The 113,500-nt window shown below is 63.2% G+C and carries 108 protein-coding genes, 2 tRNA genes and 1 other RNA gene (1 of these 111 cut by a window edge); 51 read left to right on the plus strand and 60 right to left on the minus strand.

What is annotated here, in order from left to right; genetic code table 11:
- Positions 1-2: 2 nt before the first annotated feature.
- The 4 genes from AN189_RS13155 to AN189_RS13170 form a co-directional block, all read right to left on the minus strand.
- Positions 3-76 (minus strand) — tRNA-Arg (locus AN189_RS13155).
- A 95-nt stretch (positions 77-171) separates the two neighbouring features.
- Positions 172-684, minus strand: coding sequence for a CAP domain-containing protein (locus AN189_RS13160; RefSeq protein ID WP_056036646.1), 513 nt, complete (start codon positions 682-684; stop codon positions 172-174).
- Positions 685-873: 189 nt separating this feature from the next.
- Positions 874-1,407: a CAP domain-containing protein gene (locus AN189_RS13165; protein ID WP_172794919.1), complete on the minus strand. Its 534-nt coding sequence runs from the start codon at positions 1,405-1,407 to the stop codon at positions 874-876.
- 216 nt (positions 1,408-1,623) lie between these two features.
- On the minus strand, positions 1,624-1,935 hold the full coding sequence (locus tag AN189_RS13170; protein ID WP_056036649.1) for an ETC complex I subunit: 312 nt from the start codon (positions 1,933-1,935) through the stop codon (positions 1,624-1,626).
- Positions 1,936-2,075: 140 nt separating this feature from the next.
- Between AN189_RS13170 and uvrB the strand changes: the two genes are divergently transcribed.
- On the plus strand, positions 2,076-4,286 hold the full coding sequence (uvrB, locus tag AN189_RS13175; RefSeq protein ID WP_056036651.1) for an excinuclease ABC subunit UvrB: 2,211 nt from the start codon (positions 2,076-2,078) through the stop codon (positions 4,284-4,286).
- 80 nt (positions 4,287-4,366) lie between these two features.
- Positions 4,367-4,717 (plus strand): excinuclease ABC subunit B, encoded by a 351-nt coding sequence (locus AN189_RS13180; RefSeq protein WP_253279619.1) that lies wholly within the window; start codon positions 4,367-4,369, stop codon positions 4,715-4,717.
- Here AN189_RS13180 and AN189_RS13185 read toward each other — a convergent pair.
- Both AN189_RS13185 and AN189_RS13190 read right to left on the minus strand, forming a co-directional pair.
- Positions 4,714-4,992, minus strand: a complete 279-nt coding sequence (locus AN189_RS13185) for a hypothetical protein (protein ID WP_056036653.1) — start codon at positions 4,990-4,992, stop codon at positions 4,714-4,716. The genes AN189_RS13180 and AN189_RS13185 overlap by 4 nt on opposite strands.
- A gap of 18 nt (positions 4,993-5,010) precedes the next feature.
- Positions 5,011-5,541, minus strand: a complete 531-nt coding sequence (locus tag AN189_RS13190) for a hypothetical protein (protein ID WP_172794920.1) — start codon at positions 5,539-5,541, stop codon at positions 5,011-5,013.
- 297 nt (positions 5,542-5,838) lie between these two features.
- On the opposite strand from AN189_RS13190, the gene AN189_RS13195 reads away from it, so the two are divergent.
- The 6 genes from AN189_RS13195 to AN189_RS13215 all read left to right on the plus strand — a co-directional run bounded on the left by AN189_RS13195 (position 5,839) and on the right by AN189_RS13215 (position 12,741).
- Positions 5,839-7,221, plus strand: coding sequence for an aspartate aminotransferase family protein (locus tag AN189_RS13195; protein WP_056036657.1), 1,383 nt, complete (start codon positions 5,839-5,841; stop codon positions 7,219-7,221).
- A 74-nt stretch (positions 7,222-7,295) separates the two neighbouring features.
- Positions 7,296-8,039 carry a TSUP family transporter gene (locus tag AN189_RS13200; RefSeq protein WP_056036658.1) on the plus strand — a complete coding sequence of 248 codons (744 nt, stop codon included), beginning with the start codon at positions 7,296-7,298 and terminating at the stop codon, positions 8,037-8,039.
- A gap of 112 nt (positions 8,040-8,151) precedes the next feature.
- A complete protein-coding gene (locus AN189_RS13205) occupies positions 8,152-10,977 on the plus strand; it encodes a molybdopterin oxidoreductase family protein (RefSeq protein WP_056036660.1) in 2,826 nt (941 codons plus the stop codon).
- On the plus strand, positions 10,974-11,117 hold the full coding sequence (locus AN189_RS19380) for a hypothetical protein (RefSeq protein WP_172794921.1): 144 nt from the start codon (positions 10,974-10,976) through the stop codon (positions 11,115-11,117). The genes AN189_RS13205 and AN189_RS19380 overlap by 4 nt, the downstream gene beginning before the upstream one ends.
- On the plus strand, positions 11,114-11,872 hold the full coding sequence (locus tag AN189_RS13210; RefSeq protein ID WP_056036662.1) for a 4Fe-4S dicluster domain-containing protein: 759 nt from the start codon (positions 11,114-11,116) through the stop codon (positions 11,870-11,872). Before AN189_RS19380 ends, AN189_RS13210 begins: the two co-directional genes overlap by 4 nt.
- Entirely contained in the window at positions 11,872-12,741 is an 870-nt protein-coding gene (locus AN189_RS13215) for a DmsC/YnfH family molybdoenzyme membrane anchor subunit (RefSeq protein WP_056036665.1), read from the plus strand. The genes AN189_RS13210 and AN189_RS13215 overlap by 1 nt, the downstream gene beginning before the upstream one ends.
- A gap of 73 nt (positions 12,742-12,814) precedes the next feature.
- Here AN189_RS13215 and AN189_RS13220 read toward each other — a convergent pair whose 3' ends face one another.
- Both AN189_RS13220 and AN189_RS13225 read right to left on the minus strand, forming a co-directional pair.
- The gene (locus AN189_RS13220) at positions 12,815-13,873 is read right to left on the minus strand and encodes an ABC transporter ATP-binding protein (protein ID WP_056036667.1); all 1,059 of its coding nucleotides are present in this window, start codon (positions 13,871-13,873) and stop codon (positions 12,815-12,817) included.
- A 3-nt stretch (positions 13,874-13,876) separates the two neighbouring features.
- Positions 13,877-14,683, minus strand: a complete 807-nt coding sequence (locus AN189_RS13225) for an IclR family transcriptional regulator (protein ID WP_056036668.1) — start codon at positions 14,681-14,683, stop codon at positions 13,877-13,879.
- Between the two features lie 107 nt (positions 14,684-14,790).
- On the opposite strand from AN189_RS13225, the gene AN189_RS13230 reads away from it, so the two are divergent.
- The 12 genes from AN189_RS13230 to AN189_RS13285 all read left to right on the plus strand — a co-directional run bounded on the left by AN189_RS13230 (position 14,791) and on the right by AN189_RS13285 (position 27,745).
- A complete protein-coding gene (locus AN189_RS13230) occupies positions 14,791-16,041 on the plus strand; it encodes an ABC transporter substrate-binding protein (protein WP_083484412.1) in 1,251 nt (416 codons plus the stop codon).
- A gap of 102 nt (positions 16,042-16,143) precedes the next feature.
- A complete protein-coding gene (locus AN189_RS13235; RefSeq protein ID WP_056036670.1) occupies positions 16,144-17,094 on the plus strand; it encodes a carbohydrate ABC transporter permease in 951 nt (316 codons plus the stop codon).
- Positions 17,094-17,942 carry a carbohydrate ABC transporter permease gene (locus AN189_RS13240; RefSeq protein WP_056036672.1) on the plus strand — a complete coding sequence of 283 codons (849 nt, stop codon included), beginning with the start codon at positions 17,094-17,096 and terminating at the stop codon, positions 17,940-17,942. The genes AN189_RS13235 and AN189_RS13240 overlap by 1 nt, the downstream gene beginning before the upstream one ends.
- Positions 17,942-20,020, plus strand: coding sequence for an alpha-galactosidase (locus tag AN189_RS13245; protein WP_056036674.1), 2,079 nt, complete (start codon positions 17,942-17,944; stop codon positions 20,018-20,020). The genes AN189_RS13240 and AN189_RS13245 overlap by 1 nt, the downstream gene beginning before the upstream one ends.
- A complete protein-coding gene (locus AN189_RS13250; protein ID WP_056036676.1) occupies positions 20,017-20,739 on the plus strand; it encodes an SDR family NAD(P)-dependent oxidoreductase in 723 nt (240 codons plus the stop codon). The genes AN189_RS13245 and AN189_RS13250 overlap by 4 nt, the downstream gene beginning before the upstream one ends.
- Positions 20,736-21,623, plus strand: a complete 888-nt coding sequence (locus AN189_RS13255) for a 2-dehydro-3-deoxygalactonokinase (protein WP_056036679.1) — start codon at positions 20,736-20,738, stop codon at positions 21,621-21,623. Before AN189_RS13250 ends, AN189_RS13255 begins: the two co-directional genes overlap by 4 nt.
- Positions 21,620-22,225 (plus strand): 2-dehydro-3-deoxy-6-phosphogalactonate aldolase, encoded by a 606-nt coding sequence (locus AN189_RS13260; protein WP_056036681.1) that lies wholly within the window; start codon positions 21,620-21,622, stop codon positions 22,223-22,225. Before AN189_RS13255 ends, AN189_RS13260 begins: the two co-directional genes overlap by 4 nt.
- On the plus strand, positions 22,222-23,049 hold the full coding sequence (locus AN189_RS13265; RefSeq protein WP_056036683.1) for an SMP-30/gluconolactonase/LRE family protein: 828 nt from the start codon (positions 22,222-22,224) through the stop codon (positions 23,047-23,049). The genes AN189_RS13260 and AN189_RS13265 overlap by 4 nt, the downstream gene beginning before the upstream one ends.
- A gap of 46 nt (positions 23,050-23,095) precedes the next feature.
- Positions 23,096-24,997 (plus strand): beta-galactosidase, encoded by a 1,902-nt coding sequence (locus AN189_RS13270; protein WP_056036688.1) that lies wholly within the window; start codon positions 23,096-23,098, stop codon positions 24,995-24,997.
- Positions 24,982-25,965 (plus strand): aldose epimerase family protein, encoded by a 984-nt coding sequence (locus AN189_RS13275; RefSeq protein WP_253279620.1) that lies wholly within the window; start codon positions 24,982-24,984, stop codon positions 25,963-25,965. The genes AN189_RS13270 and AN189_RS13275 overlap by 16 nt, the downstream gene beginning before the upstream one ends.
- A gap of 67 nt (positions 25,966-26,032) precedes the next feature.
- Positions 26,033-26,109: transfer RNA gene (locus tag AN189_RS13280), tRNA-Met, on the plus strand.
- 223 nt (positions 26,110-26,332) lie between these two features.
- Positions 26,333-27,745 (plus strand): FAD-binding oxidoreductase, encoded by a 1,413-nt coding sequence (locus AN189_RS13285; protein ID WP_056036692.1) that lies wholly within the window; start codon positions 26,333-26,335, stop codon positions 27,743-27,745.
- Here AN189_RS13285 and hemC read toward each other — a convergent pair.
- Positions 27,742-28,680, minus strand: coding sequence for a hydroxymethylbilane synthase (hemC, locus tag AN189_RS13290; protein WP_056036694.1), 939 nt, complete (start codon positions 28,678-28,680; stop codon positions 27,742-27,744). The two genes, AN189_RS13285 and hemC, sit on opposite strands and share 4 nt — an antisense overlap.
- Before the next feature lie 81 nt (positions 28,681-28,761).
- Between hemC and hemE the strand changes: the two genes are divergently transcribed.
- A complete protein-coding gene (gene hemE / locus AN189_RS13295) occupies positions 28,762-29,790 on the plus strand; it encodes a uroporphyrinogen decarboxylase (RefSeq protein ID WP_056036696.1) in 1,029 nt (342 codons plus the stop codon).
- Complete coding sequence (locus tag AN189_RS13300; RefSeq protein ID WP_056036698.1) at positions 29,790-30,416, plus strand: FMN-binding negative transcriptional regulator; 627 nt, start codon at positions 29,790-29,792, stop codon at positions 30,414-30,416. The genes hemE and AN189_RS13300 overlap by 1 nt, the downstream gene beginning before the upstream one ends.
- On the opposite strand, the gene AN189_RS13305 is transcribed toward AN189_RS13300, so the two are convergent.
- Together AN189_RS13305 and hemF are read right to left on the minus strand one after the other, a co-directional pair.
- Positions 30,413-30,844, minus strand: a complete 432-nt coding sequence (locus tag AN189_RS13305; RefSeq protein WP_253279623.1) for a cell wall hydrolase — start codon at positions 30,842-30,844, stop codon at positions 30,413-30,415. The two genes, AN189_RS13300 and AN189_RS13305, sit on opposite strands and share 4 nt — an antisense overlap.
- 197 nt (positions 30,845-31,041) lie before the next feature.
- Positions 31,042-31,932 (minus strand): oxygen-dependent coproporphyrinogen oxidase, encoded by an 891-nt coding sequence (hemF, locus tag AN189_RS13310; RefSeq protein WP_056036700.1) that lies wholly within the window; start codon positions 31,930-31,932, stop codon positions 31,042-31,044.
- Positions 31,933-32,015: 83 nt separating this feature from the next.
- On the opposite strand from hemF, the gene AN189_RS13315 reads away from it, so the two are divergent.
- Entirely contained in the window at positions 32,016-32,393 is a 378-nt protein-coding gene (locus AN189_RS13315) for a hypothetical protein (RefSeq protein ID WP_056036702.1), read from the plus strand.
- Here the strand turns inward: AN189_RS13315 and AN189_RS13320 are convergent, their stop codons facing one another.
- Genes AN189_RS13320 through clpS form a run of 3 tightly spaced genes read right to left on the minus strand, consistent with a single transcriptional unit; the run spans position 32,394 to position 34,560 of the window.
- Entirely contained in the window at positions 32,394-33,200 is an 807-nt protein-coding gene (locus AN189_RS13320) for an SDR family NAD(P)-dependent oxidoreductase (RefSeq protein ID WP_056036704.1), read from the minus strand.
- Positions 33,201-33,212: 12 nt separating this feature from the next.
- Positions 33,213-34,190 (minus strand): class I SAM-dependent methyltransferase, encoded by a 978-nt coding sequence (locus AN189_RS13325; RefSeq protein WP_056036706.1) that lies wholly within the window; start codon positions 34,188-34,190, stop codon positions 33,213-33,215.
- A 22-nt stretch (positions 34,191-34,212) separates the two neighbouring features.
- Positions 34,213-34,560 carry an ATP-dependent Clp protease adapter ClpS gene (clpS, locus tag AN189_RS13330; protein ID WP_056036708.1) on the minus strand — a complete coding sequence of 116 codons (348 nt, stop codon included), beginning with the start codon at positions 34,558-34,560 and terminating at the stop codon, positions 34,213-34,215.
- A 372-nt stretch (positions 34,561-34,932) separates the two neighbouring features.
- Between clpS and AN189_RS13335 the strand changes: the two genes are divergently transcribed.
- Entirely contained in the window at positions 34,933-36,231 is a 1,299-nt protein-coding gene (locus tag AN189_RS13335; RefSeq protein WP_056036935.1) for a D-alanyl-D-alanine carboxypeptidase family protein, read from the plus strand.
- An 18-nt stretch (positions 36,232-36,249) separates the two neighbouring features.
- Here the strand turns inward: AN189_RS13335 and AN189_RS13340 are convergent, their stop codons facing one another.
- From AN189_RS13340 to AN189_RS13360, 5 genes are all read right to left on the minus strand, one after another.
- Positions 36,250-37,845 carry an ABC transporter ATP-binding protein gene (locus AN189_RS13340; protein WP_056036710.1) on the minus strand — a complete coding sequence of 532 codons (1,596 nt, stop codon included), beginning with the start codon at positions 37,843-37,845 and terminating at the stop codon, positions 36,250-36,252.
- Positions 37,842-39,017 (minus strand): ABC transporter permease, encoded by a 1,176-nt coding sequence (locus AN189_RS13345; RefSeq protein WP_083484413.1) that lies wholly within the window; start codon positions 39,015-39,017, stop codon positions 37,842-37,844. The genes AN189_RS13340 and AN189_RS13345 overlap by 4 nt, the downstream gene beginning before the upstream one ends.
- A 1-nt stretch (position 39,018) precedes the next feature.
- Positions 39,019-40,092: a microcin C ABC transporter permease YejB gene (locus AN189_RS13350; protein ID WP_056036711.1), complete on the minus strand. Its 1,074-nt coding sequence runs from the start codon at positions 40,090-40,092 to the stop codon at positions 39,019-39,021.
- A gap of 2 nt (positions 40,093-40,094) precedes the next feature.
- Positions 40,095-41,996 (minus strand): extracellular solute-binding protein, encoded by a 1,902-nt coding sequence (locus AN189_RS13355; protein ID WP_056036714.1) that lies wholly within the window; start codon positions 41,994-41,996, stop codon positions 40,095-40,097.
- 151 nt (positions 41,997-42,147) lie between these two features.
- Positions 42,148-42,672 carry a cytochrome c family protein gene (locus AN189_RS13360; RefSeq protein WP_056036715.1) on the minus strand — a complete coding sequence of 175 codons (525 nt, stop codon included), beginning with the start codon at positions 42,670-42,672 and terminating at the stop codon, positions 42,148-42,150.
- 141 nt (positions 42,673-42,813) lie between these two features.
- On the opposite strand from AN189_RS13360, the gene AN189_RS13365 reads away from it, so the two are divergent.
- Entirely contained in the window at positions 42,814-43,656 is an 843-nt protein-coding gene (locus tag AN189_RS13365) for a prephenate dehydratase (protein ID WP_056036717.1), read from the plus strand.
- Here AN189_RS13365 and AN189_RS13370 read toward each other — a convergent pair whose 3' ends face one another.
- Both AN189_RS13370 and nudC read right to left on the minus strand, forming a co-directional pair.
- Complete coding sequence (locus AN189_RS13370) at positions 43,657-44,127, minus strand: SRPBCC family protein (RefSeq protein WP_056036719.1); 471 nt, start codon at positions 44,125-44,127, stop codon at positions 43,657-43,659.
- Between the two features lie 44 nt (positions 44,128-44,171).
- A complete protein-coding gene (gene nudC / locus AN189_RS13375; protein WP_056036721.1) occupies positions 44,172-45,113 on the minus strand; it encodes an NAD(+) diphosphatase in 942 nt (313 codons plus the stop codon).
- Between the two features lie 118 nt (positions 45,114-45,231).
- On the opposite strand from nudC, the gene AN189_RS13380 reads away from it, so the two are divergent.
- From AN189_RS13380 to rsgA, 3 genes are all read left to right on the plus strand, one after another.
- A complete protein-coding gene (locus AN189_RS13380; RefSeq protein WP_056036723.1) occupies positions 45,232-47,073 on the plus strand; it encodes a 5'-nucleotidase C-terminal domain-containing protein in 1,842 nt (613 codons plus the stop codon).
- A 45-nt stretch (positions 47,074-47,118) separates the two neighbouring features.
- An RNA gene (ffs, locus tag AN189_RS18830) (signal recognition particle sRNA small type) lies at positions 47,119-47,216 on the plus strand.
- An 85-nt stretch (positions 47,217-47,301) separates the two neighbouring features.
- Complete coding sequence (gene rsgA / locus AN189_RS13385; protein WP_056036725.1) at positions 47,302-48,336, plus strand: ribosome small subunit-dependent GTPase A; 1,035 nt, start codon at positions 47,302-47,304, stop codon at positions 48,334-48,336.
- On the opposite strand, the gene AN189_RS13390 is transcribed toward rsgA, so the two are convergent.
- The gene (locus AN189_RS13390; protein WP_056036727.1) at positions 48,308-48,829 is read right to left on the minus strand and encodes a protein-tyrosine phosphatase family protein; all 522 of its coding nucleotides are present in this window, start codon (positions 48,827-48,829) and stop codon (positions 48,308-48,310) included. The two genes, rsgA and AN189_RS13390, sit on opposite strands and share 29 nt — an antisense overlap.
- Before the next feature lie 12 nt (positions 48,830-48,841).
- Between AN189_RS13390 and AN189_RS13395 the strand changes: the two genes are divergently transcribed.
- Positions 48,842-50,713, plus strand: coding sequence for a DNA polymerase III subunit gamma/tau (locus tag AN189_RS13395; protein ID WP_301281460.1), 1,872 nt, complete (start codon positions 48,842-48,844; stop codon positions 50,711-50,713).
- On the opposite strand, the gene AN189_RS13400 is transcribed toward AN189_RS13395, so the two are convergent.
- Entirely contained in the window at positions 50,710-51,318 is a 609-nt protein-coding gene (locus AN189_RS13400; protein ID WP_056036731.1) for a histidine phosphatase family protein, read from the minus strand. The two genes, AN189_RS13395 and AN189_RS13400, sit on opposite strands and share 4 nt — an antisense overlap.
- A 169-nt stretch (positions 51,319-51,487) precedes the next feature.
- On the opposite strand from AN189_RS13400, the gene AN189_RS13405 reads away from it, so the two are divergent.
- The 3 genes from AN189_RS13405 to recR all read left to right on the plus strand — a co-directional run bounded on the left by AN189_RS13405 (position 51,488) and on the right by recR (position 52,893).
- Positions 51,488-51,868, plus strand: a complete 381-nt coding sequence (locus tag AN189_RS13405; RefSeq protein WP_157057496.1) for a hypothetical protein — start codon at positions 51,488-51,490, stop codon at positions 51,866-51,868.
- A gap of 12 nt (positions 51,869-51,880) precedes the next feature.
- Positions 51,881-52,225 carry a YbaB/EbfC family nucleoid-associated protein gene (locus tag AN189_RS13410; protein WP_056036735.1) on the plus strand — a complete coding sequence of 115 codons (345 nt, stop codon included), beginning with the start codon at positions 51,881-51,883 and terminating at the stop codon, positions 52,223-52,225.
- A gap of 74 nt (positions 52,226-52,299) precedes the next feature.
- On the plus strand, positions 52,300-52,893 hold the full coding sequence (recR, locus tag AN189_RS13415) for a recombination mediator RecR (RefSeq protein ID WP_056036944.1): 594 nt from the start codon (positions 52,300-52,302) through the stop codon (positions 52,891-52,893).
- A gap of 134 nt (positions 52,894-53,027) precedes the next feature.
- Here recR and AN189_RS13420 read toward each other — a convergent pair whose 3' ends face one another.
- Entirely contained in the window at positions 53,028-53,795 is a 768-nt protein-coding gene (locus tag AN189_RS13420; protein ID WP_056036947.1) for a DUF1013 domain-containing protein, read from the minus strand.
- Between the two features lie 128 nt (positions 53,796-53,923).
- Between AN189_RS13420 and AN189_RS13425 the strand changes: the two genes are divergently transcribed.
- Together AN189_RS13425 and AN189_RS13430 are read left to right on the plus strand one after the other, a co-directional pair.
- Positions 53,924-54,550: a ribonuclease T2 gene (locus tag AN189_RS13425; protein ID WP_056036737.1), complete on the plus strand. Its 627-nt coding sequence runs from the start codon at positions 53,924-53,926 to the stop codon at positions 54,548-54,550.
- Entirely contained in the window at positions 54,550-54,921 is a 372-nt protein-coding gene (locus AN189_RS13430; RefSeq protein ID WP_056036738.1) for a cupin domain-containing protein, read from the plus strand. Before AN189_RS13425 ends, AN189_RS13430 begins: the two co-directional genes overlap by 1 nt.
- A 65-nt stretch (positions 54,922-54,986) precedes the next feature.
- Here AN189_RS13430 and fmt read toward each other — a convergent pair whose 3' ends face one another.
- The 5 genes from fmt to AN189_RS13455 form a co-directional block, all read right to left on the minus strand.
- Entirely contained in the window at positions 54,987-55,886 is a 900-nt protein-coding gene (fmt, locus tag AN189_RS13435; RefSeq protein WP_056036740.1) for a methionyl-tRNA formyltransferase, read from the minus strand.
- 52 nt (positions 55,887-55,938) lie between these two features.
- Complete coding sequence (locus AN189_RS13440; RefSeq protein ID WP_056036741.1) at positions 55,939-56,421, minus strand: CAP domain-containing protein; 483 nt, start codon at positions 56,419-56,421, stop codon at positions 55,939-55,941.
- Between the two features lie 80 nt (positions 56,422-56,501).
- Positions 56,502-57,296, minus strand: a complete 795-nt coding sequence (locus AN189_RS13445) for an iron chelate uptake ABC transporter family permease subunit (RefSeq protein ID WP_056036744.1) — start codon at positions 57,294-57,296, stop codon at positions 56,502-56,504.
- Positions 57,297-58,031, minus strand: a complete 735-nt coding sequence (locus AN189_RS13450) for a metal ABC transporter ATP-binding protein (RefSeq protein WP_056036745.1) — start codon at positions 58,029-58,031, stop codon at positions 57,297-57,299.
- Entirely contained in the window at positions 58,028-58,480 is a 453-nt protein-coding gene (locus tag AN189_RS13455) for a Fur family transcriptional regulator (protein WP_056036747.1), read from the minus strand. The genes AN189_RS13450 and AN189_RS13455 overlap by 4 nt, the downstream gene beginning before the upstream one ends.
- Positions 58,481-58,552: 72 nt before the next feature.
- Between AN189_RS13455 and AN189_RS13460 the strand changes: the two genes are divergently transcribed.
- Positions 58,553-59,590, plus strand: coding sequence for a zinc ABC transporter substrate-binding protein (locus AN189_RS13460; protein WP_056036749.1), 1,038 nt, complete (start codon positions 58,553-58,555; stop codon positions 59,588-59,590).
- On the opposite strand, the gene AN189_RS13465 is transcribed toward AN189_RS13460, so the two are convergent.
- Entirely contained in the window at positions 59,587-60,564 is a 978-nt protein-coding gene (locus AN189_RS13465; protein ID WP_056036751.1) for a YcjF family protein, read from the minus strand. The two genes, AN189_RS13460 and AN189_RS13465, sit on opposite strands and share 4 nt — an antisense overlap.
- Complete coding sequence (locus AN189_RS13470; RefSeq protein ID WP_056036753.1) at positions 60,561-61,985, minus strand: YcjX family protein; 1,425 nt, start codon at positions 61,983-61,985, stop codon at positions 60,561-60,563. Before AN189_RS13470 ends, AN189_RS13465 begins: the two co-directional genes overlap by 4 nt.
- A gap of 92 nt (positions 61,986-62,077) precedes the next feature.
- On the opposite strand from AN189_RS13470, the gene truA reads away from it, so the two are divergent.
- The 3 genes from truA to AN189_RS13485 all read left to right on the plus strand — a co-directional run bounded on the left by truA (position 62,078) and on the right by AN189_RS13485 (position 69,558).
- Positions 62,078-62,845, plus strand: coding sequence for a tRNA pseudouridine(38-40) synthase TruA (truA, locus tag AN189_RS13475; protein WP_056036755.1), 768 nt, complete (start codon positions 62,078-62,080; stop codon positions 62,843-62,845).
- 129 nt (positions 62,846-62,974) lie between these two features.
- On the plus strand, positions 62,975-64,777 hold the full coding sequence (locus AN189_RS13480) for an autotransporter assembly complex family protein (RefSeq protein ID WP_056036757.1): 1,803 nt from the start codon (positions 62,975-62,977) through the stop codon (positions 64,775-64,777).
- Positions 64,774-69,558, plus strand: a complete 4,785-nt coding sequence (locus tag AN189_RS13485; protein ID WP_056036759.1) for a translocation/assembly module TamB domain-containing protein — start codon at positions 64,774-64,776, stop codon at positions 69,556-69,558. The genes AN189_RS13480 and AN189_RS13485 overlap by 4 nt, the downstream gene beginning before the upstream one ends.
- 89 nt (positions 69,559-69,647) lie before the next feature.
- Here the strand turns inward: AN189_RS13485 and AN189_RS13490 are convergent, their stop codons facing one another.
- From AN189_RS13490 to AN189_RS13510, 5 genes are all read right to left on the minus strand, one after another.
- Positions 69,648-70,658 carry an oligopeptide/dipeptide ABC transporter ATP-binding protein gene (locus AN189_RS13490; RefSeq protein WP_056036761.1) on the minus strand — a complete coding sequence of 337 codons (1,011 nt, stop codon included), beginning with the start codon at positions 70,656-70,658 and terminating at the stop codon, positions 69,648-69,650.
- Positions 70,655-71,623 (minus strand): oligopeptide/dipeptide ABC transporter ATP-binding protein, encoded by a 969-nt coding sequence (locus AN189_RS13495; protein WP_056036764.1) that lies wholly within the window; start codon positions 71,621-71,623, stop codon positions 70,655-70,657. Before AN189_RS13495 ends, AN189_RS13490 begins: the two co-directional genes overlap by 4 nt.
- Positions 71,623-72,546: an ABC transporter permease subunit gene (locus AN189_RS13500; protein ID WP_056036766.1), complete on the minus strand. Its 924-nt coding sequence runs from the start codon at positions 72,544-72,546 to the stop codon at positions 71,623-71,625. The genes AN189_RS13495 and AN189_RS13500 overlap by 1 nt, the downstream gene beginning before the upstream one ends.
- 9 nt (positions 72,547-72,555) lie before the next feature.
- On the minus strand, positions 72,556-73,479 hold the full coding sequence (gene oppB, locus AN189_RS13505; RefSeq protein ID WP_056036769.1) for an oligopeptide ABC transporter permease OppB: 924 nt from the start codon (positions 73,477-73,479) through the stop codon (positions 72,556-72,558).
- 83 nt (positions 73,480-73,562) lie between these two features.
- Positions 73,563-75,194: a peptide ABC transporter substrate-binding protein gene (locus tag AN189_RS13510; protein ID WP_056036953.1), complete on the minus strand. Its 1,632-nt coding sequence runs from the start codon at positions 75,192-75,194 to the stop codon at positions 73,563-73,565.
- A 251-nt stretch (positions 75,195-75,445) separates the two neighbouring features.
- Here AN189_RS13510 and AN189_RS13515 point away from each other — a divergent pair, with 251 nt between their 5' ends.
- The gene (locus AN189_RS13515; protein ID WP_056036772.1) at positions 75,446-76,018 is read left to right on the plus strand and encodes a hemerythrin domain-containing protein; all 573 of its coding nucleotides are present in this window, start codon (positions 75,446-75,448) and stop codon (positions 76,016-76,018) included.
- A gap of 11 nt (positions 76,019-76,029) precedes the next feature.
- Here AN189_RS13515 and AN189_RS13520 read toward each other — a convergent pair whose 3' ends face one another.
- From AN189_RS13520 to AN189_RS13535, 4 genes are read right to left on the minus strand one after another with little or no spacing between them, the layout of a single operon-like run.
- A complete protein-coding gene (locus AN189_RS13520) occupies positions 76,030-77,040 on the minus strand; it encodes a glycosyltransferase family 4 protein (RefSeq protein ID WP_056036775.1) in 1,011 nt (336 codons plus the stop codon).
- Positions 77,037-78,035 carry a glycosyltransferase family 2 protein gene (locus AN189_RS13525; protein ID WP_056036777.1) on the minus strand — a complete coding sequence of 333 codons (999 nt, stop codon included), beginning with the start codon at positions 78,033-78,035 and terminating at the stop codon, positions 77,037-77,039. The genes AN189_RS13520 and AN189_RS13525 overlap by 4 nt, the downstream gene beginning before the upstream one ends.
- On the minus strand, positions 78,032-78,955 hold the full coding sequence (locus AN189_RS13530; protein ID WP_056036783.1) for a glycosyltransferase family A protein: 924 nt from the start codon (positions 78,953-78,955) through the stop codon (positions 78,032-78,034). The genes AN189_RS13525 and AN189_RS13530 overlap by 4 nt, the downstream gene beginning before the upstream one ends.
- Positions 78,956-78,958: 3 nt before the next feature.
- Positions 78,959-80,194 carry an oligosaccharide flippase family protein gene (locus tag AN189_RS13535; RefSeq protein ID WP_056036785.1) on the minus strand — a complete coding sequence of 412 codons (1,236 nt, stop codon included), beginning with the start codon at positions 80,192-80,194 and terminating at the stop codon, positions 78,959-78,961.
- A 240-nt stretch (positions 80,195-80,434) separates the two neighbouring features.
- Here AN189_RS13535 and AN189_RS13540 point away from each other — a divergent pair, with 240 nt between their 5' ends.
- Complete coding sequence (locus AN189_RS13540; RefSeq protein ID WP_056036955.1) at positions 80,435-81,619, plus strand: polysaccharide biosynthesis/export family protein; 1,185 nt, start codon at positions 80,435-80,437, stop codon at positions 81,617-81,619.
- On the opposite strand, the gene AN189_RS13545 is transcribed toward AN189_RS13540, so the two are convergent.
- The 4 genes from AN189_RS13545 to AN189_RS13560 form a co-directional block, all read right to left on the minus strand.
- A complete protein-coding gene (locus AN189_RS13545) occupies positions 81,616-84,153 on the minus strand; it encodes a PAS domain-containing hybrid sensor histidine kinase/response regulator (RefSeq protein WP_157057497.1) in 2,538 nt (845 codons plus the stop codon). The two genes, AN189_RS13540 and AN189_RS13545, sit on opposite strands and share 4 nt — an antisense overlap.
- A 6-nt stretch (positions 84,154-84,159) precedes the next feature.
- A complete protein-coding gene (locus AN189_RS13550) occupies positions 84,160-84,675 on the minus strand; it encodes a molybdopterin-dependent oxidoreductase (RefSeq protein WP_056036791.1) in 516 nt (171 codons plus the stop codon).
- A gap of 97 nt (positions 84,676-84,772) precedes the next feature.
- On the minus strand, positions 84,773-85,660 hold the full coding sequence (locus AN189_RS13555; protein WP_056036792.1) for a UTP--glucose-1-phosphate uridylyltransferase: 888 nt from the start codon (positions 85,658-85,660) through the stop codon (positions 84,773-84,775).
- Positions 85,661-85,683: 23 nt separating this feature from the next.
- Positions 85,684-87,063: a sugar transferase gene (locus AN189_RS13560; RefSeq protein WP_056036796.1), complete on the minus strand. Its 1,380-nt coding sequence runs from the start codon at positions 87,061-87,063 to the stop codon at positions 85,684-85,686.
- A gap of 249 nt (positions 87,064-87,312) precedes the next feature.
- Between AN189_RS13560 and AN189_RS13565 the strand changes: the two genes are divergently transcribed.
- The 4 genes from AN189_RS13565 to speB all read left to right on the plus strand — a co-directional run bounded on the left by AN189_RS13565 (position 87,313) and on the right by speB (position 91,778).
- Positions 87,313-87,927, plus strand: a complete 615-nt coding sequence (locus tag AN189_RS13565) for a response regulator transcription factor (RefSeq protein WP_056036799.1) — start codon at positions 87,313-87,315, stop codon at positions 87,925-87,927.
- A gap of 109 nt (positions 87,928-88,036) precedes the next feature.
- Complete coding sequence (locus tag AN189_RS13570; RefSeq protein ID WP_056036803.1) at positions 88,037-89,470, plus strand: hypothetical protein; 1,434 nt, start codon at positions 88,037-88,039, stop codon at positions 89,468-89,470.
- Positions 89,467-90,732: a capsular biosynthesis protein gene (locus tag AN189_RS13575; protein WP_056036806.1), complete on the plus strand. Its 1,266-nt coding sequence runs from the start codon at positions 89,467-89,469 to the stop codon at positions 90,730-90,732. Before AN189_RS13570 ends, AN189_RS13575 begins: the two co-directional genes overlap by 4 nt.
- 68 nt (positions 90,733-90,800) lie before the next feature.
- A complete protein-coding gene (gene speB / locus AN189_RS13580) occupies positions 90,801-91,778 on the plus strand; it encodes an agmatinase (protein WP_056036957.1) in 978 nt (325 codons plus the stop codon).
- Here speB and AN189_RS13585 read toward each other — a convergent pair.
- The 3 genes from AN189_RS13585 to AN189_RS13595 are packed head-to-tail and all read right to left on the minus strand — an operon-like array spanning position 91,775 to position 94,383.
- Positions 91,775-92,533, minus strand: a complete 759-nt coding sequence (locus AN189_RS13585) for an ABC transporter permease (RefSeq protein WP_056036808.1) — start codon at positions 92,531-92,533, stop codon at positions 91,775-91,777. The two genes, speB and AN189_RS13585, sit on opposite strands and share 4 nt — an antisense overlap.
- On the minus strand, positions 92,533-93,321 hold the full coding sequence (locus AN189_RS13590; RefSeq protein WP_056036960.1) for an ABC transporter ATP-binding protein: 789 nt from the start codon (positions 93,319-93,321) through the stop codon (positions 92,533-92,535). Before AN189_RS13590 ends, AN189_RS13585 begins: the two co-directional genes overlap by 1 nt.
- A 54-nt stretch (positions 93,322-93,375) precedes the next feature.
- Positions 93,376-94,383, minus strand: coding sequence for an ABC transporter substrate-binding protein (locus AN189_RS13595; protein WP_056036963.1), 1,008 nt, complete (start codon positions 94,381-94,383; stop codon positions 93,376-93,378).
- Between the two features lie 220 nt (positions 94,384-94,603).
- Here AN189_RS13595 and AN189_RS13600 point away from each other — a divergent pair, with 220 nt between their 5' ends.
- Both AN189_RS13600 and AN189_RS13605 read left to right on the plus strand, forming a co-directional pair.
- Positions 94,604-95,554, plus strand: coding sequence for an ROK family protein (locus AN189_RS13600; protein ID WP_056036810.1), 951 nt, complete (start codon positions 94,604-94,606; stop codon positions 95,552-95,554).
- The gene (locus AN189_RS13605; RefSeq protein ID WP_056036813.1) at positions 95,548-96,645 is read left to right on the plus strand and encodes an N-acetylglucosamine-6-phosphate deacetylase; all 1,098 of its coding nucleotides are present in this window, start codon (positions 95,548-95,550) and stop codon (positions 96,643-96,645) included. The genes AN189_RS13600 and AN189_RS13605 overlap by 7 nt, the downstream gene beginning before the upstream one ends.
- Here the strand turns inward: AN189_RS13605 and AN189_RS13610 are convergent.
- The 3 genes from AN189_RS13610 to AN189_RS13620 form a co-directional block, all read right to left on the minus strand.
- Complete coding sequence (locus AN189_RS13610; RefSeq protein WP_056036966.1) at positions 96,639-97,142, minus strand: MarR family winged helix-turn-helix transcriptional regulator; 504 nt, start codon at positions 97,140-97,142, stop codon at positions 96,639-96,641. The two genes, AN189_RS13605 and AN189_RS13610, sit on opposite strands and share 7 nt — an antisense overlap.
- Positions 97,143-97,216: 74 nt before the next feature.
- Positions 97,217-97,495, minus strand: a complete 279-nt coding sequence (locus AN189_RS13615) for a succinate dehydrogenase assembly factor 2 (protein ID WP_056036817.1) — start codon at positions 97,493-97,495, stop codon at positions 97,217-97,219.
- Positions 97,492-97,881: a helix-turn-helix transcriptional regulator gene (locus tag AN189_RS13620; protein WP_056036823.1), complete on the minus strand. Its 390-nt coding sequence runs from the start codon at positions 97,879-97,881 to the stop codon at positions 97,492-97,494. Before AN189_RS13620 ends, AN189_RS13615 begins: the two co-directional genes overlap by 4 nt.
- Positions 97,882-97,963: 82 nt before the next feature.
- Between AN189_RS13620 and AN189_RS13625 the strand changes: the two genes are divergently transcribed.
- Positions 97,964-99,166 (plus strand): pyridoxal phosphate-dependent aminotransferase, encoded by a 1,203-nt coding sequence (locus tag AN189_RS13625; protein WP_056036826.1) that lies wholly within the window; start codon positions 97,964-97,966, stop codon positions 99,164-99,166.
- A 72-nt stretch (positions 99,167-99,238) separates the two neighbouring features.
- Positions 99,239-99,673: a hypothetical protein gene (locus tag AN189_RS13630; RefSeq protein ID WP_056036829.1), complete on the plus strand. Its 435-nt coding sequence runs from the start codon at positions 99,239-99,241 to the stop codon at positions 99,671-99,673.
- Here AN189_RS13630 and AN189_RS13635 read toward each other — a convergent pair.
- The 4 genes from AN189_RS13635 to AN189_RS13650 form a co-directional block, all read right to left on the minus strand.
- Positions 99,670-100,278: a DedA family protein gene (locus tag AN189_RS13635; protein ID WP_056036832.1), complete on the minus strand. Its 609-nt coding sequence runs from the start codon at positions 100,276-100,278 to the stop codon at positions 99,670-99,672. The genes AN189_RS13630 and AN189_RS13635 overlap by 4 nt on opposite strands.
- Positions 100,271-101,656, minus strand: coding sequence for an MATE family efflux transporter (locus AN189_RS13640; protein ID WP_056036836.1), 1,386 nt, complete (start codon positions 101,654-101,656; stop codon positions 100,271-100,273). Before AN189_RS13640 ends, AN189_RS13635 begins: the two co-directional genes overlap by 8 nt.
- 44 nt (positions 101,657-101,700) lie before the next feature.
- On the minus strand, positions 101,701-102,510 hold the full coding sequence (locus AN189_RS13645) for a hypothetical protein (RefSeq protein WP_056036970.1): 810 nt from the start codon (positions 102,508-102,510) through the stop codon (positions 101,701-101,703).
- A 69-nt stretch (positions 102,511-102,579) separates the two neighbouring features.
- On the minus strand, positions 102,580-103,464 hold the full coding sequence (locus tag AN189_RS13650) for an NAD(P)-dependent oxidoreductase (RefSeq protein ID WP_056036973.1): 885 nt from the start codon (positions 103,462-103,464) through the stop codon (positions 102,580-102,582).
- Between the two features lie 259 nt (positions 103,465-103,723).
- On the opposite strand from AN189_RS13650, the gene AN189_RS13655 reads away from it, so the two are divergent.
- Together AN189_RS13655 and parE are read left to right on the plus strand one after the other, a co-directional pair.
- A complete protein-coding gene (locus AN189_RS13655) occupies positions 103,724-105,010 on the plus strand; it encodes an alpha/beta fold hydrolase (protein ID WP_056036975.1) in 1,287 nt (428 codons plus the stop codon).
- A gap of 77 nt (positions 105,011-105,087) precedes the next feature.
- Entirely contained in the window at positions 105,088-107,043 is a 1,956-nt protein-coding gene (parE, locus tag AN189_RS13660; RefSeq protein ID WP_056036838.1) for a DNA topoisomerase IV subunit B, read from the plus strand.
- A 1,126-nt stretch (positions 107,044-108,169) separates the two neighbouring features.
- Here the strand turns inward: parE and AN189_RS13665 are convergent.
- A complete protein-coding gene (locus AN189_RS13665; protein WP_056036840.1) occupies positions 108,170-108,814 on the minus strand; it encodes a DUF3047 domain-containing protein in 645 nt (214 codons plus the stop codon).
- A 118-nt stretch (positions 108,815-108,932) separates the two neighbouring features.
- Between AN189_RS13665 and AN189_RS13670 the strand changes: the two genes are divergently transcribed.
- Positions 108,933-109,640, plus strand: coding sequence for a DUF1194 domain-containing protein (locus AN189_RS13670; protein WP_056036979.1), 708 nt, complete (start codon positions 108,933-108,935; stop codon positions 109,638-109,640).
- Here the strand turns inward: AN189_RS13670 and AN189_RS13675 are convergent.
- The 5 genes from AN189_RS13675 to proS all read right to left on the minus strand — a co-directional run.
- Entirely contained in the window at positions 109,637-110,017 is a 381-nt protein-coding gene (locus AN189_RS13675; RefSeq protein ID WP_056036843.1) for a cytochrome c, read from the minus strand. The genes AN189_RS13670 and AN189_RS13675 overlap by 4 nt on opposite strands.
- Positions 110,018-110,042: 25 nt before the next feature.
- Positions 110,043-110,735, minus strand: coding sequence for an ABC transporter ATP-binding protein (locus tag AN189_RS13680; RefSeq protein WP_056036845.1), 693 nt, complete (start codon positions 110,733-110,735; stop codon positions 110,043-110,045).
- Positions 110,728-112,014 carry an ABC transporter permease gene (locus AN189_RS13685; protein ID WP_056036846.1) on the minus strand — a complete coding sequence of 429 codons (1,287 nt, stop codon included), beginning with the start codon at positions 112,012-112,014 and terminating at the stop codon, positions 110,728-110,730. The genes AN189_RS13680 and AN189_RS13685 overlap by 8 nt, the downstream gene beginning before the upstream one ends.
- A gap of 147 nt (positions 112,015-112,161) precedes the next feature.
- On the minus strand, positions 112,162-112,743 hold the full coding sequence (locus tag AN189_RS13690; RefSeq protein ID WP_056036852.1) for a DUF2937 family protein: 582 nt from the start codon (positions 112,741-112,743) through the stop codon (positions 112,162-112,164).
- A 91-nt stretch (positions 112,744-112,834) separates the two neighbouring features.
- On the minus strand, positions 112,835-113,500 hold the 3' portion of the coding sequence (gene proS / locus AN189_RS13695; protein ID WP_056036853.1) for a proline--tRNA ligase. The gene runs 672 nt beyond the window's last position; 666 of the gene's 1,338 nt are visible here — the last part of the coding sequence; its start codon lies off the right edge, out of view; it ends in the stop codon at positions 112,835-112,837.

Here is a 113,500-nt window from a genome sequence, read left to right on the forward strand (position 1 = left end):
GGCGATCCCGGGAGGACTCGAACCCCCAACATCCTGATTAGAAGTCAGGTGCTCTATCCAGTTGAGCTACGGGACCACGCGGTTCTGATACCGTTTCGCATTCCAGTCCGCAACCTGCTGTGCATACAGCGCGGGGCGGACGGCTGCCGCAATCACTATGCGCCATCCGTCCTATTTTTCGGCCCCCACAACCAGGGCCCATTTGGTTGATGTGCCCGTCCCCGCAACACCCAGACCGAAATCCTCGGCCCGGCGGTCAGTCAGAACGGCGTCGTGGGTCGGCGAATTTTGCCAGTCGGTCATGACCTGCGCCTCGGTCTGTTGTCGCGCGCCAAGCGCCTCGCCCACAAAGCGAAAGTCATAGCCTTCGGCGCGGACGCGGTCGCCCACCGTGCGGCCATCCCGGCCACGGTGCGCAAAATAGTTCTGGTCGGCCATGTCCTGCGCGTGTTTCTGGGCCGCTGCATTAAGACGGCTGTCGAACTGAACCGATCCCACCCCCGAGGCAAGGCGATAAGAATTGAGAAGCTTGCCGAATGTGGCATCACGTGGCGAGGTGACGGGGCCGGACAGGGGGGCACGGTCAACGCGATCCACGATCACATCGGATTTCACCTCTCCGCCGCCACCCGATCCGCATCCGGCCAGCATCGCCAGCATCATCGCAACCATCCCTGCCCGCATCGCGCCATCCCTTGTCTAGGGTCGCAATCCGCCAGTCGGCCAAGGCCGTTTTTCTGCGCATGCGACTGTGTGTTTCGAACCAGCAAGGGGATCGCACGCAGCACTTAATCAGGGATTGAGGCTGGCGATGAAAAACGCCCGCAGCAGGGGCTGCGGGCGCAAAAACGCATTACATGGTAAAGGGGCCGTTTATTTCTCGGCGCCGACGATCAGCGTCCATTTGACGTCGTTGCCCGTTCCAGCGACGCCCAGGCCGAAATCTTCGGCGCGTCCGTCCTTCATGGCGCGGTCATGGGATGGCGAATTTTGCCAGTCCTTGAACACTTCGGCGTCGGATTGCTGCCGCCAGGCGATGTTTTCGGCGACGAAACTGTAGTCATAGCCTTCGGCGCGGACGCGCTGGCCTACATCCGTGCCCTCGGGGGATCGGTGGCTGAAGTATCCGCGTTTGACCATGTCCTCGGTGTGTTTCTGGGCCGCGCGGTTCAGGCGGCTGTCGAACTGCACCGCCCCCACGCCAGAGGCCAGACGGTAGTCGTTCAGCAAGCGGCCAAAGTTCGCATCCTGCTCCGAGGACGAAGGCCCACCCGAAGTCGATGTGCGCGATGCCACCAGCGTGTCGACATTATCCGGCGTCACGACGACACCCGATTCGCTGCCGCCACCGCCGCCGCCGCAGGCCGTCATCACCACACATGCCGTGGCGCATAAAATGCGTTTCATTCCTCGTCCCTCACTAATCGGCCGGCAGGCCTGCGGCACACCGGCGTTGAATTGGGACAAAGTTAACCCGTGATGCGGGCCAAAAATAAGGCCACAGGATGCCCGACTTTGGTCAATGGCGGAAAAACGCGCGCAAGTTTTCGCAAATTTGCAACAGATGGCCTGTTTTACAGCCCACATGAGGCTGTTCAGCGCCTAACCGCGTGTCTGGCTGGTTCAGTGGGTCCAGGCACCGCGACGGTTGGTGGCAAAGTTTTCACCGTAACCACCTGCGCGCACGTTCATCTTGCGGGTCTGGGGTTCGGTGACGACTGCATCGATGCCGTTATCCTTGGCATAATCGATGGCCTCTTGCTTGGTCGCAAAGGTCAGGCGCACCTGGCTTTGGGTATCGCTGGACGATGTCCACCCCATCAGCGGGTCGATTTCGCGGGCGCTGGCATCGACGAAATCCAGCACCCAGGTCCGTGTCTTGGCCGTGCCGGACGACATCGCGGTGCGGGCGGGACGATAGATACGGGCTTGCATGGGATACTCCTTCATCGCTGGGCATCTTATCCAGAATTGGGTCGTTTTTTGCAAGGAAAACCGGACAATTGCCACTGGGGTTGAACCATTGGTGAATAGACGCATTTATAAAGGCCTGCCCGACAGACGAAGGATCGCCCATGGCCTACGCCCAGACCGACAAAAGAGAGCTGGCAGACGCAGCCTATCTGTCAAATCCCGCCCCCAACGTGCGCGAGCGCGAAAAGATGGAAGGCGGCAAGCCGTTCAAGCTGGTGACCGAATTCGACCCGGCGGGTGACCAGCCGACCGCAATCCGCGAATTGTCGCAGGGCGTGCGCGACGGTGAACGCGATCAGGTGCTGCTGGGGGCGACCGGCACCGGCAAGACGTTTACGATGGCCAAGATCATCGAGGAAACGCAGCGCCCCGCGATCATCCTCGCGCCGAACAAGACGCTGGCAGCCCAGCTTTACGGCGAATTCAAGGGATTTTTCCCCGACAACGCGGTCGAATATTTCGTCAGCTACTACGACTACTACCAGCCGGAGGCCTATGTCGCGCGGTCCGATACCTACATCGAGAAGGAATCGCAGATCAACGAACAGATCGACCGGATGCGCCACTCTGCCACCCGCGCGCTGCTGGAACGCGACGACGTGATCATCGTGGCCTCGGTGTCCTGCATCTACGGTATCGGGTCTGTGGAAACCTACGGGGCCATGACGCAGGACATCCACGTCGGCAAATCCTATGACCAGCGCAAGATCATGGCCGATCTGATCGCCCAGCAATACCGTCGCAATGATGCAGGGTTCCAGCGCGGCTGTTTCCGCGTGCGCGGTGACAGCCTTGAAATCTGGCCCGCCCACCTTGATGATCGCGCGTGGAAACTGTCGTTCTTTGGCGAAGAGCTGGAGGCAATCACCGAATTCGACCCGCTGACGGGCGAAAAGACAGGCACATTCCCGAAAATCCGCGTCTATGCCAACAGCCACTACGTCACGCCGAAACCGACGATGCAGCAGGCCATCATCGGCATCAAGAAAGAGCTGCGGATGCGGCTCGACCAGTTGGTCGCCGACGGCAAGCTGCTGGAGGCGCAGCGCCTGGAACAGCGCACCAACTTCGATTTGGAAATGCTCGAGGCCACGGGCGTCTGCAACGGGATCGAAAACTACAGCCGCTATCTGACGGGCCGCGCACCGGGCGAGCCGCCCCCCACCCTGTTCGAATTCATTCCCGACAACGCCATCGTTTTCGCCGACGAATCCCACGTCAGCGTGCCGCAGATCGGCGGCATGTACAAAGGCGACTTCAGACGCAAGATGACGCTGGCCGAACACGGGTTCCGCCTGCCGTCCTGCATGGACAACCGCCCCCTGAAATTTGAGGAATGGGACGCCATGCGCCCGCAATCCGTGTTCGTCTCCGCCACCCCCGCCGCGTGGGAATTGGAACAGACCGGCGGCGTGTTTTCCGAACAGATCATCCGCCCCACGGGCCTGATCGACCCGAAAATCGAAATCCGCCCGGTGGAAATGCAGGTCGACGATCTGTTGGACGAGGTTCGCAAGGTCGCCGCCGACGGCTACCGGACGCTGTGCACAACGCTGACGAAGCGCATGGCCGAGGACCTGACCGAATACATGCACGAACAGGGCATCCGCGTGCGCTACATGCACTCGGACATCGACACCATCGAACGGATCGAAATCCTGCGCGACCTGCGCCTGGGCGCATTCGACGTGCTGATCGGGATCAACCTGCTGCGCGAGGGTCTGGATATTCCCGAATGCGGGCTTGTGGCCATTCTGGACGCCGACAAGGAGGGCTTTCTGCGGTCTGAAACATCGCTCGTGCAGACCATCGGGCGGGCCGCGCGCAACGCCGAAGGTCGCGTCATCATGTATGCCGACCGCATCACCGGCAGCATGGAACGCGCGATGGGCGAAACCGAACGCCGCCGGACCAAGCAGCTTGCCTATAACGAGGAACACGGGATCACGCCCACGACGGTGAAAAAGAACGTCGAGGACATTCTGGCGGGCCTCTACAAGGGCGACGTGGACATGAACCGCGTCACCGCCAAGGTCGAACGGCAGGGGTCCAACATGAAGGCCGTGCTGGACGGGCTGCGCACCGACATGCGCAAGGCCGCCGAAAACCTCGAATTCGAAGAGGCCGCCCGCCTGCGCGATGAGCTGAAACGCCTGGAAGCGGTGGAACTGGCCATCGCCGACGATCCCCTCGCGCGGCAACAGGCCGTGGACAAGGCGGTCGAGGAAAGCAGCGCAAAGTCTGGCCGCTCGACGGGTGGTCGCGGTGGGATGCGCGGCGGCAAATCGCGGTATGGCGGTAAAAAACGGTGAGGGTCCTCGCCGCAATTCTTCTGACTTGCGCGGCGCAACCGGCAGCGGCCTGGACGTTCACGCCCGATCCCATCTGCAAGATGATCCAGCCGACCGAAACCGGCAGTATCACCGTGACCTATGATCCGGCCACGGGCGAATATGCCATGATGCTGACCCGTGTGACGGACAACTGGGTGCCGTCTGATCGGCTGACCATGGCATTCCTCGGCGCACGACCGTTCCAGATTTCGACAGATCGTCATGTTCTGTCGGACAACGACACGCGCCTGACTGTGACCGATACGGGGTTCGGCAATGTGCTGGACGGATTGCAATTCAACGACGTGGCACAGGTCCGGTCGGGGGACCAGACCATGACGATCCACCTTGCAGGTGCCGCCGCGGCCGTGGCCGCATTCCGAAACTGCCCTGCCCCGCAGCTGTCCTAGGATTTACGGCCGAACAGTGCCTTGAACAGCACGACCAGAATGACTGCCCCGATCACGCCGGTGAACAGGATCAGCACCAGCCCGGCACCGGCCAGTGCCGTCACGCCCAGGGCTGCAAGGATGAACGGAAACGCAACCGCCCCCAGCACGCCTGCAACGATATATTTCGCCTTGCTGCCGCCGGTGATGACCGCCGCGATCAGGCCGGACACAACGCCGATCAGCGCCAACAGGATCAGGGCCAGGGCCCCGACGACGTCCAGAAATGTTTCCATGGGTTGCTTGTCCTCGCGTTACCGACGCGGATGCGTCCAGGTGACTGCACCATTATCATAGGCCCCGCGCAAGATACGGCCCTTCTTTTTGACCCAAGGGTATTGCACGGACCACTCTCTGAAGCGGTCGTTGGACACGACAGGCAGGTTTGCCTCATCCGCGACCGCCAGGATGGCGGTGTCGGCCACGTCACCACGGTCAACCACCAGGATCAGACGTTCGGGCATTTCCAGCGCGCGGGCCATGGCGTCATGGCCGTGGAACCTGTCGAACAGCTTGTAGCCCACATTGGCGTCGAACACGACGGCGGGCACATGGCCCAGGTCACGCAGCGCATCCAGCACCCGCAGCAGCACCGACAATGACGGATCGCCCCCCCAATGCATCACGTTCGACCCGTCGACGATGACGGTTGCCTCTGGCCCGGCGGGCGGTGCGTCCTGATCCGCGGCATCGCGCGCGCCGCGCAGGGCCCGCACCACCAGCAGCGTCGCAAGCAGCCCCAGCAGGAACAAGCCAAACAGGGTAAGAACCTGAGCATCTGTCATGACGAACATCTTTTTCAACCGCAGCGTGTCATGCGTTTAGCAATCACGTGATCGCAACCCAAGCCCTGACAGAGGCTTGGTCGTGGATATTTTCGCGGACCGAATTCGTCTCGACAAATGGCGACTGCGATAACGCCGGGATGAACGGCCCCGAAGCAGCGCGCATGAATTTCGATGCCCCGCGTCAATGACGCAGCAAACGGGTCTTGACTGATCCCGCCAAACCGCTGTCACTAGGCCGATCGACGGGACGCCACAGCCGCACCCCGCCGAACCACCCCGGACGGAGCGCGCGCCATGACCCTGCATTCTATGAACAACGACCCCTCTGCCATCGTCGAGGCCGACCGCGCCCATGTCTGGCACCACCTGATCCAGCACAAACCGTTTGAAACCGTGGACCCGCGCATCATCGTCGAAGGTCGCGGCCTGCGCGTCTGGGACATCAAGGGCAAGGAACATCTGGACGCCGTGTCCGGTGCCGTCTGGACCGTCAACGTGGGCTACGGGCGCAAACGGATCGCGGATGCCGTGGCCGCACAATTGACCAAGATGTGCTTTTTCGCGGGCGCGTCAGGCACCATCCCCGGTGCCCAGTTCGCCGAGGCGCTGATCGACAAGATGCCGGGCATGAGCCGGGTCTATTATGCCAACTCCGGGTCCGAGGCGAACGAGAAGGCGTTCAAGATGGTGCGCCAGATCGCGCACAAGCATCACGGCGGCAAGAAACACAAGATCCTGTACCGCGAACGCGACTACCACGGCACAACCATTGCCAACTTGTCCGCTGGCGGACAGGCCGAACGCAATTCCCACTATGGCCCCTTTGTGCCCGGTTTCATTGCCGTGCCGCATTGTCTGGAATACCGCGCCCAGGACGGCTGGTCCGGCGAGGCCTACGGCGAACGTGCCGCCAATGCGATCGAAGAGGTCATTCTGCGCGAGGGCCCAGATACCGTGGGCGCATTGTGCCTCGAACCGATCACCGCAGGCGGCGGCATCATCACCCCGCCGCGCGGCTACTGGGAACGGGTGCAGGAAATCTGCGCCAAATACGACATCCTGCTGCACATCGACGAGGTCGTCTGCGGCCTGGGCCGCACCGGGGCCTGGTTCGGCTATCAGCAATACGGGGTCAAACCCGACATCGTGACGATGGCCAAGGGCGTTGCTTCCGGCTATGCCGCGATCTCGTGCTGCGTGACCACGGAAAAGGTGTTTTCCATGTTCAAGGACGACAGCGATCACCTGGGATATTTCCGCGACATTTCGACCTTTGGCGGCTGCACGGCAGGTCCCACCGCCGCGATCGAGAACATGGCCATCATCGAAGAAGAAAACCTGCTGGAAAACTCCACGCAGGTGGGTGCCTATCTCAAGGACAGTCTGAACGCGCTGATGGACCGCCACCCGGTCATCGGCGACGTGCGCGGTCTGGGTCTGTTCGCGGGCGCGGAACTGGTGACCGACCGCGACACCAAGGAACCGGTGAACGAAAAACAGGTCGGTGCGATCGTGGCCGATTGCATGGCACAGGGGGTCATCATCGGTGCCACCAACCGATCGGTACCGGGGTTCAACAACACATTGCTGTTTGCACCCGCACTGATCGCGACGCGCGACGACATCGACCAGATCTGCGATGCGGTCAGCGGGGCGATCACCCGCGTGCTGGGCTGACGTCTTCTTCTGGTTGAAAATATCCCGGGGGCCGCGCAGCGGCGGGGCAGCGCCCCTCGACGGCTGCACCAGTGATGCCGTTTGATTTACCCCTGACGCTGGCCACGGCTCTCGCTGTGGCCCTCTTTGCCGCGGCGCTCGTGCGGGGCTATTCCGGCTTTGGCTTCTCGGCGATCTTTCTCGCCTTTGCGGCCTTGGTCACTGACCCGGTGCCACTCATTCCCGTGGTGTTCATGGGCGAAATCGCGATGACCGCGGTACAGGCGCGCGGGATCCGGGGCCACGTCGACTGGCTGCGGGTGGTCTGGATGCTGCTGGGTGCGGCACTCACCCTGCCGCTTGCGATCATGGCAGTGCTGGCGCTGCCGACCGAAACCGTCAGGCTGGCCATCTCGACCGTCATCCTTGCCATGGCACTGGTGATGCTGGCGGGATGGACGCTGAAATCCCGCCTGTCCCTGCCCGCCCATACCGGGGTCGGCATGATCGCGGGGATCGCCAATGCCGCAGGTGTGGGTGGCCTGCCGGTCGCGGCCTGCCTCACCGCACAGCCGGTGCCGCCCGCCACCTTTCGCGCGACGATGATCGTGTTTCTGACAGGCATCGACCTGCTGACCATCCCCTTGATGGGGTTGGGCGGCAACATCACGGCGCAAACCTTTGTGGCCGCACTTTGGGCCTTGCCGATCCTGGTCGCGGGCACCCTGCTGGGCAACCGCCGCTTTGCAGCCGCACCCCCCGCGGCGTTCCGCCGCTTTGCCGTCTGGCTGCTGCTGATACTGGCGGCCGCCGGCGTCATCCGGGCACTGCTGAGCTGATCATCCCCGCAAGCCGCGCATGGACGGCCCGCCCGAAAAGAGGCTAGAGTTGACCCCCAAGGACCACGCCGCAGGAGCAGCCCGTGCAGACCGCAACCATCGCTGGCCGCCCATGACCCAGCCCGTCATCGACCTGTCACCCAAGGTATCGGACGAAGTGCGCAAGACGACGTGCTACATGTGTGCCTGCCGCTGCGGCATCGACGTGCACATGAAGGACGGCAAGGTCGCCTATATCGAAGGCAACCGCGACCACCCGGTCAATCAGGGCGTCCTGTGCGCCAAGGGCAGCGCCGGCATCATGCAGCACAACGCGCCGTCCCGCCTGCGCGCGCCCATGAAGCGGACAGGTCCACGCGGGTCTGGCCAATACGAAGAAATCAGCTGGGACGAGGCGCTGGACCTTGCCGTCAGCTGGCTGAAACCGATCCGGGACACCGCCCCCGAAAAACTCGCGTTCTTTACCGGACGCGATCAGTCGCAGTCGTTCACGGGCCTCTGGGCGCAGGGATTCGGCACGCCGAACTATGCCGCACACGGCGGGTTTTGCAGCGTCAACATGGCGGCCGCGGGCATCTACACCATGGGTGGCGCATTCTGGGAATTCGGCCAGCCTGACTGGGACCGCACCAAGCTGTTCTTGCTGTTCGGCGTCGCCGAGGATCACGACAGCAACCCGATCAAGATGGGCATCGGCAAGCTCAAGGCGCGTGGTGCGCGCATGGTCGGCGTCAACCCGGTGCGGACGGGCTATAACGCCGTCGCCGACGACTGGTTCGGCGTCACCCCCGGCAATGACGGTCTGCTGATCCTGGCACTGGTGCATTGCCTGATGACCGCAGGCAAGATCGACACGGACTATCTGGCGCGGTTCACCAATGCCAGCGTGCTGGTCAACCAGGACCCGAAATCACCGGAATACGGGCTTTTCCTGCGCGACGACGACCTGCAACCGCTGGTCATCGACCGCAACACCGGCAAACCCGCGCCGTGGAACGGCCAAGGCGTGGACCCCTTGCTGACCGGCAAGTTGCGCCAACGCGGCACGACCCATGTCAGCGTGTTCCACCTGATGGCCGAACGCTATACCGACCCGGTTAATGCCCCCGAAAACGTGGCCGACCGCGTGGGCATTCCCGCCCCCCGCATCCGTCGCCTCGCCGCCGACATTGCGGATGTGGCGTTCAATCAGGAAATCGTGCTGGACCGGGAATGGACCGACTTTCGCGGCAAGGTGCATGCGACCATGATCGGCCGCCCCGTCAGTTTTCATGCGATGCGCGGCATCTCGGCCCATTCCAACGGGTTCCAGACCTGTCGTGCACTGCACATGCTGCAAATCCTGATCGGCGCGGTCGAAACGCCGGGCGGCATGCGGTTCAAACCGCCCTACCCCAAACCCGCGACAGCCCACCCCAGACCACATTGCAAGGTCGTGCCCGGTCAGGCGCTGAACGGCCCACATCTGGGCTATCCGCAGGGACCCGATGACCTGTGTCTGGCACCTGACGGCGGGCCCGCCCGCATCGACAAGGCATTCACATGGGAAAACCCGCTGTCGGCCCACGGGTTGATGCATATGGTCATTTCCAACGCCCATGCGGGCGATCCCTACAAGATCGATACGCTGTTCATGTTCATGGCGAACATGTCGTGGAATTCATCCATGAACACGCGCGGCGTGATGGAGATGCTGACCGACACGGACGACAACGGCGACTACGTCATCCCGCGGATCATCTATGCCGACGCCTACCGGTCCGAGATGGTGGCCTATGCCGACCTGATCCTGCCCGATACGACCTATCTGGAACGCCATGATTGCATCAGCCTGCTGGACCGCCCGATCTGCGAGGCGGACGCCGCCGCAGACGCGATCCGCTGGCCCGTGGTGGAACCGGACCGCGACGTGCGCGGGTTCCAATCGGTGCTTTGCGATCTGGGCGGACGATTGGGCCTGCCGGGGTTCGTGAACGCCGATGGCAGCACAAAATACGCGAACTATGCTGACTACATCCAACAACACCTGCGGCGTCCCGGCATCGGGCCGCTGGCAGGCTGGCGCGTCGGCGAACACGGCCTTCAGCATGGGCGCGGCGATCCCAACGACAGCCAGATCGACGCCTATATCGCAAACGGCGGATTCTGGATCAAACATGTCCCGGAAGGTGCCGCCTATTACAAGCCGTTCAACCGCGCCTATCAGGATTGGGCGGTCGAGACGGGCCTCTATGATGCGCCTGCGCCCTATATCTTTCAGCTCTACGTCGAACCCCTGCGCCGGTTTCAGTTGGCGGCCGAAGGGCACGGCGACCGACAGCCCCCGGACCATTTGCGCGGCCAGATCAAGGTCACGATGGATCCGTTGCCGATCTGGTACCCGCCGTTCGAGGACGGCCATGTCGATCCGGCCGAATACAACCTGCATGCGCTGACCCAACGGCCTGCCGCGATGTATCACAGCTGGGGTGGGCAGAATGCCTGGCTGCGGCAAATTCACGGACATAACCCGCTCTATGTCCCGACGGCGGTCTGGGAAAAACACAAATTCAAGGACGGCGACTGGGCACGCGTCACCAGCGCGCATGGCTCCATCACTGTGCCCGTGGCGCATCAGGCCAGCCTGAACTCCAATACCGTCTGGACCTGGAACGCCATCGGCAAACGCAAAGGCGCCTGGGCGCTGGACGAAAACGCGCCAGAGGCCACCAAGGGATTTCTGCTGAACCACCTGATCCACGAGTTGCTGCCACCCAAGGGCGACGGGCTGCGCTGGTCCAATTCCGACCCCGTCACGGGACAGGCGGCATGGTTTGACCTGCGGGTGAAAATCGAACGATCCGGCGCGCCCGCGGAATCCCAGCCTGTTCTGCCTGCACTCGATATGCCAAACCCGGACACACCCAAAACCCTGCGCTGGAAGGTCGGCAAACCATGAAAATGACACTCCTTTTGATTGCGGCTTTCCTTGCCTTCACCATCGGCTCATTCGTCTGGTACGTGGCGACATGGTCTGACCCGGCAGCGGCCAGCATCATCTTGCCCCAAATACTCCCGCCGGAGGCGTCCGCCGCATGACGCAGCTGCCCCCCCCTTCGGACGTCAAGCTGGGTCTGGTGATCGATCTGGACACCTGCGTCGGGTGTCATGCATGTGTCGTCGCCTGCAAAGGCTGGAATACCGAAAATTACGGCGCGCCCCTGTCAGACAGCGACCCCTACGGCGCTGACCCATCCGGTACCTTTCTCAACCGCGTGCACAGCTACGAGGTGCAGCCCGCGACGGGGGCCGCCCAACAGGTGCATTTCCCGAAATCCTGCCTGCACTGCGAGGATGCGCCTTGTGTCACCGTCTGCCCCACGGGTGCCAGCTACAAGCGCGCCGAGGACGGGATCGTTCTGGTGAACGAGGACGCCTGCATCGGGTGCAGCCTGTGCGCCTGGGCCTGCCCATATGGTGCGCGCGAACTCGACGCTGCGGCTGGCGTGATGAAGAAATGCACGCTCTGCGTTGATCGCATCTACAACGAAAACCTGCCGCAGGTGGACCGCGTGCCGGCCTGCGTCCGGACATGCCCCTCAGGGGCGCGGCATTTCGGTGATCTGGGTGATCCCGAAAGTGCTGTCAGCCAGTTGGTTGCCGAACGTGGCGGGTTTGATCTGATGCCGGAGCAGGGCACAAAGCCGGTGAACAAATACCTGCCGCCGCGCCCGCGCGATGCGGATGAAATCGACATTCTCGCGCCGCTGCTGGCTCCGGTGGCCACCGATGGCAAGGGGTTGGTCGCCTGGATCGACCGGGCCCTGTCCGCCCTGCCCGGGGGCGCGCGCTGATGCATCCCGCACCTTCCGTCATCGCGTTCACGACGTTTTCAGGGTTGGGATTCGGCCTGCTGTTCTGGCTGGGACTGGGCCTGCCTGCACCGACCGGACTGGTGGCGCTGGGGTTCTATGTCATCGCCTATCTCGGCGCTGTGGGCGGGCTGCTGGCCTCGACCTTTCATCTGGGCCGCCCCGAACGCGCGGCCAGGGCACTGACCCAGTGGCGCACCAGCTGGCTGTCGCGTGAAGGCATCGCCGCCATCGTCACGCTGTTGCTGGGGGGCGTGCTGGCGCTGGGCGCAATCTTTGGCAGCTATCTTACACCGCTGGGCTGGCTGGTCAGCCTTGGATGTCTGGCGACCGTCGGCACGACGGCGATGATCTATACCCAGTTGCGCACCGTGCCGCGCTGGCGTCACTGGACCACGCCCGCACTGTTTTTCACCCTCTCACTGGGGGGCGGGGCATTGCTGGCCAATCAGGGGGTGGCGGCACTGGTCCTGCTGGCGCTGGGCGCTGTCGTGCAGATTATCGCCTGGGTCACCGGGGACACGCGATTTGACCGCTCTGGCACGACCACGGGCAGTGCAACGGGCCTGGGCGATCTGAGTGAGGTCCGCGCCTTTTTGCCACCGCATTCGGGGCCGAATTATCTGTTGCGCGAATTCGTCTATGTCGTCGGGCGCAAGCATGCCCTCACTCTGCGCGTCATCGGCATGGTTCTGGCCTTTGGCGTACCGCTGCCTATTCTCGCAATTGGTCTGACACACCTGACAGCGGGGGTCGCGGTGCTGTCACATGTGCTGGGCGTGCTGTGCCTGCGCTGGCTGTTTTTCGCGCAGGCCGAACATGTCGTGGGCCTGTATTACGGCAAGCGTTGAGGGGGCGCTGCCCCCGGGCTGCGCCCTCCCCCGGGATATTTTTAACCAGAAGAAGGGACCTGGGGTCGGGCCCCTAGCTACGGATGCGTTGGCCGCTGGATTTGTCGAACAGATAGATGCGGCTGGCGTCGATGCTGACACCCACGCGGTCGCCCAGGCTGGACCGGTGGTCGCCGCGTTCCTCGATCACCAGACGTTCGCCCGTGTCGCCCACCAGGTAGACGTAAGAGACGCCACCCAGACTTTCCGTGAGGTCGACGGTGTGCGTATCGCCGCCGGCATCGACTGTCAAATGTTCGGCGCGCATGCCGACGTCGACGGCCCTGTCGCCGCTGGCTGTCAGCGTCAGATCAAAGGTGCCGCGCATCGCAGGCACGGTCAGTTTTCCGCCCTCAAGGGTGCCTTCCATGAAGTTCATCGCGGGGCTTCCGATGAAACCGGCGACGAACTTGTTGTCGGGATCACGGTAGAGGTCCATGGGCGCGCCGACCTGTTCGATCACGCCCTTGCGCAGGACCACGATCTTGTCCGCGAGGGTCATCGCCTCGACCTGATCGTGGGTGACGTAGATCATCGTCGCACCGATGTCCTTGTGCAGGCGGGCGATTTCGACCCGCATCTCGACCCGCAATTCCGCATCGAGGTTGGACAGCGGTTCGTCGAACAAGAATACCTCTGGTCCGCGCACGATGGCGCGGCCGATGCTGACCCGCTGACGCTGACCGCCTGACAGGGCTGCCGGTTTGCGGTCGAGGTAGTCATCGAGTTTGAGGATGCGCGATGCCTCGGCCACTTTTTCGCGGATCTCGGCCTTGGGGTGGCCGTTCATTTTCAGGCCGAACCCCATGTTGTCGCGCACGGTCATATGCGGATAAAGCGCGTAGGTCTGGAACACCATCGCAACACCGCGATCGCTGGGGTCCAGCCGGGTCACGTCGCGGGCACCGATGTCGATCTGGCCCGATGTCGTTTCCTCGAGCCCTGCGACCATCCGGAGAAGCGTGGATTTGCCACAGCCCGAGGGACCTACGAAAACGCAGAATTCGCCATCCTCGATTTCCAGGTCGATCCCGTGGATGACCTGCGCCTCGCCGTAGGATTTCTTGACGTTTTTCAGTGTGACACCGGACATGGGTTATTCCCCCGCTAACTTGAATTCTTGGGTGGTCTGGGCTGGAAAGCTCCAGCTTTGGGCATCGCGTGCGATGGCCTGTGCTGTATCGCGCACACGCGGGGCGAGCGCCTCCAGTGCGGCCAGCGACGTGCGCTGCGTTGTGCTGGTGACGGAAACCGCACCCAGCACGCGTCCATTGTCGCTGATCACCGGAAGCGCCACGCAGATGATCCCGGGTTCGTGTTCTTCGCGGTCAAAGGCAAAGCCATCCGCGCGAATCGCCCCGATTTCCCGTTCCAGCGCCGCGGCCGTCGTGATCGTCTGCGGCGTGAAACGATGGAACGATTGTTGCGACATCACGTTCTGGGCCTGATCGTCGGGCAGATGGGCCAGCATCACCTTGCCCACGCCCGTGCAATAGACGGGACCGACACGTCCAGCCTGACTGTACATCGGCACCGGTTCGGCCGCGTTGCGTTTATCGAGATACAAGACCTGCCCTGCGTCGATTTGCGCCAGGTGCACGGTTTCGCCGGTTTCCGCACTGAGTTTCTGGATATGTGGACTTGCGACCTGCACCAGCGACGATTGCGCCCAGGCCGTATGCGCAAGCCGCACCAGCCGTGCACCGGGTGAATAGGTCTGCCGCTCGGCGTCGAATTGCAGCATGCCCTGATGCGTCAGCGTCTGCATCAGACGGTAAAGCGTGGGTTTGGGGTAATCCGCACGTTCCAGCACCTCGGAGAACCGGACAGGCCGGCCGAAATCTGCAACCTGGTCCAGCACGTCCAGCGCCTTGCCGACGGTGCCATCGCGTCGTGTCGTCATGGATCATCCTCCCGTGTTGACACGTTAGCGGCTCTGCGCTTTAGTATCAATATCCAAAACCAAGTTTCAAATAATGGAACTTATCGGAAAGCATCTGGGAGGATATCATGCGTTCCATCATCAAGACTTCATTCGCTGCGGCTGTTGCGGCAGCCATCGCCAGCACGGCAAGTGCCGAACTGACCGGCGAGCTGAAAATCATTTCGGACATGTCGAACCCCGCACCGCGTGCGGTGATGGAAGGCATGGTCGCCGATTTCCAGGCGATGAACCCCGACCTGGACATCGAGCTGACGATCGTCGACCGCGAGGCGTGGAAAACACAGATCCGCAACGCGCTGGGTGCCAACCCGCCGGACGTCGTCAACTGGTACGCCGCCAACCGCATGCGTCCCTATGTCGATGCGGGCCTGTTTGCCGACATCTCGGACCTGTGGGCCGAAGAGCAGTTCGCAGCGCTGGAATCCACCAAGGGTGCCATGACGCTGGACGACAAGCAGTGGGGCGTGCCCTACACCTACTACCAGTGGGGCGTTTACTACCGCAAAGACATCTTTGAAGAGCTGGGCCTGTCCGAACCCACCACCTGGGAAGAAGAGCTGGCAAACTGCCAGGCGATTCTGGACAGCGGGCGCAAGTGCTACACCATCGGGACCAAGTTCCTGTGGACCGCTGGCGGCTGGTTCGACTACATCAACAGCCGCACCAACGGCTATGACTTCCACATGCAGCTGGCCCGCGGCGAAGTCGAATGGACCGACGAGCGCGTGCGCCAGACATTCGCCAACTGGCGTCAGCTGATCGACATGGGCGCGTTCATCGACGACCACCAGACCTACAGCTGGCAAGAGGCCCTGCCCTTCATGCTGAACGGCGAGGCCGCATCCTACCTGATGGGCAACTTTGCCGTGGCAGCCTTCCGCGAAGGCGGTCTGACCGATGACCAGCTGGATTTCTACCAGTTCCCCAAGATCAACCCCGACGTGGACTACGCCGAGGACGCACCGACCGATACGTTCCACATCGCATCGGGTGCGGAAAACATGGACAACGCCAAGGCGTTCCTGCGTTTCGTGACCTCCGCCGAAAACCAGACCAAGATCAACGCGGGCGACGCGCTGGGTCAGCTGCCGGTGAACTCTGAGGCGTCGATCGGCGACGACAAGTTCCTGCAGGAAGGGTTCGAGATGCTGTCCAGCAACGCATCCGGCGGCATCATGCAGTTCTTTGACCGCGACTTTGACGCCGAAATGGCATCTGTCGGCATGGAAGGCCTGCAGGAATTCATGGTGTTCCCGGATAACCTGGATGACATCCTGATGCGTCTGGAAGAAACACGCGCGCGCATCTACCAGTAATCAATGACCGACGGCGCGGGCCAGCCCCGCGCCGTCAACCCATTCGCAAGCGGCGATTGCCGCCGTTTTCGCATGTGTTGAACAGGTCCAAAGGTGCCACCAATGGCCACAGCCCCCATCGTTCCCGACCGCCATCCCCCAGCCACGCGCGGGTGGTACAAGCGCAATGAAATTGCCCTGACGCCATGGTTGTTCCTGGCGCCCGCCATGCTGTTCTTTGCGGTCTACGTGATCGTGCCGATCGGCCAGTCGTTCTGGATTTCGTTCCACGAATGGGACGGTCTGGGCGAAAAGACCTGGGTCGGCATGGCCAATTACGACCGTCTGCTGGGCATCGGTGACCAGAACATCGACCGCAAGTTCGAGGTGTCGTTCTGGAACAACCTGCGCTGGTTGATCCTGTATCTGCTGGCGATTCCGCTGGGTCTGTTCATCGCGCTGTTCCTCAATCAGACGGTGACGGGCATCCGCCTGTACAAATCGCTGTTCTTCTTTCCTTTCGTCATCTCTCAGGTTGTTGTGGGCCTCGTGTTTTCGTGGTTCTACCTGCCGCGCGAAGGCCTGCTGAATGCCATTCTGGGGCTGGTCGGTGCGGGTCCGATCAATGTGCTGGGCGATCCGGACCTTGCGACATACGGCATCATTGCCGCAGGCCTGTGGCCGCAGACCGCCTATTGCATGATCCTGTATCTGACGGGTCTGAATTCCGTCGATCCCGAACAGGTCGAGGCAGCCCGTCTGGACGGCGCAAAGGGCTGGCGCATGCTGTGGTACGTGATCCTGCCACAGCTGAAACCCGCGACCTTTATCGCATTTGTCGTGACGATCATCGGTGCGCTGCGGTCGTTTGACCTGATCAGCGTGATGACCAACGGCGGCCCGTTCGGATCGACCCGCGTGCTGTCGTTCTACATGTTCGAGGAATCGCTGTCCGAATTCGGCTTCCGCATGGGATACGGTGCCGCTATCGCCGTCGTCCTGTTCTTTATCATGTTGTTTTTCATCGTCTATTTCCTGTGGTCGATGTACCGTGACGAACGGGGGGCACGCTAATGTTTCCGACACCTATCGCCAAACGGTCCCGCACCGCACAAATCGGCTATCAGGCGTTTTTGCCCGTAGCGTTGATCGTCTGGCTGTTGCCGCTGATTGCCGTGGCGCTGTTTTCGATCAAGCCTGACGCCGATTTCACCAACGGCAACTATTGGGGGTGGCCGTCGTCATTCGAGGGGTTCACCAACTACGGGCGCGTGTTCTTTGAATCGAACATGCCCCGCTATCTGCTCAATTCCCTGCTGATCACGATTCCCACCATGATCGGCGCAGTCGCGCTGTCAGCCATGGCGGGGTTCGCGCTGGGGATCTACAAGTTCCGTGGCAACCTGTTGCTGTTCTTTATCTTTATCGCGGGCAACTTCGTGCCGTTCCAGATCCTGATGGTACCGGTGCGCGACCTGACGATCAGCCTTGGGATGTATGACACGATCATGGGCCTGGTGCTGTTCCACGTCGCGTTCCAGACGGGATTCTGCACGCTGTTCATGCGCAATTTCATCCACGCCCTGCCCTATAGCCTGGTCGAGGCCGCACGGGTCGAAGGCGTGGCGGAATGGCGGATTTTCCTCTATGTGATCCTGCCCTTGATGAAACCCGCGCTGGCCGCCCTCGCCGTGCTGATCTTTACTTTCATCTGGAACGATTATTTCTGGGCCGTGGTGCTGACGCAGGGACCGGGCGCGCAGCCCGTCACGGCAGGTATCACCGAATTCAACAGCCAGTTCAGGGCCGCGTACCACTTGATGAGTGCGGGCAGCATCGTGGCGGCACTGCCGCCTGTGGTGATGTTCTTTCTGATGCAGAAACACTTTATCGCGGGTCTGACGCTTGGGGCGGTCAAATAATGACCCATTACCGACTGGACGACGACCGACAAACGCTGGTTCTGCATGTGCCTGCGACGGGTCTGCCGGCCTGCGTCTACTGGGGCGCACGCCTGCCGGATGCAGAAAACCTGACGGCGCTGACGGATGCGCTGCGCATCGACATGACCGGTGGATCGCTGGACGCCAATCCGGCGTTGACGCTGTGCCCGCAAACCGCCGATGCCTTTCCGGGGCAGCCGGGTCTGACGGTGCGCAGCGCGGACGGCAGTCCCTTGCGCCCTGTGTTCACCACGACGGCGGTCAGCGCCGATGACGGGCTGACGCTTGTCTGTGCTGACGGGGATCTGGGTCTGACGCTGACGTTCCATCTGCTGCTGGACGCAGGCACGCGAATGCTGGTGGCGCGCACCACGCTGGACAGTGCCACCCCGGTCCTGTGCGACTGGCTGGCGGCACCCGTGCTGCCTGCCCCGCAACTGGCGGACGAGGTGATCGATTTCGCAGGCCGCTGGTGCGACGAATTCCAGACCAACCGCACACCCTGGTCCCCCGGCATCCGCGCCCGCGACAATCGCACGGGGCGCACGGGGCACGAACATTTCCCCGCCTGCATCATGCCCGCGCGCGGCACGACAAATACCGCCGGTCAGGCCTGGGCCATCCACTATGGCTGGTCGGGCGGGCACAAGATGCTGGTCGAGGAATTGCAGGACGGGCGCCGTCAGGTGCAATTCGGCCATGCCTCGGGGCTGGACACGGCCCCTGCCACACGGTTTCAGACAGCACCCATCTACGCCACGTTTTCCAATAGCGGGTTCAACGGCTGCGCCAGCGCCTATCAACGCCACCTGCGCGACCGTGTGGTGACATGGCCCAAACCCGACACCCCGCGCCCGGTGCATTACAACTGCTGGGAAGCAATCTATTTCGACCACGATCTGCCCGCCCTCACCGCCATCGCTGACCGCGCCGCCGCCATCGGGGCAGAGCGTTTCGTGCTGGACGACGGCTGGTTCGGGCGACGCGACGACGACACCACCTCGCTGGGGGACTGGACCATTGATCCGCGCAAATATCCCGACGGGCTGACGCCGCTGATCGACCATATCGCAGCGCTCGGCATGACCTTCGGCATCTGGTTCGAACCAGAGATGATCAACGCCGACAGCGATCTGGCCCGCGCGCATCCCGACTGGATTTTGGGGCCGATGGACCAGCCGCTGGGCCGTCAGCAATACGTGCTGGATATGGCCAACCCTGCGGTGCGCGATCATCTGTTCATGCGGATTGACGCGGTGCTGGCGCACCACGCGGTCGATTACGTCAAATGGGACCACAACCGCGTGCTGCCCTATGCCCAGGCCGACCAGACCCGCGGCACCTATGACCTGCTGGACCGTCTGCGCGCGGCCCATCCGGGGGTCGAGATCGAATCCTGCGCATCGGGCGGCGGACGTATCGATTTTGGCGTCATGCAGCGCACCCAGCGGGTCTGGCTGTCGGACTGCAACGACGCGCTGGAACGGCTGCGGATCCAGCATGATGCAGCCCTGTTTCTGCCGGCAGCCGTCACTGGCAGTCACGTCGGCCCGCGCAAATGCCACACGACCGGGCGGATCCACGACATCGCCTTTCGTGGCTGGGTCGCCGCACAGCGTCACATGGGGTTCGAAATGGACCCGCGCGAATTGACCGACCAAGAGGCCGCAACGCTGACCCGCATCACGAACTGGTTCAAGGCAAACCGCGACTGGATGCGCCACGCCGACATCCTGCGGCTGGACAGCACCGATCCTGCGGTGATCGCCGAACAGCAACTGTCCGCCCGCGGTGACCGTTTCGTGGTCTTTGCCGGCAAGGCCGCGACCAGCAGCCAGATCGCGCCGCGACCGCTGCGCCTGACCGGCCTTGATGCTGACGCGACCTACCGTGTGCAGATCGTCAACCCAGAGGATCTGTCCACCCTGTCACGCGGGACGCCCGCACTCAAAAGCGGGCCGGTCACACTTTCGGGGCGCGCCCTGATGGAAGCCGGGCTCGCCCTGCCCTATGCTGTGCCCGACAGCATGTGGGTCCTGCAAGGAGAACGCCTATGACCGCGAAATTCCCGGAACTGGCAGGCCGTGGCATCGTGATTACCGGCGGCGCATCCGGTATCGGTGACGCCTATGTGCGGGTCTTTGCCGCGCAGGGGATGCGGGTCACGTCGCTGGATATCGCGGACCCGGCCGATGCCGTGGACGGGGTCACCTACCTGCGTTGCGACATCACCGACACGGCCGCACTTCAGGCTGCGATCGCGCAGGCTGGCCCGCTGCATTGCCTGCTGAACAACGCCGCCAACGATCAGCGCATGGCGCTGGATGACGTCACGCAGGACATGTGGGACGGGATGATCGCGGTGAACCTGCAACCCTATTTCTTTGCCGCCCAAGCGGCCGCGCGGGTGATGTCAGAGGGGGCGTCGATCATCAACATGTCGTCCGGGTCCGTGCAGATCGCCAGTGGTGGCATGACCCCCTATGTCACCGCAAACGCGGGCATTATCGGCCTGTCACGCGCATTGGCACGCGAGCTGGGACCGCGCGGCATCCGCGTCAATTCGATCCTGCCGGGCTGGGTGCTGACGGACAAGCAGCTGGAAAAATGGGTAACACCCGAGGCGCTGGCCGATTTCATGGAACGTCAATGCCTCAAGGCGCATCTGGCCCCCGAGGATCTGTGCGGCACGGCGCTGTTTCTGGCGTCCGACCTCAGCCGCATGATGACGGGGCAGGCCCTGTGCGTGGACGGCGGGCTGGCGTTCACATCATGACCATTTCACCTGTCTGGATCGCCGTTGACTGGGGGACGTCCAACCTGCGGGTCTGGGCCATGTCCGACAGTGGCAGCGTGTTGGCCGAGGCGACCAGTGACGAAGGCATGGGCACCTTGGATCAGGCGGGCTTTGGCCCTGCGCTGGACCGCCTGTGCGCGGATTGGGACCCGGCCCCGGTCATCGCCTGCGGCATGGTCGGATCGCGTCAGGGCTGGGCCGAGGCCCCCTATACCGCCGTGCCTTGCATGCCACTTTCTGCCGGTTTCGCCACCACGCAAAGCAGCCGGCTGCGCGTCAACATCATTCCCGGGTTGAAACAGGCCAGCCCCGCCGATGTGATGCGCGGCGAGGAAACGCAGATTGCAGGATTTCTGGCGCAGAACCCGCGCTGGGATGGTGTGATCTGCCTGCCCGGCACCCATACGAAATGGGTCCACATCAGCGCGGACGAGGTCGTCAGCTTTCAGACCTGCATGACCGGCGACATGTTCGCGGCGCTGACCGGGCACACCGTGTTGCGTCATTCCTGCGGGGATGGCTGGGACGATGACGGATTTGCCACTGGTTTGGACGACGGCCTGTCCCGGCCGGAACGTCTGGCCGCCCGCATGTTCACACTGCGCGCCGAAGGCCTGTTGAACGGGTTGCCGCAGGCACAGGCCCGCGCGCGTCTGTCCGGCCTGCTGATTGGCGCAGAGCTGGCCGCAACCAAACCCTATTGGCTGGGTCAGCAGGTCGCCGTGATCGGCGCGGGCGCGCTGTCCCATCTGTATGTCACGGCATTGTCGACGCAGGGCGTTGCCGCCACACAGGTCAACGCCGAACGCGCCACGCTGACCGGCCTGACGGCCGCCTATCGTCTCTGGAAGGAAACCGCATGACCCGTCCCCTGATCGCCATTTTGCGCGGTGTCACACCGCCCGAGGCCGCGGCTGTCTGCGAGGCCTGCATCGACGCGGGCATCACCTGGGTCGAGGTGCCACTGAATTCACCAGAGCCCTTTGCCAGCATCCAGGCCATGACAGAGGCGCATGGCGATCGGGCGGTCATCGGTGCAGGCACCGTTTTGTCGCCCGAGGACGTCAAGCGCGTCAAACAGGCCGGTGGCCGCCTGATCGTGTCGCCCAACTGCGATGCGCGCGTGATCGCGGCGACCAAGGCCGAAGGCATGTCGAGCTGGCCCGGCGTCATGACACCGACGGAATGTTTCACTGCATTAAAGGCCGGCGCCGACGGGCTGAAGATTTTTCCGGCCAGCCTGATCGGACCTGCGGGGATCAAGGCGATGCGCGCGGTCCTGCCAGCCGAAACCCCGGTCTATGCCGTCGGCGGCGCGGGGCCTGAAAACTTTGGCGAATGGATGGCCGGGGGGGCCGATGGATTCGGGATCGGCTCTGCGCTCTATCAACCCGGAATGACCGCAGCAGAGGTCGGCAGTCGCGCACAGGCCATCGTGGCCGCCTACGATCAGGCCGCAGCATGATCCATGACGGCAGCCTTTGTGCATTGGGTGAAGGTCCCCTGTGGCACCCCGAACGGCAACAGCTGTTCTGGTTCGATATTCTGAACAAGCGTCTGCATACCAAGGGTCAATCCTGGGATTTTCCCGACCATGTCAGTGCCGCAGGCTGGGTTGACCGCGATACCTTGCTGATCGCCTCTGCGCGTGCGCTGCACCGTTTCGACATCGCCACAGGCGCCGACGTGATCCTGACCAACCTCGAGGATGACCGCGCCCATACCCGGTCCAACGACGGACGTGCTGACCCGCAGGGCGGGTTCTGGATCGGCACGATGGGTCTGGATGCGGAACCCGGTGCCGGGTCGATCTGGCGGTTCTACCGCAACGAGCTGCGCTGTCTGTTCGCCGACATCACCATCTCGAATTCCATCTGTTTTGCGCCTGACGGCCAAACGGCCTATTTCACCGACACACCGACGCAACAGATCATGGCTGTCGATCTGGATGCAGCGGGCTGGCCACAGGGCAGTCCGCGCGTGCACATCGACCTTCGGGGGACCGATCTGAACCCGGACGGGTCGGTCGTGGACAGCGCAGGCAACCTGTTTTCAGCGCAATGGGGTGCAGGCCGGGTCGCGGTCTATGACCCAAAGGGGCAGTTCATCGAGGCCTTTGCCGTGCCGGGACGTCATGCGTCCTGTCCGGCCTTTGGCGGTCCGGACATGCAGACGCTGTTCGTCACGACAGCGCGACAGGGCATCGATGATCCCGACGACGATCAAGGTCGCACCTATGCGATCGACACATCCTACACAGGCCAACGGGAACACCGCGTCATCCTGTGACGCGTCCCCCGTTCCGACAATTTCAAAATACGACAAAGGGTCCGACATGAACCGCACATTGGGCGTCTGCTATTACCCGGAACACTGGCCAGAAACACAGTGGGCATCCGACGCGGCCCGCATGGTCGCCGCAGGCCTGACCTGGGTGCGGATCGGTGAATTTGCGTGGCAGCGGATCGAACCCGCCCCCGGCAGGTTCGACTGGGACTGGCTGGATCGCGCCGTGGCGGTACTGGGCGACGCCGGGCTAAAGGTCGTGATGGGCACGCCGACCGCGACGCCGCCCCGCTGGCTGGTGGACCAGATGCCCGACATGCTGGCCGTCGATGCGCAGGGCCGACCGCGCAAGTTCGGATCGCGCAGGCACTACGATTTCAGCTACCTGCCCTATCGTGACGCCTGCCGTCGCATCGCGCGGCTGATGGGCGAACGCTATGGCCGCAACCCGCATGTCGCCGCCTGGCAGATCGACAACGAATACGATTGTCACGACACCTGCCTGTCCTATTCCGATGCCGCGCGCGCCGGGTTTCAGGACTGGCTTGCACAGAAATACCAATCCACCGACGCGCTGAACCGTGCCTGGGGCAATGTGTTCTGGTCGATGGACTACGACAGTTTTGACCAGATCGATCTGCCCAATCTGACGGTCACCGAACCAAACCCCAGTCATGTGCTGGATTTCCGCCGTTACAGTTCCGATCAGGTGGTCGCGTTCAATCGCGTGCAGGTGGATGTGCTGCGCGACCTCACCGATACGCCGCTGATCCACAACTACATGGGCCGCACCCTGACCTTTGATCACTATGCGGTCGGGGCCGATCTGGATATCGCCAGCTGGGATAGTTACCCCATCGGATTTCTTTCCGACCGGATCGAGGGGACCGAGGCCGAAAAGCAGGCATTCCTGCGTCAGGGCCACCCCGACAATCAGGCGTTCCACCACGACCTATACCGTGCCGTCGGCAAGGGGCGGTTGTGGGTGATGGAACAGCAACCCGGCCCGGTAAACTGGGCCCCCTACAACCCGGCCCCCCTGCCCGGCATGGTTCGCCTGTGGTCATGGGAGGCATTCGCCCATGGCGCAGAGGCCGTCTGCTATTTCCGCTGGCGGCAGGCTCCGTTTGCGCAGGAACAGATGCACGCAGGACTGTTGCGCCCCGATGACGCGGATGCTCCCGGACTGGCCGAGGCGCGTCAGGTGGCCGATGAGCTGGCACATCTGCCGGACGTCAGCGCGGGCAAGGCACCCGTGGCCCTTGTGTTCGATTATGAAAGCGCATGGGCCTGGGATGCCCAGCCGCAGGGTGCGGATTTCGAGATGTTCCGCCTTGCCTTTTCGGCCTACCGCGCACTGCGCAAACTGGGGCTGAGCATCGACATTCTGCCCCCCGATTGCGCGGATCTGTCCGCCTACAAACTGGTGCTGGCCCCCGGTCTGCTGACCCTGTCGGACAATCTGCGCGACGCGCTCGCCCGGTTCACGGGCGTGGCCTTGATCGGCCCGCGCACGGATGTGAAAACCGCTGATCTGACGATCCCAAATCCGATGGGACCCAATCTGCCCGGCACCGATGTGACCGTCACCCTGACCGAGAGCATCCCGCCCTCGGACGCGATCGCACTGGAGGGCGGCGGCACGTTCCGCCACTGGTTCGAGGCCCTCTCAGGCACCGCCACCGTTCACCACCGCACCGCCGATGGGCACCCCGCAATCATGGGCGGCGAGCATCTGCGCTATCTGGCAGGTTGGCCCTCGGATGAGACATTTGTCGATATCCTGCGCACCTCCTGCGCAGAGGTCGGCGTCGCGACACAGGATATGCCCGGCGGCCTGCGGCTGCGTGAAACGCCAGAGGCAACATTCGCCTTCAACTACGGCGCGGACCCCGTCGAATGGCAGGGTCAGACAATTCCCGCCGCAGGTGTCGCATGGGTGAAACGATGAACCCGTTCGGCACGACAAGGGCGGGCGAGGATGTCCACGTCCTGACGCTGGCGCAGGGTGATCTGCGCGTCGATCTGCTGACCTTTGGCGCGCGCTTGCAGGACGTGCGGCTGGCCGGTGTCCCGCACAGCCTGACGCTGATGTCCGACAGGCTGTCCGACTACGAGGGGCCGATGCCATACCACGGCGCATTGGTGGGTCCTGTCGCAAACCGCATCGGCGCTGGTCGTGTGACGCTGGACGGCATGATGTATGAACTGGAACGCAACCAGGACGGTCGCATGACGCTGCATTCGGGCAGCGACGGTATCCATGCCCGTGTCTGGCAGGTCATCGACCACGCACCGGACGCGGCGACCCTGCAGCTGACCTTGCAGGACGGCGATTGCGGATTGCCCGGCCAGCGCGTCATCACTGCCCGGTTCACGATCACAGCACCCGCGACCCTGTCCATGGACCTGACAGGCACTTCGGACGAATTGACCCTGATGAACATCGCGAACCATTCGATGTGGAACATGGACGGCAGCCGCACCTGGGAGGGCCACTGCCTCGGGATCGCGGCCGAACACTATCTGCCGACCGACAACGACAACCTCGTTACAGGAGAGATCGCCCCCGTGGCCGGCACCGGCATGGATTTTCGCACAGCGCGCGCGCCCCTGCCGGGTGATCCGATGCTGGACCACAACTTTTGCCTGTCGGACCGGCCAACGGCCCTGCGCGATGTGGTGACGCTGACCGGGAAAAGCGGTCTGCGCATGACGCTGGCAACCGATCGCACGGGCGTGCAGGTGTTCGACAATCACGTAGGCCTACGCCCCGGGGCCGCCCCCTACGAGGGCTTCGCACTCGAGGCGCAGGATTGGCCAGACGCGCCGGCACACCGCGATTTTCCGTCTGTCCTGCTCAAACCGGATGCCCCCTATCGCCAGACAACGACCTGGCGCTTTGACCGGACGGAATAACCGCGCGAAATGCGCAAATTCGGTTTGACACCCCGGCGCAATGGGCCTAGTTCAGCGCCCGTGGTGAGGCGCGGTAGCTCAGTTGGTTAGAGCGATCGACTCATAATCGATAGGTCGGGAGTTCAAGTCTCCCCCACGCCACCACCCTTCCAAACCGTAACATCGCCTGCGCCCTGCATGCGCGAAGTGCCGACCGTGGGCGTTGGCTGCGCAAGCCACCCCTGGTCGGGAGTTCAAGCCTCCCCCACGCCACCACCCTTTTCAAACATGAGCCACGCCTGTGCCAGCCGGTGCGCTTGGACCTATCACTGTCAGCAACAGGTTTTGCGGCTTGCACAGCGGCTGCGCCGTGGTCACACTTTGTGGCATGGATATTCTTGCAGCACTGCGAACCGAACTGGGTGAAGGCGCCGTCCTCACTGGCGACTCCATGGCACCCTGGTGCCACGATTGGACAGGTGGCTACACCAGCGCGCCCCTTGCCGTGGTCCGGCCCCGCGATACCGCAGGCGTCAGCGCGGTGATGCGGGCGGCGCAGGCCTCGGGCACGGGAGTCGTGCCGATTTCCGGCAACACCGGCCTGAACGGCGGTGCGGCAACGCAGGGCGGCCTGTTGCTGTCGCTGGACAGGATGAAAACGATCCGCGCGATCAACGCCACCGCGCGCAGCGCCGTGGTCGATGCGGGTGTGATTCTCTCGCAGATGCACGATGCGGCCGCGGCGCATGACCTGATCTTTCCGCTGACCTTTGGCGCGCGCGGGTCAGCGATGATCGGCGGGGTGTTGTCGACCAACGCGGGCGGATCGAACGTGCTGCGCTACGGCAATACGCGGGATCTGGTGCTGGGGATCGAAGCCGTGCTGCCGGACGGCCGCGTGATGGACCTGATGGGACATCTGCACAAGGACAACACCGGCCTGAACCTCAAGCATCTGATGATCGGGGCCGAGGGCACGCTGGGCATCATCACCGCGGCCGTGCTGCGCCTGTTTCCCAAACCCCGCGCCTATGCCACCGCTATGGTCGCACTGAACGATCTGGGGCCGGCACTGGACCTGCTGAACCGCGTGCAGGACGCGAGCCGCGGCGCTGTCGAGGCCTTTGAATTCATGCCCGACACCTATATCGACGGGCATCTTGCCATCAGACCCGACGCAAGACCCCCGTTCGACCGGCGCTATCCGGTGAACATCCTGATCGAGCTGGGGGCCACGGCCGCGCAGGACACCACGCCGCTGCCCGACGGCACCGTGCCGATCACCAACCTGCTGGAGGACATTCTGGGCCAGATGATCGCGGATGGCACCGTGCTGGATGCCCATGTCGCCGCATCCGAGGCGCAGCGCCGGGACATGTGGGCCCGCCGGGAGGCCGCTGGCGAAATCGGGTTCCGCAAACGGCCATTGGTGGACACCGACGTGGCCGTCGGCCTGACCGACGTGGATGCCTTCTTGCGCCACGTCCGGGCGGGTCTGTTGGCACTGGACCCTGGCGCCACCGATTGGGCCGTGTCACATCTGGGTGACGGCAACGTCCATTATGTCGCCTATCCCAGCCGCGACGACCCCGCGTTGATCCACGCGATCCGCGCCATGGTCGATGCCGTGACGGCGGACCTGAACGGGTCGTTCAGTGCAGAACACGGCATCGGCCTGTCCAAACGCGTCAGCATGGCCCGACACAAGGACCCCGCCGCACTGGATGCGATGCGCGCGATCAAGGCAGCGCTTGACCCACGCGGGATCATGAATCCGGGTAAAATGCTGCCCGACGCCTAGTCAAAGAAACCGTCGCCCGCCTCTGCCAGCAGTTTTGCCGCCATGTCGCGGCCCATGTCGGGGCCCTGTTCGACCCAGCCTGTCGCGACCTCGGTCAGCACGCGGCTGCCGTCATGGCGCAGGATTTCGCCGCGCAGATGCAAGGTGTCGCCGTCCAGTTCGGCCAGCCCCCCGATCGGGGTTTCACAAGACCCGTCCAGCCCCGCCAGCAGCGCCCGTTCGGCAGCCAGACGGTGGCCCGTGGGCGCGTCATGGATCGCAGCCAGCATACGGGCGGCCCTGTCGTCACCGATGCGGCGTTCGATGCCGATGGCGCCTTGTGCAATCGCGGGCAGCATGTCGTCCGGCGAAATCGGGACATAGGGCACATCGGCCATGCCCAACCGATTCAGACCGGCCGTCGCAAGGAATGTCGCATCCGCGACGCCATCTGCCAGTTTTTGCAGGCGGGTCTGCACGTTGCCGCGGAATTCGACCACTTGCAGGTGCGGAAACCGCGCCGCCAGCTGCGCGCGGCGACGCGTGGATGACGTGCCCACGACCGCACCACCCGGCATTTCGGCCAATGACCGGTATTTCAACGAGACAAAGGCATCGCGAACATCTTCGCGCGGCAGGTAGCAGTCCATCACCAGCCCGTCAGGCTGACGGGTCGGCATGTCCTTGGTCGAATGCACCGCGATGTCGATATCGCCGGCCAGCAGCGCCTCTTCGATTTCGCGGGTAAACAGACCCTTGCCGTCGATTTCGCGCAGCGGCTTGTCCAGGATCTGGTCACCGGTGACCTTGATCACCGTGATTTCAAAGGCCTCCTGCGGCAGGTCAAAGGCAACCGAGAGGCGTGCGCGCGTCTCATGCGCCTGTGCCAGCGCCAGCGGCGAACCGCGGGTGCCGATCTTGAAGGGAGCGTCGGGTGTGGGCATGTTTTCTGTCATAAGTGTTTGTTAGCGGTGTCACGTTCGCTTGACAACGGCAGGTGTCACGTTGGATCAAAACCCCAGACAAAAGGGACCGATATGACAAAAACTATCCTGCGCGCGCTGGCGGGCGAAACACTGCCGACACCACCGATCTGGATGATGCGGCAAGCGGGTCGATACCTGCCGGAGTACAAGGCGACCCGCGCGCAGGCGGGCGATTTCCTGTCACTGTGCTATAACCCCGAACTGGCAGCCGAGGTCACGTTGCAGCCGATCCGCCGTTACGGGTTCGATGCGGCAATCCTGTTTGCCGATATTCTGTTGCTGCCGCAGGCATTGGGTGCGGACCTGTGGTTCGTCACGGGCGAAGGCCCGCGCCTGTCCACGATCACCAGCCAGTCCGATCTGGACAAGCTGGGTCCGGTCGACAACATCGACGAAGTGTTGTCCCCCATTTATGAGACACTCAAAATCCTGTCGCAGGAATTGCCTGCGGAAACGACGTTGATCGGTTTCGCGGGCGCGCCCTGGACCGTGGCGACCTACATGATCGCAGGTCAGGGCACACCGGATCAGGGTCCGGCGCACAGGCTCAAGGACGAGGATCGCCCGGTGTTCGAGGCCCTGCTGGACAAGATCACCGAAGGCACGATCCATTACCTGTCCAAGCAGATCGAGGCCGGTGCCGAGGTCGTCAAGATTTTCGACAGCTGGGCCGGATCGCTGACAGGGACCGATTTCGAGAAATACGCCGTGGCCCCAGCGGCCCGCATTACCGCCGCACTCAAGGCGCAACACCCCGGCGTGCCGGTCATCGCGTTTCCGCGCGGCGCGGGCGAGAAATACGCAGGTCTGCATCAGGCCATCGGTGCCGATTGCATCGCACTGGATGATGGGGTGACCGCTGGCTGGGCTGCGGGTGCCGTGCAGACGGGCGGCTGCGTGCAAGGCAACCTTGCGTCGCGTCACATGGTCAGCGGCGGCGATGATCTGGTGCGCGAAACGCGCGCGATCTGCGACGCCTTTGCGCAGGGGCCGCATATCTTCAACCTTGGCCACGGGATCACCCCAGACGCCGATCCGGCCAATGTGCAACTGATGATCGACACGGTACGGGGCGGCTGATGTATGTGCCCGCAGCCTTTGCCGAGAACCGGCCAGAGGTGCTGCACCATGCGATCCGCGACATACAGTTTGCCGCACTCGTGACGCAAACGGCAGAGGGCATGCAGGTCACGCATGCCCCGCTGTTGTTGCGCGACAGGGGGCCCGTGGTGACGCTGGAAACCCATGTGGCGCGGGGCAATCCCCATGCGACAGCCTTGTGCGCAGGTCAGCCGACGGTCGCGATCTTTCAGGGGCCGCAGGCCTATATCTCGCCCTCGTTCTATCCCAGCAAGGCAGAGCACGGTAAAGTGGTCCCCACCTGGACCTACATCGTGGTGCATGCGCATGGCACCGTCGCGCCGATGGATGACGACGCCGACCTGTTGCAGCATCTGCACGATCTGACCGACCACAACGAACGACCGCGCGCAAAAGCGTGGTCCGTCGATGATGCACCAAGTGACTATATCAGGAAACTGAAACGCGGCATCGTCGGGCTGCGCATGACCGTCGACAGGATCGAAGGCGCGTGGAAGATCAACCAGAACAAGCCAGAGGCCGACCGCAACGGCACCGCCGACGGCCTTGCGGCCAGTGGCGAGATGGGCCGCGCCCTGGCCTACGTGCTGCGCGCAGCCCGCTAGAGGGGCGTCAGCCCTTCGGTCTGCGGCAGCGGCACAGGCTGCGTGACAAGGTGTGACTTGCGTTTTTCGTAGAACGCATTTCCGCCCGCCGTGACGGTGTAGTGCATGTTGTCATAGGAAAAGCGGTGATCCTTTTGATGGAAAAACCGCGCACCGCCAACCATCGGGTGCCGTTCGCCAGCCAGCACCGCGCGAGCGGCAGCCTGTACGTCGGGCATGGCGGTGGAATTCATCGGGCGTGACATGACGCCGGGGGCAAACTGGTTGCGCTGGCCGACCACGCCGCAGACCGAATTCGGGAAATCGGGCGATGCGACACGGTTCATGACCACTGTGCCGACGGCCACCAAACCGTCGCGGCTGGACCGGTGCGATTCAAAGAACATCGCCCGTTCCATGCATTCGAGGCTGTCGTCACTGAACCGCATCTGCGGCCCATCCGTCACGTCGTCCTTGCCGCCAAAGAACCCGCAAGCGGTCGTCAGCGACAAAACTGCCGCCATCGCACCAAACCGCAAAGCCAAAGTTGCCGTCATATCCTGCCCCCGATCCCCGTTTGCGACAGATTATGCGCAAGGTGCGGGATCGCTCAAGACATCATTGCGCCACCTGCGCGACACCGCCGTCAGACCCATTTCGCCAGTGGTGGCAGGCTCATCAGCACGGCATTCGCGTCATGCCCGGTGGTCAGGCCGAATTTGGTGCCCCGGTCGTAAACCAGATTGTATTCCGCATAAAGCCCGCGGTGGATCAGCTGTGTATCCTTGTCCGCGTCCGTCCAGGCCAGATCGCGGCGCCGTTCGACAAGCGGGACATAGGCGGGCAAGAATGCGCGACCGATGTCCTGTGTCAGGGTGAAATCTGATTCCCAGTCGCCGGTGCAATGGTCATCCATGAAAATGCCACCGACGCCACGCGCGCGATTGCGGTGCGGGATGTAGAAATATTCGTCCGCCCAGGCCTTGAGCCGGGGGTAATGTTCGGTGCCATGCGGGTCCAGATGCGCCTGCTGTGTGGCGTGGAAATGGGCGGTGTCCTCGTCGTATTCGATGCAGGGGTTCAGGTCGGACCCGCCGCCGAACCACCATGCGTGGGGCGTCCAGAACATCCGCGTGTTCATGTGCACCGCAGGCGCATGAGGGTTTTGCATATGCGCGACCAGGCTGATGCCCGACGCCCAGAACCGCGGGTCCTCCGCCATGCCCGGCACGCCGCGCGCGGCCATGGCACGCTGTGCCGCCTCGCCCAACTGGCCGTATACCGTCGAGGTGTTCACACCGACCTTTTCAAACACGCGGCCACCGCGCATCACGGACATCACACCGCCGCCCGCGTCCGACCCGTCGTCGGATGTGCGCGCGGTCACCGTGCGTTCGAACCGGCCTGCGGGCAGGTCGGCCGTAGGGCCAGTGGTCTGGCTGTCTTCCAACGCCTCAAAGGCCGTGACGATCTGATCGCGCAGGGTTTCAAACCAGCCGCTGGCGCGTGCCTTTTCGGTATCCATCAAATCAGCCATCAACCCTTGCCCCCGTGATATTGCATAACATCTTATGCCTTGCTCCACTCGACCGGACCAGAGCAGTTCAGAGGATTTTCACGATGAAATGGGTAATCGCACTTGCGCCGCTGGCCGTCATGGCCGCCTGTGCCTCGCCACAGCAACAATGCCTGTCCAACGCAACACAGGACCTGCGGATCAATGCCTTTTTGATCGCACAGACCGAGGCCAATCTGGAGCGCGGCTTTGCCATCGACCAGCAGCAACGCGTGACGCGCAGGCCCACGTTCTGCCGGACAGAGGACAACGGTTTCCGGTTTGGCTGTGCGGATGTGCGCGTGCGCAACGTGGCGGTCCCGCAGGCAATCAATCTGGAAACGGAACGCGACACGCTGGATCAGCTGCTGGCCACACGCGCACAATTGCAGCGCCGGACAGATACCGCCGTGGCTGAATGTCGGCGGATGTTTCCCGCCTGATCAGTGAACCGAAACGGCGGCCGGATCCAGCAGGGTGCGGCCACCGTCCACGGTAATGACCTCGCCCGTGACAAAGCTGGCCGCGTCAGAGGCAAGATATTGCACGGTATCCGCGACCTCTGCCGCGTTGGCGATGCGGTGCATCGGCGTGCTTTCGATGATGGCCGCACGCGCGTCGCCGTGATCCTTGATCCAGCCGCGCAGCGATGCCGACAACACCGATCCGACAGATACGGCGTTCACCCTGATCTTTTCGGGGGCGAGGGCCACGGCCAGACTGCGGGTCATCTGTTCCAGCGCCGCCGACGCGATGGAAAACCCCAGCAATTCGGGATGCGCACGCCGGGCTGAAATTGACGACAGGTTCACGATGCAACCGATGCTGGATTCGTCAGGTGCACCATCGCCCGCCTGTTTGATGAACCGCCGCGCGACCGCCTGCGACAGGCGCAGCGGCAGTAACAGGTTCTGGTCCAGCATGTGACTGACCGACGTATCATCAGGGTCCAGCGGTTCCGACGGGATGACCTGTCGTGCTGCGTTGACCAGAATGTCCACCCGGTCAAAGGCATCGACCGTGGCCGACAGCAGGTTCGCCACCGCCAGTTTTTCGCGCAGATCGCCCGAGAACAGCAGCACGTTGTCCTCCTTGGCAAGCTCGCCCACCTCTTCGGTCAGGGCCGCCTCGTCGATGTCGGCAAAGACGACATTCGCGCCTGCGCGCACGAAACTGCGGGCAACCGCAAGGCCCACACCATTGGCAGCACCGGTCACGATGGCTGTGCGGCCCTTGATCGAAAATGACATGATTGTCTCCTGTCAGGATGTGCCGGGGCGGCTGGCGTGGAACAGCTTGAATGCCCCGTCGCCGGGCAGTTCCTCGACCCGGCGGAACTGGTCACGCAGCGCCGCCTCATAGGGCAGATGCCGGTTGGCGACCATCCACAGTTGACCGTTCGGGGTCAGCATCCGGGCCGCAGCGGCAATGAACTCCTGCCCCAGCGCGGGCGTGCCCTTGGACCCGGTATGAAACGGCGGGTTCATCACGATGCCGTCGAATTTGCGGTCAGGCCGGAACGTCAGCGCATCGGCCCAGTGGAACGTCGCACGGGGATCCTTGATGTTCAGCCGCGCACAGTCGAGCGCCAGCGCCTCGGATTCGACCAGCGCAAGTGACGTCACCTTGTCACGGCGCAGGATCTCGCCGGACAGGTAGCCCCAGCCAGCCCCCAGATCGGCCATTGCACCGGGCAATTTGGCGGGCAAGGCCCGCGCCAGCAGCGCAGAGCCACGATCCACATCGCCATCGGAAAACACGCCAGCCGTCGTATAGTGACCTGCTGCATTCGGCGCAGGTGCACCCACCGCCCACTCGGCAAACGCGTCGGTGGCCGGAAACCAGAAAATGCGGCCATGCGCCTTGGGTATGGACGGCAGGTTGCCCAGACGTTTGCGGCAGGCGCGGAACAGACTGTCGATCCCGTCGCTGCGCTGGCCGTCAACGACGACAAGACCGCCGCCCCTTGCTGCCTGCGCCACGAGCGATTGGGCAAGCGCCTTGAACCGGGGCACCACGACGATCGTGGTCGCACCGGGGTCTGCATCGGTCGAGACTGTATAGCCAGCCGCGCGAAAAGCCTCGACCTCTGGGGCGTGGGTATGCTGGATCATCACGTCATGACCCATCAAAGGCGACAGGTCGGTGTCCATGTTCGGGCGCATGACGGTCACCGGGCCGTCGGGCAGGGTCAGCGACCCGTCAGTCAGGGCGGTCGCGAGGCGGGAAAGGGCAGCCATCAGGGCGGAACAGCGCGCGGCGCTATTCCTTCTCCATCGTGCATTGCAGCGGGTGCTGGTGACGTTGGGCGTAATCCATGACCTGCGCCACCTTTGTTTCCGCGATTTCGTGACTGTAGACGCCGGCGACAGCCACGCCTTTCTTGTGGACCGTCAGCATCAGGTCAAACGCCTGTGCGTGGGTCATGCCGAAAAACCGTTCCAGCACCATCACCACGAATTCCATCGGCGTGAAATCGTCATTCAGGATCAGCACCTTGTACAGGGGCGGACGTTTGGTTTTCGGTTTGGTCTTCAGGGCGACGCCGATGTCGTCCTGACCATCGTCATCATCGTCCCTGTCCGCCATCATCTGCTGGTTCAAGCGCATCACAATCCCGGTTCGATCCATGTCGGTGAAACGTCTATATAACCTTGTGTGGCCTGGTGAAAACCCCCGGCGGCGAAACGCCTCAATCCGTCGCAGATCGGCGGATTGTCGCAGCACCAAGGGGGGTCCTACCGCATGTGGCGGGTGCGCCCTGCGACACCCCCTAAATGTCGTATTGTGCTGAAACAACACGGCACAACCCCTTTTGAAATCGGGACTTTTCGTCGTCAGGCAGTTCGTGCTAGCGTGATTTCAATGAGTAATCACCGGGGCAAACCCCGGGATACCGAGGCAGACAAAAAGGCAGGTGACGTGCAAAATCGTCCTATCTCCCGCACTCTTCGTGCGACCATCGCTGTATTGCTTATCACGATGCTCAGCCCTGTGGCGGCGTTTGCTGCCCCCTATGCTGCGTTGGTGATGGATGCCCGCACCGGAGAGGTGCTGCATTCGCGCAATGCCGACACCCGGCTTCACCCGGCATCCCTGACCAAGATGATGACGCTGTATATCGCGTTTCAGGCGATTCAGCGTGGTGAAATCACGCTGGACACCGAGGTCCGCATCTCGTCAAAGGCCGCAAGCGAACCCCCGTCGAAACTGGGCCTACAGGCCGGACAGACGATCAAGCTGCGGTTCCTGCTGCGTGCCGCTGCCGTAAAATCCGCCAACGACGCCGCGACCGCCATCGGAGAGGCGATTTCAGGGTCCGAAGAAGCCTTTGCGACCCGGATGAACCGCACGGCCGCGGCAATGGGCATGACCAACACGACATTTCGCAACGCACACGGCCTGACCGAAAACGGGCACCTGTCCACCGCCCGCGACATGAGCGTGCTGGGCCGCCACGTGATCTATGATTTCCCGCAGTATTATAACCTGTTCTCGCGCCGCACCGCAGACGCCGGCATCCGGCAGGTCAGCCATACCAACACGCGGTTTCTGAACAGCTATACCGGTGCCGATGGCATCAAGACCGGTTTCACCAACGCCGCCGGGTTCAACCTGACGGCATCGGCGCAACGCGGTCAGGAACGCATCATCGCCACCGTCTTTGGCGGCACGTCCACCGCACAGCGGAACGCCCGGATGACCGAACTGATGGACATGGGGTTCAACCGCGCCCCGGCCGTCGCCACGCTGCAACGCCCAGACGTCCCCGCAGCCACCGGGACCGAACAGGTGGCCATGGCTGGCAACGCACGCCCCACGACCCAGAACGGGGCGGGCAAGACTGTGCGCGTGACAGGCCGCGTCAGCGAGGCGCTGCGCCCCGCCATGCGCCCTGCACCAGAGGTCCCCGTCGCGCTGGCCGTGAACACCACCAGCATCGAGGACGCCCTGGCCGAGGCGATCCAGGTCAGCTCTGCCCCCGCGGCACAGCCCATGGCCCCTGCCCCCGAGGTCGTCACCCGCATTTCCACCTCGGGCGGGCGGCATTGGGGCGTGAACGTGGGCCGGTTCAATTCCCGCTACGAGGCGGAAAAGGTTCTGATCCAAGTTGCCCTGAACGAGATGAGCACCCTCGAAGGTGCGGTGCGCCGCGTGACACAGCGGTCTGGCGGGTTTGACGCGAATTTCATGGGCCTGACCCGTGAAGGTGCGGACCTCGCCTGTCGCAGGCTTCAGGCGCGCAACCAGACGTGTTTCATGCTGGGATCAGAGGGCTGAGGCAATCGGACGATCGGTTCAGATCGTCCGACCCTCGAATGCGGCAGCCATCAGCGCACGGGTATAATCGGTGCGTGGATTGTCAAAGATATCGGCAGCAGGGCCAGATTCGACCACGTCGCCCTGTTTCATCACCATCACCTTGTGCGACAGGGCGCGCACGACCTTCAGGTCGTGGCTGATAAAGATATAGGCAAGGCCATGCTGCTGTTGCAGATCGCGCAGCAATTCAACGATCTGTACCTGCACCGTCATGTCCAGCGCCGATGTCGGTTCGTCCAGCACCACCAGTTTCGGGCGCAGGATCATGGCCCGCGCGATTGCGATGCGCTGACGCTGACCGCCCGAAAATTCATGTGGATAGCGGTCCATCAGATCGGGCGACAGCCCGACCTCTGTCATGATTTCGGCCACCATGTCGCGGCGTGGTCTGCCGGGGTCGATGTTGTGGATGGTCAGACCTTCGGCAATGATCTGTTCGACCGTCATGCGCGGTGACAGGCTCCCGTAGGGGTCCTGAAACACGATCTGGATGTCGCTGCGGTAGGGGCGCATCTGGCGCTGGCTCAACCCGTCGATGCGGTCCCCCTGAAAGGTGATCGCCCCCTCGGACCGGATCAATCGCATGATCGCAAGTGCCGTCGTCGTCTTGCCCGAACCCGATTCGCCAACGATCCCGATGGTTTCCCCTGCCCTGACGGACAGCGTGGCGTCGTTGACCGCCTTGACGTAGCCGGCCGTGCGTTTCAGCAGGCCGCGATAGATCGGGAACCAGATTTTCAGCTGTTCGGTTTGTGCGACGACGGGGGCATCTGAGGCAACAGGGGCAGGCACGCCTGCGGATTCGGCAGCCAGCAGCATCTGTGTATAGGGGTGTTGCGGATTGCCGAAAATCTCGGCCGTGGGGCCTGTCTCGACGATCTCGCCGTCCTTCATCACGCAGACGCGGTCCGCGATCTTGCGCACGATGGTCAGGTCGTGGGTGATGAACAGCATCGACAGGCCCTGTCTGGCCTTCAGCTCGGCCAGAAGATCCAGGATCTGCGCCTGAATCGTCACGTCCAGCGCGGTTGTCGGTTCGTCCGCGATCAGCAGGTCCGGACCATTGAGCAGCGCCATCGCGATCATGACCCGCTGGCGCTGGCCGCCGGACAATTCGTGCGGATAGGCGGTCAGGCGGCGTTCGGCGTCGCGGATGCCCACCTGTTCCAGCATCTCGATCACGCGGGCACGCACCGCATCGCCGCGCAGATCCTGATGCAACACGATGGATTCGCCCAACTGCCGTTCGATCGTATGCAACGGGTTGAGAGAGGTCATCGGTTCCTGAAAAATGAAACTGATGTCGTTGCCGCGCACCCGGCGCAGCTCTGCCTCTGATGCGCCCAGCATCTCGCGGCCCTCGTAGGTGATCGACCCGTCGGACTGCGCCGAATCCCCCAAGAGCTGCACAGTGGACAGCGCCGTAACGGATTTGCCCGACCCGGATTCACCGACCAAAGCGACGGTTTCACCGCGCCCGACGGTGAATGACACACCCCGCACCGCATGGGTCACGGCCCCATCCTGCCTGAATCGCACGTTCAGGTTCGACACCGCGAGAACTGGTTTCATTGAAACGTCTTTCTGGGATCGAATGCGTCACGAACCCCTTCGAAAATGAACACCAGCAGCGACAGCATCACCGCAAAGGTCACGAATGCCGTGAACCCCAGCCAAGGTGCCTGCAGGTTCTGTTTCGCCTGCAGGGTCAATTCGCCCAGCGACGGCGCCGAGGACGGCAGACCAAAGCCCAGAAAATCGAGGCTGGCCAGCGTCGCGATGGACCCGGTCACCAGAAACGGCAGCATCGTCACGGTGGCGACCATGGCGTTGGGCAGCATGTGGCGGAACATGATGGTGCGGTCACTGACCCCCAGCGCGCGAGCGGCCCGGACATATTCGAAATTGCGCGCGCGCAGGAATTCGGCACGCACCACACCCACCAGCGCAGGCCAGCCGAACAGCACGGTCAGGAACACCAACAACCAGAAACTTCGCCCCAGAATCGCAAAGACGATGATGATGACATAAAGCGACGGCGTGCCCGTCCAGATTTCGATGATCCGCTGGAAAATCAGGTCCGTCCATCCGCCGAAATAGCCCTGCACGGCACCAGCGACGATGCCGATCAGCGATGCAGCCGTTGTCACGATCAGCGCAAACAGGATCGACAGCCGAAAGCCATAGATCACCCGGGCCGCCACATCGCGTTTGGTGTCGTCCGTGCCCAGCCAGTTGTTGCCGTCGGGTGCCGAGGGGGCCACGCCGGGAATATCCACGATCGTGTCATAGCTGTAGGGGATCAGCGGCCACAGCATCCAGCCCTTGACGAAATCAGGATCGTCGATGCTGTCCGCCTCGGCCGCGTCGATCATGCCCTGCGGATCATCGAAACAGGACAGCAGACCGCCTGTCTTGATCAGGCATTGCACCTCGACATCGGTATAGCCCGCCTCGGTCGGGAAATCGCCGCCGAAATCCTGTTCGGAATAGAACGAGATGATGGGCGCACGCACCTCGCCCCGGTAGCTGACCAGCAACGGTTTGTCGTTGGCCAGAACTTCGGCGAACAGCGACAGACCGAACAGAATGCCAAAGATCACCAGCGACCACAGCGCCCGGCGGTTGCGTTTGAAATTGCGCCAGCGGCGCTGGTTCAGCGGCGACAGGCGTGGCTTGCGCCGCGTGGGGGCGGTCGCGGCACCCGCGGTCAGGGCCACGTCAGAGGCTTCGGTCTGGCTCATGTCAGCCCCTCCCCTCGAAATCGATGCGCGGGTCGATCAGCACATAGGTGAGGTCGGTGATGATGCCGACGATCAGACCCAGCAGCGAAAAGGCGAACAGCGTGCCGAATACCACCGGATAGTCACGCGCGACCGCAGCCTCGAACCCCAGACGGCCCAGACCGTCCAGTGAAAACAGCGTCTCGATAATCAGCGATCCCCCAAAGAACACACTGACAAACAGCGCCGGAAAGCCTGAAATCACGATCAACATGGCGTTGCGGAACACGTGTTTATACAGGATCTGGCGTTCGCCCAGCCCCTTGGCCTTGGCGGTGATCACGTATTGTTTCTTGATCTCGTCAAGAAAGCTGTTCTTGGTCAGCAGCGTCAGCGTGGCAAAGGACGAAATCGTCAGCGCCGTGACCGGCAGGATGATGTGCCACAGATAATCCAGCACCTTGCCGACCAGTGACAGCTCTTCGAAGTTGTTGGACGTCAGGCCACGCAGCGGGAAAATCTGGTAATAGCTGCCACCCGCGAACAGCACGATCAGCAGGATCGCGAACAGAAAACCCGGGATCGCATAGCCGACGATGATCGCGGCAGAGGTCCAGGTGTCAAACCGCGTGCCGTCGCGGATCGCCTTGCGGATGCCCAGCGGGATCGAAATCAGATAGGCGATCAGCGTGGACCACAGGCCCAGCGTGATCGAGACGGGCATTTTTTCCATCACCAGATCGAACACGCTGATGGACCGGAAATAGCTTTCTCCGAAATCCAGCCGCATGTAGTTCCACATCATGTTCAGGAACCGTTCCAGCGGCGGTTTGTCGAAACCGAATTCGGCCTCCAGTTCCGCGATGAAATCGGCGGGCAGGCCGCGACCACCGATATAGTCGGATTCGCCGCCACCCGTGATTTCGCCACCCCCGCCCGAGATGCCTTCGAACACGTCACCGCCGCCTTCCATGCGGGCGATGATCTGTTCGATCGGCCCACCGGGGACAAACTGGATCAGGGCAAAGTTGATGATCATGATCCCCAACAACGTGGGGATCACCAGCAACAACCGTCTCAGGATATAGGCGCCCATGGTTACTGTGTATCGCCGCCGGCAGTGATGCCCAGCTCTGCGGCGCGGTCAGCGTCATACCACCAGAAATCAATCTCGCCCAAGGCATAGGGCGGCAGTTCGGCGGGATGGTCATAGATGTCGTAATAAGCGACGGTATGCACGGCCTTGAACCATTGCGGCACGTTGAACCGGATGGTGCGCAGCGCCCGGTCCAGCGCATGTGTTGCGGTCGTCATTTCCTCGGTCGTCGTGGCGTTCACGACGGCGTCGATCAGGCGGTCGATGCCCTCGTTTTTCAGATACATCAGGTTACGACTGCTATCCTCTGCGGTCTCGGACCCGAACCACTGGTACAGCACCTGACCGGGTTCCAGCCCCATCTGAATGCTATGGGTCAGCATGTCCCAGTCGCCCGACCGGCGGCGTTCGGTTGCCTGCGCCGGATCGACGCGCTCCAGCACCGCATCAATGCCAAGGCGCGTCAGGTTCTGCACATAGGGGTTGATGATGCGGTCCCAGCTGGGGCTGGATTCGAGGAATTCGACGCGCAGCACCTCGCCGTCCTTGCGGCGCATGCCGTCATCACCCGCAATCCAGCCTGCCTCGTCCAGCAGGGCCGAGGCGCGGCGCAGGTTGCCGCGATCCAGCTGGTTGCTGGTCGATACCGGCGGCATCACGACCTCATCCGTCAGGATGCTGGCGTCGAACAATCCCTCATCCACCAGCGGTTGCAGCAGCGCCAGTTCACCTTCGGACGGGGTACCCGTTGCGGCAAGGTCAGAGTTCGACCAGAACCCGGTGACCCGATCATACAGGCCATAGAACAGTGTTTCGTTCGACCATTCGAAATTGAACATCAGGCCCAGCGCCTCGCGCACGCGGGGATCCTGAAATTTCTCGCGCCGCAGGTTGAAAATGAACGATTGCGCCGATGCAAGGTTGCCGTCCGCCAGTTCCGTCTTGATCACCGTGCCGTCCTGAACGGCCGGAAAATCATAGGCCGTCGCCCATTGCAGCGATGAAAACTCGTTCCGGAACCGGTAAATGCCGGCCTTGAACCCCTCCAGAGCGGCAGACCCATCGGCAAAATATTCCAACCTGATGCTGTCGAAATTGTTGCGGCCGACGTTCAACGGCAGGTCAGCGCCCCAGAAATTCGGGTTGCGCACATATGTCAGATCGCGGCCATAGTCGAAGGACCCCAGCATGTAGGCCCCGGTCCCCATGGGCGGGGTGTCCCAGGATTCGTCCAGACGGCGGTCCGATGCTTCCCATTCTGCCTTGGAAAACGGGGAAAAGATCGACGCAAGGCCCACGCGCGCGCGCAGCGGTGCCTGATCGGTGAAGGTGTATTTGAACCGGTAGGTGTCCAGCACCTCGAAATCTGAAATCTGGTCATTCACGACGGCCAGAAATTCCGGCAGCCCCTGTTCCATGAACAGATTGTAGGTGAATTCCATATCCGCCGCCGTCATGGGGCTGCCGTCAGAAAATGTGACATCCTCGCGCAGGTTGACGATCACGAAGGACAGATCCTCGGGATATTCGATGGTGGTGCACAGATAGCAATACAGCGTTGTCGGATCATCCGCCGTGGCGATCATGATATCCTCGAACGGGGTGGTGGACAGGGCCGCCGCATTGCCCAACCGCGTGAACTGGTTGAAACTGTCAAAAGTGCCCAGCACGCTTTGCGACATTTCCCCGCCCTTGGGGGCGTCCGGGTTCACATAGTCCAGATGCGTCATGTCGGGCCCGTATTTCACATCCCCGAAATACGAATAGGCGTGCGTTTCGATCAACGCCTCGTCCTGCGCCGTGGCGCGATCAGCCCAAAGTGCGGCCCCGAACAACAACGTGCTGCCCAGCAGCGCATGACGGGTGCGGTTGACGATACGGGGGCGGCAAATGGCTTGGGACATTGGACTCTCCGTTGCGTGGGTCGCGACACGGTAACGCCCCGGCTGGGCCAGCATCAAGTTGAGAATATGTTATCTGACGACAAGGTCATGTCGGCGCACAAAAAAACCGCGCCCCGAGGGGCGCGGCTGTGACCATTGGGCGCGGCCTGCCTCAGCTGCCGGGGTTCGACGCCAGATAGGCGATCAGGTTCGCGCGGTCGGCAGGGTCCGGCAGACCCCGGTATCCCATTGCGGTTCCCGGTGCCCAACCCTGCGGGTCCTCGAGAAACGCATAAAGGTTTTCCGGCGTCCAGACATCGGCAACCTCTTCAAGAGCGCCGGAATAGTTGTATCCCGCCACCGCGTCGATATCACGACCAACCACATCATACAGGTGCGGGCCTACGCCGTTTTCGCCGTCAGCCAGCGCGTGGCAGGACCGGCAGTTGCGGAACACACCTTCGCCAGCGGAGGCATCGGCGACAGCGAATGCTTCTTCGAACGTCACTTCGACGACTTCTTCGACGGGACCGGTATCAGCCTCGGGCACCTCGATCACATAGCCCTGCGCATGATCCTCGTCATGGCTGCCAGAGCCCACATAGATCAGTTCGGCGGCCCATCCGCCCAGCATGAACACCAAAAGTGTGCCGCACAGTCCGCCAAGGACCTTGGTCATCGTCATTGTGTCGAACATGTCGCGTTCTACCTCGCATTAAATCTTTGCCGCCGTGTAGCCGTTTTCACCCGTCCAGTGCAAGGTATAGTGGCGCGTCGAAACGCCCCAAACCGCAGGCAAGGGGCCAGGCACGGCCATTTATCCGGGAAAGACCACAGCATGAGCGGACATATCGCGTTTCAGGGCGAACTGGGTGCCTACGGCCATCAGGCCTGCGTCGAGGCACAACCGGATTTCACCCCCCTGCCCTGCGATACCTTTGACGATACGCTGGCGGCGGTGCGCGACGGGCGCGCCGAGCTGGGGATGATCGCGATCGAAAATTCGACCTATGGCCGGGTGGCCGACGTGCATTCCCTCTTGCCCGAAAGCGGGCTGCATATCGTCGGCGAAACATTCGTGCGGGTGCACGTCAACCTGCTGGGCGTGCCGGGCGCATCGCTTGCCGATGTGCGCGAGGCCTATGGCCACGTGGTCATCCTGCCGCAATGCGCGACATTTCTGCGCGACAACGCCATCCGCGGCGTGGTCAGTTCCGACAATGCCCGCGCAGCACGCGAGGTTGCAGCAGCAGGCGACCCCAGCCGCGCGGCGCTGGCATCCGAACTGGCCGCCGACATCTACGGACTGGATGTGCTGGCCGCACATATCGAGGACCACGCGCGCAACACCACGCGGTTCGTCGTCATGGCGCGCGACCCCGACCACAGCCGGCGCGGCGACGGCAAGATGGTCACGTCATTCGTGTTCCGGGTCCGCAACATTCCGGCCGCGCTCTATAAGGCGATGGGTGGTTTCGCGACCAATGGCGTCAACATGACCAAACTCGAAAGCTACATGGTCGGCGGCACGTTTCGCGCCACCCAGTTCTATGCCGAAATCGAAGGCCACCCCGAGGATCCGAACGTGCGGCTGGCGCTGGATGAACTGGATTATTTCACCGACCATTTGCGTATCATGGGCGTGTTTCCAGCCGCCCCCCGCAGGTTTGAGCAGCGCTGATCAGCTGCGCGTGGGTTTTTCCCGGCTTTCGATGCTGGCGGCGAAATCGGCGACGCGTTTTTTGAACCGGTTGGTCAGATTCGATTTTGCCAGTTTCAGCGATTGCAGCAGCAGGCGGGCGGACAGTGTCTTGGCGGACAGATCAATGGCCATCGACATCCGCGTCTTGTTTTGTGACAGCGGCAGCAGTTCGATGGTCGATACGCCGTTCAGGCCGTTGGCGACCAGCGTCAGTTCCAGCAAGTTGGGTTTTTCCATCCGCGCGACAGTCGCCGTGATCTTGCGCGCCCGTCCACGATAGCTGAACGCCACATCCCAGACGCTGCCCACCCCGGCAATCCCGTCAGGGTCGGTGCGACGCACCTCTGCGCCACGCCGGATCATCTGGCGCTCGAAGGTGTCGAAATCCGTCACGCTGGCAAAAACGACGTCGATCGGGGCCTCAATGTCCTCGCGCGCGCTGAATTTCATGCTCCTACCTTCAATCTTCCTGGGCGCAAGATACGCCTGCCACATCAGTCAAGTGTGTCAGATAACCAGTTTTCTAACAGAAAGTGAGCAATTGCGCCCGGCCGTGCGGGTTTGATGTCGTGGTGTTGCCCCGCGAATACATCGGCCATTTCCTCTCGCGTGACCCAGCGGGCATCCTCGATCTCGGCGGGATCGATTTTGATTGCCGTGCTTGTCGCCTCGCCGCGCATCCCGCACATCAGCGATGCCGGAAATGCCCAGGGCTGGCTGGCCAGATAGCTGACTGCGCCCACCGTGACGCCGGCCTCTTCGAACACCTCACGGCGCACGGCGGCCTCCAGCGTCTCGCCGGGTTCGACAAAACCCGCGAGCAAGGAATACATGCCTTCGGGCCAGCCGGGGGACCGACCGACGAGCACGGAATTCTGATGCGTGATCAACATGATGACCACTGGATCAGTGCGCGGAAAATGATGCCGCCCACAAGCGGCACAATCGCGCTGCCACCCCGCCTGTGTCGCAACACTTGCCGCGCCGCAATTGGCGCAAAACCCGTGGATCGCGTGCCAATGGAACAGGGAACGCGCCGTCGCCGCCAGTTCGGCATCCTCGCGCGACAGCCGCGTCATGGCACTGCGCAGCTCGACAAAGGTTGCCTGCGGCACGGCGGGATGCGCCTGCTCGGTCTGGTCGGAAAAGCTGTCCAGATGGGCCACGTCAGGACCCGCGGGCGTCCAGTCAGACAGATCGGCCGCAAAAATCGCACGCCCCCCGCTGCGCGCCAAAAGAAGGCGCATGTCACGCGCATCCGACAGCGCCGGATGATCGTGGCGCAGCCGCACCAGCGCATCCCCCATGACCAGGGGTTTGCCGCGCCAGAGTGCGATCACATCCGAATCAGCTATGTGGGCGGTGGAATCAGCGCGCCAGTCAGCCGCGCGATCCAGATTGGCACCTGCAAAGGTGACGGTTTCTGCAATTTTCATGATCCATTGAATGGCACGCTGGCCAACAAAGCTCAATCTTTGCAATCTTTGTTTACATATCTTTCAGCACGATCCTCTTAGGGTTGCAAAACATCCGGTGATCGTTCGATTTAGTCCCATGACAGCTGCACCGCCGATCATTGTCTCCGCAACGTTGCGGATCTTGCAGACGACCGATCTGCACATGTCGTTTGACGGCTATAATTACTTTGGGACGCAACATGCGACGCCATCGGGGTTGTTTGGCCTTGCACCGCTGATCGCGCAGGCCAGACGCGCGGCCAGCGCTTCTATTCTGGTGGATTGCGGCGACTTTTTGCATGGGACGCCGCTAGCCGATGAAATCGCGCAGCGCGATCTTCAGCCGCATCCCATCACGGCGGCGTTCCAGATGCTGGACTACGATGCCATCACGCTGGGGAACCACGATTTCGAATTTGGCCTGCCCTACCTTGCCGCAGCCCTCAGGCCCTGCGCAGACCGCATCGTGGCAAGCAACCTGCGCCGGGCCCCGATCGAGAACCTTGCGAACCGCTGGAAGATCATCACCCGCGACCTGATGTGTTCGGACGGCGTGTCGCGCCCGATCCGGATTGGCCTGCTCGGCTTTGCACCGCCACAGATCACGGACTGGAGCGCGGACAAACTGGACAATGCACTCGAGATTGACGACGCCGTTTCCGCCGCGCGGACCTATCTGCCGCAGCTGCAACGGGCGGGTGCCGATCTTGTCATTGCCCTGTGTCACGGTGGTCCGTCAGCGGACACCCCGGCCTACCGGTCGGAAAATCCGGCCGCGGCCCTGGCGGCCCTGCCCGGGATCGATGTGGTGCTGATGGGTCACCTGCATCGCAGTTTTCCAGGACCGGACTTTGGGCAATTTCCGCAAGTGGATACCGTCAGCGGCACGATCCACGGCAAACCCGCGATGATGCCCGGCCCACACGGCGAACATCTGGGGCAGCTGGATCTGACGGTTGTGCTGGATGCGCAAGGCCGCTGGCACCCGGCCCGGCATCATATCCAGTTGCTCCGTCCCAGTCCTGCACAGGTATCCGGGCCCGGCGATCTGTCAGCACGTCTGTCACCGGTCATCGCCCCGGCCCATCGTGCCACGGTGGCGCGACTGTCGCAGACGGTGTGCCGATCACCCGTTGCGATGCACAGCTATTTCGCAACCATCGGGCTGGACGGCACCGCGGATCTGCTGGCGCGCGTGCAGGCCGACGTCGTGCGCACGGGTTTGTCCGGCACCGACCTTGCCGCGCTGCCGATCCTGTCCAGCACCGCATCCTTTGCCGCAGGCGGTCATGCGGGTGCGCAGAACTTTGTCGACATCCCCAGCGGTCCGCTGCGCCTGCGCGATTGCACGGCGATTGCCCCGTTCGACAATCGCATTTGCGCCGTCCTGCGGCGTGGCTGGCAGATCCGCGACTGGCTGGAACGCAGCGCGACCTATTTCAACCGGCTGGTTCCGCATGAGACCGCCCAACCCTTGCTGTCAGGCCGCACCGCATCCTACCATTTCGACACCATTCATGGCCTCGACTATGTCATCGACCTGTCGGCGGAACCGATTGTGGCGGACAGCATGGCCCAGTCCGCGCCCCGCATCCGCGACATCCGGCTGGGTCAGACGCCGCTGAATGATGATGCGCTGGTCATCGTCGCAACCAGCGCCTACCGGGCGCGCGGCGGCGGCTCTCTTGTCCGGGCAGATGAGTCCGACATCGTCTATACATCGCAGATCGGGTTGCGCGGCGCCTTGCAGGATGCCCTGTCGTCAGGGCGGATCACCCCGCGCGAGGCGCAGCCTGTCTGGCGCTTTGCCCCTCTTGCGGGTGCCAGCGCCTGCTTTGTCTCGGCAAGCGCCGCACGCGATCACCTGGCGGGCGTGCCGCATGTGACCGCAGGCGATGCGCTGGGTGACGGGTTCATGCAATTTCATCTGCGCTTGTAGGCCGGGCCGGGTTGCACTGATTTTCTCAGCCCCCTATATACAGGGCGAGAGGTTGGCGCGGGCGAGTGCTTCGCCAACCTGGTCAGGACCGGAAGGTAGCAGCCACAACGAATACCGCTTGGGTCGTTGTCAACCTCTCACCCCCACTCATGACCCCCAGCGGGACGAGGGATTAGGATCTGCCAGACCGTGCCCGCCTTAGCCCGACCATCGTGACCGGCACAGCGCATGGCTGAGCCGCTGACGCTGTTGCAGATGGGATGGACGGATCATTTCGCCGACCAGATCACCGACCGCGACGGAACACCCGCCCGCATCAGTTCCGTCCATCGCAAACGTGTCGCCGGCCTGACGGTGGACGGACCCGTTGACCTGACACTGGACCCCGGCCAATCTACCGCCACGATTGCCGTCGGCGACTGGGTTCTGTGCAACCCTGACGCCGCTCGCGTCCTGCACCTGCTGGACCGTCACACCACCCTACAACGCGGCAAGGAGTACGCCACCGGCGAACGTCAGTTGATCGCGGCGAACCTCGACACGTTGTTCATCACGACATCCTGCAATGCGGATTTCAACGTGGCACGCTTGGAACGCTACCTGGCACTTGCCCATGACGCAGGAATTGCGCCTGTGATCCTGCTGACAAAATCCGATCAGGCGGATGATGCCGCAGCCTACGTGGCCGAGGCGCAGGCGCTGGGGGCGGATCTGCCTGTCGTCGCCCTGAACGCCAAGGGTGCGGACGTGGCGCAGATCCTGTCGCCCTGGTGCGCTGTGGGGCAGACCGTTGCCATGGCCGGATCGTCCGGTGTTGGCAAAACGACCATCGCCAATGCACTGACCGGCAACACCGCCGCGACGCAAGGTATCCGCGAGGACGACGCGCGCGGCCGCCACACCACGACGGGTCGCAGCCTGCATCTCCTGCCGCAGGGCGGCTGGTTGATCGACACGCCAGGGATGCGGGGGCTGGGCGTGGCGGATGTGTCATTCGGGATCGACGCGACCTTTCCCGAAATCAGCAGCCTGACCGACGATTGCCGTTTCCGCGATTGCAAACACGAAAACGAACCTGGTTGCGCCGTGCTGGCCGCCGTGGACGCAGGCCGCGTGACCGCTGACAGGCTGGCGCGCTATCGCAAACTGCGGCGCGAGGACGAGATCGCGACCGAAACCACCGCCGAGGCACACGCCCGCAAGCGCCGGTTCTCCAAAACCGTCAACGCCGCCGTCAAGGGCAAGAAACGGGGCCGCCGGTAGCCCAGCGCATCTGCGCGTCGGTTTCCACCGCACATGGCCTGACCTGCCGCAGGCGCGACAGGGCCAGGTCGGCCGGTTCACCTGCTTCGATCATCAGGCGCAGGGCCACCATCCCCGACCGCCCGCATCCGCCAAAGCAATGCACCAAAACGCGCCCACCTTGCCCCAGATCGGCGCGTGCCATGGCCGCGACGAAGGGCCAGCGTGCCAGAACATCGGCCCCCGGCACACCAAAGTCGGGGATCGGCAGATGGTCCCACGCAATCCCCACCGCGACCAGATCACACCCAAGCGATCCGGCACCCTTGCGATCCAGCTCTGCCTGCGTGGTCATGCTGATGACGCGACTGGGGCCCCATGTCATCAGGCGGTCCCAATCGGTCGCATAATGTCGCGTGCGGCCCGGAATCGGAGAAATGGCGAGCGTGCCGCCGCCACAGTCCAGCGCATGTGGTATGAATTCCGTCACGGTCACCTCATCCTTGGCTGTCACGACACAATACTAATGCCATCACCCTCGCAGGCAAAAGCACCCGATTGCCCCCGCAGGTCGAACGTCGTCCATCGGTTGCCCTGTCGGCGCCGGGCGCATAGGTTGGTGCCAGCATCCAGCGAAAAGAGCATCATGTCAGACCAACCCGCCTATCAGGTTCTCGCCCGCAAATACCGGCCCGAGACCTTTGCCGACCTCGTGGGACAGGACGCGATGGTGCGCACGCTGAAAAACGCCTTTGATGCCGACCGCATCGCACAGGCGTTCATCATGACGGGGATCAGGGGCACCGGCAAAACCACCACCGCCCGGATCATCGCCAAGGGGATGAACTGCATCGGGCCCGACGGTAACGGCGGCCCCACGACCGAACCCTGCGGCGTATGCGAACATTGCACCGCGATCATGCAGGGCCGGCACGTCGACGTGATCGAGATGGACGCCGCGTCCAATACCGGTGTGCAGAACATCCGCGATGCGATCATCGAAACCGTCAGCTACCGTGCCGTTTCTGCACGCTACAAGATCTTTATCATCGACGAAGTGCACATGCTGTCGAAAAGCGCGTTCAACGCGCTGCTCAAAACGCTCGAAGAACCACCCGCGCACGTCAAATTCATCTTTGCCACCACGGAAATCAGACAGGTCCCGGTGACCGTGTTGTCGCGCTGTCAGCGGTTCGACCTGCGCCGGATCGAACCCGAGGTGATGATCGGCCTGCTCAGACGTATTGCCGCCTCCGAAGGTGCCGAAATCGCGGATGACGCGCTGGCGCTGATCACCCGCGCCGCGGAAGGGTCCGCACGCGATGCAACCTCGCTACTGGATCAGGCGATCAGTCACGGCGCAGGCGAAACCACCGCCGATCAGGTCCGCGCCATGCTGGGTCTGGCCGACAGGGGCCGCGTGCTCGATCTGTTCGACATGATCCTGCGCGGCCATGCCGCCGAAGCGATGCTGGAACTGTCCAACCAATACGCCGAAGGGGCGGACCCTATGGCGATCCTGCGCGATCTGGCAGAAGTCACCCATTGGGTCAGTGTCATCAAGATCACGCCAGAGGCCGCAGAGGACCCCACCGTCGGCCCCGACGAACGCACCCGCGGGCTCGCCATGGCCGAGGCGCTGCCGATGCGCGTGCTGTCACGCATGTGGCAGATGCTGCTCAAGGCACTCGAAGAGGTGGCCCATAGCCCCAACGCCATGATGGCCGCCGAAATGGCGGTGATCCGGCTGACCCATGTCGCAGATCTGCCAACGCCAGAGGATCTGGTCAAAAAACTCAAGGATGCGACACCGCCGCCCAGCGGTCCCGGCGGCGGCGCACCGCGCCCCGCGCCCGCCGGTGGCGGTGCGACCCATGCGGTATCACGCACCCCTGCCCCGACCCACAGCGGCCCGTCCGGCCCGTCGGCCAGTGCGGCACCGCAGCTGGCCGCCGATGCGCTCGCCCATTACGCGCGGTTCGAGGATGTCGTCGACCTGATCCGCCACCACCGCGATGTGAAACTGCTGGTCGAGGTTGAAACCGGCCTGCGTCTGGTGGCCTATCAACCCGGCCGCATCGAAGTGAACCCCACCGCCGACGCCGCAGCCGACCTGACCCAGCGTCTGGGTGCCAGGCTCCAGGCCTGGACCGGCAACCGCTGGGCCGTCACCGTGACGAATGCCCCTGGTGCCCCCACCATCGCCGAACTGCGCGACGCCGAAGACAGCGCGCGCGAGCAAGAGGCCCGCGCGCATCCGCTGGTTCAGGCTGTCTTTGCGGCCTTTCCCAACGCCAAGATCGCAAACATCAAGACCGAGGCCGACAGGCTGGCCGATGCGGCGGGCGACATGCTGCCCGAGGTCGACGAAGAATGGGACCCTTTTGACGACGATTAGGACGCGGGCCAGTCATCCGGTCCAATCCGGCCCAGAACGGTGAAACCATCATCCCGTGGTGCGATGACATAGGCCACGCCCTGCGGTTCGGGATAGATCCCCGTCGCAGCCTCGAACGGGTCATCATGGCCCACGATCACCAGATTGCCGTCCTGCGGGATCTGCGTCATCACCGTCGCGACATTGGCCGACATCATGTCCAGATCGGACTGCGTATAATCCTCGGCCGGTGCGAAATTCAGCGCCGCATCCTGCCGGTAGCGGCCAAAGGCCAGATCGGCCGTCTGCCAGGCCCGGCAATATTCGCTGCTGACGACATCGCCCACCGGGATCTCCAGCGCGCTGATGGCGGCACCGATGGCCTTGGCTTGCTGCCAGCCGGCTTCGCTCAGCACACGCTGCGTTGCACAATCGCCCAGCTTGGCCGCGACCTGATCGGCATAATCGGTCTCGGTCATGGCGTGCCGCACATAAAGGATGTGACCGCCGGACTGCAATGCGTCCACCAGCGCGGCGACGCTGGCCGTATCTTGCGCAAGGGCCTGTCCGCCGCACAGCGCTAGGCTCGCAAGGGCTGGGATGAATGGGGTTCTGGATCGCAACATCAGATGATTCCTTATCCTGACTGATTTACTCAATCATTTAATCCCGATTCTTTTAGTCAAGTAAACCCCGCTTGTTCGTCCTCGCGGCCCTGCCTATCGTCCATCGCATAATGCGGCGGTGCACATCGGCACGACCGCCGCAGGCCCCGCGCCAGAAGGAGTGACAGACGTGCGATACCCATTGACCCTGCTGCTGGCATTTGCCCCCGGGCCCGCCTTGGCGCAGGTCTGCGCGCAGATGCGCCCCGATTGGTCAGGCGGCCCGGTCAGCGCAATGACCGAGGCGATCTGGCTGTTCAGCACGGCACCGACCGTTGCCCTGCTGATCGCGACCGGGGCCGCGATCTGGTTTCGCAGCACCTGGGCCGGTGCGGCCGCCGTGGTCGCATGGTCAGGCTATATCTACCTGCTCAGCTCTGACGTTCAGATCCTGTCGCAAGCCCGCGCCGAAGGCTGTATCGGGCCACAAACCTTGTCGATCGGCATCGTCATTGCAATATGTGTCATGACAGTCTTGATCACCGCGCCGCGCAAACCGCGGTCAGAATAAGGAAAAAATCCAATGCTCAAAGGTTTAGGCGGACTTGGCGACATGGCCAAGATGATGAAATCCGCGCAGGACATGCAGGCCAAGATGGCCCAGATGCAAGAAGACATGGACCATATCACCGTCGTGGGTGAATCCGGGGCCGGACTGGTCAAGGCAACCGCCACCGCCAAGGGCGATCTGACGGGCCTCGACATCGATCCCAGCATCTTCAACGGTGACGAAAAGGAAATCGTCGAGGACCTGATTCTCGCCGCGATCAAGGACGCCCAGTCCCGCGCCGCCGACCGCGCCCAGCAGGAAATGGCGAAAATCGCCGAAAGCCTCGGCTTGCCGGCTGGCATGAAGCTGCCGTTCTAAGGCATGCCCGCCCGTATCATCTTGCCCAAAATACTCTCGCCGAAGGCCCGGCTTTCCGCATGGAAAGCCGGTCAATGACAGACAGCCCGCAGGCCATCGACGATCTCATCGCGCTCATGGCGAAACTGCCCGGGCTGGGCCCCCGCTCGGCCCGCCGTGCGGTGCTGCATCTGGTCAAGAAACGCGCAAATCTTTTGCTTCCGCTGGCGGATGCGATGCAGCAGGTGGGCGAAACGGTGCGCGAATGTGTCAACTGCGGCAATATCGCGACCGACGACATCTGCGGGATCTGCGCGTCCGAGCGGCGCGCCATCGGCGAAATCTGCGTGGTCGAGGATGTGTCTGACCTGTGGGCGATGGAACGCAGCAACCAGTTCAAGGGGCGGTATCACGTCCTGGGCGGCACGTTGTCGGCACTCGATGCGGTGGGACCAGAGGACCTGCGCATCCCGCGCCTGCTGGACCGGATCAAATCCGAAAACGTGACAGAGGTGATCCTGGCCTTGGGGGCCACGATCGACGGCCAGACCACGGCGCATTACATTGCCGACCAATTGCCGGGGATCACGGTGACCTCGCTGGCCCAGGGTGTGCCGGTCGGTGGTGAACTGGACTACCTCGACGATGGCACGATCACCGCCGCCCTCAAGGCCCGCCGCGCGATCTGAGGCGTCCCCCTCACCTCGCGGCAAGAGCCCCGCGCGCCAGACGCCAGCCGCGCATGTCACGATGCGTGTCGGAAACGAAAAAGGCCCCGGTCGTCTGACCGGGGCCTTTTTAGATTGCGGCGATGATCTGTCGATCAATCCTCGTCGTCATTTTCCGCATCGACGTTTTCCGGCAGCTTGAAAAAGCTGTCGGCGTCGCGCACGTCACGGGTGTCGACGGGTTCTTCGTCATCCTCGGGTGTCTCGGTCAGGCTGAAGGTTTCCAGCCCGGCGATGGCCGAGGGCATCTTGGGTTCAGGCGCCATGCCAAGGCTGCTTTCGGTGCTGACCAGTTTGCGACGCTCGTCGTCAGTCATCGCACCGCCCTCGGCGGCCCTTTTGGCATTGGCCTTTTGCACGGCGGCGTCCAGTTCGGACTGTTTGCACAAGCCCAGCGCCACCGGGTCGATCGGTTCGAGGTTGTTGATGTTCCAGTGGGTGCGTTCGCGGATCGCCTGGATCGTGGGCTTGGTCGTGCCCACCAGTTTGCTGATCTGGCCGTCCGACAGTTCGGGGTGAAATTTCACCAGCCAGTAGATCGAAGCCGGGCGGTCCTGACGCTTGGACAGCGGCGTGTAACGCGGGCCGCGGCGCTTTTCCTCGCCCACGGCGGCCTTGTAGAATTTCAGCTTCAGGGCGTGGGACGGATCGGCCATGCCCTTGTCCAGTTCTTCCTGGGTCAGCTGGTTGTTGGCGACGGGATCGAATCCCTTGACGCCCGTGGCGACGTCGCCATCGGCGATGCCCTGCACCTCCAGCTCGTGCATGCCGCAGAAATCCGCGATCTGCTTGAAGGTCAGCGTGGTGTTATCACATAGCCAGACGGCCGTCGCCTTGGCCATGATCGGTTTGTTGTCAGCCATCATGTCTCTCCTATTCTGGACAAGCCTTTCCCGCGCCCTTGAGGGGGCTGACCGCATGGGCCGGGTTCGCATTGTCGGGGAACTTGAGGTGTATATAGTCAGACCACACGAATTTGGAAAGACTGCAAATGTGGAAATGGCTGGCCGCTGCGGCCCTGATCGCCCCTCCTGCCCTGGCGGATGAGGCGGGCGATTTCGATTACTACGTGATGGCGCTGTCATGGTCGCCCAATTGGTGCGACCGCGAAGGGCGCGCGCGCAATTCACCGCAATGTGCACCGGGGGCGAATTACGGCTGGGTTCTGCACGGGCTGTGGCCGCAATATGAATACGGCTACCCACAGGATTGCCGCACCAGCGTGCAGCCCCCGTCACGCGGGCAGACGGCGGCAATGGTCGATATCATGGGGACCAGCGGGCTGGCATGGTACCAGTGGAACAAGCATGGCAGCTGTTCGGGCCTGACGTCGCAGGCCTATTTCGACCTTGCGCGCCGGGCCTACGACAGCGTCGCCATCCCGCAGGCCTTTCGCAAGCTGAACCGGGACGTGACACTGCCTGCGTCGCTGATCGAGGAGGCCTTCATCGACAAGAACCCCGAGCTGTCACCCGACGGGGTGACCGTCACCTGCCGCGACGGCGCGATCCAGGAGGCGAGGATCTGCCTGACCAGGGATCTGGAACCGCGTGACTGCGGCGCGGACGTGGTGCGCGACTGCACCTTGCAAAGTGCGGCATTCGGGGCGATCGACTGATGCTGCGCTGGCAACCCGGCGATGATGTGGGCGCGCTGGACGACTGGCCGTTCACCGCCTCTGCGAGCGAATACGCGATTTTGCGCGGCACACCCCGCGCCAGCGGCCGCATCCTGTCAGGTGGGCCGGGTCACCCCACCCGTGCGGGGATCTGGCGCTGCACGGCCGGTGCGTTTTCCTGCATCGAACAAGGCGACGAGATGATGACGATTCTGTCCGGGTCCGGCACACTGACAGATGTCGCAAGCCAGGAGGTGACCCGCTTTGCGGCAGGCGACACGTTGTTCAGCCGCGACGGGCGGCGCGTGATCTGGGATGTGACGCAGGATGTGACAAAGGTCTTTTTCGGTCACAAGGACGGTGGGTTCTGATGACCCTTCGGCCCTTTGGGCCGATGCCTCCGGCGGGAGTATTTCGGGCAAGATGATGCAGCGGATCACTGCACGAATGGACCGGGGTCTAGGCCGCGCAGGGCCTCTGCGGCATCCATCGGGCGTTTTCCCGCGCGTTGCAGGCGGGTGACCTGCACGGCCCCCGTGCCGCAGGCGATCGTCAGGTCGCGCAGGACCTGCCCCGGCTCGCCGCTTGCGTCAGCGACCTGGCTGGCCAGCAATTTTACCCGTTCGCCACCGATTTCCGTCCAGGCCCCGGGAAATGGCGACAGTCCACGGATCTGTGCATCAATCGTGGTTGCATCCTGCGTCCAGTCGATCCGCGCTTCGGCCTTGTCGATCTTGGTGGCATAGGTGACGCCGTCGTCAGGCTGCGGAACCGGGTGCAGCATCGCCAGACGGGCGAGCGCCTCGACAATCAGGCGCGCGCCCATGCCGGACAAACGGTCATGCAGGGTTCCCGTGGTGTCATCGGTGGCGATGGCCGTTGTTTCGCGCAGCAGGACAGGGCCGGTATCAAGCCCGGCCTCCATCTGCATGATGCATACGCCGGTCTCGGCGTCACCGGCCATGATCGCGCGGTGGATGGGTGCGGCCCCGCGCCAGCGCGGCAAGAGCGAGGCATGGATATTCAGGCAACCGTGGCGCGGCGCATCCAGCACGGCCTGTGGCAGGATCAGCCCGTAGGCCACGACGACCGCGATATCGGCGCGCAGATCGGCAAAGGCCTGCTGCGCCGCGACCGATTTCAGCGAGACCGGGTGCCGCACCTCCAGCCCGAGAGACATCGCCCGCTGCTGCACAGGGCTGGGCCGGTCCTTCTTGCCGCGCCCGGCAGGGCGTGGCGGTTGTGCATAGACGGCAACCACCTCGTGTCCTGCATCGACCAGCGCCTGCAGCACCGGCACCGAAAAATCGGGTGTTCCCATGAAGATGACGCGCATATTGGCCCCCTGTCTGATCTGGGCGGCACCCTAGCGTCTGGCGCGGGAATGGCTAGCAGCTTTGGCCGAGCACCAGCACATAGGTCGGCCCCTTGGCACCCTGTGCGACACCGACGCCCATTTCGGACACGCGCGGGTGCAGGATGTTGGACAAATGGCCGGGTGAGGCATTCCAGCCATTCACAACCTGTGCAACGCGGGGAAAATCCCATGCCACGTTTTCGGCGATGGTGCAGGCCCGATAGCCGCGGGCCCGAGCGCGCAGCTGCGCATTGGACCCGTCACTGCCACGGTGACCGCGAATGGCATGGATCGCCATATCGCAGGCATGATCCTGCGAGGCCTGCGCCAGACGCTGGTTGAACCCCAGCGGGGGCAGACCGCGCGCGCGCCGCGTCTGGTTCACACCGTTGACGATCTCTGTCGCGATGGCGTTGGAATCGCCGGGGGCAGCGCAGGCATTCGCCGCGGTCACATGCGTGGGCAGCGCCAGCGCGGTCGCCGCACAGAAGATGAATAGTAAGGGTCGCAGCATCGTGGTCCTCCGGTTGGTCAGAGATCCCGGATGCAGACTGAAAACGGCGCTTGTTTGGCGCAGATCGCGCGATTTTCGGATCAGGCGCTGCGGATGAACCGTCCGCCAAGGCTGGCACAGGCAAACAGCGCAACCGCCACGCAGACGATCGACGGGCCTGTCGGTGTGTCCAGCTGCAAGGAGAGCGCGATGCCACCAAGTGCTGCGGTCACGCCGATTGATGCTGCAACGGCGGCCATCCGTTCGGGACCGTTGCTGGCACGGCGCGCCGCCGCAGCGGGGATCACCAGCAGGGCCGTGATCAGCAATGCGCCCACGACCTTGATCGCGACGGCCACGACGCCAGCCAGCATCAGCGTCAGGATCAGATTTTCGCGCTGCGGATCAACCCCGGAGGCCGTCGCCAGATCGGGGTTCAGGGTCGCCAGCAACAAGGCCGACCAATGCCACCACAAAAGCGCCAGCACGACCAGCACACCCGCCCAGATCACCGCCAGATCGCTGCGGGTCACCGTCAACACGTCGCCGAACAGATAGGCCTCGAGGTCGATCCGCGCGCCCGGCAGCAGCGCTACCGCCACGAGGCCCAGCGCCAGGGCACCATGCGCAAGCACGCCCAGAATGGTATCCGTGCCCTGCTGGCGATCACTGAGCCTGTGGATCAGCAAGGCAACGATCAAGGCGACAAGCCCCACGCCCGCGATCACCGACACATTCAGCGCCAGCGCCAGCGCCACGCCCAGGATTGCGGCATGGGCCGTGGCGTCACCGAAATAGGCCATGCGCCGCCAGACCACGAAACACCCCAGAATACTGGCCGCGAGGGCCGTGCCGACCGCAGCCAGGGCCGCGCGCACCAGAAAATCGTCCAGCATTCAGTCCGTCGTCCCGTGATGATGGTGGTGGTGATGGTGATCATGATCGTGGCGATAAAGCGCAAGCGCGCCACCTGTACCTGTCCCGAACAATTCGCGATAGGCAGGTGCGGCGGAAACGACCTCGGGCGTGCCTTCGCAACAGATATGACCGTTCAGGCAGATCACCCGGTCAGACGCGCTCATGACCACGTGAAGTTCGTGACTAACCATCAGCACGGCACAGCCCAGGTCGCCGCGCACATCCTCGATCAGGCGGTAGAATTGCGCGGCCCCCGGCTGGTCGAGGCCCTGTGTCGCCTCGTCCAGGATCAGAAGTTGCGGCGCATTCAGGATCGCGCGGGCCAAGAGCACGCGCTGGAACTGGCCGCCGGACAGATCGGCCATCTGACGGTTGGCCACATGGGCCACACCGGTGCGGGTCAGTGCCGCTTCCCCCTGTGCGCGCGACACCCGGCGCGGCAGATCCAAAAACCGGCGGGCGGTCAGCGGCAAGGTGGAATCGATTGACAGTTTCTGCGGCACATAGCCGATGCGCAGGCCCGCCTCGCGCAGGATGCGTCCGCTGTCAGGGCGCAGGGCACCGATCAGACTGCGCAAAAGCGTCGATTTGCCCGACCCGTTGGGCCCGACGATGGTCACGATTTCACCGGCCGCAATCGACAGGCTGACATCCTGCAGGATCGCCGTCGTCCCGTAGGACACGCGCAGATGTTCCGCAGACAGCAGCGTCATGCCGGTACCTGACATTTCGGGCACAGGCCCTCTGCCTCTATCACCGTGCGTTCGATGGCAAATCCGCTGTCATCGGCCATCCGGTCGAGGGTCGCAGGCGATGCCGCCTCGGCCACGGTACGACAGGACCGGCAGATCATGAACGCCGGATCATGTTCGGCCCCCGGTCGCGCACAAGCGACAAAGGCGTTGAGCCGTTCGATCCGGTGCGCGAGGCCGTTGTCCACCAGAAACGACAATGCGCGGTAGGCGACGGGGGGCTGATCGCCCAGTCCTTCGTCCCGCAGCCGGGCCAGAACGTCATAGGCCCCCATCGCAGTATGGCTTTCCAGCAGGATTTCCAGCACGCGACGGCGCACCGGAGTCAGACGGATATCGGCAGCCTCGGCCTGCGCGATTGCACCGCTGACGCAGGCACTGTGATCGTGGGGGTCAAAACCGCTGCTCATGAAATGTCCACTTGTTATGTTATAACAATACATTTATAGCCCCGCCCGAAACCAATCACAAGGGGACTCTCCATGCTGCGCCTGACCACAACAACAGCCCTCGTCATGCTATCCACCACCGCGATGGCCGAGGTGCCGCGCGTCCTGACGGATATTGCGCCGATCCATAGCCTTGTGGCGCAGGTGATGGGCGATCTGGGCGCACCGGACCTGCTGGTGCCCGCGGGTGGTGATGCACATCACATGGCGCTGCGCCCATCCGATGCGCGCCTGCTGGATCAGGCGCAGGTGGTGGTCTGGGTCGGCGAAAGCCTGACACCCTGGCTGGACGAGCCGCTGCGCACGCTTGCGCCCACGGCCGCGACGCTGACCTTGCAAGAGGTCGCTGGCTGGACCCCGCGGATGTATCCCGACGCAGATGATCGTGATGATCACGAAGGACACGACGATCATGCCGATCACGACGATCACGACGATCATGCGGATCACGACCACGATCACGACGAACATGCGGATCACGATCATGATGATGACCACGACCACGCTGGTGACGACCACGCAGATCATGACGATCACGCAGGTCACGTGCACACTGGGCTGGACCCGCATGCCTGGCTCGACCCGGTCGCGGCCAAGGTCTGGGTGGGCGCGATCCGCGATACGCTGACCGCGACCGACCCCGACAATGCAGCTACCTATGCCGCCAATGCCACCGACGCGATGCAGCGTCTGGATACGCTGACCGACCAGCTGACAACGACGCTGGCCGGCGTGCCTGCTGGCAGCTGGCTGGCCCCCCATGACGCCTTTGGTTACTTTGAAGAACGGTTCTCGGTGCCTTCTGCCGGGGCCGTGGCCGACAGCGAAGCGGTGGCACCCGGTGCCGCACGCCTGTCAGACCTGCGCGAACGGGTGTCCGGCGGAACGGTCAGTTGCGTGCTGTTCGAGGTGAACACCGCCGATGATCTGGCCCGCACCCTGACCGACGGAACCACGGCCAAGACGGCAGCGATCAGCGTGGCAGGTGCAGGGCTGGAACCGGGTCCCGCACTTTATTCGACCCTGCTGACCAGTATTGCGGACACGCTGGTGGATTGTACGGCGTCCTAACTGCCGAACAGCCCGGTCAGCGCCCGTTGCACCAAACCGGTGACGGACGGGCGCTTGACCGCCTGAAACGGCAGGGGACGGCAGACCTCGATCGCGGCGACGCCGACGCGGGCTGTCAGCGCGCCGTTGACGATCCCCTCGCCAAAGCGGCGCGACACCTTGGACAGCAGGCCGCCGCCCGCGACGGACCCGATCAGGTCGTCGCCCACGGCCACCGCCCCGGTCGCCACCAGATGCGACAGCACCGTGCGCACCAGTCGCAGACTGCCCAAGGTGCCAGACCGTCCCCCATAGATTTCGGCAATCCGCCGGATCATGCGGATATTGGCCGTCAGCGCCGTAAAGACGTCCGCCAGTGCCAGGGGCACGACTGCGGTGACCAGCGCCACCTGACGGGCGGCGGCCTGCACCTCGGCCACGGCGCGCGCGTCCAGCGGGACCAGCAGGCTGCGTTCGGCCAGGTCCAGCAATCCGTCGGCATCCATCAGTTCTGGCGCGCGGTCGGCCAGCTGTGCCCGCCCCCAGCTGGTATCGTCGCGCCCGGCATAAAGCGCGGTCAGCTGGTCCACCACCTTGCGCGCGGCCTTCAGATCGTGCCCGGCGTGTGCCTGTGCGGCATCGGCCTGCACGCGGTCGATACGGCGTAACCGACTGAATGCCGACAGCTCGCGGATCACGACCGCCAGACAGACGCAGACGAACAGGACCAGCAGCCCGGTGAACACCATGCCAAGGATCGGATGCGCCGCGACCAGCCCCGTGACGTAGTTCCATGCCGCAAGCGAGATGACGAAACCAAAAATCGCCAGCAGCAGCGACCAGAACCAGCGCGCCAGCGGGTTGGGCTTGCGTGTGCCCAGCGCCACCACCGATTGCATGGCGGCCCCCTGCGGCAGGTCGTCCACGATGGCGGGTGCGGTTGCGGGCGTCTGGTCGGCAGGCCCGTCGAGGTCGATCAGCACGGGGCGTTTCATAGCCGGTCTCCGATCAGGAATTCGGCCGCCTTGTCCAGCCGGATATGCGGCGGACCTTCGCCCGGTTTCAGCGTCAGATGCGATGGGGCAAAGCGCATCACCTTGTAATCACCCTCGCCCCAGTTTTCCGCCCCCGACCGGGCCGGTGACAACAGGTGTGCGGGATCGGTCGGCAACAGTCCGGGATAGAACGCGGCCTCCTTGCCGGTGTCCAGCAGGCGACCGCGCACCACGTCCAGCGTGCCGCCATCGTGATCCACGGTCTGTTCCACCGTCGTGCGCAGCGCGGCAATCGACATCGCCTCGGTCCGCGCACCCGCGAAATCCGCACGGTCCTGCGCGTCGCGCAGCAGGGCCTGCGTGATCGCGGTCAGCTGTGGATGCTGGGTGTGGTGGAGGTGGTCCGCCTTGGTTGCGGCAAACAGGATGCGTTCCACCCGCCGCCCGTTGAAAATGCGGCTGATAAAGCTGTTCCGCCCCGGGTTGAACGCCGTCAGGATGTCGGCCATCGCGCTGCGCAGATCGTCCAGCGCACGCGGGCCTGCATTGATTGCCCCCAGCACGTCAACCAGCACGACCTGCCGGTCGATCTTGGCGAAATGATCGCGAAAGAATGGCCGCACCACATGACGTTTATAGGATTCGAACCGGCGTTCGAATTCACGTGCCAGCGATCCGCGCGGGGCCACGCCGCCCGGCAGCGGCGCAAAGGTCAGGACAGGACTGCCGGCCAGATCACCCGGCAACAGGAACCGTCCGGGCGTGCAATCCGAATATCCCGCGGCCCGCGCCGCCTGCAGATGCGCGGTATAGGCATCAGCGAGGGCACGGGCTGTAGGCTCGTCCAGTTTTTGCACGGGGTCGGCCGCATCCAGCGCCGCGAGATAGGCGTCGCCCATTGGCCGCCCGGGCGCGCGTGCCAGTGCCGCACGTGACCATGTGGCGAAATCGAGATCCAGCAGCGCCAGATCCAGCAGCCATTCGCCGGGATAATCCACGATATCGAGGTGCACCGTCCGTGGCCCCTGCAACCCCGCCAACAGGCCAGAGGGCTGCACCCGCAGCGACAGGCGCAATTCGGAGATGTGCCGCGTGCCTTCGGGCCAGTGTGGGTCCTGCCCCGTCAGGTTGCCAAGGTAGGTTTCATAGTCGAACCGTGGCAGGGTATCGTCGGGCTGCGGTTGCAGATAGGCGGTCTGGATCGCGCCGCCGGCAGCCGCCCGCAGTTGCGGCATGCGGCCCCGGTTCATCAGGTTCGCAACCAGTGACGTGATGAACACCGTCTTGCCAGCGCGTGACAGGCCCGTGACACCCAGCCGGATCACCGGATCGCTGAACGGTGCTGTCAGTGGCCGGGTCACGGCCCCTGCCACATTGCCCACGCCACGCGCGATTTGATCGGTAAAGTCTGTCAGGCCCACGCGTATCCCCTCTTTGTCCGCTACAACTAGGGTCTCGTTGCGACGATGGGTAGGGATTGATTTCGGCGCCCCCCGCTTTTACGACCCGTTTCATGCCACGCTATGCCCTGAAAATCGAATACGACGGCACGCCCTTTTCGGGGTGGCAGCGTCAGGCTGACCAGCCGTCGGTGCAGGCCGCGATCGAGACGGCACTGGCGCGGCTGGAACCGGGTGATCACAGAATTGGTGCGGCGGGCCGGACCGACACCGGCGTGCATGCCACCGGGCAGATCGCCCATTGCGACCTGACCCGCGACTGGGACCCGTTCCGGCTGTCAGAGGCGCTGAACTACCACCTCAAGCCCCTGCCCGTCGCCGTTCTGGACTGCGCACCGGTTGCCGATGACTGGCACGCGCGGTTCAGTGCTGTCGAACGCCGCTACCTGTTCAAGCTCGCGGCACGGCGCGCGCCCCTGACCACGGCAGCAGGCACGATGTGGCGCGTCAACCACCCACTCGACGCGGCCGCGATGCAGGCCGGGGCAAACCATCTGCTGGGACGGCACGATTTCACCACCTTTCGCGCGGCCCAGTGTCAGGCGGACAGCCCCGTACGCACATTGGACGAGTTGCGGATCGAGACGCGAGACACCCATGCAGGTCAGCTCTTGCACATTCATGTGCGGGCCCGGTCGTTCCTGCACAATCAGGTGCGCAGCTTTGTCGGGACGCTCGAACGGGTGGGTGCCGGACAATGGCATCCCGACGACGTGAAAACCGCCCTCGCGGCACGCGACCGCAGCGCCTGCGGCCCCGTATGTCCGCCATACGGGCTATATCTGGCGGGTGTGGGCTATCCCGACGATCCGTTCGCCTGACCGGGCACGCAGCACCCCGGATGGTCACGGCCAATTGCGCGATGATTCGCGAAACGGGAACAGCTGTTATTTGCGTTTGTTCCGGGATGCTTTAGATGTTCATCTGAACTGGGGATGCGGGCGATTGTAATGAATAAACTGGTTTTAGGGGCCACCGGACTGTTGGCGCTGGCAGGTGGGGCCGTTCAGGCCCAGACAATCACGCTGAATGCGCCGGGTGCGGATGACGATCTGACCAGCCTGCTGCGGGATGCATCACTGTCGGTCTCCATCAATGCCGACGAAGAGGCTGACAAGGCCCCGCAGGATTACGTCGCTGCCGCGCGTGCCGACTATCGCCGGTTGCTGACCGCGCTCTATGCCGCGGGCTATTACAGCCCCGTGATTTCCATTCAGGTCAACGGGTCCGAGGCGGCAGGCATCCCGCCACTGGACAGCCCGCAGGTCATCGACACGGTGACGCTGAACGTCCAGCCCGGCCCGCTGTTTACCTTTGGCCGTGCCGACATCACCCCCGTCGCCCCCGGCACCGAACTGCCCGAAGGCTATGCCGTCGGCGCGGATGCCAAGGCCGACGTGATCCGGCAGGCCGCCAGTGTCGCACGCACCCGGTGGCAGGAATTGGGCTATGCCAAGGTGCAGGTCGCGGACCAACAGATCACGGCACAGCACAGTGACAACCTGCTGGCCGCCAATGTCACGCTGGATACCGGTCCGCAGCTGACCTTTGGCCCGCTGAACGTCACCGGCAACACCGATGTGCGCACTGCCGCGATCCAGCGGATCGCCGGACTGCCCACCGGACAGGTCTATTCCCCCGACGCGCTGACGGCCGCGGCCAACCGTTTGCGCCGCACGGGTGCATTCGACTCCGTCGCCCTGACCGAAGCCGACGATATTGCCGCCGGCGACACGCTGCCCATCACCGCCACCATCGCAGAGAGCCTGCCACGGCGGATCGGTTTCGGTCTGGAACTGTCATCGGTCGAAGGCGTGCGGGTCTCGACCTTCTGGATTCACCGCAATGCCTTTGGCGGGGCAGAGAATTTCCGCATCGATGGCGAGGTGGCCGGGATCGGCGGGACGACGGGCGGGACGGACTACACGCTATCGACCGCGCTCAAGGTGCCCGCGATCTATGGCCCGCAGACGGATTTCACATTTACCACCGCGATCAGCCGCGAGGACGAGCCCGAATTCCTGATCGACAAATTCTCGACCGAGGCGCTGGTGACGCGCCTGATAACCGAGGATCTGGAAATCGAAGGGGGTCTTGGTCTCTTGCTGGCGCAGGAGGAAACGAATTTCGGCGACCGGGACTACCTGCTTTTGACCGCGCCGCTGGCTGCGACCTATGACAAGCGCAACAGCGAAACCAACGCCACATCCGGCTATTACATCAAGGCTTCGGCCACGCCGTTCCTCGCCCTTGATGGCGGCGAGAGTGGCGCACGCGGGTTTCTGGACACGCGCGGATACGTCAGTTTCGGGACCGACGACCGTTTCACAATCGCCGCACGGGCGCAGCTGGGCACCGTCATCGGGCCGGACATCGATCAGGCCCCACAGGATTTCCTGTTCTACTCAGGCGGCACCAGCACCGTGCGCGGTCAGGGCTATCAATCGCTGGGCGTGCCCCAGATTGTCAACGGTGAAACCGTCACGGTCGGCGGCAAATCCTTTGCCGGGGCGCAGATCGAGGCCCGCATCGGCATCACCGAGGCGATCAGCGCCGTGGGATTTTACGACTACGGGTATGTCGGTGCGGAATCGGCACCGTTTCAGGACGGTTCGGACCAGTCCGGCGTCGGGATCGGCATCCGCTATGACACCGGCATCGGCCCGATCCGTCTGGATATCGGCACACCGGCCAGCGGTGACGATCAATTCAAATCTGTCGAAGTCTACATCGGGATCGGGCAAGCGTTTTGAAAAAGTATCTTGTATTTGCGACCCTCGCAGCCCTGCCCTTTGCCGCCACGGCCCAGGACGAAGAGGGTGAGGGTTACCTCACCCGTCTCATTCAGGACAACCTGTCAGGCGATGATCGCATCGTCGACATTCAGGGGTTCGAGGGCGCGCTGTCGTCCGAGGCGACGGTCGAACGCATCACGGTTGCGGACAGTGACGGGATCTGGCTGACACTGGAAAACGTCACCCTCGACTGGAACCGCAGCGCGCTGCTGCGCGGGCGCATCGATGTCCAGGAACTGAGTGCGGCATTGATCCGGGTGGACCGCGCCCCGATCACCCCCCCATCCGAAAACATCCCCGACGCAGAGGCGCAGCCATTCTCTCTGCCAGAGCTGCCAGTCTCGATACAAATGGATTCGCTCGACATTGCGCGGATCGAACTGGGCGAACCCCTGATCGGCGAGGCGCTGGCCTTGTCGCTGACGGGGTCCGCGTCACTGGCAGGTGGCGAAGGGTCCGCCAATGTCACCGCCAACCGGCTGGACGGACAGACCGGCGTTTTCGACATTGCGGGGTCGTATGACAACGAAACCCGCAATGTCGGCCTGAACCTGCGCGTGGAAGAAGGCGAGGACGGCCTGATCGCCACCCGCGCGGGCATCCCCGGTGCACCGTCCTTGTTGCTGACCCTTCAGGGCGATGCACCACTCAGCGCATTCGCGGCTGACCTGACGCTGGCCACATCCGGCCAGCCCCGGATCACCGGCAATTTCGCGCTGGACCAGGCCGATAGCCAGACAGGATTCGCGCTGAACATCGGCGGCGATCTGACGCCATTGCTTGCCCCCGATTATCAGGGGTTCTTTGGCACCGACGTGGCACTGGTCGCGACTGGTGCGCAGGCTGACGACGGGTCGTTCTTTCTGTCCGACCTCGACCTGCGCGCACAAAAGCTGAACCTGCAGGGCGAGGTGCGTGTCGATGCCGACGGCTGGGCCGAATTCATCGACCTGACCGGCACCGTGGCCGACACCACCGGCGACAGCGTTCTGCTGCCCATCGGCGGGCCAAAAACCTATGTCGACAACGTGGACCTGAGCATCCAGTTCGACGAAAGCCTGGGCGAGGATTGGACCGCCAGCTTTGACATCAACGGGTTTGACCGGCCCGGTCTGGGCATCGACGCGATCACACTGGATGGCGGCGGCACGATCCGCGCCGAAAATGCGGCTGACGCCGGTTTGTTCACGGCCGACCTGCAATACCGCGCCGACGGCGTGGAACTGGACGACGCGGGCGCGGCGCAGGCCTTTGGTGATGCGCTGACGGGGCAGATCGTGGTCCTGCGCGATCCCACCGCCCCCATCGAGATCCCGACGCTGACGCTGAACGGGCCAGGGATCGAACTGGATGCAGAGGCGACGATCGACACCAGTGGCGACACGCCTGTGATCAACACGCAGCTGAATTTCGACGCCGATGCGATCCAGCGGTTTTCGACCCTCGCAGGGCGCGATCTGGGGGGGGCGGCGCGCGCCACCATCACCGCCATGCTGCAACCGCTGGACGGCATGTTCGACATCGACGTCGATGCGGCCACCGATGATCTGGCCGTCGATATCGCTGAACTTGACCCCATTCTGGCGGGCGAAGGCACCGTGCGCCTGTCTGCCGTGCGCGATACCGAAGGCACGCGCCTGCCCAACCTGCGGATCGAAACACCCGAGGCCCTGATCACGGGCCGCGCCAATCTGACCAGTGCCGTCAGCACCGGCAATTTTGACGTCAGCCTGCGCAACCTCGGACTGGTTGTGGCCGGACTGGACGGACCCGCGACTGTCACCGGCACCGCCGATCGGGCAGCCGATGGCAATGTGACCTTTGACGTACAGGGACAGGTGCCCGAAACCACTTTTGCAGCGACCGGCACCGTCGCGCCATTCGAGGACACGCAGCGCGTCAACGCCGTGGTGAACCTGCAAGCCGACGATCTGTCGGTGTTCCGTCAGATCAGCAATCAGAACCTGTCGGGTGCCGTCGATCTGGCGGTCGATGCCAGCTTGCTTGCGGATCTGACGAACTACAGCGCGGATATCACCGGCAGCATGCAGGACGTGCAAACCGGGTTCGATCAGGTTGACCCGCTGCTGGTGGGCGCAGGCCGTCTGCGCGGCACGGTCGGATATACCGGTGACGCGACCTACCGGGTCGAGGACCTGGACCTGCAAACACCGCAACTGTCGCTGACGGGTGACGCGCTGGGTGGCCTGACCGGCCCCGCCGAGGCCGATATCGCCCTGCGCCTGACCGACGTGGGTCTGGTTGTTGACGGTCTGGCAGGCCCGCTAACCGCCACCGTCAGCGGCAATCGCGACGCAAGCGAGGTGGCCAACCTCATCCTGCGGGCGCAGGGCCCCGGCGTCGATCTGGACGCTGACGTGCAGATTGCAGCTCCGCAGGACGACTACCGGATGACTGGCCGCATCGCAGCAGAGGTGCCGGACCTCGCGCCCTATGCTGCCCTTGCCGGGCAGGCTGCGATTTCAGGCGGGATCGATCTGGTGGTGGACGGCACGCTGTTGCCCGACCTCAGCGCCTTGGACGTGACGCTGAACGGAACCACGCAGGACATCACCGCCGGTATTGCGCAGGTTGACCAGCTGATGGCGGGTGCAGGTCGCATCAGCGGCGGAGTGGCGCGGACAGGACCGGACAGTTTTGCGTTGAATAATCTGGATGTGGCGACGCCGCAGTTCACCCTGTCGGGCAGCGGCAGCGGTGGCCTGACAGGCCCGTTGAGCGCCGATATCACCGCGATCCTGCGTGATGCTGGCACGCTGGCGCAGGGGCTGAATGGTGCGCTGACGCTGGATCTGACCGCAGACCGCGACAGCACAGGAACAGCACAGATCGACCTGACCGCCCGTGGCAGCGGCACCGACGTGACCGTCGATGCGACCGTTGCACCCCAAGAGGACGATTACCGCATCACGGCAACTCTCGATGCCGCCATCGCACAGCTATCGCAATTTGCGGCGCTGGCAGGCCAGCCGATTTCCGGCGGACTGTCGGTCAATGCGGCCGCCACATTGATGCCGGACCTCAGTACTTTGGACGTGCAGGCCCGGGCGCAGACCCGCCAGCTGGCCATCGGCAACAGTCAGGTCGACCAGTTGCTGGCCGGCACCGGCAATCTGACAGTCGACGCCAGCAAGGACGGTGCGGATATCACCGTGCGGTCCTTTGACGTGCAGTTCCCGCAGATCACCGCATCCGGCGCTCTTGAGGCAGGTCCGGGTGGCAGTGCCGCCGGGCAAATTCAGGCGCGGTTGGCGAACGTGGGACTATTTACCGATGCCCTCAGCGGTCCTGTGACGGCGCAGGGTCAGGTCGGGCGCACGGCGGGTGGTGATTTCACCCTCGATATCGACGCCACGGGACCGGGCGGCATTCAGGCCAGCGCCGATGGTACCGTGGCGGCCGGCGGCAACCTGAACCTGGACGCCAACGGACAGGTGCCGCTGGGGCTGGCCAATGCATTCATCACGCCGCGCAGTCTGGACGGGATCGCCACGTTCAACCTGTCGGTGAACGGCCCCCCTGCCCTGACCTCTGTCAGCGGGCAGATCGCCACGTCTGGCGCACGTCTGTCGCTGCCGTCTCTGTCGGAATCGCTGGAAGACATCACGGGTCGCATCGCACTGGACGGTCAGTCCGCCCAGATCGACATGACCACCCAGGTCGGCACGGGCGGCACCCTGACCCTGACCGGTCCCGTGGCCCTGACGGGCGGCTACAATGCCGACCTGGGGCTTGCGTTGCGGGCTGTCCGCCTGCGTGATCCCAACCTCTATGAGGCGATCCTGAACGGGCGCGTCACCGTGCAGGGCCCGCTGGCGGGCGGTGCCGTGATCGGCGGTGACGTCCAGCTGAGCGAGGCCAACATCCAGGTCCCGTCATCGGGCGTGGGCGGGCTGGGCGAATTGCCGCAAGTGCGCCACCTGAACCCCGATGCAGGTGTGCGGCAGACGTTGAACCGCGCGGATGTGGCGATTGACGGCGGCGACCGTGCTGCGGCTGAGACGGGTGGCGGCGGGCCAGTCTATCCGCTGGCGCTGACCATCACTGCGCCCAACCAGATCTTTGTGCGCGGGCGCGGGCTGGACGCCGAACTTGGCGGTCAGCTGGCGCTGGGTGGCACAACGGCCAACATCATTCCGGTCGGTCAGTTCGACCTGATCCGGGGGCGCATCAGCATCCTGCAACAGCGGTTCGACCTGACAGAAGGCTCTGCCACGCTTCAGGGCGATTTCCTGCCCTATCTGCGGCTGGTGGCGGCCACGGAAACCGACAACGGCACGGTCGTGCGCATCGTGGTCGAAGGCCCGGCCAACGACCCCGAAGTCAGCTTTGAGTCCGTGCCCGACCTGCCGCAGGACGAGGTGCTGTCGCAGCTGATCTTTGGCCGGGATCTGTCGGAAATTTCGCCACTGCAGGCGGTGCAACTGGCTGCCGCCGTGGGCGAGCTTGCCGGTCGCGGGGGCGGCGGTCTGATCGACGGATTCCGGGCAAATCTGGGATTGGACGATTTCGACGTGACCACCGATGCCGAAGGCAATGCCGCCCTGCGGGCCGGCAAATACCTGTCCGACAACCTCTATACCGACGTGACCATCGGCAGCGATGGATCAACGGAAATCAACCTCAACCTCGATATCACGAGCGAGATCACGGCCAAGGGCACGGCCGGTGCGGATGGCGAAACCAGCATCGGTATCTTTTTCGAACGGGATTACTGACAGCTAGCGTGGTCGGGGGGCTGTCTGCCCCCCGGTGCGCTACACGCACCTCCCCCCGAGGATATTTCGAAAACAGCGAATGCCTTGCGTCAGGCGCTAACGGCCAGCACGTTTTCCGCCTGATGATAGGGACAGGCGACCCGGTGACCGGGCCCGACCTCCAGCATCGGTGGCAGGGCCTGCGCGCAGGTCGCCTGCGCCTTGGGGCAGCGCGTGCGGAACACGCAGCCCGACGGCGGCGAGATGGGCGATGGCAATTCGCCGTGCAGCGTGGTGCGCGGACGCTTGCGTTCCAGCACAGGGTCCGGAATCGGGACAGAACTGATGAGCGCCTGCGTATAGGGATGTTCGGGCCGTGTCGTGATGGTCTGCGCGTCGGCCGTTTCCATCTGACGCCCCAGATACATCACCACGATCCGGTCACTGATGTGTTTCACCACCGACAGGTCATGCGCGATGAAGATCATCGACAATCCCATGTCCCGCTGCAATTCACGCAGCAGGTTCACCACCTGCGCCTGCACCGACACATCGAGGGCGGATACGGGTTCGTCGCAGATCAGCAGCTTTGGTTTCAGGATCAGCGCGCGGGCAATCCCGATACGCTGGCACTGGCCGCCGGAAAATTCATGCGGGTAGCGGTTCACGAGGTTGGGCAGCAGGCCCACCCGTTTCATCATGTCCTGTACACGCGATTTGCGATCCGCGCGCGACAGGCCGGGTTCGTGCGTGACCAGTGGTTCGGCGATGATGTCGCCCACCGTCATGCGCGGGTTCAGGGCCGCCAGCGGGTCCTGAAAGATCATCTGCACATCGCGGCGGTGGACCCTCCGCTGGCGCGGTGTCATCGCGGCGAGGTCGGCCCCCTCGAAGTTGATCTGGCCATCCGAAGACGGCACGGTGCCCACGATGGCGCGCGCGAGCGTGGATTTGCCGGACCCGGATTCCCCCACGACGCCAAGGCATTCGCCCGGTGCGAGGTCAAAGGTCATCTGGCTGACAGCCTGCAATTTCAGCGGTGCCGTCCAGGGCCAGGCCCCGCGCGGGCGCACATCGAATGTGACGGACAGGTCGCGCAGCGACAGGATCGGTTCAGTCATGCGGACACCTCTGATTTCGGGACATGACAGGCGCGGCGGCGGTTGCCGTCGAATGTCGCCAGTTCCGGCGGGATGTGGGCGCATGTGTTCTGAACGTAGGCACAACGCGCGGTGAACGGGCAGCCCTGCGGCAGGCGCGACATGTCGGGCGGTTCGCCCGCAATGGTCAACAGTTCGTCGTCGTCGCGGTCCAGGCGCGGCACGGCACGCAAGAGTCCCTTGGTATAGGGATGCGAGGGGTCAGCGAACACGGGATCGGTCGGTCCGTCCTCCATGATCTGGCCGCCATAGAGCACCAGCGTGCGGTCGCAGAAACCCGCCACAACGCCAAGGTCGTGTGTGATCAGTATGATCGCCGTCCCGAAATCGTCCCGGATATCGGCCAGCAATTGCATGATCTGCGCCTGCACGGTCACATCCAGCGCGGTCGTGGGTTCATCCGCAATCAGCAGGCGCGGACGACACAGCAGCGACATCGCGATCATGATCCGCTGGCGCATCCCGCCGGAAAATTCGTGCGGAAAGGACCGGATGCGGTTGCGCGCGTCCGGGATTTTCACCGCGTCCAGCATGCGGATACTCTCGGCAATGGCGTCTTTCTTGCTCATGCCCTTGTGCAGGGTCAGCACCTCGGCCATCTGCTCTGAAATCCGGATATAGGGATTGAGCGAGGTCATCGGGTCCTGAAAGATCATGCCGATCTGGTTGGACCGCACCTTGTTCATCTTGGCGGGTGTGAGGCTTAGCAGGTCGGTGCCGTCGAAACGCACCTGTCCGGTGGCACGGCCATTGCGCGCCAGCAGCCCCATCAGCGCAAAGGCGGTCTGACTCTTGCCGGACCCGCTTTCGCCCACGATGGCCAGCGTTTCGCGCTGGTCCAGCTGGAAACTGACGCCGTTGACGGCATTCACGTCGCCGTCGGCGGTGGAAAACGTGACCCGCAGGTTATCGATATCGAGCAGCATCAGCGGTCCTTTGGGTCGAGTGCGTCGCGCAGGCCATCGCCTACAAAGAAAAAGGCGAAGATCGTCAGGACAAAGAACGCCAGCGGAAAATAGAGCTGCCACATCACGCCGTAAGCCATGTTGGACGACCCCTCGGAGATCAGCGCCCCAAGCGAAGTATTGGGTTCCTGCACGCCGAGGCCCAGAAAGCTGATAAAGCTTTCAAAGATGATCATCTGCGGCACCAGCAGCGTCGCATAGACGATCACGATGCCCAGCAGGTTGGGCACGATATGGCGCAGGATGATGGTAAAGGGTGCGACGCCGGTGGCATGGGCGACCTCGACGAATTCCTTGTTCTTGATCGTCAGGGTCTGACCGCGCGCGATCCGCGCCATATCCAGCCATGAAATCAATCCGATCCCGAGGAACAGCATGAAAATCGACCGGCCAAAGATCACCAGCATCAGGATCAGGACGAACATGAACGGAATCGACATCAACACATCGACGATCCGCATCATGATGTTGTCGGTGCGGCCACCTGCATAACCTGCAATCGCCCCGTAGAGCGTGCCGACAATGACCGCGACCAGCGCGCCCACGATGCCGACCATCAGGGAAATCTGCGTCCCCTGCACCACCCGCGCAAACAGGTCGCGCCCGTTGGCATCGGTGCCAAAGAAGTGCCCGGTTTCGATCGACGGCACACCTTTTTGCATGTTGGCACCGATCAGGGTGAAATCGATCATGTCGCGTTCGTGCTGGGCGACAAACTGGCCAAAGATGGCAAAGACAGCGATCCCGAACAGGATGAACGTGCCGACCATCGCAGCCTTGTTGCGCAGGAACCGCGCGCGGGCATCCGCCCAGAGCGACCGGCCCTGCACCTCGGCGAGGTGGGTGGCGTTCAGCAGGCGTTCGGCGTCAGATGAATAGGTCATGTGGCACCCCTAGTAACGGATTTTCGGGTCGATCCACGCATAGAGGATATCGACAACGAGGTTGAACAGGATGGTCAGCGCGCCCACCAGAATGGTGATGCCCATGATGACCGAATAATCTCGGTTAAAGGCGGAATTGACGAAAAACTGCCCGATCCCACCCGTGGAAAAGAAGATGTCGATCACCACCGATCCGGTGATCATGCCGACAAAGGCCGGCCCCAGGTAGCTGATCACGGGCAGCATCGTGGGTTTCAGCGCATGTTTGAATATCACGCGGCGCGTGGGCAGCCCCTTGGCCCTGGCCGTGCGGATGAAATTGGAATTCAGAACCTCCAGCATGGACGACCGCGTGATCCGCGCGATGGACGCCATGTAGGATGTCGACAGCGCGATGACGGGCATCACCAGATATTGCCACTGACCGCCATTCCAGCCGCCACCGGGCAACCAGCCCAGCCACAGGGTGAACGTCAGCAAAAGGATCGGCGCCATGACAAAGTTCGGCAGCACCTGCGCGCCGATGCTGATGCCCACAGCCAGGTAGTCCAGCCAGCTGTTTTGCTTGATCGCGGCAGCGGCCCCGAGGGTCACACCGACGACCACGGCTACGACGAAGGACCAGAAACCATAGGTCAGGGTCACCGGGAATCCCTGGGCGATCACGTCATTGACGGTGCGGTCCTCGTATTGGAACGACGGGCCGAAATCGAAATGCACCACGACGTTCCAGACATAATCCAGAATCTGTTTCCAGAACGGCTGATCCAGCCCGTATTTCGCCTCGATATTGGCCAGCACCTGTGGCGGCAGGGGGCGGTCGGAATTGAACGGGCCGCCGGGGGCTGCGTACATCAGGATGAACGACAGGATCACAAGGATCAAAAGCGTCGGCACCGCAATCGCAAGCCGTTTGAGGATAAAGCTGAACATGAATCGGACTTCCCGCAGTGGTCACGAAAAACAAAGACGCCGCGCCCCCGGCGACAGGGGCGCGGCGCAGTGGTCATGCAGGGTTATTCTGCTGCGACCTTGTACAGATCCTTGGCATACCAGTTCTGCTGAAAGTTGTTGACGGGCCAGTTTTCGATCTGGTCGTTCAACATCTTTACAGCTGCGTAATGGTAGATCGGGATGATCGGCATATCCGTCGCGATGATTTCCTCGACCGCTGCGTAATCGGCGTTCGGGTTGTCCGATGTCTTGGCATTGGCCAGCAGCGCGTCGACCTCTTCGTTGACGTATTTGCTGTCGTTGTAGCCGGAACCGGACTGCATCAGGTCAAGGAAGGTCGATGCCTCGTTGTAGTCGGCGCACCAGCCGCCACGGGCCACGTCGAAATCACCCGAACCGCGTGCATCGAGGAACGTCTGCCATTCCTGGTTGGCCAGCGTGGTTTCGACACCCAGCGTCTGTTTCCACATCTGGCTGATCGCCACGGCCACGGCGCGGTGCGATTCATTGGTGTTGTAGACCAAGTCAACGGTCAGCGGGTTATCCGCACCGTAGCCTGCGGATGCCAGCAGCTCTTGTGCCTGTGCGTTCCGCTCTTCTTGGGTCATGCCGGCCATGGCGATTTCGGGTGCCTCGAACCCGGCGGTCGCCCAATGGGTAAAGTTGTAGGCCGGTTTCTGACCACCCGCGAGGACGGCATCCACGATGATGTCACGGTCAACGGCCAGCGACAGCGCCTGACGCACGGCGGGGTCCTGGAACTCTTCCGGGCCATTATCGCGCAGGTTGAACATGTAGTAATAGCTGCACGACAGCGGCACGCTCATCGCCTGATCGGGGTATTCCTGCGACAGGCGCGGATACTGACCGGCCGGCACATCTGTGCGATCCAGCTCGCCTGCCAGATAACGGGTCAGACCGACGTTTTCATCAGCAACCACCAGGCGGGTGACGGTTTCCAGCGTCGTGTTTGCGTTGTCCCAGTATTCGGTGTTGCGCGACATCACGGCGCGTTCCTGCGGCACGAATTCGGTCAGCACATAGGCACCGTTGGACACCATATTGCCGGGCTGGACCCAGTCATCGCCGAATTCTTCGACGTTGGATTGCAGCACGGGGAATGTCGTGCTGTGGGTCAGCATCTGCGGGAAATAGGGCAGCGGCTGGGACAGCGTGACCTGCAACGTGGTGTCGTCAACGGCGGTCACGCCCAGGGCATCGGGTTCCATCTCGCCTGCGATGACGGCAGATGCGTTCTCGATGCTCATCAGCTCGATGTACCAGCTGTAGGGGCTGGCCAGTGCCGGGGATGCGGCGCGTTTCCATGCATATTCGAAATCGCCGGCGGTGACGGTTTCACCGTTCGACCATTTGGCATTGTCGCGCAGGGTGAACGTATAGGTCAGGTTGTCGTCGCTGACGGTGTAATCGGTCGCAACACCGGGGATCAGGTTACCGTCGGCGTCCTGGTTGTACAGACCCTCGAACAATTGGCGCACCATGTCGCTGCCGTCCGTATCCTCGACCTTGCCGGGATCAATCGACGGGCTTTCGTCGCCGACGCGGTAGACAAAGGTCTGTTCCGCAGCAAGCGTTGCATCGGCGGGAATGTGGCTCTCCGCCAAGGTTGCGGTGCCGGTCAGCACAAGAACGGCAGCGGTAGATGCCATCAGATGGCGTCGGGTCAATGTCATGGAAATCTCCCTGTCAGCGGGCTGTTGTTCGCCCTGTAGTTGCGCGCAAGGTTCGTTTTCCTGCGCGTAGATGCTGTATCTTTTGCGCATTTTTTCGGGGTTGCAAGAGTGCTGTTGTCCCATGAGCGTGAACAGGACATAACGTGACGGCAGGCGCAATGAATGGAAACGATGGGTGCGCAACAGCGCAATTTGCAGTCTGTTTTTCACCGCCAAATCAAACTTTTGAACACTGCGAATAGGTCAATCTGATGGACAAAATCGACCTCGACACCCGCAAGGGTCTGCCGGATGCCTTGCGCGTCCTGCTCGAGACATATCCGCGTGACGGTTGGACCCGTGATCCCGGCTTTGACGGGTTGATCCGATTCTGGCTGGATCGGCACATGATGTTCCGTCGCCTGATGGCCGAAATGGAAACAGGCACCGAGCTGTTGCTGGACCGCAAGACGGCACCCGACGCCTTTGCACGCCAGTTGTCACGCTATGGCGGGATGTTCGTGAACGGCCTGCATGAACACCACACCATCGAGGATGCGCATTACTTTCCGCGGTTGCGGGCCAAGGACCAGCGCATCGACCGTGGGTTCGACATTCTGGACGCCGATCATCACGCATTGGACGGGCATCTGAACGCCTTTGCCGATGCAGCGAATGCCACGCTGCGCCTGCTGGACGACCGCGACCGCCTGCAAACGCAGGCCGGGGCATTCCGCGACCGGCTGTCGGACATGGCCCGTCTGCTGAACCGCCACCTGATCGACGAAGAAGAACTGATCGTGCCCGTCATCCTGAAATTCGGAAGCGCCGATCTGGGCGGCTGACCGCCCTGCCGTCAGGCGGCCTGGGCCATCGCAACCTCTTCGGTCCGGGATTGCAGCATCAGGTCCGCCAGCAGATTGTCCCAGCCCGCGACAAACCGGTCTTCCAGTCCGGCAGTCAGGCGACGGTCCGCCGCGATATGCCTTTGGGTCAGACTGCGATCCAGGGCCTTTGGCGATGTCTCTTCATAGAGCATGGCCCCCAGTGCTGCATGGTCGCGCAACCCGTCGATGGCTGCGGCGATCACGGGGCGACCGGCGGCCAGCGCCTCGATCGCCACCAGGCCGTAGGCCTCCCACCGGGACGGCATGACGACTGCGTCAACCGCCGCATAGGCCGCTGCCGGGGTTGCGGCGAACCCCATGAACCGAATGCGCGGATCACCAGCGGCCAGCGCGCGCAGCGCCTCCTCTTCTCCGCCCTCACCGTAGATGCGCAGGGCGATGTCGGGGTCAGGGCAGCTGCGAAATGCCTTAATCAGATGATCAAACCCCTTTTGCGGTTCCAGCCGGCCGATCGCACCAAAGACACGCACCGGACCCACGCGGTCGGGCACGGCGCGGAAATCGCGCAGATCGACGCAGGACTGGATCGTCACCAGCTTGTCCGCATCACACAGCTGGCGCGATGCGAACCAGTCCGCCTGCGCGTGGCTGACCGCAACAACCCGGTCGAACAGCGAAAAGGCCACCCGCATCAACGTCATGAACCGGGCACGGCTGACCACGTTGCGGTTCACGAAACCCTTGGTGTAGCTGTGTTCGACGTGGATCAGCGGGGTGTCAGCATGCGCCGCGCGCAGGCCGATCAGACCGGGCAGACCGCGCCAGTTCAGCGTCAGATGCGACACGATCACATCGGCATCCAGCACAGCGGACGGAACCTTGCCGCGTTCGATCTGCTGGGTGACGTGGCGCGCGCCCGCCTGCAGGCGACCATCATTTACCAGAAAATCGACGACGCGCATCACACCGCCGGCGGTGGTGTCATCAACAAGGTGCAACACAACGGGTTGATTGGTCATGAACGTGACTCCTTTGCTGTCATCAGGGCCGAAATGGCCGCAGGTCCGGCGCTGCACAGCACCGCTGCCGCTGCCAGTGTGGTCAATGTCTTGCGGGGTTCCTCGAACAGCGGACGCCAAGACTGGCGCAGCGATTGCAGCACCAATGCGCGCGCCCGGCCCGCATCCAGATCGCTGATGGCGCGCCGCGCGAGATAGCGCAGCTGATAGGCCCGTGCGACAGGGGCCACCTGCGCAAACAGCGCGGGGTCCAGTGGTGTCAGTTTCGCCACCATGTTTTCCCATGACGCCAATTGCCGGTCTGTTGCCGCCGACAGCCCGCCTGCGCTGATGCGGTAGCGGGTCAACAGACCCGGCACGCCGGCAAAGACCCAGTCCGTTGTCAGTGCAATGCGCATCCAGCATTCGATATCTTCGGACTGGCGAAAGGTTTCGTCGAAATACCAGTCGCGGCTTTTCTCATAGGCCGGCCTGTAGGCGATGGCGTCGAAAACGGCACGCCGGATCACCGCGGCAGACCCGTTGCCGATCGGATTGCGTTTCAGGATATGGGCTGCGTCGATCCCGGACAGACGTGGTGCCTGGGTCTGCCCCAACAATGCACCGGCATCGTCGATCAGGGCAGACCCGGCATAGCTGACACCGACCTCTGGAGAGGCATCCAGATGTGCCATATGAGCGCCCAGCTTCCAGCGTTCCCATATGTCGTCGGCGTCACAGAACCCGATCAACGGCGCGCGTGCGGCGTGAATGCCGGTATTGCGCGCGCCCGCCAGACCGCGATTGCGTTGCTGGATCAGTCGGACCCGGGGGTCCGATTGATACGACGCGGCAATCGCGGCGGTCGCATCGCTGGAACCATCGTCAACGACGATGATCTCGAAATCGCAAAACGTCTGTGCGAGGAGGGCAGCAAGCGTTTCACGCAGCGTGGCAGCGACGTTGAAGGCGGGCACAACAATGGTTGCTCGGGGATGGGATGAGACAGGTTTCATTTCGAAAACAGAGCCTTTGCACAGGGACGCGGCAGGACGACGGCGATCAGGGCACCGATCAGGGTCAGCAGCCCCCGGCGCGGCACGTTGAAAAAACCGACAGGACTTTGGATCAGGCCGCGCAGGGCATAGCGCAGCGGCTGTAGCCGCCCTTGTCCCAGACGCAGTGACCGGCGCGACAGATAGCGCAGATAGGTCGCATCGGCGGCCCGGCTGGGCACATGGCCGTAGCGGGCGGCGGTGGCGACAGCGATGGCACGGCCACGGGTCATTGCCACCAGATCGGCAGACAGGCCACCGGCACTCGCGCGATACCAGACCTGCAACATGTCCAGACCGATCACGCGCGCCCCGTCGCCGACGAGGCGGATCAGCCATTCCAGATCCTCGTTATGCACGATCTCGGGGTTGAAACCGCCCGTCGCGGCAAAGGCCGCGCGCCGGATCGCGAGGTTCGACATGGTGCAGACGGGATTTTCCGCCAGCAGCATCGGCACGGTCAGATCGCCTGCGGGCAAGGTCGAGGTCGCAATGGCGTCACGCGGTCGCGCGGTAAAGAACGCGACCTGACCGTAGACGGCATCGACCGAGAGATCCTCAAAGGCTGTGGCCAGTTCGGCCAGCTTGGTCGGTGACCAGATGTCGTCCGCATCGCAAAACGCGATGACGTCGCCTTTTGCCAGGTCCATTGCCCCATGATTGCGTGCATGGCTCGGCCCCTTGCCGGGATTGCCGACCAGCGTGATCCGGTGGTCATAGGCCGCCATTGCCGAGGCCAGCACCCGCGACCCATCGGTGGACCCATCGTCGATCACGATGACGTCCCACGCGGGGTAGGACTGGGCCTTGATCGCGTTCAACGTCTCGATCAGCGTGTGCTGCGCGTTGTAGCAAGGGATGATTATCGAAAAGGTCAGCATGGATCACACCTTCAGGGGATGGGGGAAAAAGGCCGCGCGGATCGCAGGCAGCGAGGCCGCACAGAACAGCGTGGTCGTGGTGACGGCATAGCCCGTGGCGACGGCGGCCAGCCCGTGCGGCGCGAGGATCACCGTGTTGGCGATCACACCCAGGGTCAGGGCAACGGTCACCAGCAATTCGACCTGTGGGCGGTTGTTGGCGCGCAGCCAGCCTGCCGCAGCGGTCCATAGCGTCGTCGGGATCGCCACCAGACAGAGGATCGCCACGATATCTGCAATGTCGTCCCAGCCGTCACCGAACATGACAGGGACGTAATACGGTGCCGCCAGCGCCTGCAGGATGACGACGGGTGCAATCAGACAGACACCGATCAACATGCTGCCGCGCAGCGCCGCCGAGCGGTCGGCCGTTTGCGTCAGATGCGGAAAGAGCACGGTCGAAAAGGCGGTGGTGAACGAATTGGACAGGCTCAGACCGGCATTGAAGGCCATGAAATACAGCCCCAGCGCCTGCGGCCCCATCAGCGCGCCGACAATCAGCTTGTCCGATTGCAGGCGCAGCGCCTTGACCAGTTCCACACCCAGCACGGCCCAGCCAAAGCTGACGAAGGGGCGCAAAGGGGCGTAGCCTGCTTGCGGGTCGCGGTGCCAGGGGTGCAGGCGCCGCACGGCCATCAGCCAGATGGGCGCGGACAGCAGGCGCGGCAGAACCACAGCCAGCGCCGACGGCCAGACCAGCACCAGCAGCACCGACATCAGGTTCGCCCCGACGATCTGTGCGCCCGCGATGCTGGCCGTCCGCTTGAGCTGGCCTGCCCGCATCGCGAGCGCCACCTGCACCAGACCGGCGGGCATGAACAGGTATTCCGCCCCCAGCAGCAGGATCAGGATCGCCAGGATCTCGCTGCCGCCGCCCAGATAGAACCCCAGCGCGATCAGCGCCTGAAGCCCGAACAGCCCGCTGCACCAGACCCAGAAAATACGATGCGCCGTCGCACAAGTTGCCTGAAGGTCCTCGTCGCGCGCTGCGATGATCCGCTGCCCGACACCGTTTTCGGTCAGGGATTTCAGAATATCGCCCGCGGCGATGGCGCTGGCGGCAATTCCGATCTGGGTCAGGTCCAGGCTGCGGGCCACGGCCATCACGACAAACAACCGCGACACCTTGGACGCGACCTCTGATGCGCCATAGGCCATCAGGTTGCCGACAAAGGCCGTGGGTTTGCGTGTCAATTGCATTGTGCGGGGTCCGATCAATTCGTGTTGACCCCTGTTTAGGCGCAGGCAACCGCGCTTGTCCCAGCCGCGTCCGGGCAGGCCCAGCGGGCAAACGTGCAACGTTCTATCCAGACGGATAGGCGGGCCGCCTTATGCGCGATGGACCCTGCAAGGCGAACGGGGTTAACGTTGCTGCAACCACCAGCATCCGAGGTTTCCGTGCGCCTGTCCAAAACCACACGATACGCCGCCTCTGTTTTCGTGCTGGCCACCGCCTGCACGTCATATGACCGGCCCGACAACCTGGAACCGGTCGCCAGCGGCGACGCCTATCAGGCGCAATATCGTGAACCGACCGTGACCCGCGCCAATGCGCAGTTCCTGCGATCGGCAGAACTAAACGCGCAGAAATGCCTGCCCTACGGGGGGGCTGCCGGATCGGATGGCCGCATCGGCAAGGGCAGCGCCATCGCCGCGGGCGCATTGCAGGGCGAACGCCTGACACGCAATGACCTGCTGGACGTGCGGATCGCGGACGACGAAACCCTGACCGGCGACTACGTGATTTCGCGCGATGGCACGCTCAAGCTGCCATTTCTCGACCCCGTCCGCGCCCAGGGCCGCAGCAGCGATCAGATCGAGGCCGATATCGCCCGCGAACTGGTGGCCGAAGGGTTTTACGATACCGCCCCGCGCGTTTCGGTCCGGGCGGCTGATTTCGCGTCCGTCACCGTCGGCGTGTCGGGTGCCGTGTTTGAACCGCGCGCGGTCGAAATCGGCGGCGTGCCCGGCAATGGCCTCGACACCCGCAGACAAGACGCGATGGGGGCCTCGACCGAGGCGCGCAACCTGTCTGCCGCCTTGCGTGCGGCGGGTGGTGTCCGGCCCGATGCCGATATTTCCGCCGTCGAGGTCAGACGCGACGGCACCGTCTATAAACTGGACATGCGCGGCGTGTTTGAAGGGCAGAACGCCGTCGACGTCATGCTGTTGACCGGGGACGAAGTGCGGGTGCCCAGCCGCCAGTGTTTCCAGGAGGACCTGATGCGGCCCAGCCCGATCAGCCCACCGGGCGTCAGCCTCTATCTGTCGAACCTCACGCAGCCCGCCACCGACAACGCGTCCTCTGCCATCGGTCAGACCGTGCGCGAGGTGCCGTGGGGGACGCGTTACCTTCAGGCCGTGATCGATGCCAACTGCGTCGGTGGACCACGCAGCACCAGTGCGGACCGGTCGTCGGTCCTGTTCACACGTAATCCCGTGACGGATGTATCGACCGTGATCGAACGCGATATCGAGGATCTGGTGCGCCGCGCCGACCGCGATGATTACGACCCCTATCTGCTGCCGGGCGACGCCTTGGCCTGCTACGACAGCACGATCACCAACGTGACCGAGATCGGCCGGGTCTTTGGCGTTCTGGGGGCTGTGTCACTGCTGCGCTAGGCCAGTGCAGCGATGGTGTCGCGGTGCAGATCGGGCAAGGTCGCGATCAATCCGGGCAAAGCGGCGGTATCGCCTGACTTGGCCGCCGTCTCGATCTGCTTGAGGGTTTCGCGCAGGGCAATCGCCCCGAAAACGGCCGCACTGCCCGCGCCCTTGTGGGCAGCGGCGGCCACTGCGGCGGGGTCGTCCGCCCCGTCCGTCAATTCGGCAATCAGCGCGCCCATGTCGGCGTCGAACCGGCTACGCATCATGTCATAGGTGTCAGCCCCCAGCACGTCGCGCGTTTCGCGGTTGTGCTGGCTGTCGATCACATCAGTGGAACGGGGCGCGGTTTTCTCCGCGCGATCCTCTTTGGCCAGCGCCGCGTGCAGCGCGGCCTGCGTCAATGGCTTCGTCAGAACTCCGTCCATCCCGTCCTCCAGAAAGGCCACCCGTTCATCCTGCAAGACGTTCGCGGTCAGCGCCAGAATCCGTGTGTTTGCGGATGCCCCCTGGCCAGTCCGGATCAACCGGGTGGCGGTGCGCCCGTCCATGACGGGCATGCTGATATCCATCAGGATCAGGTCATAGGCATGCGAATGCGCCTTGATCATCCCTTGCTGGCCATCATGTGCTTCGGTCACGCGGTGGCCTGCGGCCTGCAACATGTCGCGCACGACGATGCGGTTGATCTCGTTGTCCTCGACGACAAGGATATCCAGCGGTGCGATCTTGGTGGGGGATCGCTTGGTTTCGACCGCACCTGGGTGATGCGTCACACGTTTGATCGGGATGTCGATCCAGAAGGTGCATCCCTGCCCCGGCTCACTGTCCACGCCAATCTGCCCGTCCAGAGCCGTCACGAACCGTTTGGCAATCGCAAGGCCCAGCCCCGTGCCGCCCACATCGCGGTCATAGGCCGTATTGCCGGTGACAAAGTCATCGAACACCCTGTCCTTGAGGTCGGCTGCCAGGCCGGGGCCGGTGTCCTCGATCTCGACGCGCAACCGGTCGCCCGGCCCGTCCGTGCGGACGCTGACCGTCAGCGACACCTTGCCCTGCCGGGTGAATTTCACCGCATTCCCCACGAGGTTCATCAGGACATGCTGCAACCGGTCGGGATCGGATTCGACCCAGACCTGCGGTAGTCCGTCCCAGCCCCAGTCCAGCGCGGTCCCGTTCTGCGCGGCCATGCTGCTTTGACTGTCGATGATATCCTGCACCAGATCGCCCAGGTTCATCGCGACACGCTGGATATTCAGCTTGCCCGCGTCATAGCGCGTGATGTCCAGCACGTCGGACACATGGGTCAACAACAGGCGCCCCGAGGTTTCCATATGGCGCAGGTATCGCGCCTGATCCGGTGTCAGCGTGGTGTTTTGCAACAGATCCATGTTGCCCAGAATACCGTTCAGCGGCGTCCGGATTTCATGGCTCATGGTCGCCAGGAATTCGGTTTTCAGCTTTTCCCCGGCCAACGCCCGGTCACGGGCGGCGACCAGTTCGGCCTCGGCTGCAACCCGCGCCGAAATATCCCGCAAGAAGGCGATGTAGATCTCGCCGCTATCCGTGGTGGCTGACTGAATGGCCAGCTCGATGGGAAACACATCGCCATTGGCGCGCTGTGCCTCCAGCTTGACCCGGCCCTTGCCGACAACGTGTTTTTCGCCCGTCGTCCGCATGCGTTCCATCCCGGCGTCATGGGCATCGCGCAGATGTGGCGGCACCATGATCTGCCCGATGTCACGGCCGATCACATCATGACGGCTATGACCGAATATCACCTCGGCGGCCGGGCTGAATTCGATGATCCGGCCACGCGCATCACTGACGATCACGCCGTCCAGCGACGTGCCGATCACGGTGTTCAGGCGCACGGCGGTCTGTTTTTGCTGTGCCTCGCGGCGACTGACGATGGTAATCAGGCGGTACAGGTAAAAGATCGCAAGCCCCAGTGTCCCGATCAGCAATGACAAGGCAAAGGCCAGCTGTGACATGGTCCGCGCCACCGCTTCGCGCTGGACATCAGATTCGCGCGCAAAGATATCAAGCCCCGCCGTCGCCAGCCCCCGCACCGACGGGCGGATGCTATCGGCCAGTGCGATTAGTTCCGGCACCTGCAGACGCAGGTCGGCATCATCGGCGTCAATGATGGGCACGCTGGCGGTCAGAAACAGTTGAATATCGCGCAGAGTGTCGGAAAACCCGACATCCGCGCGGGTTGTTTCAAACACACTTGCCTGCGAAATCGTGTCCATCCGGCTGTAGAACACGTCAAAACTGCGCCGCAGGGCAGACAGGTTGACCGGCTCACCATTCAGGTGCCTCCGGTATTCGAGGAATTCGACCTCGGTCTGGGCCAGCGACCATTGCACGTTGTCGGAATTGGCCGAGCCCAGCAGCCTGATTTCGCGCGACACATTGAACGCGAGAAACAGGATGGCACCCAACGCCAAAAGGCCGGCCAGCACCGCAAAGGTGCGACCGGCTGCGGCGCGTTGGTCTGCCGCATCAGGCAAAGCGAGCCTCCCTTGGTCGGGCATGATGGGGGCCATGCCAGATCAGTTCACGACCTCGAGACGGTCAAGCTGCCAGATACTGCGTGAATAGATGACCTCGGTGCGGTAGGCCGGATCGCTGTCATAGGGGTAAACCACCCACAGCGGCCCCTTGTCCCGGACGCGCATTTCCGCATCATCCATCAGATAGGCGACCATGCCGCCGCCTTCGACCGCATCGCTGACGGGAATTTCGACCGCATAATCATTAATCGCCGTGGCAATGATCGTGCCCTCGGTCACGCCCAGGGTCTCCATCAGGGTGGCGAGTGATACGCCCTGGAAACTCTGCACGCCTTCGGTCCAGATCGTGCTGGTTTCAAAAGTGGCAGCCTCCAGCGCCATCAGCGCATCGCGGTCCAGCTGAAGCTGATCGTCCACGTTCGTCATCTTAATATTGCCCGTGATCGTCAGCAGGACATCGCCCTGCGGTGCAGGAATATCCTCTGCCAGCAGCGGCGTGGCACTCAGAAACAGGACCGCCGATGCGCCGGCGAATGTACGCAGTAATTTGATCATGGTCACTCATCCTCGTTCTTTGCGGCAAATCTATGCCCAAGGGCGTCCCGTCGGATAGTCGGGCATCGGGATAATCCCCTATCCGAAAGGATAGGTTTCAGGCGGCCAGCTGCTGCGCACCGGCCCGCTGATTGACAAAATCCGCAAACGGCCCGCCCAGATCGGACCGCGCCATTGCATAGGCGGCCGTTGCCTGCACATAGCCCTGCACCGATCCGCAATCGAACCGTTCACCGGCGAATCGGTAGCCCGTCACCCCGATCGCGTCGACATCGGCATTGATCGCGTCGGTCAGCTGCAATTCACCACCCGCCCCCGGCGTCAGCGCCGCCAGACGGTCGAAGATCGCGGATTCCAGAATATAGCGTCCGACGACGGCCTGTGTGGATGGTGCCGCCTCGGGTGCCGGTTTTTCCACCATGCCCCTGGCATGGGCGATACGGCCCTGTTGCTGTGCCACATCCAGCACGCCATATGACGCGGTATCCGCGCGGGGCACCTCCAGCGTGGCAACCATATGCCCACCGACGCGGGCATGGGCCTGCACCATCTGTTTCAGCGCACCGGGCGCGCCCATGATGACGTCATCGGGCAAGAGCACGGCAAAGGATTCATTTCCGATCAGATGCCGGGCCTGTCGCACCGCGTGCCCCAACCCCAAAGGCTGCGCCTGCCGCAGGATCGTCAATGCACCCTCTGGCATGTGGCTGCGCGCCAGCGCATCCAGCGCAGCCGTCTTGCCTTTTTCGCGCAGGCGATGTTCCAGCAGGGCTGCGGTGTCGAAATAATCCTCCAGCGCGCCCTTGCCGGCGGCCGATACAAAGATGAATTCCTCGATCCCGGCCTCGCGGGCCTCGTCGACGGCGTATTGGATCAGGGGACGATCCACGAGGGTCAGCATTTCCTTGGGAATGGATTTGGTGGCGGGCAGGAAACGTGTGCCCATGCCTGCGACGGGAAAGACGGCTTTGCGGATATGTGTCATGTCGGTTCTCCTTGCTTCAATGGTCAATGGGCACCGCGGCCCGACAGGACGGCGCGGAAGGTCATGGCGATCAGGATCAGGTCCAGGATCAGGGTGCGCGATGCGGCATAGGCCAGATCCATGTCGATCATCCGGTCGAACCCGATGTCGGCACGGCCGGACACCTGCCACAGCCCGGTGATTCCGGGTTTCACCGCCAGCCGCCCGTAGGCGCGTGCCGGATAGGCTGCCACCTCGGATGGCAGGGCGGGACGCGGACCCACGATCGACATCTCGCCGCGCAGGACGTTCAGGATCTGCGGCAGCTCGTCGATGGAAAACCGCCGAATGAACCGGCCGACGCGTGTGACGCGCGGATCGTTGCGGGACTTGAAACACACACCCTCGCGGTCAGAGGTCGCAAGCAGCGCCGCCCGGCGGGCCTCGGCGTCCTGCCCCATCGACCGGAACTTGAGCATCTGGAACGGGACACCGTCCCGACCAACCCGCGTCTGGCGGAAAAAGACCGGACCTGGGCTGTCCATCTTGATGGCGATGGCCGTCAGCGCACACAAAGGTGCCAATGCGACAAGCGCGGATGCAGACACCGTGATGTCCAGCGTGCGGCGCAACACGGCTGCGCGTGGTGCGTGACGCACGGCCCGGATGGCGCTGCGGGTCAGAAATGTTGCATTGCCCAGCAGATAGCGTTTCGCCAGACGCCGCGGTTCCTGCGCCAGTCGCCAGATCCATTCGGACCGGGCACGACGCAGCCAGACCGGCGCGCGCGACACGTTGCCCGCGTAGAAATCCAGTGCGGCCCCCACACCGAGTGTCAGCGCGGCATTCAGCAGATGTGCATTGCGGTGCAACCAGATTTCCTGTGCAGGCACACCCAGCGCGACCAGCACGATGTCGGCACCGCTGGCATTGATATCGGCGATGACCGCCGCATCGTCCTGCGCACCGGCGAACCCGTCACGGGTTCCCGTGATCCGCAGATGTGGAATGGCACGGATCAGGTTGCGTGCGGCCAGATCGGCGGTTCCGGGGGTACCGCCGAACAGGAACACGCCGCGCCCTTCGCGGGCGGCCTGGGCCAGCAACGCCGGGATCAGGTCGGTGCCGTTCAGGTTTGCGGTCAACCGTTGCCCTGTCATCCGGGCGGCCAGCGACACGCCTATGCCGTCGGGCAACAGCATGTCGGCGCAGCGCAGCGCGGCGGCATACTGGCGGTCGTTTTCCATCACGTTGGCGCAATGGGCGTTCACAAAGAACGCACGGCGGCGTCCGGGGGCCAGCAATTGTGCCACGGCTTGGGGTGTCGTCATGTTGGCCAGCGTCAGGTCCAGCGTCGGCAAATAGGTCGTCGGACGCAGCATGACGGGCAAGGCGGCGCGAAAATCGTCAGCAGTATGTTTCATCGGGGTCGTCCTGTTTGCAAATGATCTGGGTCCTAGATCATTGAAAACAGGCCATTCTCGCAACGGAGCGAGCGGACAGGCGGACGCCCCATGCGATGCGGGAACATCCACAGCGGATCATGCCCAACCCCCGATTGCATGGTAAACATATCCTAATTGGTTAACGTCCTAACCAAATTTTATGGGTTGTGGCGCCTTTGATTGGTCACAGTGATTGATTAGGCTGCATTCTGGAAACGAGGACACGCTATGAGAGTATTGATCGCCGACGATCACGACCTGCTGCGGGATACGCTTGTCATGTTCTTGCAGGCACAGGGCGGGATCGACACGGAATCCGTCGCGGATTACGACGCTGCCTGTGCGCGTATTGCGGCGGATGCGCCCTATGACCTGATACTGCTGGACTACAACATGCCCGGCATGAATGGCCTGGACGGTCTGAAAAAGGCGATCGCCATGGGGGATGGTCAGCGTGTCGCTCTGATGTCCGGCGAGGCGACACGCCAGATCGCAGAGGATGCGCTCGAGGCGGGGGCTGCCGGTTTCGTGCCGAAATCCCTGCCCGCCAAATCGCTGGTCAACGCTGTAAAGTTCATGGCCATGGGTGAACAATACGCCCCCATCGATTTCATGACAGCAGTCGAGGAAACCCAGTGCAACCCGCTGGCAGAGAAGTTGACGGCGCGGGAATTGCAGGTTCTCAAGGGGTTGACCGAAGGCAAGTCCAACAAGGAAATCGCCCGTGACCTCGACATTACCGAACCGACCGTCAAGCTGCATGTGAAAACGCTGTACCGCAAGGTCGGTGCCGCAAACCGCACGCAGGCTGCGATGATCGCCCGCGAGGCGGGTCTGTTCTGATATCCTATCCCGACGGATAGTGCGACGGACGAATGGACCGGGCGATTAACCATCCGCCCACGCGACGGTTAATTGGCAAATAGGTAAACAGCGGCAAAGGAGATTGCCGATGTTGATTGCCCCCACCCTGCCCCCTGCTGCCACACCGCGCCGGTCGCGTATCCGCCGTGCCCTGCTGGGTGGCGGGTTGGCCGATCTGGGCCGCCTGCCCCGCTATGCGGCATTCGCGATCCTGGGGGCCACGCTGATCTGGGCACCGATCACGGGCTATCTGCGCACGGCACCGCTGACCTACAAATCCAGCACGTCGCTGATCCTGCCCGGTTCGGGGGCATCGGCGTCGCTGAACCTGAACGGCATCGGTCAGGCCAGCTCTTATGCAAGTTCGGCATTCGCCAGCAACGCGGTCAGCCCGACCGAAACCTACAAACGCCTGCTGAACGCCGACCGCATCCTCGCGGCGGCCGCCCGGTCACTGGACATCAGCATGCGGGATCTGGGCCGCCCGCGCGTGTCACTGGTCGACCAGACCAGCCTGATCCATTTCGAAATGACAGGCGGCAGCCCCGTCGAGGCCAAGGCGCGGGGCGAGGCGATCCTGGATGCGTTTTTCACCGAATTGGACGCCCTGCGCGCCGACGAAGTCGCAACCCGCGAGGACAGCGGATTGCAGGCCATCGCTGATTATCGCGATTCGGTCGCCCAGACCCGGGCCGCCATCAGCACCCTCCAGGACAGCAGCGGATTGCTGTCGGTCGAACAATACGACGTGCTGATGGACCGGCACCTTGCCCTTGAAACCGGACTGCGCGCCCAGACGGCAACCCTCGCCGAAAAAGAGGCCGCGACAGCCAGCCTTTCGTCACAACTGGGCGTCAGCGCCGAGGCAGCGGCCCGCACGCTCAAGCTCTTTGCCGACGGTGCCTATCTGTCCTTGCTGGACGAGGCCGCGCGTTTTGCAGCCCAGCTGGCAGAGGCGCAATCGCAATTCGGTCCGCGCCATCCGCAGGTCGTCACGGCGCGGCAGGGCCACGATACCGCACGCCGCACGGCACAGGACCTCGCGCGTCAGGTCACTGGTCTGGATGATGCAACACTGGCCGGCCTCGACCTGGCACCTCAGGGCGTGCGGGCGGACCTGCTGGCCCAACTGGTCCAGATGGAGGCAGACAGCCGCGGCGCGCGCCAACAGCTCGAGGCGCTGCGCGCGCAATACGCCGCCGGTCAGCGCGATCTGGCCGCCAAGGCAGCGGCCGCCGCACAACTTCAGGACCTCGAACGTGATTTTTCGGTGGCAGAGGCTGTCTTTGCCTCGGCCATCGCGCGGGCGCAATCCAGCAAATCTGACGTCTACGCGTCCTATCCGCTGGTGCAGGTCCTGGAAAACCCGTCGCTTGCTGACAGGCCGTCATCCCCCAACCGCAAGCTGGCCTATGCCGCAGGCGGGGCCGCAACGATGATGATGCTGTTCGGCCTGATGATGGGCTGGATTCGTCTGGCACTGATCAGCCGCCTGCTGACCAAGCCTGAGCGTTCAGCATGACCGACCTCAACCCGGTCGAGCGGTTCATCTACAAGACGCTGGTCTACACCTGGCCGCTGTATTTCATCGGCGCGCTCTATGTGGTGGGACCGGTTCTGGCTTGGATGCTGGGGGGCTTGGCCGTGCTGGTACTGTTCCTGGGGGATGCCATCCGGGAAGATATGCGCGCGGCAGGGCCGATCCCGCCGGTGGTCTGGATGTGGATCATCGGCATGGCGGTCATGCTGATCGCACTCTGGGTCGGTCACCTGAACTGGAACATGGGCCTGAAGCAGACGATCAAATCCAGCATCGGATGGGCCAAGGGCTGGGCCCTGATGGCGCTGTTTCCGCTGGCGGGTGCTGTGCTGCCGATCCGGCGCAGCGTGCTGATCCGGGGGCAATGCGTCATCGGGCTGGGCACATTGATCCTGGCCCCGATCCTGCTGGCCGCACCACATATCGGATTGCCGGAAAAGATTTTCACCTCACCGCTCAAGGCCGTGGGGGGACCGGGGCCGGAATATTTCTCGGTCTATTTCTTTACCTGGGACCCCTCCAGTTGGACGCCGCGCTGGCAGTTCTATGCCCCCTGGTCGCCCTTTGCCGCGATGCTGGGCCTGATGATGGTCCTGTTCGCGATGGAAGAGGACAACACACGCTGGCGGCGCATCGGGATCGCCGCGGGCATGCTGATGATCCTCGCGTCGAAGTCGCGCATGGGGTTGGTGGGGCTGGTGGCCTGCACGATCGGGCCCCGCATGATGCCGTTGCTGTTGCGGGGCTGGGCCTGGCAGGTGGTCGCCGGTCTGACCGCCTCGATGGCGATGCTGGGTGCGACGATGGCGGCGGCGGCGCTTGATGCCGTGGCCACGTTCAAGGGCGCGCGCGCCGACAGCACGCGGGTCCGCGAAACCCTGCAGCGGATCGCATGGGAACGCTGGAAAAACGACGCGGTCTGGTTCGGCCACGGGCGTGTGGCCCCCGGATCGCACGCGGTGGAATACATGCCCATCGGCAGCCACCACACCTGGTATGGGCTGTTGTTCGTCAAGGGCGTGGTCGGACTGCTGGCGCTGCTGGTGCCCTTTGTCTGGCAGTTGGCCATCGCGATGAAGGACGCCACACTGGGGCCGCGCGGACGGCTGCCGATGGGGTTCATGATGACGCTGACCCTGCTGTCCTTCGGGGAAAACGTCGAAATCGAGGCCTATCTGCTGTGGCCAGGCCTGATGCTGCTGGGCATCCACGCCCGCGAGGTGCGCAGCGCCCCCGCCCTGTGATGAACGGGCCGTTGTCACCGACGCGCCCCTGCCCCAAGGTATCCGCAGATGCACCACAGGATACCGTCATGACCGATCTCAACCAGCCGCTGGGCGGCAATACCATGCCCCGTTTCGGCGGCCCCGCGACCATGATGCGGCTGCCAGCGCAGCACACTGCCGCCGGGCTGGATGCCTGTTTCATTGGCGTGCCGCTGGATATCGGCACCTCAAACCGCCCCGGCACGCGCCTCGGTCCGCGCCAGATCCGCGACGAAAGCAGGATGCTGCGCCCCTACAACATGGCGACCGGGGCTGCGCCCTTTGACAGCTTGCAGGTGGCGGATCTTGGCGACGTGGCCATCAACACATTCGATCTGAAAAAATCGGTCGGGATCATTGCCGATCACTACCGCGCGGTGCTGGCCCATGACGTGATCCCGCTGACACTGGGTGGGGATCATACGATCACCTGGCCCATCCTGCGGGCGATTGCCGAAAAACACGGCCCCGTTGCCCTGATCCATGTCGATGCCTACGCCGACACCAACGCAGATATGTTTGGCGAAAAGGTGGCCCACGGCTGTCCGTTCCGCCGCGCCCACGAGGAAGGTCTGCTGATCGACGACAAGGTGTTCCAGATCGGGTTGCGCGGCACCGGCTACGCCCCCGCCGATTTCGACTGGGGGCGCGCGCGTGGCTGGTCCGTCATCCCGGCCGAGGCGTGCTGGCACAGATCATTGACCCCGCTGATGGCGCAAATCCGCGACCGGATCGGTGATGCGCCCGTCTATCTGACCTTTGACATCGACAGTCTGGACCCCGCACTTGCCCCCGGCACGGGCACGGCGGAAATCGGCGGTCTGACAATCCAGCAAGGCATGGAAATCGTGCGCGGCTGCGCCGGCCTCAATCTGGTCGGCTGCGATCTGGTCGAGGTCTCGCCGCCCTATGACATGGCCGGCAACACCGCCGTGGCGGGCGCGGGCCTGCTGTTTGAAATGCTGTGCGCCCTGCCCGGTGTCGCAAGGACCGGACAGGGTGCCACATCCGATATCGCGTTCTAGCTCTGGGCGCGTTCGGCCCAGCCTGCGAATATCTTTTCCAGGAAAACGACCGCGTAATACAGCACGATCCCCAACACCGCGAGCGCGATCAGAACGGCAAACATCAACGGGTAATTTCCGTTCGTCTCACCCGATTTGAACAGCGCGCCCAGACCCCGCCCGTGCGGGCTGACGATTTCCACAAGGTTGGTGCCGATGAACGCCAGCGTCGCCGCCACCTTGAGCGCGCCAAAGAATTCCGGCAGTGTTTTCGGCAGTGCGATCTTGCGGAAAATCGTGAATTTCGACGCACCCAGCGCGCGCAGGATGTCCCGATATTCCGGTTCCAGCGTCGACAGACCGATCCCCACCGACACCGCGATCGGAAAGAACGAGATCATGAAGGCCATCAGCACCGTGTTGAAATCATGTTGCCCGATGAACAGAAGCGCGATGACGGGCACCAGCGTCGCCTTTGGCACCGCGTTGAACCCGACCAGCAGCGGATACAGCGCGTCCCGCGCAATGCGCGAAAAGCCGATGATCATGCCCAGCAATGTGCCGAACACCACGGCCAAAAACAGCCCGACAACGGTCCGCCACAGCGTCTGCCAGCCCATGATCAGGAACAATTCCTTGTACTGCCAGAACGCGGGCGGCAGGTCGGACGGCGACGCCATCTTGTAGTTCGGCCAACCGTTGACCCAGACCAGAAATTCCCAAAACCCAAGGAAAATCAGGATCGACGCGACCGGAACAGCGATCTTGTACAGCATCAGTGCGCCCCCCCGTCACGGCCCTGTGCGATCTTGATCTGATCGCGCAGGATATGCAGCATGTCCGCCACCTTGGGCGTATAGAGAACGTCCAGCGTGCGGTCCTCTGGCAGATCGACGTCCATGACATATTGCGTGCGCGCAGGCCGGCCGGACAGCACAATCACCTGATCGCCCAGAAACACGCTTTCGCGCAGATCGTGGGTAATCAGCACGGTCGTGAACGGTTCGGCGCGGCGCAGATCGCGCATGGTCTGCCACAGATCCTCACGCGTGAAAGCATCCAGCGCGCCAAAGGGTTCGTCCATGATCAGCACTTCGGGCTTGTGGACCAGCGACCGGCAAAGCGACGCACGCTGCCGCATCCCGCCCGACAGTTCAGATGGGCGTTTGTTTTCGAACCCGGTCAGCCCGACCATGTCCAGCAGTTCCATCGCCCGCGCCTCGCGGTCGGCACGCGACATGCGTGGGGCCACGATTTCCAGCGGCAGGATCACGTTGTCCATGATCGTGCGCCATTCCAGCAGCACCGGGTTCTGAAACGCCATACCGACCGTCTTGCGCGGGCCCTTGACCCGTTCGCCATGCAGGTAGACCTCACCCTCGTCGGGTTTCATCAGACCGGCCACCAACCGCGTCAACGTGGATTTGCCGCAACCGGACGGCCCGACCACAGCGGCAAAGGTGCCCGTCGGCACCGACACATCCAGACCGTCCAAAACGGGCAATGGCCCGCTGGCGGTGGCATAGGCGTGTTTCACGCCCTTGATCTCGATCAGGTTTTCGATGGTGTCCCCCCCTCGTTCTGAAATCGGGCCGCCCGATGGGCGGCCCGTCGTCATTCAGTTCAGCATACGCGCGTCAGCGGGCGGCAGATAGCTTGGATCAAAATAGAGAGCTGCGTCAGGCTCATTCACGAACTCATAGACACTCTTGGTCTGTTCGATCGCGCTGGCCATCCGCGCATCGTCGATCCCGCCCATGCCGTTCTCGGCCACGTAGTCGGTCAGCACGTTGGCATCGATCGACATTTGCAGACGCTCGGTTTCCAAGGCTGCATCGGCGGCCGGGTTGCGTTCGATCAGTGCTGCAATCGCCGCATCAGGCGTTGCGATGGCGTCCTTCCAGCCCATCGCCACGGCGGTCAGGAAGCCCGTCACAGCATCCGGGTTGGCGGCGGCAAAGTCGGTGTTCACGATGATCGCATTGCCATAGAGATCGACACCATAATCCGCCATCAGCAGCGTCGAGATATCGTCAGCCGCGACCCCCAGACGTTTGAGGTTCAGCACGGACGAGAACGAAAACCCCGTGATCGCAGCCACTTCGCCTTCGGCCAACATCGGCTCGCGGGTCGGGAAACCGACGGGTTCGACCGTGATGCTGCCCATATCCAGACCGGTTTCCGCGGCAAAGATCGGGAACTGCGCCCATGCACCATCGGGCGGCGGGGCGCCCAGAACCTTGCCCGCAAGGTCGGCCGGGGCCTCGACGCCCAGCGACTTGCGCCCGACCACGGCAAAGGGGGGCTTGTCATAGACCATCATCACGGCCGTCACGGGCGCGCCGGGGTTCTGGTCAAGGAATCGCATCAGCGAGTTGATGTCAGCGAATCCGATGGGAAAGGCCCCGGTCGCGACCTTGGGGATCGCATCCAGCGAACCCGCACCTTCGCTGATCGTGACTTCCAAACCCTGATCGGTGAAATATCCCGCATCAAGTGCATGAAAATAGGGCGCTGCCGGGCCTTCGAATTTCCAGTCCAGCGAAAACGGCATTTCGGTCTGCGCAATGGCCGGGGCCGCAATCAGGGCCACGGCAGCAGCCAGCATCGAGGTATGAAGCGTCATGTTTTGTCCCATTCTGATGATATCCCGCTGACGCTAGCGACGTGAACGACATCGCGCGAGTCCAATCTTGGCATCGGTCATGCCGGACATGGGGCGCCTCTGGCCTGCCTGAAAACTAATCACATGCTGGCGGGCGCTGCCAAAGGATTCACGGTTTTGCAAACCCCTCCTGCGGCAGTGCCGCTTGAATTGCGCGCAGCACTCGGCAATCTTGCCCCGAATGACAGGATTGAAACCGCATGCCGCACCCGGATCGACAGCCAGCGCCCCACAGCAGGGGGCAATCATGATCGGCGGGATTGATCTGGGCGGCACCAAGATCGAGGCGCGCCTGTTCGATGACACGGCAGAGCGGACCCACGATATGCGCCGCGTGCCGACACCGCTGGATGATTTTGATGCACTCTTTGCCGGATTGACGGCGCAGATCGACTGGTTGCGGGATCAGGCAGGCGACCCCGCTCTGGCCGTTGGCGTCTGCGTGCCCGGCGTGATCGACCCGCAGACCGGCGCGGTCTGGGCGGCAAACGTGCCGCTGGCGGGGCAGGATCTGGGGGCCGCGCTGACGGCGCATTATGGGCGCAGTTTTCCCGTTGTCGTCGACAGCATGGCCTTTGCATATTCGGAAACCCACGGTGGGGCCGGTCAGGACGGACGCTGCGTGCTGGGGCTGGTGCTGGGCACGGGTGTCGGGGCCGGGCTGTGCCTGGACGGCGCATTTCCACCGCGCGCGGCCGGATTGGCTGTTGAAATCGGCCATGTCGGCGTGCCTGCCCGCGCTTTGGCGCGCCACGGATTGCCCCTCTGGGGCTGTGGGTGCGGGCGCGCGGGATGCTGGGAAACCTGCATTTCCGGGACGGGTCTGGCGCGGTTGGCGTCCCATGTCACCGGCCAGGCCGGACCCGCGGAACAGGTGACGGACCCTGCAACCCTCGACATCTGGGCGGACCTGACCGGCGAGGCGCTGGCCACGTTGCAAAACCTGATCGACCCTGACGTCATCGTCATCGGCGGCGGTCTGAGCCGGCGCGCCGACCTGATCGCACGTTTGCCAGCGGCACTGGAGATGCATCGACTGGGCCAGACCCGCGCGCCCGCAATCCGCGTGGCGCGGCATGGCGACAGTTCAGGCGCGCGCGGTGCGGCCCTGCTTGCTGCGACCCGATGCTGATCGCGCCTGACCTGTTGTGGCAGTCCGGTCGCGGCACGACCGGGATGGGCGTCACGCTGGCAGGCGGTCGGGTGATGCGTATCGCCCCCTTGGCCGGGGCAACGCCCGACCTGCGCGTCGCAGTGCTGATGCCGGGTTGCACTGATTTGCAGGTGAACGGCGGCGGTGGCGTGTTGTTCAACAATGATCCCACGGTTGACGGACTGGAACGGATCGTCACCGCTCATCAGACCCGCGGCACGGCAGAGGTCATGGCCACGGTCATCACGGACCACCCCGATGTGACCGAGGCCGCGGCCCAGGCCGTGATCGCCGCCCGCACCATGCCCGGCCTGCTGGGCCTGCATATCGAAGGACCGCATATCGCGCTGGCGCGGCGCGGCACCCATGACCCTGACGCCATCCGCCCGCTGGACGCATGCACGGTTGACCTGATCGCGCGGCTGCGCGCCCATGATGTTCCGGTCATGCTGACCCTCGCGCCCGAATGCAGCGACGCCGGGCTGATGGCCCAGGTTGCGGCCACCGGTGCCATCCTGTCGGCGGGCCATTCGGATGCGACAGCGCCCCAGACGGCCGCGGCACTGGATGCGGGGATCACCTGTTTCACCCATCTTTTCAACGCGATGCCGCCGATGACGTCGCGCGCGCCGGGCATGGTTGGTCGCGCACTGCTGTCGCAGGCCTATTGCGGCCTGATCGCGGATGGCATCCACGTGGACTGGGACATGATCCGGATCGCCCTGGCCGCGCGGCCGGTTGCGGATCGGATGTTCCTCGTCTCGGACGCGATGGCGACGGTCGGCGGCCCGGATGAATTCGACCTCTATGGCCGGACCATCCGTGTGGCCGACGGGGCGCTGATCAATGCAGAGGGTGCGCTGGCCGGCGCGCATCTGGACATGGCAACGGCCTGTGCCAACATTCATCAACACGCCGGGGTATCCGTCGCACAGGCCATTCGCATGGCGACCGACATTCCGCGCAGTGTTCTGGGCCTGCGCCCCCGGTCGATCACGCAGGACACCCCGGTGCGTGACCTGCTGGCACTGGGCGCGGACATGGGGCGCATCATCCTGCCCGATCAATAGATATAGCGGATTTGTTCAGTCCAGTAGCGTTCCATCCGCCGCAGAGAGCCGTTGATGTCGTCGATCCGCGACTGATCCATCACGCCGGACGACATCAGTTCACCCGCGTGTCGGGCAAACAGATCCGACAGCGCCCGGTGCACCACTCGCCCTTTTTCGGTCAGCCGCACCCGCACTGACCGACGGTCAATGTCGGACCGCTGGTGGTGCATGTAGCCCCCATCCACCAGTTTCTTGAGGTTATAGCTGACGTTCGATCCCTGATAGTAACCGCGTGTTTTCAATTCACCGGCGGTCACTTCCTTGTCCCCGACGTTGAACAACAACAGCGCCTGGACCGGGTTGATATCCTGCATGCCCAGCCGTTCGAATTCATCCTTGATCACGTCCAGCAGCAACCGGTGCAGCCGTTCGACCATGACCAGCGTATCCAGATAGCTTTGCTGGAAAACCCGGACCAGCGGTGGCGTATCGCGCGGGTCCGCGGCCTGGGGCATTTTGGCATGCAGTGTCATCGCGGAATCCCTTGGGCAGCTGACCCTCAGGATGATCCGAATTATGAAATTTTCCGTTAATCGCCGCGCGGTCGCGTCAATCCCTCCGCCAGAACGGAAATATCCGCCACCATTGGCGCGAATCTGGCCGGTGCTTCGGCCTGACCGGAAACCCAGCGATAGATGTCCAGATCGCTTTCTTCCATCAGGTCCTCGTAGGTGCGCAGATCCTCGGCGTCGTATTCCGCCAGCCGTGCCTTGGCAAAGGCCGACAGGATCAGGTCCATTTCCTTGATCCCGCGGCGCATCGACCGCATGGCCAGCCGCTTGCGCGTGATGTCCAGATCATGGGTCATTGCGGCACCTCCAGCGCCCGACGCAGACGTTTTTCCAACCGCGCCAGCTTATCCGCATCCCGTGCGATCGACACCCGCAAATCGCGCATCTGCGACAACAATTCACTGATTTCGGGGGGAATGCTGACCACGTCGTCGGGGGCTGCGACGCCCTCGCCTTCGCCGGTCAGCAACCAGCCCAATGAAACATTCAGCATGCCCGCCATCATCGACAGCCGGTTCGCACGCGGTTCCTTGAGGTCCTCTTCCCATGCGTTGACGGTGCCTGTCTTGACGCCCAGCTTCTTGGCCAGGTCGGAAACACTCATGCCCGCGGCATCGCGCGCTGCTGTCAGCCTGTCGCCGAATGTCGCGGCATCATCGCTATACCAGTCGTTGTCTTGCATCGCGGGGCCATCCTTGTTGCTTGCCTGATGTGGTACACACACCCTATGACATGCGCAGCACACTGATACCACCGGAGCGGCCATGAAACTGTTGTCTGCGACGCTCGACCGCGTCAAACCCTCGCCCACCATCGCCGTGACCACCCGCGCCCAAGAGCTGCGCGCACAGGGGCGCGACGTGATCGGTCTGGGGGCGGGTGAACCCGATTTCGACACGCCCGACCATATCAAGGCCGCAGGCATCGCCGCCATCCAGTCCGGCAAGACGAAATACACCGCCGTGGATGGCATTCCAGAGCTGAAACAGGCCATCTGCGCCAAATTCAAGCGCGACAACGACCTCGACTATAGGCCCGCGCAGGTGAGCGTCGGGTCCGGCGGCAAACAGGTGATCTACAACGCCTTCATGGCGACACTGAACCCCGGCGACGAGGTCATCATCCCGGCCCCCTACTGGGTCAGCTACCCCGACATGGTCAAACTGGGCGGCGGCGAACCCGTGTTCGTCGCAGGTGCGCTGGATCGCGGCTACAAGATCACGGCAGACCAGCTGGAGGCGGCGATCACGCCGCAAACCAAGTGGTTCCTGTTCAACTCTCCCAGCAATCCGACAGGCGCGGGCTATAGCTGGGAAGAGCTGAAGGCGCTGACCGACGTGCTGCTGCGTCACCCCCACGTCTGGGTGCTGACCGATGACATGTACGAACATCTGGCGTTCGACGACTACCGGTTCTGCACGCCGGCACAGGTCGAACCGCAGCTCTATGACCGGACCCTGACGATGAACGGCGTCAGCAAGGCCTATGCCATGACCGGCTGGCGGATCGGCTATGCCGCGGGGCCGCAACCCCTGATCGCCGCGATGCGCAAGGTGCAGTCGCAGTCCACGTCCAACCCCTGCACCATCAGCCAGTGGGCCGCGGTCGAGGCGCTGAACGGCACCCATGATTTCATCGCCCCCAACAACGCGATGTTCATCCGGCGCCGCAATCTGGTGGTGGACGCGCTGAACGCCTGCCCCGGCATCGTCTGCCCGATGCCCGAAGGCGCGTTCTACGTCTATCCGTCCATCGCGGGCTGCATTGGCAAAACCACCGCCGCGGGCACCTTGATCGACAGTGACGAGGCATTTGCCACCGCCCTGCTGGACGAGGCCGAGGTCGCCGTGGTGTTTGGCGCGGCCTTTGGCCTGTCGCCCCATTTCCGGGTCAGCTACGCGACATCTGATGCTGCGTTGCAGACCGCCTGTGACCGGATCAGGACATTCTGCGACGGCCTGACCTGACAGGGATCGGGTGGCTGGCCAATTCGGTCAGCGGGTGGTTAATTGATCGCAAACCAAGGATTGATCGGGGTTATGGGCGCAGACCTGCCAGACTATTATTTCCGCATCCGTGAAAACGGGGCTGTCGTGTTCAAGGTCGATACCGAGAACCGGCAGCGCCGGATCGAGATGAACCAGCTGGCTGTGGTCAATGTCCGCAACGGCGAGGTGAAACCTCACGGCGACACTATCCTGTCCGAGGCCGATATCGCGGCGATTCAGGAATGGCTGGATGCGCGTGTTGCCCTCTTGGCCCAGCGGGATATCGACGACATCCATCGCGCCATCGACTACCTGAACATCACGACCCAATGGGTGCAATCCAAGGCAACGGATGCCCAGCTTGAGAGCGTGACAGACCCTTTGCTGCTGGCAATGCATGACCTGCGCAGCACATTGGTGCGCAAAAAGGCGGATCGGATCCTCAGTCAGGCCGACGGTGGCAAGGCTGACAAACCGCGCGACTAGCCCCGCGACCGGGAGATCAGTTTGCGCAGCACGCGAAACACGTACCACACCAAGAGCACTGTCAGCAGGATGTTAGTCACCGGGTTGAGATAGACGGCCACGCGGTCATAGTTGGCTGACAACAGATATCCCGCTGCGATCAACCCCGCGTTCCAGATGGCCGATCCTATCGTGGTATAGATGAAAAAGGTCCGCAAACGCATGCCCGACAGGCCCGCGGGCACCGAAATCAACGTGCGGATGCCGGGGACCATCCGGCCGAAAAACACCGCCGCCTTGTCGTGTCGGTCGAACCATTCGATCGCGCGCCGCACGTCAGCGACCTCGAGCGTGAGCCAGACGCCGTAGCGGTCGATGAACGCCTCCAGCCGCTTGCGCCCGATGGCCTGCCCTACCCAGAACCACAGATAGGCCCCCGCCACGGCACCGATCGTGCCCATCACGAAAATCGCGATCAGCGACACCTGACCCTGCGCGGCCTGAAACCCGGCAAGCGGCATGACCAGTTCGGACGGGATCGGCGGAAAGACATTTTCCAGAAACATCACCACACCGACGCCCAGCGCGCCCAAGGTGTCGATCATGCGGGTGATGAAATCAAACATGCGGATGCCCCTGTGATGCCGGGGATATGGGCAGGATGCGACGTTGTATCAACATCCGCCAGCACAGCGCGACGGCGGCAAAGGCCAGTCCGATGGTCAGCCCCAGCCACAGACCCTGCGGTCCCCAGCCCAGCGTAAACGCCATGACATAGCTCAGCGGAATGGCGATCACCCAATAGCTGATGGTTGCGATGATCATCGGGATGAACGTGTCCTGCAATCCGCGCAGCACGCCCAGCGCAATGACCTGTGCGGCATCCACGATCTGGAACAACGCGGCCAGCGCCAGCAGGCTGGCCCCCAGCGGCAGGATCATCGGCAGGGCCGGATCATCGGGATCGACGAACAACGCGATCAAAGATTGCGGCACGGCCAGGAACATGGCGATGGTAAACAGCACGAACAGCCCCGACAGCCCGAATGCCGTCACCGCACCCCGGCGCAGACCCAACGCGTCGCCACGACCCAATGCGCGCCCCGCACGCACCGTGGCCGCCTGCCCGATGGCGATATGGATCATGAACATCAAGCTGGTCAGTTGCAGGGCGATGCCGTGACTGGCCAATGCGATCTTGCCGATCCAGCCCATCATGATCGTGCTGGCGGTGAACAGGCCGCCCTCGGCCAGGGCCGTGATCCCGATGGGCCAGCCCAGACGGAACACCCGCGCCATGATTTGCGGGTCGGGACGGAACGGATTGCGCAGCAATTCGTAGTCCGGCAGCTTGCGCAGGATGTAGATGATCAGCAGCACCACGGTGCCGCTTTGCATGGCGACGGACGCGATGGCCGCCCCCCTGATCCCCAGCTCGGGCGCGCCGAAATTGCCGAATATCAGCATGTAATTGACACCCACGTTCAGCACGGCCGCGGCAATCGTGGCCCACAGGATAAAGGCAGTCAGTTCCAGCGCCACGAGAAAGGATTTCAGCGTCATGACGATCAGCGCGGGGATCATCCCCAGAATCGCGATGCCCAGATAGGCACCGCCCGCGCTTGCGATTTCAGGGGTCTGGCCAATGGCCAGCAGGATCGGTTCCGCCCAGAAAAACGGCAGCGACACGACCACGGCGTAAAGGACCGAAAGCCACACCGCCATGCGCGTCACGCGCCGGGCGGTCTGCGCGTCGCCCGCCTCGGATGCGGCGGCGACCAGCGGGGTGACGGCCTGGGCGAACCCTGCACCCACGATGAAAATGACGAAAAACAGGCTAGAGGCCAGCGTCGCCGCCGCAAGGGCGCTGACGTCGTACCACCCCAGCATCACCGTGTCGGTGATATGAATCGCGAATTGCGCCATGTTGCTGGCGACCAGCGGGGCGCCCAGCCTGACAACGGCACGGATATGATCCGGATAGGTGAATGCAACATTGGCCATATCCGGGGTTTAGGCCCGATCCATCGCCCCGTCCACTGCCAGCGTCACCCCCGATCGGGAAACACCTGCTGCAATTCCGCATCAAAGCGCGCCCATGAAATCGACGCCTTGTTGCCGGCATATCCGTGATAGTGCGACCGCCCCGAAGAGGTGGGCAAACCGGCCCAGATCCGGGCCAGATTGTTCATGAACCGATGCCGCCCGATGTCGCCGCGGCGCACAGCCTGCAAACCGGCCTCATGCAGCAGCACATCCGCCAGACGGTCCTGCACGGACGGGGAAAACAGATGATCTTCGGTCAGACCGGCCTCGCGGACGACGCGGCGCAGCGTGCTGGGAATGAACTGATACCGCCCGATGGCGTGGTTTTGGCCCGGCGTCGCGTCGATCCAGGCGTAGATTTCGCCGATCGTCAGCCGTGTGGGACGATCAGGTGGCTGTATATCCGCACCAAAGACGACCGCATCATACCCGTCGCGGTGCGATTCCGCCCGCCCGATGACCTGCCGGATGATGTGCACATCGCGGTCGCCGACAGGCCCCGCCAGCATGATGCGGCGATCGGGTGCCGCAAGACGCGAGGTCCCCGCTGTCGCATGTCGGTCGGTGCCTGCGGGACGCGGCGGCAATGGCGCGAACATGCTGCCACCTGCCTGACCGGCAAACAGGCTGGGGCCCTGCGTCAACGCGGCAGGTCGGGGCGCGGGGTCCCGCGACACGATCAGCGGGCCCCGTTTCTGCATCAACGGAGCCGCCACGGTCGTGCGCGTATCGGCCTGCGGCCTGTCCGGCCAGAAACTGACCAGTGTCGCACTGGCCGCAAGGGTCGCTGCAAAGAGATGCTTCAAGATCATGGCCCGCCCGGAATAATTGAGGATCGGGCGGACCATGTGGCGAATGTGTTGAAATTTCGTGTCCGGGCGTCAGCCGTCCAGCACGTCACGCCAACTGTGCGCGGGCGCAAAACCGACCATGCGTTTTGCCTTGGTGTTGTCGTAGAACGTTTCGTTTTCGCCCATCGGCCGGGTCTGTTTCACCCCCGTGTAGAACCGCGACATGACGTCGTCACTGGTCAGGTTCACGCTCATGTCGTCGTTGGACACGTTGAACACCTCGTAGCCCAGACCGTCGGTGTTCAGACAGCATTCCACCATCTGCGCCAGATCGCGCGCGTCGATATACGCAAAGATATTGCGCCGCCGCAGGGCCGGATCATCCATGAACGCCGGAAAGTTCGCGGCATATTCGTGCGGCTCGATCACGTTGTTGATGCGCAGGCCATAGATATCGATGCCGCTGCGTTCCTGAAAACTGCGCGCGCAGACCTCGTTGACGACCTTGGACATCGCATAGCTGTCCTGCGGCACCGTGGGATGGTTCTCGTCGATGGGGACATAGGCGGGCTTCAACTCTCCGTCGTAGAAACAGATGCCATAGGTGGTTTCGGAACTGGCAAAGATCACCTTGGGGATGCCCAGTTTCGTCGCCGCATCCAGCACGTTGTAGGTGGACATGGTATTCGCCTCAAAGGTGACGTTGTCCGGCTGGATCATGATGCGCGGCACGGCTGCAAAATGCACCACCGCGTCATAATGCGGCACGCCGGAACCCGGTTCCAGTTCCTCGAAATCGGCAAAGGCCCGCATGGCGTTGAACACCTGACCCGCATCGGTCAGATCGACCCGCAGGCTGCGACCGTCCGCCTCGGCCGCCAGATCGACGTTCGTGACCTGATGTCCCAGCGCACGCAGATGTGCGACGGCGTATTTGCCTGCCTTGCCGCTGCCGCCGGTGAAAAAGATACGCATTTGATATTCCTCCGTGATGCCCGTCATGCGGGTCCTTGGCACGATCATTCACTGCCAGCCGGGCGCGGTCAAACAGATCGCCTGCACGCATGGCCACCTGCAGCGCCCCCGTCACATCATCCGCGCGCCTCAAGATACGATCGCCCACCGGGCCAAATTCCGCATAGTGGATTGGAATTTCATTTTTGCACTTCCACAATGCCGCATCACGTCGCATCGTGGCGGCAGGACAGACAGACAAGCCCCGATGAAAGGCCCGATGATGACACGCATGTTTCCCGCAATGGTCGCCGCCATGACCGCCCTGCCCGCCGTGGCCGAGAACCGCATTGATATCGTGCGCCCCGACGCGCCCGAACTGGCGGCCATCGGCGAGCATGTCGTCGGTGTGCGGACACTGACCTTCACCAACCCCGACCAGGTCGATATCCTGAATACGGGTGCGGAGGGCGAGGTCGCCCGCTATGATCGCCCCCTGACGGTCGAGGTCTGGTATCCCGCAGCAGACGGGACCACGCCCGGCGGCACCTATGATACTGTCCTGCGGGACGGCGTGACCCAGACCACCCTGACAGGACGCGCCGCACGCGATGCAGCCTCTGCCGCGGACGACACCTATCCGCTGGTCATCATTTCGCACGGCTATCCGGGCAACAGGTTCCTGATGGCGCATCTGGGCGAAAACATCGCGTCCAAGGGCTATGTCGTGGCGTCGATCGACCATACCGACAGCACCTATTCCGACCAGTCCGCCTTTGGATCGACGCTGTATAACCGCCCTTGGGACCAGCGTTTCGTCGTCGACCAGATGGAATCGCTGGACGATGATCTGGGCGCGCTGGTGCAGGACGGCAATGCCGCCGTGGTGGGCTATTCCATGGGGGGCTATGGTGCGCTGATCTACGCGGGTGCCGGCGTGACCCAAGAGAGCCTCGATTTCGGCTACAGCCCGCCGCAGCAATTGCTGGCACGCAACCTGTCGGGCAGCGACAGCCACGCCAGCCTGTCCGACGACCGGATCAAGGCCTATGTCGCCATCGGCCCCTGGGGCAACAATTCCGGGTTTTTCAGCCCCGACACGCTGGCCGGGATCGACAGCCCGCTGATGCTGATCGCGGGCGAAATCGACGATGTGTCGATCTATGACGCGATGCGCGGAATCTTTGACGACGCCACAGGCACCGACCGCCACCTGCTGACGTTCCAGTCCGCCAACCACAATGCAGGTGCCCCGATGCCCGCCCCCGCCGAAAGCTATGCACCCTCGCCAGCGACTGGCGAACCGACCTTTGGTCACTACGGCGATGCGGTCTGGGACAACGTGCGGATGAACAACATCACTCAGCATTTCGTCACCGCATGGCTCGACCAGCACCTCAAGGGGATCGACCGCAGCGCCTATTTCGACCTGGTGCCCAACGCGCAGGACGGTGTCTGGGACCGTGACGATGCAGGCACGCCCACGCAGGCCGATACCTATTGGACCGGTTTCCCGAACCGCACCGCCGCGGGCCTGACGTTCGAGACGAAACGCGCGGGCGAATAATCACCGGCAGGCTGCCCATTGCTGCGACGCGCCCACCAACCTAGTATGGGCGAAACCAAAGCAAAGAGCAGCCTGCCATGTCCGATCTTCTGTCCGGCCAGACGCCGTCCACCTATGACGCCTCATCCATCCAGGTGCTGGAGGACATGGAACATGTCCGCCTGCGGCCGGGCATGTATATCGGCGGCAAGGACGACCGCGCGCTGCACCACATGGTGGCCGAAATCGTCGACAACTCGATGGACGAGGCCGTCGCCGGCCACGCCACCTGGATCGAGATCGAACTGCACGCCAATGGCCACGTCAGCGTACGCGACAACGGGCGCGGCATCCCCACCGATCCGCACCCCAAGGACCCCAGCAAATCCGCGCTGGAAATCATCTTTTGCACGCTGAACGCGGGCGGCAAGTTTTCCGGCGACAGCTACCAGACATCGGGCGGTCTGCACGGCGTCGGGTCCTCGGTTGTCAACGCTCTGTCCGACCACTTGCGGGTCGAGGTCGCGCGCAACAAGGAACTCTTTGCGATGGAATTCTCGCGCGGAGTCCCGCAGGGAAAACTGCAAAAGGTGGGGGCCGCCCCCAACCGGCGCGGCACCGCCGTCACGTTCCACCCGGACGAAGAAATCTTTGGCAAGCTGCAACTGAAACCCAAACGCCTGTTCCAGATGGCCCGGTCCAAGGCCTATCTGTTCAGCGGTGTCGAAATCCGCTGGAAAACCGAAATCGACGACGGCGAAACGCCCGCCGCGGCCACGTTCAAATTCCCCGGTGGCTTGTCCGATTACCTCAACGAGACGCTGACCGGATCGACCACCTATTCCGAACGCCCCTTTGCTGGCACCGTGGATTTCACCGAAAAATTCGGCGTCCCGGGCAAGGTCGAATGGGCGATCAACTGGACCCCCGCGCGGGACGGGTTCATCCAGTCCTACTGCAACACCGTCCCCACGCCAGAGGGCGGCACCCACGAGGTCGGGTTCTGGAACGCGATCCTCAAGGGGATCAAATCCTATGGCGAGCTGACCAACAACCGAAAGGCCGCGACCATCACCCGCGAGGATCTGATCGTGGGCGGCTGCGCGCTGGTGTCGTGTTTCATCCGCGAACCCGAATTCGTGGGCCAGACCAAGGACCGTCTGGCCACGACGGACGCGCAACGCATGGTCAACGCCGCCGTGTCGGACCATTTCGACAACTGGCTGGCCGCCGACACCAAATCGGCGGGCGCGATCCTCGATTTCCTGATCCTGCGGGCCGAAGAACGCCTGCGCCGCAAACAGGAAAAGGAAACCTCGCGCAAATCGGCCACGAAAAAACTGCGCCTGCCCGGCAAACTGACCGACTGCACGTCCAAGACGCGCGAAGGGACAGAGCTGTTCATCGTCGAGGGCGACAGCGCCGGCGGGTCGGGCAAGGGCGCGCGCGACCGCAAGACGCAGGCGCTGTTGCCGTTGAAGGGGAAAATCCTGAACGTGCTGGGTGCCGCATCGGGCAAGCTGACGACCAACGCCGAAATCAACGACCTGTGCGAGGCGCTGGGCTGCGGCATGGGCAGCAAATTCAACCTCGACGATCTGCGGTATGAGAAAATCATCATCATGACCGACGCCGACGTTGACGGTGCCCATATCGCGGCGCTGCTGATGACGTTCTTTTTCAGTCAGATGCGCCCGCTGATCGACAACGGGCACCTGTATCTGGCCTGCCCGCCTCTCTATCGTCTGACGCAGGGGCCGAAACGGCTGTATGTGGCGTCCGACGCGGAAAAGGACCGCGCGATGGAAAAGGGCCTGGGCGGCAAGGGCAAGATCGACGTGCAGCGGTTCAAGGGTCTGGGCGAGATGGATGCCAAGGACCTCAAAGAGACCACCATGGACCCCGCCACCCGCAAACTGATCCGCGTGACGGTGGACGATGTGGAACCCGGCGGGACGGCTGATCTGGTGGAACGTCTGATGGGCAAGAAGCCGGAACTGCGTTTCCAGTTCATTCAGGAGAACGCGCAGTTCGTGGAGGAGTTGGATGTTTGAGGCTGTCAGGTGAAACCTAAAACCGCGCGATTCTCATTACTAAACTTCGCCGTACATGAGCTTTATCGATCTGCGCGGAAATATAGAAGTGATGACAAACGCGATCAAATATTCTCCAAGATTTCTTCACAAGAAAAACAAATTATATCAAATTCTTCAAAATATGGATTTCTGTTTTTGATTAGCGCCTTGACGCTTATCACATCACCGCCCCCCACACAAAACGTAGCACTTTCTTTGTCTAACATTGATATCCCAAAGTCCTACCTCACTTTTATATCCTCAATCTCATTCTTCCTGCTGATGATGCAGGTAAATTCAAGTATAGTTATACTTTTCGCGAAAAACAAAATTCAGCGGGAAATATTTAAAAATAGTGACTTTGGAGCCGGTCAACTATTTACCTTTAGTGCCGAGCAGGTTGATCTCGCATCACCTATAAGGAATGGCCATTTCTCGTATCCGAAAAGATCGAACCGATTCATAATGATCGGAACATTTTTTTGCCCGCTTTTTATATCGTTTTCCGCATTCGTTGTCGTTGTCGTGATGCTAGCAAATATATCTATATCCGGCGCCACCTCACAAAATACTCCTTTGTTTGAAAGATACATTTATGTATCATCAACTATTGTAATACTTTCCACTGTCTCGTACCTAATCCAATTCTACTGGCCGCTCCCCATTGCGAAAAACAAGGCTCATATTAGATACGGATTTCTCTACCCCCACCTAAAAGGGGAGCAAGGGTTTCACCAAAATTCTAATTACTGGGATGCCAATCCGTAGGAATTTAATCGCGACGAGCGTTTTCAATAGATGCGCACAAACTCTCAAATTTTAATAAACTCTAAGGTATGTTTACCATTAATCTAGGCGCAATCCGCCCGAGTTAGCGCCTACCCCACTTAGTTGGCATCTTTTCAGCATCTTAATGCCAATCGCTAAAATTTGCGATTTGATCAGATAACGACCTTGGCCCCTCACAATGCAGCCCAACACCAGCGCCCGACCCTGGGTGGGCGTGAAGCGCCCTCCCGGGGGGAGGGTCGGGCGCTGCCGTTGCCGCAGGCAACGGCCCTGACCCATGACTAAAGGGCGTGCGCAATTCGCAGGGCGGCAGGCGTTACCGCAATGTCAGACCGCTGAGCTGCGCGCGGATCATGCTTTGCGTATCGTCGCTGTCGGCGCTGACGGCCATGCCGACCAGCGCGCCGGGGGCGCTGCCGAAGGCGCGGGTCAGATCGCCCGTCAGGTTCACCGAGACGTTCATTTGTCCGGTGTCCGCCTGCCGCAGCGGGATCGTGACACCCGTGCCCGGCTCGCCATAGGGCGACGGGATCACCGACCCCACTGTGTTATTCCCGCCCCAGACATATTGCAGGATGCGCACATCCCGGCGGCCCAGCAGCGCGCGGATATCGGCCCCCGCCAGCTCTGCCACGGCCGCATCCGGCGCGAACAGGAAATAGACCGCGATGTTGCGGTCATCGCCGCCCTTGCGGCCGAGGTCCGTGGGCGGGACGCTTTCGCTGACGGACCAGTTCCATGACGCGGACGTCGCCCCCCGCATCTGATCCGGCACCCGGGTCCACAACAGGCTGACCGTGTTGTCCGACACGATCCCCAGCGTGCCCCCGGACTGGTTGTAGTCATTGGACGACAGCACCTTGAGTCGCTGTTCGGTCCAGTTGTTGAAACTGATCGCCTGCGCCGAGGCGCTGGTGGCAAGCAGGGTGGCGGCGATGGTCAGGGTCAGGGTACGAAACATGGGATCCTCCGGTTACTGGACCTGATGGTAGCGGCTTTGGCACCTGCGTCACCCCGGCGCAGGCCGCGTCACGCGATTGTCAGTGACGCCGCGTCAAATCGCGGTTTATGTTTCAAACATGCGTATTCTTGCCCTGTGCCTTGCCCTGATCGCCCCTGCCGCCCAGGCGCAGGTGACAGAAACCTCTTTGGAACTGGTGCTGCTGGCCGATGCCTCAGGGTCGATCGACGCGGATGAACTGGCGTTTCAGCGCCAGGGCTACGCCGATGCGATCACCAGCGGCCCCGTGCTGTCAGCAATTGAAAACACCCTGCACGGGTCCATCGCCGTCACCTATGTCGAATGGGCGACCAACCAGGTGCAGGTCACCGACTGGATGCTGATTGACGGCCCCGGAACAGCGCAGGCCTTTGCCGATGCGCTGATGACAGCCCCCCGGTCCGCCTATGGCAGCAACGCCATCGGCGCGGCCCTGCTGGAGGCGCAGCGCCTGATTGAAACAAACGACATCGACGGGTTTCGCCATGTCATCGACTTTTCCGGCGACAGCATGGCCAATTCGTCCGGTCCTCCCATCGTGCCGTCGCGTGACGCGGTGCTGGCCACAGGCACGGTCATCAATGCGCTACCCATCCTGCGCCCCGACAACCCGCGCCGTGCGGGCGTCGACCTCGAACGGCTCTATGCGGAAAACATTATCGGCGGGCCGGGGGCGTTCATGGTCACGGCCGAGGGGCGCGACACCTTTGCCGCTGCCGTCCAGCGCAAGCTGTTTCTGGAAATCGCGGGCCTGATGCCCAGCGGTCAGGACTACGCCCGGCGCTAGCGCTGCAAGGTTTCGATGTAGTTCGACAATGCCAGCAGTTCGGCCGGGACGGGCACGGGGTTGCCGTCCTCTTCGGTCATGATGATCGGTCCCAGATCGCCGTCGCCAAACCGCGGCATGACACCGCTGACGTGGTTGCCACGGTTGAAACCGTCGATCACGCTCATGACATAGTCGGTGGGATAGCTGCCACCGTTGCGCGCGCTGATGCGCGTCAGATCAGGGGCTACGACGCCGTCCGACACCGCCATGCCCTGCCCGTTTGCCCCGTGACAGGCTGCGCATTGCGACTGGAACGCGGCCATGCCGTCGACCGGCACGGTGTCCGGCGCGCAGGCCGCCGTTGCAATGAGAATGAATGGTATAAAACGGTACATGGCGCGCCTCGCTGCTGATGTGCGTCTACTGTGCCCCGGATTCCACCAGTTTGCCAGCCTCCAGCCGCACCGACCGATCCATGCGCGCTGCAAGTTCCAGGTTGTGCGTGGCGATCAGCGCCGACAGGCCCGTGGACCGCACCAATACCATCAGCGCATCAAACACCCGGTCGGATGTGTCAGGGTCCAGATTACCCGTGGGTTCATCCGCCAGCAACAGTCTGGGGTTGTTGGCCAGGGCGCGGCAAAAGGCGACGCGCTGCTGTTCGCCCCCCGACAATGCGGCAGGCCGATGCCCCGCGCGCTGTGCGATCCCCACGGTGTCGAGCAACGACAGCGCACGCGCCCCGGCATCGGACCCGGTGGCCCCATTGGCCAGTTGCGGCAGGACGATGTTTTCCAGCGCGCTGAATTCGGGCAACAGGTGGTGAAACTGATAGATGAAACCCACATCATTGCGCCGGATCGTGGTCCGTCTGCGGTCGCTCAGGCCCGTGACGTCCTCGCCGCCGATCTGCACCCGGCCTGCGTCGGCCACATCCAGCAGACCCGCGATATGCAACAGCGTGGATTTGCCCGCACCCGAGGGGGCGACCAGCGCCACGACCTCGCCGGGTGCGATGGTCAGCGACGCACCGTCCAGCACACGCACTTCGGACGGTTTGCCGTGGTTGTAGCCCTTGGTCAGGCCCTGCAGCGTCAACACCGGATCATTCATAGCGCAGCGCCTCGACGGGGTTCATGCGGGCCGCACGGCGCGCGGGAAAGATCGTGATGACCCAACTCAGCGCGAGGCTCAGCGCCACCGTCGCCACCATGTCGCCCCACTCCAGGATCGCATCGGGAAAGAAGAAGCCCTGCGCCTCCAGTCCGCTGACACCGTTGCCCGACACCTGATCAACCAGTGCATAGACATGCGCGATGTTCAGCGAAAACACGACACCCAGCAGCACGCCGCACAGCGTGCCGATCGTCCCGATCGAGGCCCCGACGATAAAGAAAACCCGCAGGATCGAGCCTTCTGTCAGGCCCATCGTGCGCAGGATACCAATATCGCGGCCCTTGTTCTTGACCAGCATGACAAGGCCCGACACGATGTTCAGCGTGGCGATCAGGACCAGCAGGGACAACAGGATGAATATGAAATTATCCTGCATGTTCAGCGCGTTGTTAAACCCCGACAGGCGCGATTTCCAATCCGACAACAAGGCATTTGCACCCGCGGCAGCCGCGATCTGCGGGCCCGCCACGTCAACCGCATCGGGGTTTTCCAGACTGACCTCGATTTCATCGGCAACACCGTCGCGGTTGAAAAACAACTGTGCCTCGTCCAGCGGCATGTAAATGCGCGTGCGGTCGATCAGATCCAGCCCCGCGCGAAAGATATAGACGACCTCGAAGGCACCGGTCCGCGGGGACGTGCCCATGGCGGTCCGCACGCCATTGGGCGAGATGATCCTGATGCGGTCGCCCACGGTCACGCCCAGTTCCTGCGCCACGCCCCAGCCAATGGCGATCCCTTCGTCAAAGCGGTCAAGCGTGCCGATGGATGCGTCAGGTCGTTGTGCCACCAGTGGAATTTCGTTCAGATCGTCGGCAGAGATGCCGAAAACCTCGACCCCGGCATTGCCGTTGCCGCGGTTGGCCATGACCTGCGCGCGCACCAGCGGGGCGGCGCGCAGCACGCCCGGCACTGCGGCGATCCGGTCGGCCAACTGGTCGTAGTCTGCAATGAGGTAAGATACGATATCCGTGCCCGCGACGGCGTTCTGCTGATAGACGGTCACATGGGCATTGGCCCCCAGCATCGTGTCGATGAACTGCGCCCGAAATCCCGTCCGGAGGGCCAGCGTCGCAATCAGCGCAAAGACCGCCAGGGTAATGCCGATCAGGCTGATCCACGTCATGACGCTGACGCCGCCCTCGGCGCGTTTGGCGCGGATATAGCGCCAGGCGATCATCCACTCAAAGCGGGCAAAGGGTGCGGTTGTGGCCATGGTCGGTCCCAATCTGGTGGTCGCGCGGACCTTGGAGGTATTTCGCAGGCCGCGTCAATGCAACCGGGTGTGATCGGCATCGGCGGCGGATGGGGCGCTGCCCCGCCGCTGCGCGGCCCCCAGGGATATTTCAAACCAGAAGAAGCCCTAGGCGCGGGTCTTGCGAACGCCGCCCAGCGTGGGGGCGGCCCGGGCGGCAGTTGGTGTCAGCCGGGGTTCCCTGCGGGTCTGCGGTGCCGCGCGCGGGCGGCGGCGGAACAATGATGCGAGGCCGCGCAGGCCAAGGGCTGCCGCCAGCCAGCCAAGCGCCCCGCCGATCGCCCCGCTTGCGGCACCTGCGACCGTCAGCGGCAGCGCAGGTTCGAAATCGGCCCAGGCCGCCTGAACCGTTGCCGGGTCACTGACGCGTGTCACCAGCGCGATGCGCCCCACGGGGCTGGCCGCGCGCAGACGCGCCAGATCATCGCTGAGCACCGCATGACGCCGGAACGTGCGGCGCATGTCCGCCTGGCGGTCGGTCAGGAACGGTGTGCCGGTCATCTGGTCCAGCGCCTGCGTCCGTGTCAGCCCCGCGCGCATCGCCGATGCCTCGAAATCGCCGACCACGACGCTGAGCGCGTCGACCTGACCGGCCAGTCTTTGCAGGTAGGCCTGCGCAAAGGCGGGATATTGCGAACAGGCGGCCGCACCCGCAAGCGCACAGGCCAAGGTGACGCTGCGCCAGATCATCGGCGCAGCCAATCAGGAACAAGCGGTGTCATCTGCTGCCTCGTTTTTTCAGACAGCATACAGCGCCGCGCGGACCCTGTCACCGTTTGCGTCAGATGCCGGCGTAGATCGCCTTGATTTTGGCCACGGCATCGGAGACGGACATGTCCTCGGCCTCGCCGGTGCGCCGGCAGGTCAGTTCAACCACGCCGTTCTTGACGCCGCGCGGGCCGACCGTGATGCGCCACGGCAGGCCGATCATGTCCATCGTGCCGAATTTCGCCCCCGCCCGTTCGTCCCGGTCGTCATAAAGCGGGTCCAGACCCGCTGCCTGGAACTGCGCGTAAAGGTCTTCGCAGACGGCATCGCACCCCGCATCGCCCGCACGCATGTTCAGGATGCCCACGTGGAACGGTGTGACGCCCTCGGGCCAGATGATGCCCTTGTCGTCGTGGCTGGCCTCGATGATGGCGCCCAGCAGGCGGCTGACGCCGATGCCGTGTGATCCCATGTGGACCGGCACGCTGTCGCCGTCGCGGGTCTGGACCGTGGCGCCCAGCGCCTCGGAATATTTTGTACCGAAATAGAAGATCTGGCCGACCTCGATACCGCGCGCCGTGCGACGGCGTTCCTCTGGCACCTGGGCAAACAGGGCCGCGTCGTGCGTTTCATCGGTGCGCGCATAACGCGAGGTAAATTCGTCCATCACCGCCTGACAGGCCGCACGGTCGTCGAAATCGATCTCGCGGTCGCCAAAGGTCAGTTCCGTGATCTGGCT

Source organism: Loktanella sp. 3ANDIMAR09, assembly GCF_001420005.1.
Taxonomy (GTDB): domain Bacteria; phylum Pseudomonadota; class Alphaproteobacteria; order Rhodobacterales; family Rhodobacteraceae; genus Loktanella.

Coding starts and splice junctions, on each gene's coding strand:
- AN189_RS13160 (WP_056036646.1), bottom strand. CDS start 684: ATGCGGGCAGGGATGGTTGCGATGATGCTGGCGATGCTGGCCGGATGC.
- AN189_RS13165 (WP_172794919.1), bottom strand. CDS start 1,407: ATGAAACGCATTTTATGCGCCACGGCATGTGTGGTGATGACGGCCTGC.
- AN189_RS13170 (WP_056036649.1), bottom strand. CDS start 1,935: ATGCAAGCCCGTATCTATCGTCCCGCCCGCACCGCGATGTCGTCCGGC.
- uvrB (WP_056036651.1), top strand. CDS start 2,076: ATGGCCTACGCCCAGACCGACAAAAGAGAGCTGGCAGACGCAGCCTAT.
- AN189_RS13180 (WP_253279619.1), top strand. CDS start 4,367: ATGATCCAGCCGACCGAAACCGGCAGTATCACCGTGACCTATGATCCG.
- AN189_RS13185 (WP_056036653.1), bottom strand. CDS start 4,992: ATGGAAACATTTCTGGACGTCGTCGGGGCCCTGGCCCTGATCCTGTTG.
- AN189_RS13190 (WP_172794920.1), bottom strand. CDS start 5,541: ATGACAGATGCTCAGGTTCTTACCCTGTTTGGCTTGTTCCTGCTGGGG.
- AN189_RS13195 (WP_056036657.1), top strand. CDS start 5,839: ATGACCCTGCATTCTATGAACAACGACCCCTCTGCCATCGTCGAGGCC.
- AN189_RS13200 (WP_056036658.1), top strand. CDS start 7,296: ATGCCGTTTGATTTACCCCTGACGCTGGCCACGGCTCTCGCTGTGGCC.
- AN189_RS13205 (WP_056036660.1), top strand. CDS start 8,152: ATGACCCAGCCCGTCATCGACCTGTCACCCAAGGTATCGGACGAAGTG.
- AN189_RS19380 (WP_172794921.1), top strand. CDS start 10,974: ATGAAAATGACACTCCTTTTGATTGCGGCTTTCCTTGCCTTCACCATC.
- AN189_RS13210 (WP_056036662.1), top strand. CDS start 11,114: ATGACGCAGCTGCCCCCCCCTTCGGACGTCAAGCTGGGTCTGGTGATC.
- AN189_RS13215 (WP_056036665.1), top strand. CDS start 11,872: ATGCATCCCGCACCTTCCGTCATCGCGTTCACGACGTTTTCAGGGTTG.
- AN189_RS13220 (WP_056036667.1), bottom strand. CDS start 13,873: ATGTCCGGTGTCACACTGAAAAACGTCAAGAAATCCTACGGCGAGGCG.
- AN189_RS13225 (WP_056036668.1), bottom strand. CDS start 14,683: ATGACGACACGACGCGATGGCACCGTCGGCAAGGCGCTGGACGTGCTG.
- AN189_RS13230 (WP_083484412.1), top strand. CDS start 14,791: ATGCGTTCCATCATCAAGACTTCATTCGCTGCGGCTGTTGCGGCAGCC.
- AN189_RS13235 (WP_056036670.1), top strand. CDS start 16,144: ATGGCCACAGCCCCCATCGTTCCCGACCGCCATCCCCCAGCCACGCGC.
- AN189_RS13240 (WP_056036672.1), top strand. CDS start 17,094: ATGTTTCCGACACCTATCGCCAAACGGTCCCGCACCGCACAAATCGGC.
- AN189_RS13245 (WP_056036674.1), top strand. CDS start 17,942: ATGACCCATTACCGACTGGACGACGACCGACAAACGCTGGTTCTGCAT.
- AN189_RS13250 (WP_056036676.1), top strand. CDS start 20,017: ATGACCGCGAAATTCCCGGAACTGGCAGGCCGTGGCATCGTGATTACC.
- AN189_RS13255 (WP_056036679.1), top strand. CDS start 20,736: ATGACCATTTCACCTGTCTGGATCGCCGTTGACTGGGGGACGTCCAAC.
- AN189_RS13260 (WP_056036681.1), top strand. CDS start 21,620: ATGACCCGTCCCCTGATCGCCATTTTGCGCGGTGTCACACCGCCCGAG.
- AN189_RS13265 (WP_056036683.1), top strand. CDS start 22,222: ATGATCCATGACGGCAGCCTTTGTGCATTGGGTGAAGGTCCCCTGTGG.
- AN189_RS13270 (WP_056036688.1), top strand. CDS start 23,096: ATGAACCGCACATTGGGCGTCTGCTATTACCCGGAACACTGGCCAGAA.
- AN189_RS13275 (WP_253279620.1), top strand. CDS start 24,982: ATGGGTGAAACGATGAACCCGTTCGGCACGACAAGGGCGGGCGAGGAT.
- AN189_RS13285 (WP_056036692.1), top strand. CDS start 26,333: ATGGATATTCTTGCAGCACTGCGAACCGAACTGGGTGAAGGCGCCGTC.
- hemC (WP_056036694.1), bottom strand. CDS start 28,680: ATGACAGAAAACATGCCCACACCCGACGCTCCCTTCAAGATCGGCACC.
- hemE (WP_056036696.1), top strand. CDS start 28,762: ATGACAAAAACTATCCTGCGCGCGCTGGCGGGCGAAACACTGCCGACA.
- AN189_RS13300 (WP_056036698.1), top strand. CDS start 29,790: ATGTATGTGCCCGCAGCCTTTGCCGAGAACCGGCCAGAGGTGCTGCAC.
- AN189_RS13305 (WP_253279623.1), bottom strand. CDS start 30,844: ATGCGGTTCAGTGACGACAGCCTCGAATGCATGGAACGGGCGATGTTC.
- hemF (WP_056036700.1), bottom strand. CDS start 31,932: ATGGCTGATTTGATGGATACCGAAAAGGCACGCGCCAGCGGCTGGTTT.
- AN189_RS13315 (WP_056036702.1), top strand. CDS start 32,016: ATGAAATGGGTAATCGCACTTGCGCCGCTGGCCGTCATGGCCGCCTGT.
- AN189_RS13320 (WP_056036704.1), bottom strand. CDS start 33,200: ATGTCATTTTCGATCAAGGGCCGCACAGCCATCGTGACCGGTGCTGCC.
- AN189_RS13325 (WP_056036706.1), bottom strand. CDS start 34,190: ATGGCTGCCCTTTCCCGCCTCGCGACCGCCCTGACTGACGGGTCGCTG.
- clpS (WP_056036708.1), bottom strand. CDS start 34,560: ATGCGCTTGAACCAGCAGATGATGGCGGACAGGGACGATGATGACGAT.
- AN189_RS13335 (WP_056036935.1), top strand. CDS start 34,933: ATGCTCAGCCCTGTGGCGGCGTTTGCTGCCCCCTATGCTGCGTTGGTG.
- AN189_RS13340 (WP_056036710.1), bottom strand. CDS start 37,845: ATGAAACCAGTTCTCGCGGTGTCGAACCTGAACGTGCGATTCAGGCAG.
- AN189_RS13345 (WP_083484413.1), bottom strand. CDS start 39,017: ATGAGCCAGACCGAAGCCTCTGACGTGGCCCTGACCGCGGGTGCCGCG.
- AN189_RS13350 (WP_056036711.1), bottom strand. CDS start 40,092: ATGGGCGCCTATATCCTGAGACGGTTGTTGCTGGTGATCCCCACGTTG.
- AN189_RS13355 (WP_056036714.1), bottom strand. CDS start 41,996: ATGTCCCAAGCCATTTGCCGCCCCCGTATCGTCAACCGCACCCGTCAT.
- AN189_RS13360 (WP_056036715.1), bottom strand. CDS start 42,672: ATGTTCGACACAATGACGATGACCAAGGTCCTTGGCGGACTGTGCGGC.
- AN189_RS13365 (WP_056036717.1), top strand. CDS start 42,814: ATGAGCGGACATATCGCGTTTCAGGGCGAACTGGGTGCCTACGGCCAT.
- AN189_RS13370 (WP_056036719.1), bottom strand. CDS start 44,127: ATGAAATTCAGCGCGCGCGAGGACATTGAGGCCCCGATCGACGTCGTT.
- nudC (WP_056036721.1), bottom strand. CDS start 45,113: ATGAAAATTGCAGAAACCGTCACCTTTGCAGGTGCCAATCTGGATCGC.
- AN189_RS13380 (WP_056036723.1), top strand. CDS start 45,232: ATGACAGCTGCACCGCCGATCATTGTCTCCGCAACGTTGCGGATCTTG.
- rsgA (WP_056036725.1), top strand. CDS start 47,302: ATGGCTGAGCCGCTGACGCTGTTGCAGATGGGATGGACGGATCATTTC.
- AN189_RS13395 (WP_301281460.1), top strand. CDS start 48,842: ATGCCATCACCCTCGCAGGCAAAAGCACCCGATTGCCCCCGCAGGTCG.
- AN189_RS13400 (WP_056036731.1), bottom strand. CDS start 51,318: ATGTTGCGATCCAGAACCCCATTCATCCCAGCCCTTGCGAGCCTAGCG.
- AN189_RS13410 (WP_056036735.1), top strand. CDS start 51,881: ATGCTCAAAGGTTTAGGCGGACTTGGCGACATGGCCAAGATGATGAAA.
- recR (WP_056036944.1), top strand. CDS start 52,300: ATGACAGACAGCCCGCAGGCCATCGACGATCTCATCGCGCTCATGGCG.
- AN189_RS13420 (WP_056036947.1), bottom strand. CDS start 53,795: ATGGCTGACAACAAACCGATCATGGCCAAGGCGACGGCCGTCTGGCTA.
- AN189_RS13425 (WP_056036737.1), top strand. CDS start 53,924: ATGTGGAAATGGCTGGCCGCTGCGGCCCTGATCGCCCCTCCTGCCCTG.
- AN189_RS13430 (WP_056036738.1), top strand. CDS start 54,550: ATGCTGCGCTGGCAACCCGGCGATGATGTGGGCGCGCTGGACGACTGG.
- fmt (WP_056036740.1), bottom strand. CDS start 55,886: ATGCGCGTCATCTTCATGGGAACACCCGATTTTTCGGTGCCGGTGCTG.
- AN189_RS13440 (WP_056036741.1), bottom strand. CDS start 56,421: ATGCTGCGACCCTTACTATTCATCTTCTGTGCGGCGACCGCGCTGGCG.
- AN189_RS13445 (WP_056036744.1), bottom strand. CDS start 57,296: ATGCTGGACGATTTTCTGGTGCGCGCGGCCCTGGCTGCGGTCGGCACG.
- AN189_RS13450 (WP_056036745.1), bottom strand. CDS start 58,031: ATGACGCTGCTGTCTGCGGAACATCTGCGCGTGTCCTACGGGACGACG.
- AN189_RS13455 (WP_056036747.1), bottom strand. CDS start 58,480: ATGAGCAGCGGTTTTGACCCCCACGATCACAGTGCCTGCGTCAGCGGT.
- AN189_RS13460 (WP_056036749.1), top strand. CDS start 58,553: ATGCTGCGCCTGACCACAACAACAGCCCTCGTCATGCTATCCACCACC.
- AN189_RS13465 (WP_056036751.1), bottom strand. CDS start 60,564: ATGAAACGCCCCGTGCTGATCGACCTCGACGGGCCTGCCGACCAGACG.
- truA (WP_056036755.1), top strand. CDS start 62,078: ATGCCACGCTATGCCCTGAAAATCGAATACGACGGCACGCCCTTTTCG.
- AN189_RS13480 (WP_056036757.1), top strand. CDS start 62,975: ATGAATAAACTGGTTTTAGGGGCCACCGGACTGTTGGCGCTGGCAGGT.
- AN189_RS13490 (WP_056036761.1), bottom strand. CDS start 70,658: ATGACTGAACCGATCCTGTCGCTGCGCGACCTGTCCGTCACATTCGAT.
- AN189_RS13495 (WP_056036764.1), bottom strand. CDS start 71,623: ATGCTGCTCGATATCGATAACCTGCGGGTCACGTTTTCCACCGCCGAC.
- AN189_RS13500 (WP_056036766.1), bottom strand. CDS start 72,546: ATGACCTATTCATCTGACGCCGAACGCCTGCTGAACGCCACCCACCTC.
- oppB (WP_056036769.1), bottom strand. CDS start 73,479: ATGTTCAGCTTTATCCTCAAACGGCTTGCGATTGCGGTGCCGACGCTT.
- AN189_RS13510 (WP_056036953.1), bottom strand. CDS start 75,194: ATGACATTGACCCGACGCCATCTGATGGCATCTACCGCTGCCGTTCTT.
- AN189_RS13515 (WP_056036772.1), top strand. CDS start 75,446: ATGGACAAAATCGACCTCGACACCCGCAAGGGTCTGCCGGATGCCTTG.
- AN189_RS13520 (WP_056036775.1), bottom strand. CDS start 77,040: ATGACCAATCAACCCGTTGTGTTGCACCTTGTTGATGACACCACCGCC.
- AN189_RS13525 (WP_056036777.1), bottom strand. CDS start 78,035: ATGAAACCTGTCTCATCCCATCCCCGAGCAACCATTGTTGTGCCCGCC.
- AN189_RS13530 (WP_056036783.1), bottom strand. CDS start 78,955: ATGCTGACCTTTTCGATAATCATCCCTTGCTACAACGCGCAGCACACG.
- AN189_RS13535 (WP_056036785.1), bottom strand. CDS start 80,194: ATGCAATTGACACGCAAACCCACGGCCTTTGTCGGCAACCTGATGGCC.
- AN189_RS13545 (WP_157057497.1), bottom strand. CDS start 84,153: ATGGCCCCCATCATGCCCGACCAAGGGAGGCTCGCTTTGCCTGATGCG.
- AN189_RS13550 (WP_056036791.1), bottom strand. CDS start 84,675: ATGATCAAATTACTGCGTACATTCGCCGGCGCATCGGCGGTCCTGTTT.
- AN189_RS13555 (WP_056036792.1), bottom strand. CDS start 85,660: ATGACACATATCCGCAAAGCCGTCTTTCCCGTCGCAGGCATGGGCACA.
- AN189_RS13560 (WP_056036796.1), bottom strand. CDS start 87,063: ATGAAACATACTGCTGACGATTTTCGCGCCGCCTTGCCCGTCATGCTG.
- AN189_RS13565 (WP_056036799.1), top strand. CDS start 87,313: ATGAGAGTATTGATCGCCGACGATCACGACCTGCTGCGGGATACGCTT.
- AN189_RS13570 (WP_056036803.1), top strand. CDS start 88,037: ATGTTGATTGCCCCCACCCTGCCCCCTGCTGCCACACCGCGCCGGTCG.
- AN189_RS13575 (WP_056036806.1), top strand. CDS start 89,467: ATGACCGACCTCAACCCGGTCGAGCGGTTCATCTACAAGACGCTGGTC.
- speB (WP_056036957.1), top strand. CDS start 90,801: ATGACCGATCTCAACCAGCCGCTGGGCGGCAATACCATGCCCCGTTTC.
- AN189_RS13585 (WP_056036808.1), bottom strand. CDS start 92,533: ATGCTGTACAAGATCGCTGTTCCGGTCGCGTCGATCCTGATTTTCCTT.
- AN189_RS13595 (WP_056036963.1), bottom strand. CDS start 94,383: ATGACGCTTCATACCTCGATGCTGGCTGCTGCCGTGGCCCTGATTGCG.
- AN189_RS13600 (WP_056036810.1), top strand. CDS start 94,604: ATGACAGGATTGAAACCGCATGCCGCACCCGGATCGACAGCCAGCGCC.
- AN189_RS13605 (WP_056036813.1), top strand. CDS start 95,548: ATGCTGATCGCGCCTGACCTGTTGTGGCAGTCCGGTCGCGGCACGACC.
- AN189_RS13610 (WP_056036966.1), bottom strand. CDS start 97,142: ATGCCCCAGGCCGCGGACCCGCGCGATACGCCACCGCTGGTCCGGGTT.
- AN189_RS13615 (WP_056036817.1), bottom strand. CDS start 97,495: ATGACCCATGATCTGGACATCACGCGCAAGCGGCTGGCCATGCGGTCG.
- AN189_RS13620 (WP_056036823.1), bottom strand. CDS start 97,881: ATGCAAGACAACGACTGGTATAGCGATGATGCCGCGACATTCGGCGAC.
- AN189_RS13625 (WP_056036826.1), top strand. CDS start 97,964: ATGAAACTGTTGTCTGCGACGCTCGACCGCGTCAAACCCTCGCCCACC.
- AN189_RS13630 (WP_056036829.1), top strand. CDS start 99,239: ATGGGCGCAGACCTGCCAGACTATTATTTCCGCATCCGTGAAAACGGG.
- AN189_RS13635 (WP_056036832.1), bottom strand. CDS start 100,278: ATGTTTGATTTCATCACCCGCATGATCGACACCTTGGGCGCGCTGGGC.
- AN189_RS13640 (WP_056036836.1), bottom strand. CDS start 101,656: ATGGCCAATGTTGCATTCACCTATCCGGATCATATCCGTGCCGTTGTC.
- AN189_RS13645 (WP_056036970.1), bottom strand. CDS start 102,510: ATGATCTTGAAGCATCTCTTTGCAGCGACCCTTGCGGCCAGTGCGACA.
- AN189_RS13650 (WP_056036973.1), bottom strand. CDS start 103,464: ATGCGTATCTTTTTCACCGGCGGCAGCGGCAAGGCAGGCAAATACGCC.
- AN189_RS13655 (WP_056036975.1), top strand. CDS start 103,724: ATGATGACACGCATGTTTCCCGCAATGGTCGCCGCCATGACCGCCCTG.
- parE (WP_056036838.1), top strand. CDS start 105,088: ATGTCCGATCTTCTGTCCGGCCAGACGCCGTCCACCTATGACGCCTCA.
- AN189_RS13665 (WP_056036840.1), bottom strand. CDS start 108,814: ATGTTTCGTACCCTGACCCTGACCATCGCCGCCACCCTGCTTGCCACC.
- AN189_RS13670 (WP_056036979.1), top strand. CDS start 108,933: ATGCGTATTCTTGCCCTGTGCCTTGCCCTGATCGCCCCTGCCGCCCAG.
- AN189_RS13675 (WP_056036843.1), bottom strand. CDS start 110,017: ATGTACCGTTTTATACCATTCATTCTCATTGCAACGGCGGCCTGCGCG.
- AN189_RS13680 (WP_056036845.1), bottom strand. CDS start 110,735: ATGAATGATCCGGTGTTGACGCTGCAGGGCCTGACCAAGGGCTACAAC.
- AN189_RS13685 (WP_056036846.1), bottom strand. CDS start 112,014: ATGGCCACAACCGCACCCTTTGCCCGCTTTGAGTGGATGATCGCCTGG.
- AN189_RS13690 (WP_056036852.1), bottom strand. CDS start 112,743: ATGATCTGGCGCAGCGTCACCTTGGCCTGTGCGCTTGCGGGTGCGGCC.